The 115,343-nt window shown below is 70.5% G+C and carries 52 protein-coding genes (2 of these 52 only partly in view); 24 read left to right on the top strand and 28 right to left on the bottom strand.

Annotation, left to right across the window (positions count from 1 at the left end):
• Positions 1–832 carry the 5' portion of a 3-oxoacyl-[acyl-carrier-protein] synthase III C-terminal domain-containing protein gene (locus JHW41_RS07740; RefSeq protein ID WP_250449536.1) on the bottom strand. The gene continues 254 nt to the left of window position 1, outside the view, so only the first 832 of its 1,086 coding nucleotides appear in the window; it begins with the start codon at positions 830–832; its stop codon lies beyond the left edge, outside the window.
• Between the two features lie 341 nt (positions 833–1,173).
• Between JHW41_RS07740 and JHW41_RS07735 the strand changes: the two genes are divergently transcribed.
• The 3 genes from JHW41_RS07735 to ybeY all read left to right on the top strand — a co-directional run bounded on the left by JHW41_RS07735 (position 1,174) and on the right by ybeY (position 3,230).
• Positions 1,174–1,413 (top strand): hypothetical protein, encoded by a 240-nt coding sequence (locus tag JHW41_RS07735; RefSeq protein WP_078999822.1) that lies wholly within the window; start codon positions 1,174–1,176, stop codon positions 1,411–1,413.
• 188 nt (positions 1,414–1,601) lie between these two features.
• Positions 1,602–2,588 carry a PhoH family protein gene (locus JHW41_RS07730; RefSeq protein WP_250449535.1) on the top strand — a complete coding sequence of 329 codons (987 nt, stop codon included), beginning with the start codon at positions 1,602–1,604 and terminating at the stop codon, positions 2,586–2,588.
• Between the two features lie 159 nt (positions 2,589–2,747).
• Complete coding sequence (ybeY, locus tag JHW41_RS07725) at positions 2,748–3,230, top strand: rRNA maturation RNase YbeY (RefSeq protein ID WP_057948421.1); 483 nt, start codon at positions 2,748–2,750, stop codon at positions 3,228–3,230.
• A gap of 67 nt (positions 3,231–3,297) precedes the next feature.
• On the opposite strand, the gene JHW41_RS07720 is transcribed toward ybeY, so the two are convergent.
• The 7 genes from JHW41_RS07720 to JHW41_RS07690 all read right to left on the bottom strand — a co-directional run bounded on the left by JHW41_RS07720 (position 3,298) and on the right by JHW41_RS07690 (position 12,081).
• On the bottom strand, positions 3,298–3,804 hold the full coding sequence (locus JHW41_RS07720) for a hypothetical protein (RefSeq protein WP_057948422.1): 507 nt from the start codon (positions 3,802–3,804) through the stop codon (positions 3,298–3,300).
• Between the two features lie 172 nt (positions 3,805–3,976).
• Positions 3,977–4,468: a type IV pilin protein gene (locus JHW41_RS07715; protein ID WP_343226597.1), complete on the bottom strand. Its 492-nt coding sequence runs from the start codon at positions 4,466–4,468 to the stop codon at positions 3,977–3,979.
• Positions 4,468–9,315, bottom strand: a complete 4,848-nt coding sequence (locus JHW41_RS07710; protein ID WP_250449534.1) for a pilus assembly protein — start codon at positions 9,313–9,315, stop codon at positions 4,468–4,470. The genes JHW41_RS07715 and JHW41_RS07710 overlap by 1 nt, the downstream gene beginning before the upstream one ends.
• A 16-nt stretch (positions 9,316–9,331) precedes the next feature.
• Positions 9,332–9,817 (bottom strand): pilus assembly PilX family protein, encoded by a 486-nt coding sequence (locus JHW41_RS07705; RefSeq protein ID WP_250449533.1) that lies wholly within the window; start codon positions 9,815–9,817, stop codon positions 9,332–9,334.
• A gap of 13 nt (positions 9,818–9,830) precedes the next feature.
• A complete protein-coding gene (locus JHW41_RS07700; RefSeq protein ID WP_250449532.1) occupies positions 9,831–11,117 on the bottom strand; it encodes a PilW family protein in 1,287 nt (428 codons plus the stop codon).
• On the bottom strand, positions 11,039–11,563 hold the full coding sequence (gene pilV, locus JHW41_RS07695) for a type IV pilus modification protein PilV (protein WP_078999828.1): 525 nt from the start codon (positions 11,561–11,563) through the stop codon (positions 11,039–11,041). Before pilV ends, JHW41_RS07700 begins: the two co-directional genes overlap by 79 nt.
• The gene (locus JHW41_RS07690) at positions 11,554–12,081 is read right to left on the bottom strand and encodes a GspH/FimT family pseudopilin (protein WP_139382093.1); all 528 of its coding nucleotides are present in this window, start codon (positions 12,079–12,081) and stop codon (positions 11,554–11,556) included. Before JHW41_RS07690 ends, pilV begins: the two co-directional genes overlap by 10 nt.
• A gap of 405 nt (positions 12,082–12,486) precedes the next feature.
• On the opposite strand from JHW41_RS07690, the gene JHW41_RS07685 reads away from it, so the two are divergent.
• From JHW41_RS07685 to JHW41_RS07660, 6 genes are all read left to right on the top strand, one after another.
• A complete protein-coding gene (locus JHW41_RS07685) occupies positions 12,487–13,020 on the top strand; it encodes a GspH/FimT family protein (protein ID WP_250449531.1) in 534 nt (177 codons plus the stop codon).
• A gap of 193 nt (positions 13,021–13,213) precedes the next feature.
• Entirely contained in the window at positions 13,214–14,080 is an 867-nt protein-coding gene (locus JHW41_RS07680; RefSeq protein WP_057948428.1) for an HlyC/CorC family transporter, read from the top strand.
• A gap of 690 nt (positions 14,081–14,770) precedes the next feature.
• Positions 14,771–16,129 carry a DUF4105 domain-containing protein gene (locus tag JHW41_RS07675; protein ID WP_250449530.1) on the top strand — a complete coding sequence of 453 codons (1,359 nt, stop codon included), beginning with the start codon at positions 14,771–14,773 and terminating at the stop codon, positions 16,127–16,129.
• A gap of 121 nt (positions 16,130–16,250) precedes the next feature.
• Entirely contained in the window at positions 16,251–17,243 is a 993-nt protein-coding gene (gene corA / locus JHW41_RS07670; protein WP_057948429.1) for a magnesium/cobalt transporter CorA, read from the top strand.
• Between the two features lie 320 nt (positions 17,244–17,563).
• Entirely contained in the window at positions 17,564–19,636 is a 2,073-nt protein-coding gene (locus tag JHW41_RS07665) for a carbon starvation CstA family protein (RefSeq protein WP_078999833.1), read from the top strand.
• Entirely contained in the window at positions 19,636–19,857 is a 222-nt protein-coding gene (locus JHW41_RS07660; protein WP_057948431.1) for a YbdD/YjiX family protein, read from the top strand. The genes JHW41_RS07665 and JHW41_RS07660 overlap by 1 nt, the downstream gene beginning before the upstream one ends.
• A 306-nt stretch (positions 19,858–20,163) precedes the next feature.
• On the opposite strand, the gene JHW41_RS07655 is transcribed toward JHW41_RS07660, so the two are convergent.
• From JHW41_RS07655 to JHW41_RS07645, 3 genes are all read right to left on the bottom strand, one after another.
• Positions 20,164–21,423, bottom strand: coding sequence for a DUF819 domain-containing protein (locus JHW41_RS07655; protein WP_250449529.1), 1,260 nt, complete (start codon positions 21,421–21,423; stop codon positions 20,164–20,166).
• Between the two features lie 286 nt (positions 21,424–21,709).
• Positions 21,710–23,791 (bottom strand): alpha/beta hydrolase family protein, encoded by a 2,082-nt coding sequence (locus tag JHW41_RS07650; RefSeq protein WP_250449528.1) that lies wholly within the window; start codon positions 23,789–23,791, stop codon positions 21,710–21,712.
• A gap of 127 nt (positions 23,792–23,918) precedes the next feature.
• Entirely contained in the window at positions 23,919–25,877 is a 1,959-nt protein-coding gene (locus JHW41_RS07645) for an OPT family oligopeptide transporter (RefSeq protein WP_057948434.1), read from the bottom strand.
• 458 nt (positions 25,878–26,335) lie between these two features.
• Between JHW41_RS07645 and JHW41_RS07640 the strand changes: the two genes are divergently transcribed.
• On the top strand, positions 26,336–28,114 hold the full coding sequence (locus JHW41_RS07640) for a peptide MFS transporter (RefSeq protein WP_250449527.1): 1,779 nt from the start codon (positions 26,336–26,338) through the stop codon (positions 28,112–28,114).
• A gap of 271 nt (positions 28,115–28,385) precedes the next feature.
• Here JHW41_RS07640 and rfbD read toward each other — a convergent pair whose 3' ends face one another.
• From rfbD to JHW41_RS07615, 5 genes are all read right to left on the bottom strand, one after another.
• Positions 28,386–29,288 carry a dTDP-4-dehydrorhamnose reductase gene (gene rfbD, locus JHW41_RS07635; protein WP_250449526.1) on the bottom strand — a complete coding sequence of 301 codons (903 nt, stop codon included), beginning with the start codon at positions 29,286–29,288 and terminating at the stop codon, positions 28,386–28,388.
• Positions 29,285–29,842, bottom strand: coding sequence for a dTDP-4-dehydrorhamnose 3,5-epimerase (rfbC, locus tag JHW41_RS07630; protein ID WP_057948437.1), 558 nt, complete (start codon positions 29,840–29,842; stop codon positions 29,285–29,287). Before rfbC ends, rfbD begins: the two co-directional genes overlap by 4 nt.
• Positions 29,843–29,876: 34 nt before the next feature.
• Positions 29,877–30,761, bottom strand: a complete 885-nt coding sequence (gene rfbA / locus JHW41_RS07625) for a glucose-1-phosphate thymidylyltransferase RfbA (RefSeq protein ID WP_057948438.1) — start codon at positions 30,759–30,761, stop codon at positions 29,877–29,879.
• A 35-nt stretch (positions 30,762–30,796) separates the two neighbouring features.
• On the bottom strand, positions 30,797–31,849 hold the full coding sequence (gene rfbB / locus JHW41_RS07620; RefSeq protein ID WP_078999903.1) for a dTDP-glucose 4,6-dehydratase: 1,053 nt from the start codon (positions 31,847–31,849) through the stop codon (positions 30,797–30,799).
• A 388-nt stretch (positions 31,850–32,237) separates the two neighbouring features.
• On the bottom strand, positions 32,238–33,254 hold the full coding sequence (locus tag JHW41_RS07615; RefSeq protein ID WP_250449525.1) for a DUF2268 domain-containing putative Zn-dependent protease: 1,017 nt from the start codon (positions 33,252–33,254) through the stop codon (positions 32,238–32,240).
• A gap of 482 nt (positions 33,255–33,736) precedes the next feature.
• On the opposite strand from JHW41_RS07615, the gene JHW41_RS07610 reads away from it, so the two are divergent.
• Positions 33,737–34,495, top strand: coding sequence for a DUF3472 domain-containing protein (locus JHW41_RS07610; RefSeq protein WP_250449524.1), 759 nt, complete (start codon positions 33,737–33,739; stop codon positions 34,493–34,495).
• A 54-nt stretch (positions 34,496–34,549) separates the two neighbouring features.
• On the opposite strand, the gene JHW41_RS07605 is transcribed toward JHW41_RS07610, so the two are convergent.
• From JHW41_RS07605 to JHW41_RS07595, 3 genes are all read right to left on the bottom strand, one after another.
• Positions 34,550–35,590, bottom strand: a complete 1,041-nt coding sequence (locus JHW41_RS07605; RefSeq protein WP_250449523.1) for a methyltransferase — start codon at positions 35,588–35,590, stop codon at positions 34,550–34,552.
• Between the two features lie 71 nt (positions 35,591–35,661).
• Positions 35,662–36,600 carry a sterol desaturase family protein gene (locus JHW41_RS07600; RefSeq protein ID WP_250449522.1) on the bottom strand — a complete coding sequence of 313 codons (939 nt, stop codon included), beginning with the start codon at positions 36,598–36,600 and terminating at the stop codon, positions 35,662–35,664.
• A gap of 440 nt (positions 36,601–37,040) precedes the next feature.
• A complete protein-coding gene (locus JHW41_RS07595) occupies positions 37,041–37,826 on the bottom strand; it encodes a glycosyl hydrolase family 18 protein (protein ID WP_158229961.1) in 786 nt (261 codons plus the stop codon).
• A 730-nt stretch (positions 37,827–38,556) separates the two neighbouring features.
• Here JHW41_RS07595 and JHW41_RS07590 point away from each other — a divergent pair.
• Positions 38,557–38,889, top strand: a complete 333-nt coding sequence (locus tag JHW41_RS07590; RefSeq protein ID WP_250449521.1) for a hypothetical protein — start codon at positions 38,557–38,559, stop codon at positions 38,887–38,889.
• Between the two features lie 58 nt (positions 38,890–38,947).
• Here JHW41_RS07590 and JHW41_RS07585 read toward each other — a convergent pair whose 3' ends face one another.
• Together JHW41_RS07585 and JHW41_RS07580 are read right to left on the bottom strand one after the other, a co-directional pair.
• Positions 38,948–41,965, bottom strand: a complete 3,018-nt coding sequence (locus tag JHW41_RS07585; protein ID WP_428995473.1) for a TonB-dependent receptor domain-containing protein — start codon at positions 41,963–41,965, stop codon at positions 38,948–38,950.
• A 204-nt stretch (positions 41,966–42,169) separates the two neighbouring features.
• A complete protein-coding gene (locus JHW41_RS07580) occupies positions 42,170–45,496 on the bottom strand; it encodes a TIM-barrel domain-containing protein (protein WP_250449520.1) in 3,327 nt (1,108 codons plus the stop codon).
• Between the two features lie 424 nt (positions 45,497–45,920).
• Between JHW41_RS07580 and JHW41_RS07575 the strand changes: the two genes are divergently transcribed.
• From JHW41_RS07575 to JHW41_RS07550, 6 genes are all read left to right on the top strand, one after another.
• Entirely contained in the window at positions 45,921–47,120 is a 1,200-nt protein-coding gene (locus tag JHW41_RS07575; RefSeq protein WP_250449519.1) for an SIS domain-containing protein, read from the top strand.
• 7 nt (positions 47,121–47,127) lie between these two features.
• Complete coding sequence (locus JHW41_RS07570; RefSeq protein WP_250449518.1) at positions 47,128–48,072, top strand: ROK family protein; 945 nt, start codon at positions 47,128–47,130, stop codon at positions 48,070–48,072.
• Positions 48,073–48,163: 91 nt separating this feature from the next.
• Positions 48,164–49,492 (top strand): D-tagatose-bisphosphate aldolase, class II, non-catalytic subunit, encoded by a 1,329-nt coding sequence (locus JHW41_RS07565; protein ID WP_250450826.1) that lies wholly within the window; start codon positions 48,164–48,166, stop codon positions 49,490–49,492.
• A 27-nt stretch (positions 49,493–49,519) separates the two neighbouring features.
• Complete coding sequence (locus JHW41_RS07560) at positions 49,520–50,302, top strand: DeoR family transcriptional regulator (protein WP_057948449.1); 783 nt, start codon at positions 49,520–49,522, stop codon at positions 50,300–50,302.
• Positions 50,299–51,411, top strand: a complete 1,113-nt coding sequence (gene nagA, locus JHW41_RS07555) for an N-acetylglucosamine-6-phosphate deacetylase (protein WP_250449517.1) — start codon at positions 50,299–50,301, stop codon at positions 51,409–51,411. Before JHW41_RS07560 ends, nagA begins: the two co-directional genes overlap by 4 nt.
• 279 nt (positions 51,412–51,690) lie before the next feature.
• Positions 51,691–52,011 (top strand): hypothetical protein, encoded by a 321-nt coding sequence (locus JHW41_RS07550; protein ID WP_250449516.1) that lies wholly within the window; start codon positions 51,691–51,693, stop codon positions 52,009–52,011.
• 148 nt (positions 52,012–52,159) lie between these two features.
• Here JHW41_RS07550 and glk read toward each other — a convergent pair whose 3' ends face one another.
• The 7 genes from glk to JHW41_RS07515 all read right to left on the bottom strand — a co-directional run bounded on the left by glk (position 52,160) and on the right by JHW41_RS07515 (position 62,375).
• Positions 52,160–53,146, bottom strand: a complete 987-nt coding sequence (gene glk, locus JHW41_RS07545; RefSeq protein WP_250449515.1) for a glucokinase — start codon at positions 53,144–53,146, stop codon at positions 52,160–52,162.
• A complete protein-coding gene (locus JHW41_RS07540) occupies positions 53,146–54,921 on the bottom strand; it encodes a cellulase family glycosylhydrolase (RefSeq protein ID WP_250449514.1) in 1,776 nt (591 codons plus the stop codon). Before JHW41_RS07540 ends, glk begins: the two co-directional genes overlap by 1 nt.
• 8 nt (positions 54,922–54,929) lie before the next feature.
• Positions 54,930–55,940, bottom strand: coding sequence for a cupin-like domain-containing protein (locus tag JHW41_RS07535; RefSeq protein ID WP_250449513.1), 1,011 nt, complete (start codon positions 55,938–55,940; stop codon positions 54,930–54,932).
• Entirely contained in the window at positions 55,924–56,667 is a 744-nt protein-coding gene (locus JHW41_RS07530; protein WP_250449512.1) for a SapC family protein, read from the bottom strand. The genes JHW41_RS07535 and JHW41_RS07530 overlap by 17 nt, the downstream gene beginning before the upstream one ends.
• A 124-nt stretch (positions 56,668–56,791) precedes the next feature.
• Entirely contained in the window at positions 56,792–59,869 is a 3,078-nt protein-coding gene (locus JHW41_RS07525) for a TonB-dependent receptor (protein WP_250449511.1), read from the bottom strand.
• A 426-nt stretch (positions 59,870–60,295) separates the two neighbouring features.
• The gene (locus JHW41_RS07520; protein ID WP_250449510.1) at positions 60,296–61,513 is read right to left on the bottom strand and encodes a S1 family peptidase; all 1,218 of its coding nucleotides are present in this window, start codon (positions 61,511–61,513) and stop codon (positions 60,296–60,298) included.
• A 151-nt stretch (positions 61,514–61,664) separates the two neighbouring features.
• A complete protein-coding gene (locus tag JHW41_RS07515) occupies positions 61,665–62,375 on the bottom strand; it encodes a hypothetical protein (protein ID WP_250449509.1) in 711 nt (236 codons plus the stop codon).
• A 343-nt stretch (positions 62,376–62,718) separates the two neighbouring features.
• Here JHW41_RS07515 and JHW41_RS07510 point away from each other — a divergent pair, with 343 nt between their 5' ends.
• The 6 genes from JHW41_RS07510 to JHW41_RS07485 all read left to right on the top strand — a co-directional run.
• Entirely contained in the window at positions 62,719–64,260 is a 1,542-nt protein-coding gene (locus JHW41_RS07510; protein WP_250449508.1) for a hypothetical protein, read from the top strand.
• Positions 64,261–64,359: 99 nt separating this feature from the next.
• The gene (locus JHW41_RS07505) at positions 64,360–64,584 is read left to right on the top strand and encodes a hypothetical protein (protein WP_250449507.1); all 225 of its coding nucleotides are present in this window, start codon (positions 64,360–64,362) and stop codon (positions 64,582–64,584) included.
• A gap of 443 nt (positions 64,585–65,027) precedes the next feature.
• A complete protein-coding gene (locus JHW41_RS07500; protein ID WP_206744963.1) occupies positions 65,028–66,767 on the top strand; it encodes an ABC transporter ATP-binding protein in 1,740 nt (579 codons plus the stop codon).
• A gap of 201 nt (positions 66,768–66,968) precedes the next feature.
• The gene (locus JHW41_RS07495; protein WP_250449506.1) at positions 66,969–67,934 is read left to right on the top strand and encodes a TauD/TfdA family dioxygenase; all 966 of its coding nucleotides are present in this window, start codon (positions 66,969–66,971) and stop codon (positions 67,932–67,934) included.
• Between the two features lie 126 nt (positions 67,935–68,060).
• Positions 68,061–95,915, top strand: coding sequence for a non-ribosomal peptide synthase/polyketide synthase (locus JHW41_RS07490; protein WP_250449505.1), 27,855 nt, complete (start codon positions 68,061–68,063; stop codon positions 95,913–95,915).
• Positions 95,896–115,343 carry the 5' portion of a non-ribosomal peptide synthase/polyketide synthase gene (locus tag JHW41_RS07485; protein ID WP_250449504.1) on the top strand. The gene runs 2,764 nt beyond the window's last position, so the window shows 19,448 of its 22,212 coding nt (coding positions 1–19,448); the start codon lies at positions 95,896–95,898; the stop codon falls past the right edge of the window. Before JHW41_RS07490 ends, JHW41_RS07485 begins: the two co-directional genes overlap by 20 nt.

Raw genomic sequence — 115,343 nt, 5'->3', positions numbered from 1 at the left:
CCATGTCGTCCAGGCCGAGCTTGCGCATCACGTGCGGCACCAGGCGGATGCCGCTGCGCAGCGCAGCCTGGCCCTGCATCGAGAACAAGGCATCGGCCGGCACCGTGTTCGGTCCCAGCGGCGGGCGCCAGCTGCCGCCGCCGCGCAATGTGGTGATCTCCACGCCCTCGCCCATCGTGCGCCAGGCGATGCGGTGGATGCGGCTGGGACTGTTCTGGGCCGCGCGCTCGAGCACCGCCGCGGCGGCGCCGTCGCCGAACAGGGTGCAGACTTCGGGATTGGCGAAATCCAGGCCGACCGAGGCGATCTCGCTGCTGACCACCAGCGCGCGCTCGATCCGTCCGTGATGGATGCGTTCGGCCGCCAGCTCCAGCGCGGCGACGAAGCTCAGGCAGGTGGCGTGCACCGACAGCGACGCGATGCCGGAGCGGCCCAGGCCGAGTTCGCGCTGCAGCAGCGGGCCGCCGTCGGGAATGGCGCGCTCGGCCGAGCCGGACGCGTTGACGATCAGATCGACCGAGCCCGGCTCGATGCCGGCGCGTTCGCAGGCCTGCAACGCGGCTTGCGCGCCCATCCAGCTGGCGCGCTCGGTTTCCGGTTCGGCCCAGTGGCGGAACGCGACGCCGCTGTTCTCCAGCGCCCAGCCGCGCGGCAGCCCGACCCGATCCTCGATCTGCGCGCTGTCGACGCGCCGCCGCGGCAGATAACGGCCGAGTCCGGCGATGCGCACTCGCCAGTCGAGGTCGGCGGTGGCGCCGTGGCCGCGGCGTGCGCCGGCGGTGTCCGCCGCCGATCCGGACGGCGGGCTGTGCTGCGTCGTTCTGATGTCCATGTGCGGGCGCAGTATGCGTCAGCGCGGCGGGTTTGCCGATAGCGGGACAGGCCACGCCGTCGAAGGGAAGGGACTGCAGTCCCGAGGCTTGCCGATCGTTTCGCTGCCACCTGAATGAAAAGCGTCGGGACTGAAGTCCCTCCCACTGCATCTCCGCTTATAGCTGACCTGCGCGAAACGCCTTGTCCGCGCCCTGGCTCAACCGCAATACCGCGCATGCCGTCGCGCTGCCGCGATCCGCGCCACCACCGCGACGATCCGCCCCTTGCCCGCGTCCCGCCGGCCCGCGATCCTGTCCGCACGCCGGAGCCGCGCCCTGCCGCCGGCCGAAGGAGCCTGCCATGCCGCCCTCGCCTGCCCCCGCCCCGCCGCCCAAGTCCGGCCTGCTGCGGCGCGAGGCGCTGGGTTTCTGGTTCCTGGGCCTGGGCGCGCTGGGACTGGTGCGTGCTTGGATGCGCGCAACCCGCCACGGCGGCTTCGAGACCGACACCGTATCGCTGCTGTGGTTGATCGGCTCCGCTGTTCTGGTGGTGATCGGCGCGGCGCGGATCTGGCGGGCGCTGCGCAGCGCGCGCCGCTGAGTTTCGCCGACCCTCTGCGACGACCCCCCAGGCACGACACCGCCGCGATCGCGTAGCCCCGCGCCGACGCGCCGCCCCGCCCGCGATCCGCCGCGCCCGGCGGTCGCGGCTTTGCGAAAAACCGCCGACAGGCGCAAGCTGTGACACCCCGGCACGCATCGCGTGCACGATCCGCCTACGCTTCCGCCATGCCCGTACGCACCGCCTCCGAATTCACCCTGGACCCCGCCGACAGCGAGCGCCTGGCCAACCTCAGCGGCCCGTTCGACGGCCACCTGCGCATGATCGAACTGCGCCTGGGCGTGGAAATCGCCAATCGCGGCAACATCTTCCGCATCGACGGTCCCGACGGCGCGGTCGGCCGCGCCGAGAAGCTGCTGCGCCGGCTGTGGAAGGACGCGGCCGAGGAAACCCTCGACGACAGCGCGATCCATCTCGCGCTGACCGAAAGCGGCGCCGAACTGGCGGTGCAGCAGGCATTCGAACCGCAGGAAGTCGCGATCCGGGTCAAGCGCGGCACCATCCGCGGCCGCGGCGCCAACCAGGCCAAGTACCTGCACGCCATCGCCACCCACGACATCAATTTCGGCATCGGCCCGGCCGGCACCGGCAAGACCTTCCTGGCCGTCGCCAGCGCGGTCGAGGCGCTGAACGAATCGCGCGTGCAGCGGCTGATCCTGGTGCGCCCGGCGGTCGAGGCCGGCGAGAAGCTCGGCTTCCTGCCCGGCGACCTGACCCAGAAGGTCGATCCCTACCTGCGCCCGCTGTACGACGCGCTGTACGAGATGTTCGGCGTGGAGAAAGTGGTCAAGCTGCTGGAAAAGAATGTCATCGAGATCGCGCCGCTGGCGTACATGCGCGGGCGCACCCTCAACGACGCCTACGTGATCCTGGACGAAGCGCAGAACACCACCATCGAACAGATGAAGATGTTCCTGACCCGCATCGGCTACGGCAGCACCGCGGTGGTCACCGGCGACCTGACCCAGGTCGACCTGCCCAAGCACGTCAAGTCGGGCCTCAAGGACGCGCTGGACGTGCTGCGCAACGTCGACGGCATCAGCTTCACCTTCTTCGAGGCCAAGGACGTGGTCCGCCACCCGATGGTCGCGCGCATCGTCAGCGCCTACGACGCCCGCGACGCCAAGGACGCGCAGACCGGCCCGGCCGCCTGAGGCGACGGTCCGGACGCTCGCGCGTCGCCGGTTCCGCGACGGCGCGGGCGCCGGCGCGACCGCGGCCGCGTCCGCCGCACCACCACGGCCGGCCCGCGGCTGCAGCCGCGACGCCGCTACCGCAGCACCCGAACCTTCGCATTGCCAGTGAGCGCCACGATGACCAAAGGTCCCGTCCGACTCGATGTCGCCATCAACTACGCCTTGCCGCGCAAGGGCCTGCCGGCCGCGGCGAGCTTCCGCAAGTGGGTCGCCGCCGCGCTCGAGGGCCGCATCCGCGAGGCCGACCTGGCGATCCGCCTGGTCGACAGCAAGGAAGGCCGTTCGCTCAACCGCCACTACCGCGGCCGCGACTACGCCACCAACGTGCTGAGCTTCCCGGCCGACATGCCCGAGGGCCTGCCCGAAGGGGTCAAGCTGCCCCTGCTCGGCGACCTGGTCATCTGCGCGCCGGTGGTCGCGCGCGAGGCGCGCGAGCAGAAGAAGGCGCTCAATCACCATTACGCGCACTTGACCGTCCACGGCGTGCTGCATCTGCTCGGCTGGGATCACGAGGACGAGCGGGAAGCCGAGTGCATGGAGCAGTTGGAGCGGGAGATTTTGGCGACGCTGGGCGTGGCCGATCCCTATCTGGAAGATTGAAGCCCGGAGACCGATGGCGCGAGGCGCGGACGCCGCGCGCCATCCCGGCCGCTGCGCCTGCCGCGGCTCACAGACAGTCGATCAGCCCGTCGTAGATGGATTTGGTCGTGCCCGGCAAGGGCGCGTACAGCGGGCGCTCGCCCGCCAACGCTCCCAGCAAGGCCTGCGCGGTGGTCTTTCGCGCCAGGGGCGCGCGGCACCGCCAGACCTTGGGAGCGACCGCGACGCGCCCGGTCGCCGCATCGACTTCTTCGTGGCTGGCCGCGAAAGTCCACACGCACTGCCCGAGCACGCCGCTGCCGGTTTCGACCGAGCAGACGAAACGCAGCGCCTGGATGTTGCTGTAATCGCCCTCGCAGAACGTGTCGCCGCAGATCTCGTCGAAGTTCTCGCGCAGGCGATACAGCAGTTCGTACCAGGCGTTTATCTCCGCATCGCTGTGCAGATAACCGCCGAGCTCGGTATAGCTCGCCGTATCCGCTTGCGGCTTGGATTGAGCCGCCAGAGCCTGATTCGACTGCCCGAACACGCCGAGCAGCAACAACACGGCCCACCACTGATTGCCAATGCGCATTGCATTCCTCCTTGAAAAGTGAATCGTCCCTGGATTCGTCGGTACGGCGGGCCCGCCGTACCGACGAAGCGATCCTCCCTCATCCCTCGCCCTATGTCCGGCAGGCTTCGCCGCTGACCGGTGTAGGAATCTTCCGCGGCTCAATGCCGTCGCGCGAAACGCAGTCCGTTCGTCACCAACAACGCGCCGGCTCCATCGAGCCGGAGATGGAACGAACGCCCGCCTGATTGATGCTCAACGTCCCGCATCCGGAATCGGCGACCTGCGCTCCGGTTGGCGTCGCGGACAAGGTGAACGCATTGGCATCGGTATCGCCCGACGAGCGCTCGAGCAGGTAAAAGGCGTTCCCGGTTCGCGGCGAGCGTTTGTCGCCCGACGGCACGCTGCCCCAAAAACCCGCGTAGGTATTGTTCAGCGTGTAAAAGCGCTCCGCGCGCTGCGCCAGTTCCACCAAGTCCGCCTTGGCCTGCGCGCGACGCCCCTTGCGCACGCTGTCGTCGTACGCCGGATAGGCGATCGCCGCCAAGATACCGACGATCGCGACCGCGATCATCAACTCGATCAAAGTGAAGCCCGCCTGCCCCCGCGCGCGGCCGTGACCATGAAGTTCCGCAAAACCTTGAACGGACATACCGAAGCTCTCCACCTTGGTCGACGGAACCATCAGCGCACCTGACGCCACGACTGCCGTCCGCACGGACGCGGCAGATACAGCGGGCCCGATCCGTTGCTGCGCAGGACCATCGAGCACTGCTTCGTAGCCAGTTGCTCGCGCAACGCGGCTTCGTTGGAGCAGCTCGGATCGGTACCGCAACCGACGATCTGCGAGCCGGGCGGCGGCGGCAGCAATACATCGGTGTGCTTGGCCGGCGCGCTGACCTTGTTGTCCAGCGATACGCTGCCGCAATCGCCGCTGCAGACGTTGCTGCCGCCCGGCGAGGTGCTGACGCCGGCCATCGAACCGCCGCCGGAACGCATGTCCACGCCGAACAACCAGTTGCGTCCGCCCGCCTCGCAGTTGTCGCCCAGCGGCTCGAAGGTGGTGAAGAACACCTTGCCGTTCTGCAGCCGCGGCCGGCCGATGAAGCGCTCGCCTGTCGCAGTACCGACCTTGAGGTCGATGAACCAACCCGACTCCTTCGGCTCGTTGCGGCTCACGTTGCGCACGCGATAACCGGCGTTGTTCGTCCCCACGCTCAGTATCTGCTCGCCCAGCACCGCAGTGCGGTCGCCGCGGATCGGCGTGGCGCAGGCGGGGCTCGAACAGCGGTCGAAGATGCCGTACAGGCTCTGCACCTGCGGATTGCTGACGATGTTGTCGCCGACCGCGAAGTAGCGGCCGGTACCGAAGTACACGGTGGCTCCGCCGCCGGGCCCGCGCGAGACTTCCAGGCCGCCGGTGATGGGTTGCGCGGCGCCGGCCGCATCCTTCGCGGTGAACAACGGCGTCGCGCCGAACGCGACCGACCAGCTGCTCGCCGCTCCTCCGGACAGATCGAACTTCCACACATTGCCCTGCAGGTCGCCGCCGTAGACCGCGTCGACCAGGCCGTCGTTGTTGTACAGCGCCACCGGCGCGACGTTCATCAGGCCGTTCCTGACCGCATACTCCGACCCGGTCGGCTTCAACCGCGCCAACACCGCGCCGGTGTTCACGTCCACCACGAACAGGACCGGCGCGCCGGTGCTCGAATTGACACCGTTGCCGAACAATGCCACCCAGCGCGGCGGACTGGTCGCGCTGGCGCCGACGATCGGCACGATCGCCGGCCGCCCCAGCACATGCCCGAGGTCGTCGGTGGCGGCACCGCTGCCGTTGCCGTTGGTTCCGCGCAACTCCCACAGCACCGACGCATTGCCGAATCCGTCCGGATCGGTGACGTCGAGCGCGGACAGCGAGCGTCCGCCCGCCCCGGCGCTGGCGAGCAACACGGTACGCCAGTCGCCGCTCGCCGATGTCGGCACATCGCCCGACACCACGTCGCCGTCCATGGTGTATCGGTGGTCGTACAAGGGATTGGCGAGGTCGCCCATGCGCGACAGCACCGCCGACGGGATATAGGCGAAGCGCTCCCGGCCGCCGCTGGCGGTCGCGTCGAAGGCGTGCAGCATGCCGTCGTTCGCGCCGACATACGCCGTGTTGCGCGTCGGGTTCTTGTTCTTGACGAATTCCTTATAGCTGCCGCCGAGCTGGCCCTTCCAGCCCGGAGACGCTTGCAGCGCCCAATCGCCCCAACCGAAATCGTCCTTGGACGAAACGATCTCCAAGGTCGAGTTGACGATGTCGCCCAATACTTCGCTGCGCCTGCGGAACGGCGCGCCGTTGGTCGCGCCCTTGAGATACGCGACCACGTCGGCCGCGGTCTTGCCGGCCATCCAGCTTTCCGTACCGGTCAGGCCCAGGCGCTGCAATGGGCCGATCAAGGGATTCGACGCCAGCTCGCCCGCGGTGAAATCGCGCACCGCGGCGGCGACCTGAACCGCGCCGTTCGCGCCGACCTTGGTCGGCTCCAGCACCATGCGGATCTTGCGTGCGCCGCCGGCGGCCTGCGAGGTCAGCATCCTGGCCGCGCTCCAGCGTTCGCTGCCGAGGGTGCCGTCCTGGTTGAGGTTATAGGCGGAGAGATTGCCGACCCAGTCGTTGGTCGCTTTCGTCACCTCCATCTTGAACGAGGCGTCGATGGCGAACGAAGCGTCCGGCGTCAAGCGCGCGCCCGAAGCTCCGCCCCCGCTGACCGAAGGCGGCGCCGCGGCATCCTCGATCAGGGTTCGCAGTTGCTGCTTCAACTTGGCCGGATCGCGCGCGAGCAGATAGTTGTCGGGCTCGCCGTCGCCGTCGTTGTCCCAATCCGGGTTGGCATCGTTGTCGGCGCTATCGCTGATCTGCGTACCGTACTTGGCTGCCAACCACAGCGGGGATTCGAGCGAGCTGGAAGCCTGGTTCGCCGCGGCGAACTTGACCACGACCGGCCGTCGCCATTGGCGATTGAAGGCATTGTTCATCGGCCAACGCACCTGGTCCGGAGATTCGCCGGTGAGCAGGTTGAAGGTCGCGCTGGCCGAGCACACCGCGCCATTGGGACGACGGCAATTGCTTCCGTTTCCGGGAGGATCGTAACGGTAGACGCCCGGATACGCCTGATTTCCGGAGACCGCGCCGGTGATACCGAACCCCATGTAGAAATGTCCGCCCGACGAGGAACCAATGCCCTCCACTCGAACTAGCACCTCGTCTTCGGCCACCAACGGCCGCTGGTTGGCATCTCTGCAAACCGGCGCCGACTGCACATTGGTGTCGGCGTCGATGCCGGTGCCCCAACACACGTCGTAGCCGGCGAACCCAGTCGTCGTCTCGACATTGCAGGCCGAGCCGACGCAATAGCTGATCATGAAGGTGACGTCGCGATCGTTGGATTCGCCGGCCGCGGCGCCGTCCCAGGTATACATCAGGCTACCGGCCCGGCCGTCGGTACGAAAATGCCGGCCGTAAACGCGCCCGCCCGCACCGGCTTGCTGACCGGCCTGGGTATCGATCAGCTGGCAGCTTCGGCCGCTGGAGAAATCGCCCGCCTTGCATATCGGCGACAGGGTGATGACGCGGGCCGCCGCGCCGGTTCCTCCCATATCGATTTCGATCTTGGGAAGGGTATCGGCCAAAGCGACGGCATAGGTGACGACATTGTTGATCCGCCCGACCGGACGTCCCTTGGCGCTCAGATCCGAACGCAGGTCTTTCTCATAGGCGGTCTTGGCCAGCCCGGCAACCAGATAGCTTCCTTCGCGCTGGGGAGCGTCGTCGCAGATACCGCGCACCCAGGCCAGATTGGAGATCGTCGTGGCCGTACAGACGAATGTGGCCGACGACTGATACAGGTTCGCCTGCGGCGCCGTCGCCCCGGAACCGACGAAGTACTTGCTTCCGTTGATGCCCTCGGCCTGGCCCAGTGCGGCGGTGGCGGTGGCCGCGGAGTCCAGTCCGGAAGGCGAGCCGGGAATGTTGTTTCCATCGTAGGTATTGGTGCCGCTGGACAGGATCATGATGCGGCAGTTGGCGCAGTAATTGTTGCCGCCGCCGTAGGCCTTGGCCGGCCCGTAGGGGTCGACCCAGGCCGGACGAGGCGCCCCGGTTGCATCGCCGACTGTGGAGATCGCCCCGAAGGTGCCGGTCGGCGAGCTGCCGGCCAGATAGCGCAACGCTTCGGCGTACATCTCGCTGATGGGATTTCCCCAAGCCGTGCATGCGGCCCCGGACCCCGGACCTGGATCGGCGATCGACGCATTCGAATGCATGTAAGGGCAATCGTTTCCCCAGCCGTAATTGAAATCCCAGCTGCCGCCGCTGTTCCTGGAATTCCAGCCGACTTCCCTCCCGTCCCAGTTCACTAGCCGGAAACGGTCGAGTGTATTGACGATGCCCTCGCTGCCGTTGCCTTGGTTGCAGAACGTACCGTTCGACAGGTCGACCTCGTCGCCCGTCGCGCAACCGCCGGCGGCGGCGTTGCCGGCGAACAGGCCGACGTTCTTGCGCAGCACCCCGCCGTCGCGCGGCCGGCTGTAGGTCCCTGAAATCATGCCGAAGCGAAGCCTGCCGGTTTCACCGTACTCCTGCAGCAGGCCGGCCGGCTTCCAGGAGCTACCGTACGGACGGCAAAAGCTCTCGCGGGCGTCTTCGCCAACCGTGGGGTCGCACACTTCGACCCGCATAACCTTGTTGGTGATGGCCGCCCGCGCCGGTCGGTCGCCGTCGCCGTCGGGCGCGCCGCCGTCGACGCCGAGCGGCCCCAACTTGGCCAGGCACTGGGCGTACTCGGTCACGCCCCAACTCGGATAGGCCCCGGATGCGTACCTCAGCAACGGCGCCCCTCTACCCGTCCTGTCGTACTCGATACCATCCTCCAGACTGACGTTGCAGAACGTCATCGGCGCGCTCCCCCCGGGAACGTAACTGGCGATGTCGCTGCCACGATAAACCTTCGACCAGGCGTGGCTGTCGTTGGGCAAATGAGCGCGTTCTATGATCGTCTGGCTGGCCGAGTCGGCGGAACGCTTTCCGCCGTAAAGCACGTAGCGCAGCAGGTCGAGCCGGCTCATCGAGACCCAATTGGCGAAATTGCCGCTCCACTGGCCGTTGCATTTGTGGTCTTTTTTTCGCCCGGCCACCGCCTTGAACACCTTCCTCGCCTCGTCGTACGAGTAGCAAAGTTCGGGATCGAAATAGCCCTCGTAGGTAAGCGAGTTGTCGTAGGTCGGATCGAGCAGGCCGTCGCCGTCGATATCGGTGAGGTTCGAGTAATCGCTATAGGCTTTCTCGAACAACTGCTCGTCCCGCGAAGCGACCAGCATCATCAGCGGCGGCACGGAGTTGGCCGTGTACAGCGGCTTTTCGGCGATCGCGTAATCGTTACTCGAAGCGACGCTCTCACCGGAATTGCTGAGCCACAGCCAGCCGACGACAGCCGACGCGGCGGCGACGGCACACAGGGCGCTGCGCAGTTGGGTCTTGGGATTCATGTCGTAACCCGCCGAATCAAGGAATGAAGATCGTGTCGACCGCGGCGCTGGCGCCGGCGTTCGCGTCCAGGTCGCCGCGCAGGGCGCTGACCTGGTAGATGTTTCCGGTGTCTTCGTTCTTCTTTCCGCCCACGACCAGGCTCGATGCCGGAACGCACTTGTCGATGCGGCGGATATGGGTGGCGCTATCGGAGGCGGCGGCGTTGGCCCAGGTCGACGGGTCGTACGTCGTCGAACACAGCTCCTCGTCGGCCTGGAACGTGCCGCCGCCTGCGTAAAGCGCCGTGCGGATCGCGGTTTCCCGCTGCCGGGCCAGCGCTTCCGCGTTCTGGAACGCCGTACTGACGCGGCCGTAGTTGGCCGACATCCGCTCCTGCATGCCGGTCACTTGCATGCCCACCAGGCCGAGCAAGGCCAGCAGGATCAGCATGATCAGGGCGACGTAGAGCGCCGCGCCGCGTTGGCGCCGCGGCGGCGCCCGGTATAGGCGGATGGAGGGCATGGGCGTGCTCCGGTCAGTTTCCGAACAGTCGGTTGCGCAAGGCGATGGTGGATTCGTAGACGGTGCGGTAGCGGCCGTCGTCGGGCGGCGCGGTCTGTACGCCCAGCAATCTCGGCTTCTCCGCGATCAGACCCGCGGGCGCGCCGGCGCCGTCGGCGCTGCGCAAGAGAAACGCGACCTGCACCAATCCGACGCGGCGCCATGGCAGACGATCTGCGCCGGGCTGCACCGCATCGGCCACGGCTTGGCGCGAAACGAAGCCGGTCGGCTGGCGCGTCTGATCGGTCTGGCTGTCCAGGCCGTAGATCAACTGCATGTTCTCGATCCCTTCGACCAGCGGCTCGGGCGCACCGCCCACCAGGGTCGCCGTCGCGGCGCCGGGCTCTGCGGTGAAACGCGCCCGGTACAGCGTGGGCTCGTTGCCGGCCTCGGGGTTTGGCGCGACGTAGTACACCATCGTCTCGGCGCGATACAGGGTGGCCTGGCCCGGCGAAAAAGGCCCTTCGCCCAAGCCGGACCGATTGAGCCCGGACACCGCCACGCCGATGACGGTATCGGCCCCGCTCTGGTCGATCGAGGTGGCCTCGAAGCTGATCGCGCTCTGGCAATCCGCGACCGCCAGCAACCCGGGACGAACGTAGCCGTTGGCGGCGATGACCTGGTTCCAGCGCGCGCTGTCGACGGTCACGCTCGATGCGGAGAACGCCTTGACCGGGACGCCTTCGGGCGAGAAGAAGCGCACCGCGACCACATCGCTGCCCGCCATCGGCGCCGGCGTCAGCGCGGCGACATGGCCGGGCAGACTGGGCGAGCCGGCCCACGCGCCGTTGGCCGGAAGCCCGACGCTGCCGCCGGGAGCGGTGCCGCGGGCTTCGAACCCCTGGATCATGTGGTTGAAACGCAGCGCATCGGGCGCGGCATCGAGCTGCGCTTCGCTGGGCCGCTGTTGCGCCACGAACGCCGAGCGGAAACCCGCCGGGTTCGACAAGAACCGGGTCTGGTCGTTGAGGCAGCCCATGTGCCCGGCCATCCGCAGATCGCGCTGCAGGTAGTCCATGGCGAAACGGCCGTTTTCCTGCACCCGCGCCAAGCCTTCGGAGAGCTTGTAGCTGGCGCGCGATGCGTCGAAGATCTTGAGCAGGCCCAGGACCAACAACGCCCCCAGGACCAGGGCGACCATCAATTCGATCAAGCTGAAACCGGAAGCGCGGCGGAGGCGGGTCATAGGTCGGAGCTCACCGTGATTCGTCCGTTGGCGTTGTTGCCGACCGCGCCGACCGCGGCGCGCGCGTCCGACCAACTGATCGTGACGGTAGTGCGCGCGCCGTCCTGGGTCACCTGCGCGAACGCGCCCGCGCCGAGCGTGGAGCGCACCTGGCATTTCCACCGTGTCGCGCTCTCGGCCGGGCCGACGAAGCCGCTGGTCGCGCGCGAGCAGTTCTTGCCGGTCACCCCGCTGAAGCTGCCCTCGTCGATCTTGGTGAACTGCGCGGACAGGGCGCGGTTCGCGCGGATCTGGTCGAACAGGTCGTAGGCCAGGTTGAAGGCCTGGGTGCGATAGTTGGCGCTCTGCGAATAGCGCACGCTCAGGGTCTGCATCATCGCCAGTCCGAGCAGGCCGAAGCCGATCACCAGCATCGCGATCAACACTTCGATCAGGCTGAAGCCGCGCTGGCGCGAACGCGCGCCAGGCAGCGAACGACGCGGCGCCGCTCGCGCGGTAATGCGGTTGACGATTAGGGACATGTCTTTCGCTCCATGCGCACCTGCCCGGTGACGCCCAGGCTGATCTCCCGCAACAGATTGGCGCCGGAAGCGCAGTCCGCCGGCTTGAGGCTGAAGCGGCGCGGGAACCCGTCCTTCAACCGTCCGCGCAAGTCGAAGGCGAGCCGGGTGGCATCGCCTCCGGTCGCCGCGGCGCCGATCTCGAGCTGCGCGGTGGGCTTGAAATAGCGCAACACTTCGTCGGGCTGGGGCACATCGTTGTTGTTGCGGTCGGTCCAGACCATCCAGCCGTCGCTCCAGCTTCCGCCGCACCCCAGCCCGTCGCGCGAAGCGCAGACGTGGCCGCCGCGCGGCGTGCGCATCGCTTCGCTGCGCGCCAAGGTCATGGCGGCCTGCATTTCGTTCGTCGACACGGCGACCCGGTTCGAGCGGATGGCTTGCTGGAAGCCGGGCAAGCCCAGTCCGAGCAGAATCGCCACCAGCGAAATCGTCACGAGCAGTTCGATCAAAGTGAAACCGCGTACGTTGCGTGCGCGCACGATCGTTTCCCCAAGACTGCGACCGGGGCGAATCGTCGATCGCCCGATGTCGGCTGGGAACACCGCGACCGATCGGCGGTCGGCGAGCGAAGACGGACGGAAGAGTTTCAGTAGAAAAAGTGCGCGTTTCTCACAAGGATTCCGTCCAGATTTCTTTGCGGTGCGCGAAGAGCGGAATCGAAAAGGCGACTGCTTTCGCAGTTATCGCGGCAATGTGGCGCTCGAAGAGCATCGCGCGCGATCCATCGCCTCTTATTACAGGTATCGGCCGATCGGTGCGGTTGAAGCGCCACGCCCCCAGCGGACATCGCGGCCGATTCCGAACCGCGCAGCGGAGTTTTCCTATTCGCCTCGATCCGGGCAGCGGCCACACTGACGCCTCGCACAGCACGCCAAGGAAGGCGCATGAAACGAATGCAGGGAATCTCCGTCATCGAGGTCGCACTGGCGCTGGCGGTCGTCGCCGTACTCACGGGCGTCGCTGCGCCGGCCGCGCTTTCGGCTTTGCTCGCGGTCCGGTACGCGAGCGTTCGCGCGGCGCTGGGCGAGAGCGTGCTCATGTCCAATCGGGTGTCCGTCGCCAGCGGAGGGGTCGCCGTCGTATGCCCCAGCGATCCGGGCGGGCGGTGCCGCGACGACGCGGACTGGAGTTCGGGATGGCTGGTCTACGCCGACATCGACGAGGACCGCAGGTTCGGCGCCGGGGACGTCCTGCTGCGACGCCAGCCGCCGCTGCCCGACGGCCTGCGCTTGGTGACCACCGACGGCCGCCGGCGGATCGTCTTCCATCCCGATGGCAGCAATTCGGGCAGCAACGTGACTTTCAGTCTGTGCAGCCGTTCCGGCGACCGCGTGGAATCGCTGGTGCTGTCGAACGCGGGGCGACTGCGCATCGCCGCCGGGTCCGACGAACAGCGCAGCGCCTGCCGCGGACGCTGACGGCCGCCAGCGCCGTACAAGCCCGCGTTTGCATCCTTCCCCGGGCGCGCGCCGGTGCCGCGCGAGGATGCCGAAACGGCGTATTCAGTATCGCCCGGCCGGCGCCCGCGCCCGACTCGCTCCGCCCCGACCCGACTTCCGGGTTAGACTTGGAGAATCGGCCCCTCCCCCAGGGGGCGCAACCGAAAACCGAATGTCCGAGGACGACAGTAGTACCCACTCGCCGGAACCCCACGAGAAACGGCGCTCCTGGCTCGACCGCATCAGCTCCGCGCTGTCCGGCGAACCCAGCTCCCGCGAAGACCTGGTCGAATTGCTGCGCGATGCGCAATCCGACGGCCTGATCGCCGCCGACACCCTGCACATGATGGAAGGCGCGATCGCGGTCTCCGACCTCACCGTCGGCGACGTGATGATCCCGCGCTCGCAGATGGTCGCGCTGCCGGCCGACGCCAAGTTCCTCGACCTGATGAAGCTGGTGGTCGAATCCGGCCACTCGCGCTTCCCGGTCCACGGCGAGGACAAGGACGAGATCCTCGGCATCCTGCTGGCCAAGGACCTGCTGCGCGGCGTGGTCGCCGACAACGGACCGGGCACGATCCACGAACTGCTGCGCCCGGCGGTGCTGATTCCCGAATCCAAGCGCCTGGATGTGCTGCTGCGCGAGTTCCGCCAGTCGCGCAACCACATGGCCATCGTCATCGACGAGCACGGCGGCGTCGCCGGCCTGTTGACCATCGAGGACGTGCTGGAGCAGATCGTCGGCGACATCGACGACGAGCACGACGAGGCCGAGAACACCGATGCGCTGATCGCCGCGCAAGCCGACGGCCAGTACGTGGTCGATGCGCTGACCCCGATCGACGATTTCAACGAGCGCTTCGGCGCCGATTTCGACGACGACGAGTACGACACCATCGGCGGACTGGTGACCGCGGCGATCGGGCACCTGCCCGAGGCCGGCGAGGAGCTGACCCTGGGCCGGTTCGTGTTCCGCGTCGCCAGCGCCGATGCGCGGCGGGTGCATGCCTTCCATGTCGGCGTGCTCGGCGCCGATTGAGCGGCACCGATTAAGCGGCACCGATTGGATCGCGGCGCGCGGTTTCGTCCGTAGACCGGAAACCGGCCCCTGTGGGCCGGTTTTTTGTTTGCGCCCGGCCTGGTTTGCGGCGGCTTCGTTCCGATCGCCATGGGTCGGTGCATCGGGATCGGAGAGGAAAGCGTCGGGCCTGAAGGCCCTCCCACAGGAAGCGCCCTGCAGCGGATTATCGACTCGTCGGCCGTTCCGCTCGGATTCGCAAACCTCGCGCGACCGCTTCGTGGGAGGGACTTCAGTTCCGATGCTCTCGGCTCGGATCGCCGCGCCGCGCCGCGCCGCGCCGCGCCGCGCCGGATCGGATCGGATCGGATCGGATCGGATCGGATCGGATCGGATCGGGACGGGACGGGACGGGACGGGACGGGACGGGACGAAAAGCATCGGGCCTGAAGGCCCTCCCACAAAGCATCGGGCCTGAAGGCCCTCCCACGACGCACTGTCAGAGGGCTTCAGCCCCACTGTGAGAGAGACACTCTGAGAGAGGCCTAGCCCCACTGTGGGAGGGGCTTCAGCCCCGACGCTCTTCGCTCAACGCGTAGCCGGCGCAACGGCGCGCCGCTGGCCCATCCGATGCCCGACACGGGCAGCCACAGGCCGACCAGCGCCTCTGTTTACAATGACCGCCACCCGCCCCGCCGGATCAGGCCGCCCGTGACCGCTTTCCCCCGCTTCGTCCGGCTCTACGCCCTGCTCGCCCTGCTCTCGCTGCTGCCGCTCGCCCAGGCCACGCCGCCGCTCGCGGCGACCACCGCCGAAGCCGCCAGCGCCTCCACCCGCGCCAGCACCGCCGACGCCGCCAGCGCCACCGCGGACACCGCCGGCATGCCGGGCATTCCCGCCGCGACGCCGCCGGCCACGCCCCCGCCCTCCGCGCGGGACGCCACCGACTCAACGGTCCCGCGCATCGGCGTGGTCACCATGCAGCCGGGCCAGGAATTCTGGTCGCGCTTCGGCCACGACGCCCTGGTCGTCTACGACCGCGCCAGCGACAAGGCGATCTCGTACAACTTCGGCTACTTCGACCCCAGCGACCCGGACTTCGTCCAGCGCTTCGTCCGCAACGACATGCGCTATCGGCTGGTGGCGCTGCCGTTCGACCAGGACATGGCCCAGTACCGCTACGAAGGCCGCAAGGTCGAGTTGCAGTGGCTGGACTTGAATGATGCGCAGGCGCGCGCGCTGGCCGAGTCGCTGCGGGTCAATGCGCTGCCGGAAAACGCGTTCTACCGCTACCAGTATTTCGACGACAACTGCTCGATCCGGGTGCGCGACGCGCTCGACCGCGCGCTGGGCGGCAACCTGCGCCGGCAGATCGAGGGCCGTTCGCACGGCAACACCCTGCGCAGCGAAGCGCTGCGCCTGTCCAAGCCCGAGCCGTGGATGTGGTTCGTGCTCGACGTGCTGATGGGCCCGGAAACCGACAAGCCCGTGCCGGTGTGGGCCGAATCCTACGTGCCCGGACGCCTCGCCGCGGCCCTGCGCGAGGTCAAGAACGACGAAGGCCTGCCGCTGGTGGAATCCGAGCGGACACTGCTGCCCTCGCACATCCCGGCCGAGCCGGAGGCGACGCCGCTGCCGTGGTGGCCGTGGGCGCTGGCCGGGATCGGCCTGGGCGTCGCGCTGGCCTGGATCGGACGGCGCAGCCCGCGCGTGCTCGCCGTCGCCGCGCTGCCGCTGTGGGCGGCGCTCGGCGTCGTCGGCGCCTTGCTGGTCTACGCCTGGCTCGGCACCGGCCACACCTACATCCACGCCAACCGCAACCTGTTGCTGTTCGACCCGCTGTGCCTGTTGCTGCTGTTCGGCGGCGTGCGCGCGCTGCGCGGGCGCGATCCCGGACCGGTGTTCGGCTGGCTGAGCCTGGCGGTGGCGCTGGCCGCGGTCGCCTCGCTATTCGTGTACTGGCTGCCGGTGTATCCGCAGCGCAATGCGCATTGGGTCGCGCTGTGGCTGCCGGTCCACCTGGGCCTGTGGTTCGGTTTCCGCCGGGCAACCGGGCTCGCGCGCCGCTGAGCGTCCGTCGCGGCGAACGCGGGCCTTGCGCGCGCGTGGCGCGCGCTCCGCTGCGCGGCTTGCCGCAAGCGCCCGCGCGCGGGCGCTTGCTCCCGCCCGGCCCCGGGGGCAGGATGCGCGCATGAGCGATCCTTCCCTGCCCCAATGCGTCATCAACTGCGCCGCCTACGACCGCAACGGCGGCCGCCGCGACATCACCCTGGACCAGATCAGCGACGTGCTCGCCGTCGACGACGGCAGCTTCGTCTGGGTCGGCCTGTACGAGCCGGACGAGAACATCCTCGACAAACTGCAGGAAGAATTCTGCCTGCACGATCTGGCCGTTGAGGACGCGCACAACGCGCACCAACGGCCGAAGATCGAGGCTTACGGCAACTCGCTGTTCATCGCCATCCATACCGCGCAGAAGATCGACAACCGCATCCGCTTCGGCGAAACCCATCTGTTCGTCGGGCCGCGCTATCTGGTGACGGTGCGCCACGGCGCCTCGATCAGCTACAAGAACGCGCGCATGCGCATGGAGCGCGAGCCCGACCTGCTCGAACACGGCCCCGGCGCGGCGCTGTATGCGGTGCTCGACAGCGTGGTCGACAACTTCATGCCGATCGTCGAGGGCTTCACCCAGGAGCTCAACGAGCTGGAGAAGGACATCTTCGCCGAGGATTTCCGCAACGAGACCGTGCGCGAGCTGTACGACCTCAAGCGCGAACTGACCCGGCTGCGCATGGCGGTGTCGCCGCTGCAGGACATCCTCGGCCAGCTGGCGCGCTCGCGCGGCGGGCTGATCGACGAGGAGATCCAGCTGTACTTCCGCGACGTGCTCGACCACGCCGTGCGCATCAACGAAACCACCGACACCCTGCGCGAGATGCTGACCGCGGCGGTCAGCGTGAACCTGTCGCTGGTGACCGTGCGCCAGGGCGAGATCGTGAAGCGCCTGGGCGCCTGGGCCGCGCTGCTGGCCGCGCCGACCCTGATCGCGAGTTGGTACGGGATGAACTTCACCCACATGCCGGAGCTGGCGGGGCAGTTCAGTTACGGCATCCTGATCAGCGTGGTGGTGGTGACCTGCCTGGTGTTGTACATCGGGTTCAAGCGGGCGAAGTGGTTGTAACCCGGTTGCGCCGGCTGCGTTGCAGCCGCAGCCATTTGTAGGGGCGACGCGAGTCGCGACCGCGACCTCGCGGCTGCGACGCAAGCGCGGTTTCGCGGTCGCAGCTTGCGCAGCTCCTACAGTCGGAACCCCACCGATGCCGCGATCCGGCCGCGGCCCCGCCGCGACGCACCCAACCGCCCGACATCGCACCGCCAACGGCCCCGATCCGGCGCCTAAGACCAAAGTATCAGCCCCTTTTTCGCGCCTTTGCCGCGCTGCGCATTGACCCGCCCGGGCCCAGGCGCGACGCTTCCCGGGTCCTATCCGGGAGGGTCGTCATGAAAAATGGTCTGGGCAAGGTGGGCTGGGCGGCCCTCGCGGTACTCGGGGCGTTCTGCCTCGGCACGGTTGCGCTGCGGCGCGGCGAGCACATCAATGCGCTGTGGATCGTCACCGCCGCGGTCTCGATCTATCTGGTCGCCTATCGTTACTACTCGCTGTTCATCGCCGACAAGGTGATGCAGCTCGACCCGACCCGGGCCACGCCCGCGGTCATCAACAACGACGGCCTGGACTACGTGCCGACCAACAAGCACGTCTTGTTCGGCCATCACTTCGCCGCGATCGCCGGCGCCGGTCCGCTGGTCGGTCCGGTGCTCGCCGCGCAGATGGGCTACCTGCCCGGTCTGCTGTGGCTGATCGTCGGCGTGGTGGTGGCCGGCGCGGTGCAGGACTTCATGGTCCTGTTCGTGTCCAGCCGCCGCAACGGCCGTTCGCTCGGCGACCTCGTGCGCGAGGAGATGGGCCGCATCCCCGGCACCATCGCGTTGTTCGGCGCGTTCCTGATCATGATCATCATCCTCGCGGTGCTGGCGATGATCGTGGTCAAGGCGCTGGCGGAAAGCCCGTGGGGCATGTTCACAGTGATCGCGACCTTGCCGATCGCGGTACTGATGGGCGTGTACATGCGCTACATCCGCCCGGGCAAGATCGGCGAGATCTCCATCGTCGGCCTGGTGCTGCTGTTGCTGGCGATCTGGTACGGCGGCAAGGTCGCCGCCGATCCGGTGCTGGGCCCGGCCTTCACCTTCACCGCGACCCAGATCACCTGGATGCTGATCGGCTACGGCTTCGTCGCCGCGGTGCTGCCGGTGTGGCTGGTGCTGGCGCCGCGCGATTACCTGTCGACCTTCCTCAAGATCGGCACCATCGTCGGCCTCGCCATCGGCATCCTGATCGTGATGCCGGACCTGCGCATGCCGGCGCTGACCCAGTTCACCGACGGCAACGGCCCGGTGTGGAAGGGCGGGCTGTTCCCGTTCCTGTTCATCACCATCGCCTGCGGCGCGGTGTCGGGCTTCCACGCGCTGATCTCCTCGGGCACCACGCCCAAGCTGCTGGCCAACGAATCGCACATGCGCTACATCGGCTACGGCGGCATGCTGATGGAATCCTTCGTCGCGATCATGGCGCTGGTCGCCGCCTCGGTGATCGACCCGGGCGTGTACTTCGCCATGAACAGCCCGGCCGCGCTGGTCGGCAGCGACGTGCATGCGGTCGCGCAGACCATCAGCGGCTGGGGCTTCGCGGTAACGCCCGAGGTGTTGGAGGCGACCGCCAAGGACATCGGCGAACACACCATCCTCGCCCGCGCAGGCGGCGCGCCGACGCTCGCGGTCGGCATCGCCCAGATCCTGCACAACGTGCTGCCGGGCGAGAACACGATGGCGTTCTGGTACCACTTCGCGATCCTGTTCGAGGCCCTCTTCATCCTGACCGCGGTCGACGCCGGCACCCGCGCCGGACGCTTCATGCTGCAGGACCTGCTCGGCAGCTTCGTGCCGGCGCTGCGCCGCACCGAGGCCTGGGGCCCGAACCTGATCGCCACCGGCGGCTGCGTGGCGCTGTGGGGCTACTTCCTGTACCAGGGCGTGGTCGATCCGCTCGGCGGCATCAACACGCTGTGGCCGCTGTTCGGCATCGCCAACCAGATGCTCGCCGGCATCGCGCTGATGCTGTGCACGGTGGCCTTGTTCAAGATGAAGCGCGACCGCTACGCCTGGGTCACCATCGTGCCGACCGTGTGGCTGCTGATCTGCACCACCGCCGCCGGCCTGATCAAGATCTTCGATTCCAACCCGGCGGTGGGCTTCCTCGCCCAGGCGCACAAGTACAGCGCCGCCATCGCCAAGGGCGAAGTGACCGCGCCGGCCAAGAGCCTGGAGCAGATGCACCAGATCATGGTCAACAGCTACGTCAACACCGGCCTCACCGCGCTGTTCCTGTTCGTGGTGTTCAGCGTGCTGGTGTATTCGCTGGGCGCGATCATGAAGGCGCGGGCCAATCCGCAGCGCAGCGACCGCGAGTCGCCGTACGTGGCGCTCAAGCCGCACGAAATGGGGAACCTGTGATGGGCACCGCGCTCGTTCCCGTCGGCCAGTACCAGTCGTTCAAGCGCGCGTGGCGGCGCATCGTGCAGACCGCGCGGCTGTGCTGCGGGGTGCCGGACTACGACAACTACGTCCGGCACCTGATGGAGAAGCATCCGGAGCGGCCGATTCCGGATTACGCGACGTTCTTCCGCGAGCGCCAGGAAGCGCGTTATGGCGGGGGGCGGTTCGGGTGTTGTTGAAGCGCTGAATGCGCAACAAAGGAAAAGGCCGCCCACGGGCGGCCTTTTTCATGTCCGGCTTCGCGTCGTTCTTGCCTGCCGTCATTCCCGCGAAGGCCGGCATCCAGAGACTTCAGAGCCATGCTTCGATCAAGCCCTGGATTCCCGCCTTCGCGGGAATGACGGTCGGTAGGTGCGCCAGCTCTGCAGAAACGACGCCGTCGCGCGATCTACCTGTAGGAGCGGCGCGAGCCGCGACCGCGACACCTCGCATACGACGCAAGCGAGGTGTCGCGGTCGCGGCTCGCGCCGCTCCTACATTCGGCTTCAAGCCGGCGTATCGCCGGCGATGGAACGCAGGGTGATGCCGACCAGGTAGGCCAGCCCGGTCCCGGTCGCGTAGCCGAGCGTGCCGAGCAAGGCGCCGACCGGCGCCAGCGAGGGATGGAACGCCGACGCCACCACCGGCGCCGAGGCCGGGCCGCCGATGTTGCTCTGCGAGCCGATCGCGAAATAGAACAGCGGCACCTTCAGCAGCCGGCCGACGCCCCACAGGATCGCGATGTGCACCGCGATCCAGATGATCCCCAGCGCGAACAGCCACGGCTTGTCGAGCAGCGCCAGGATGTCCATCTGCAGGCCGATGCAGGCGATCAGGAAGTACAGCAGCAGGCTGCCGATCTTCGACGCGCCGGCGCCTTCGAGCTGGCGCGCGCGGGTGAAGCTCAGGCCCAGGCCGGCGAAGGTCGACACCGCCACCACCCAGAAGAACGGTTCGTGCAGGCTCACCGTGCGCGCCCACGACACGTTGGCGCCGAACCAGGCCGACAGCGGCCCGGCGATGGCATGGGCCAGGCCGACCACGCCGAAGGCGATGCCGACGATCATCGCCAGATCCGTCAGGCTGGCGACGCGCTCGTGCTGGGCGCGGAAGTGCTCGATCCGCTGCTTGAGTTCCTCGATCCCGCTGACGTCGGCGCCGCTGCGCGCGTCGATGGCCTGGGCGCGGCTGGCCAGGAAGATCAGCGCCGCCATCCACACATAGCCCACGCCGACGTCGACCACGGCGAACTGGCCGAAGGTGGTCGCGTCGACCTGGAAGATCTCCTTCATCGCCAGCATGTTGGCGCCGCCGCCGATCCAGCTGCCGGCGAGCGCGGCCATGCCGCCCCAGGTGTCGCCGGCCACGGTTTCCGGGTGCACCGCGCGCATCACCACGAAGGCGACGATGGCGCCGAAAGCGACGCTGAGCGACGACACCGCGTACATGATGAGCAGCTTGGGCCCGAGCTTGAGCACGCCCTTGAGGTCGATGGTCAGGGTCAGCAGCACCAGCGCCGCCGGCAGCAGCACGCGGCTGGCGACCGGGTTGTAGAGCTTGGTGTTGTTGCCGTCGACCAGGCCGACGGTGTTGTAGATACCGGGGATGAAGTAGCACAGCAGCAGCGCCGGGACGAAGGTGTAGAACTTCTTCCAGAAGCCGGTTTGCTGCGCGGAGCTCCAGAACACCAGGCCGAGGGTGGCGGCGATCAGGCCGAGGACGACGATGTCGTTGCTGATGAGCGCCGTGCGGGCGGTGTCGGGCATGCGGGCTTCCCCTCGAAGGCGTCCACGCTTTTACTTCGGATCGGCCCGCACGGGCAAGGCCCGATGGTGCCGCGACGCGAGTTCAGGTAACGCGCTGAGGCCGAAGCCCCTGTAGGAGCGGCGCGATCCGCGACCGCGACATCGCGCTTGCGTCGTATGTGCGGTTGCACGGTCGCGACTTGCGTCGCTCCTACAGTCGGAGACGAACCGACGCGGCGATCGGATACAAACAAAAACACGAAGGCCGCCCGAAGGCGGCCTTCCCGCATGCGCGCGACGGCGTCGCTTACTGGCCGATATGCTGCTTCAGCCAGCCGTTGACCGTGTCGTGCCACAGCACGCTGTTCTGCGGCTTGAGCACCCAGTGGTTCTCGTCCGGGAAGTACAGGAACTTGGACTCGATGCCCTGGCGCTGCAGCGCGGTGAACACGCCGATGCCCTGCTCGACCGGAATGCGGAAGTCCTGCTGGCCGTGGATGACCAGCATCGGCACCTTCCAGTCCTTGACGTGGTTGACCGGGTTGAACTTCTCGTACGCGGCCGGCTTCTCGTACGGCGTGCCGCCCTGCTCCCACTCGGTGAACCACAGCTCTTCGGTGGCGTAGCCCATCATGCGCTGGTCGAACACGCCGTCGTGGCTGACCAGGCACTTCCACGGCTGCTGCCAGTTGCCGGCGATCCAGTTGACCATGAAGCCGCCGTACGACGCACCCAGCGCGCAGGCCTTGTCGCCGTCGAGGAAGGAATACTTCTTCTGCGCCGCGGCCCAGCCCTTCTGCAGGTCTTCCAGCGGGCGGTCGCCCCAGTGCTGGCTGATCGCGTCGGTGAAGGCCTGGCCGTAGCCGGTGGAGCCGTGGAAGTCGATCATCACCACCGCATAGCCCTGGCCGGCGTAGGTCTGCGGGTTCCAGCGGTAGCTCCAGCCGTTGCCGAAGCTGCCCTGCGGGCCGCCGTGGATCAGGAACGCGACCGGGTACTTCTTGCCTTCCTGGTAGTTCCACGGCTTGACCACATAGCCGTACACGCTGTCGCCGTTCCAGCCCTTGAACTCGAACTGTTCGAAGTCGCCGAACTGGGTGTTGCCGAGGATCTGCGAGGCGCTCGGGGTGATCGCGCGCTCCGGCGCGCCGTCGAGGCCGCCGACGAAGATCTGGTCGCCGCTCTTGAGCGTGTTGCGGGTGAAGGCGAAGGTCTTGCCGGCCAGCGTCGGCGAATTGACGGTGCCGTCGGCGATCAGGCGGATGGCCTTGCCGCTGGCGATGTCGACCCCGAACAGCGGCTGCTGGCCGAGGTCTTCGGTGGTGGTGTAGATGGTCTTGCCGTCGGCCGACAGCACGATGTTGGAGGCCGAACGGTCCCATTGCGGCGCGATCTCGCGCGACTTGCCGCTGGCCAGGTCGAGCGCCATCAGGCCGTAGCGGTCGGCCTCGAAGCCCGGGCGCTTCATCGCGCGGTAGTACAGGGTCTTGCCGTCGGCGCTGAAGGTCGCGCCGGTGTCCCAGGCGGGGTTCGACGCGGTCAGATTCTTGGCCGCGCCGCCGTCGGCGCTCACCAGGTACAGGTCGAAGTTGGTCGACCACGGTTCCTTGGCGTCGGCCTTGCGCGCGCTGAACACCAGCGACTGGCTGTCGGGCGACCAGGTGTATTCGCTGCTGTCGCCGAACGGGCGCGAGGGCACGTCGCCGATCACTTCGCCGCTGACGAGCTTGGCGGCCGACGCGGTCTTGCCGGCGGCCGGCAGGTCGGCCACGAACAAACGGTTCAAACGGCCGTCGTTCCACGCGTCCCAGTGGCGGATGAACATGCGGTCGAACACCTTGCCCGTGGCCTTGCTCTTCTCGGCCGCGTCGAGCTTCTTCTTGCTGCAGGCCAGGTCGGCCGCGCAATCGGGATAGGCCTCGGCGTTGAACGCGATGCGCTTGCCGTCGGGCGAGAGCTGGAAGCCGCCGACGTCGCCGTCGAACGCGGTCACCTGCTTCGGCGCGCCGCCGCTCAGCGGCAGCGAGTACAGCTGCGAGCTGCCGCTCTTGCTGCTGAGGAAGTACACGGTCTTGCCGTCGGGCGAAAACGCCGGCGAATTGACGCTCCAGCCTTCCGGAGTCAGGCGCTTGGGCGGGGCCGAATCGCGCGCGAACAGGTCCTCGATCCACAGCGAGGTGGCGGACTTGTTGGCGGCGAAGTCGACCGTGCGCTTGGCGAACACCAACTGGCGGCCATCCGGCGACAGGGTCGGCGAGGAATAGCGGTCCATGCTCGCCAGGTCGCGGATCTGCAGGCCCTGCGGCGCGGGCGGCGTGAGCGAGAAAGCCGGCGCGGATGCGCAGGCCAGCGACAGGGCCAGCGGCAGAAGGGCGTGGCGTGGCGTCATGGCGAACCTCTGAACGGTGAACGGTGATCGATGCGGGAAGCGGCGGCGCGAAGCGCGGCCGGGCGAGCGGAATCGATGAGGGCGAACGCGCGACGGCCCGGCATCGCTGCCGGGCCGTCGCGCAAACTCAGTCGTGCGCGGCCGCGGCCGGCGTGGCCGCGTTCTTGCTGCTGCGGTAGAACAGCCAGACCACCGCCGCCAACACCGCCAGGCCGACCAGCGGGCCGAAGTGGAACTGCTCCGGCAGCGCCAGCACGTTGCGGTCGCTGGTGATCACGATCGGGAACGCGATGGCGATGCCCATCAGCGCCTCGCCGGTGATCAGGCCGGCGGCGAACAGGGTGCCTGGTCGGTGCACACGGTCGCTTTCCTCTTCGCTGCTGTTCGCGGTCAGGCCGCGACGGCGGCCGACGATGTGCGAGAGCAGGCCGCCGAGGAAGATCGGCACCATCAGCTCCAGCGGCAGGTAGATGCCGATCGCCGCGGCCAGCACCGGCACGCGGAACTTGGCCTTGCGCGACTTCAGCCACTCGTCGAAGGCGATGATGATCGCGCCGATGCCGGCGCCGATGCCGATCATCGTCCACGGCAGCTCGCCGCCGAACAGGCCCTTGGCGACCGAGGCCATCAGCGTGGCCTGCGGCGCGGCCAGCGCGTTCGGGTGTTCCGGCGTCGGCGCGCCGATGCCGTAGGCGGCGGCGAGCAGGTTCAGCACCGGCGCCATGATCAGCGCGCACGAGAACGCGCCGATGCCGAGCATCAGCTGCTGCTTCCACGGCGTCGCGCCGACGATGTAGCCGGCCTTGAGGTCTTGCAGGTTGTCGCCGCCGACGGCTGCGGCGCAGCACACCACCGCGCCGATCATGATCGCGGCGACCGCGCCGATGGGCGAATCGCGGCCCAGCATCAGCACCAGCACCGCCGAGGCGAACAGGATGGTGGAGATGGTGATGCCCGAGACCGGGTTGTTCGACGAGCCGATCAAACCGGCCAGGTACGCCGACACCGATACGAACAGGAAGCCGGCGACGATCATGATGATGGTCATCGGCACGCTGACGAACCAGTTGCCGACGATGGCCTGGTACAGCAACAGCAGCGGCAGCACGAAGCCGACCAGGGCGACCAGCATCCACTTCATCGGCAGGTCGCGGTCGGTTTCGGCGACTTCGCCGACCGCCGCGCTCTTGCGCGCCGCGGCCAGGCCGCTCTTGACCCCCGACAGCAGCGACTTGCGCAGCGAGAACAACGTCCACACACCGCCGATCAGCATGGTGCCGACGCCGAGGTAGCGCACCTTCGCCGACCAGATCGCGCCGCCGATGTCGGCCGCGCTGCCGCCGGCGATCTTCGCCGCCAGCGCCGGGTCGGAGTCGAGGAAGAACATGTGGTAGATCGGAATCGCGAACTGCCACGACAGGATCGAGCCGGACACCACCACGATGCCGACGTTGAGGCCGACGATGTAGCCCACGCCGATCAGCGCCGGCGACAGGTTGGTGCCCATGTAGCCCAGGTACTTGCCCATGAAGCCCGAGACCACGGCGTTGTCCGGGATCAGCTTCATGCCGCTTTCGGCGGCGAGCTTGAGCAGCGCGCCGATGGCGCCGGCCAGTCCGAGGATCTTCATGCCCGGGCCCGGGTTCTCGCCGGCCTTGAGCACTTCGGCCGCGGCCTTGCCTTCGGGGAACGGCAGCGGGTCTTCGACGATCATCGAGCGCCGCAGCGGCACCGAGAACAGCACGCCGAGCAGGCCGCCGAGGCCGGCGATGGCGAGCACCCACGAATACCGGAAGTCCTGCCAGTAGCCCAGGATCACCAGCGCCGGAATGGTGAAGATCACGCCGGCGGCGATCGACGAGCCGGCCGAGGCGCCGGTCTGGACGATGTTGTTCTCCAGGATGGTGCCGCCGCCGAGCAGGCGCAGCACGGCCATGGAGATCACCGCGGCCGGGATCGCGGTGGCGATGGTCAGGCCGGCGAACAGGCCCAGGTAAGCGTTGGCGGCGGCCAGGATCACCGCGAGAAACACGGAGAGCAGGACGGCGCGGAAGGTCAATTGGGGCTGCTTGGCGGGTGAGGCCATCGGCGTCTCCATCGCGGGTGGGCGGGCATGCGGCGGTGTATGCGAACGCTCGTCCGGCGGGCCGGCAGCGGGGCAATCCGCCGATGATCGCATCCGTTGCGCCCGCCTGTAAAAGTGCACTGCGGCAAAAAGCGGGATTGGGCAAAAGCCCGCGCGTTCGAATGAACAGGCGGTTTTCCCGGGGCATTTCGGGAATTGCGGCCATCCCGGCCGAGCCGGGACTGCTTCAGGCGGGAGGGACTTCAGTCCCGATGCCTTTGTCCCCGCCGGGATCGGGCTTGCGAGGCGCCAGGGTTTGCCGGCGATCGGGCCGAAAAGCGTCGGGACTGAAGTCCCTCCCACGGGAGTCCGACCCATCGAGAGTCCCTGTCGCAGCCCCGTCAAAGCCGCCCATGCCTGCGCCGGCCGGCGCGGCCTATACTCCGCCCTCCCGCCTGGCGCCGACCGGACCTTCGCTAGTGCCCGCAGCAAGCCCCGCCTCTTCCGCCCTCGCCGCCGCCCGCGACGACGACTTCCTCGGCCATCCCAAGGGCCTGTACGTCTGCTTCTTCACCGAAATGTGGGAGCGCTTCTCGTTCTACGGGATGAAGGCGCTGCTGCTGTTGTACCTGCTCAAGTACCACCTGTTCGGCGACGACGCCGGCTACGACCTGATCGGCGCCTACGGCGGCCTGGTCTATGCGGTGCCGGTGATCGGCGGCCTGATCGCCGACCGTTATCTGGGCATGCGCAAGGCAGTGGTGCTCGGCGGCGTACTGCTGGTGCTCGGCCACCTGGGCATGGCCTACGAAGGCCACGCGGCGAAGCTGGTGAACGGCAAGGTGGTGCGCGACGAAGTCGCGATGCAGGTGTTCTACCTGTCGCTGGCGCTGATCATCGCCGGCGTCGGTTTCCTCAAGCCGAACATCTCCACCATCGTCGGCAAGCTCTACGCCCAGGACGATCCGCGCCGCGATTCGGGCTTCACCCTGTTCTACGCCGGCATCAACGTCGGCGCGTTGTTCTCCTCGCTGATCTGCGCCTTCCTCGGCGAGACCTACGGCTGGAAGTACGGCTTCGGCGCCGCCGGCATCGGCATGGTCGCGGGGCTGGCGACGTTCCTGTGGGGCCAGCGCTACCTGCACGGCCACGCCGAGCCGGCCGAACCGGCGCGGCTGCGCGAAAAGCTCAACGGCCTCTCGCGCGAAGCCTGGATCTACCTCGGCAGCGCCGGCGGCGTGCTGGTGCTGTGGGGCACGATCCAGTTCGCCTCGCAGGTCACGCTCCAACTCGGCGACCTCAGCTTCACCGCGGCGCTGGCGATCATGCTCGCCACCTTGCTGGTGTTCCTGATCTGGTTCTTCGGTTTCATCGCCCGCCAGTGCACCAAGATCCAGCGCGAGCAGATGCTGGCGCTGGTGGTGCTGATCCTGGCGGTGCTGATCTTCTTCACCCTGTACGAGCAGACCTACGGCTCGTGGGTGACCTTCAACGACCGGCTGATGACCAAGGACATGTTCGGCGTGGTCGCCGCCGCCGGCTACAAGCCGCCGCTGCCGTGGTCCTTGTTCTCGATGGCCGCGAGCCCGGTGCTGATGGTGGCCGCGCTGATGGCCAGCGACCGCGGCCGCGGCGGATTGGCCAAGGCGCTGATCGCATTGCTGGTGCTGGGCCTGGCCCTGGCCACCGCGCACGACGTGGTGCTGGTGCCGCAGACCGCCGGCTCGCTGACCTACCTGGGCCCGTTCTTCCTGGTGGTGCTGGCGCCGCTGTTCTCGTGGCTGTGGCCGTGGCTGGCGCGGCGCGGGCGCAACCCGAGCAAGCCGGTGACGATGTCGCTGGGCCTGATCCTCGCCGGCCTGTCGTTCCTGCCGCTGGTCGCCGCGGCCAAGATCTCCGGCGGCGGCGAACTGGCCAGCGTGTGGTATCTGGTGCTGGCCTACTTCGTGCTCGAAGTCGGCGAGATGTGCCTGTCGCCGCTGGGCCTGTCGGCGGTGACCCAGCTGTCGGTGGCGCGCGTGGTCGGGCTGATGATGGGCGCGTTCTGGTTGTCGACCGCGTTCTCGGAAGTGCTGGCGGCGCAGCTGGCGAAGATCGCCTCGGTCGAGATTCCCGCAGGCGGCGCGATCGACATGGCCGCCGCCTCGCTCAAGTACGGCGAACTGTTCTCGATGCTGACCTGGCTCGGGATCGGCTCGGGCGTGGCGTTCCTGCTGCTGTCGCCGTGGTTGAAGCGGTGGATGCACGGGGTGCAGTGAGCTTGCGGTTCGGGAAATAGAAAAAGGGCGCCCGCGGGCGCCCTTTTTCGTTTTCGACCGGTAGTCACGGCGCGACCGGCGGCAGCGCGGTCGCGGCTCGCGCCGCTCCTACAGGGGCTTCGGGTAGCGGCGTTTGCGACTGTAGGAGCGGCGCGAGCCGCGACCGCGATACCGCACATACGACGCAACCGGCTACCCCGCGGTCGCCGCTTGCACAGCGCGTACAACGGCTGCGACCGACTCGCGCGCAAGACCGGCAAACGCAGAGCGCTCACCGCGCCATCGCCACCCGCAGCCCCTCGCGCCAATCCGGCAGTTCCAACCCGTACTCCTCGCGCAACGACCGCGTATCCAGCACCGAATACGCCGGCCGCTGCGCCGGCGTCGGGTACTCGGCGGTCGCGATCGGCAGCACCCGCGGCGCGCGCGCCAGCCTGCCGTCGGCGACCGCCTCGGCGAAGATCGCCTCGGCGAAGCCGTGCCAGGTGGTCTCGCCCGCGGCGGCGAGGTGGCGCACGCCCGGCTCGGCGATGCCGCGTTCGAGAATCCGCGCGACCGCGTCGGCCAGCAGCCAGGTCGGGGTCGGCGAGCCGCGCTGGTCGGCGACCACGCGCAGTTCCTCGCGCTCGCCGCCCAGGCGCAGCATGGTGCGCAGGAAGTTGTGGCCATGATCCGCCGCGTACACCCAGGCCGTGCGCAGGATCAGATGGCGCGCCCCGCTGGCGGCGACGGCGCGTTCGCCGTCGAGCTTGCTGCGGCCGTAGACGTTGAGCGGCGCGGTCGCGTCGTCCTCGCGGTACGGACGCTGGCCGCGGCCGTCGAAGACGTAGTCGGTGGAAAAGTGGATCAGGCCGATATCGAGCGCGGCGCAGGCCTGCGCCAGCCGCCCCGGCGCGACGGCGTTGATCGCTTGCGCCAGCGCCGGTTCGGATTCGGCGCGGTCCACCGCGGTGTAGGCCGCGGCGTTGACCACGTGATCCGGACGCAGGCGCCGCAGCAACGGCGCGATCGCCTCGGCCTCGCCCAGGTCCAGCGCCTCGCAGGCGCCGCCGTCGGCGAGCCGGCCGCTGCGCGTGGTCGCCAGCACCTGCGCGGCGTCGGCGGCCAGGCGCCGGCGCAATTCGACACCGAGCTGGCCGTCGCCGCCGACCACCAACACCCGGCCCAGGCTCATGGCGCGTAGACCGGCAGGCGGTCTTCGGGCACGTCGCGCAACCACAGCGCGGCCTGGTCCTTGGCCGACAGCAGCGGTTCGCTGACCGGCCAGTCCACGCCGAGGTCCGGATCGTCCCAGCGCAGGCCGACTTCGGCCTGGGCGTCGTAGGTGTTGGTGCACAGATAACTGAAGGTGGCCCGCTCGCTGAGCACGACGAAGCCGTGGGCGAAGCCTTCCGGCACCCAGAAGTGGCGCTTGTTCTCGGCGCTGAGCACCACCGCGGTCCAGCGGCCGAAGTGCGGCGAGCCGCGACGGATGTCGACCGCCACGTCCCAGACTTCGCCGTCGAGCACGCTGACCAGCTTGCCCTGCGGCTTGGGCCACTGGTAATGCAATCCGCGCAGCACGCCGCGCGCGGACGAGGACACGTTGCCCTGGACGAAGCGCAGGCGCAGGCCGGCGGCGTCGAGCTTGTCCTGGTTGAAGGACTCGTAGAAGAAGCCGCGCGCGTCGCCGAACACTTGCGGTTCCAGCACCCGGCAGCCGGGCAGATCGGTATCGATGATTTTCATGGGGTACGTCGCTTGCGTCGCCGCGGCCCGCCGCTCACGGCACCGGGCCGCGTTCGATCAGGCTGAGCAGGTATTGGCCGTAGCCGTTCTTGATCAACGGCCGGGCCAGGTCGGTGAGTTGTCCCGCGTCGATCCAGCCGTTGCCGTAGGCGACCTCCTCCGGGCAGCAGATGCGCAGGCCCTGGCGGGTCTCGATGGTCTCGATGAAGTTGGACGCTTCCAGCAGCGACTGGTGGGTGCCGGTGTCGAGCCAGGCGTAGCCGCGGCCGAGCTGCTCCAGGTGCAGCGAGCCCTCGTCGAGGTACTTGCGGTTGAGGTCGGTGATCTCCAGCTCGCCGCGCGCGGACGGCTTGAGCTGGGCGGCGAAGTCGCTGGCGCGGCCGTCGTAGAAGTACAGGCCGGTGACCGCATAGCGCGAGCGCGGCTTGAGCGGCTTTTCCTCCAGCCCGATCACCCGGCCTTCGGCGTCGAACTCGGCCACGCCGTAGCGCTCGGGATCGCTGACCCAGTAACCGAACACGGTCGCGCCCTCGCGGCGCGCGTCGGCGCGCTTGAGGATCGCGGTCAGGCCGGGACCGTGGAAGATGTTGTCGCCCAGCACCAGGCAGCTCGGCTCGCCGGCGACGAAATCGCGGCCGATCAGATAGGCCTGGGCCAGCCCGTCGGGACTGGGCTGGACCGCGTACTCGATGCGCATGCCCCACTGCGAGCCGTCGCCGAGCAAGTGCTGGAACAGCGGCTGCTCGTGCGGGGTGTTGATCACCAGCACCTCGCGGATGCCCGCCAGCATCAGCACGCTCAGCGGGTAATAGATCATCGGCTTGTCGTACACCGGCAGCAGCTGCTTGCTGATCGCCTGGGTGATCGGATACAGCCGGGTGCCGGAGCCGCCGGCCAGGATGATGCCCTTGCGGTTCATTGCGTGTCCCCTTGGAAACTGCGGATCGTCACCGCTCAGGCCTGGCCGATGCGCTCGAGCCGATAGCTGCCGTCGAGCACGCGCCGCACCCACTCTTGGTTGCTCAGGTACCACTCGACGGTGCGCTCGATGCCTTGTTCGAAGGTCACCGTCGGCGCCCAGCCGAGTTCGTTCTTGAGCTTGGACGCATCGATGGCGTAGCGGCGGTCGTGACCCGGACGATCGGCGACGAAGGCGATCAGCGACTCGCGCGCGCGGCCGTCGGCGAGCGGGCGGCGCGCGTCGAGCAGCGCGCAGATGGTCTTGACCACGGTCAGATTGGGACGCTCGGCGTCGCCGCCGACGTTGTAGGTCTCGCCGACCCGCCCGGCCTCGAGCACGCGCGCGATCGCCGCGCAGTGGTCGCCCACGTACAGCCAGTCGCGCACGTTCATGCCGTCGCCGTACACCGGCAAGGCCTCGCCGGCGAGGGCCTTGGCGATCACCAGCGGGATGAGCTTTTCCGGGAATTGGTACGGGCCGTAGTTGTTGGAGCAGTTGGTGGTCAGCGTCGGCAGGCCGTAGGTGTGGTGGAACGCCCGCACCAGATGGTCGGAAGCCGCCTTGGACGCGGAATACGGCGAATTCGGCGCGTACGCCGTGGTCTCGCTGAACTTGCCGTTCTCGCCGAGCGAGCCGTAGACCTCGTCGGTGGACACGTGCAGGAACCGGAACCCGTCGCGACCGGCGGCGTCGAGCGACTTCCAATAATCGCGCGCCTGCTCCAGCAGGCTCAGCGTGCCGACCACGTTGGTATGCACGAACGCGGCCGGGCCGTCGATGGAGCGGTCGACATGGCTCTCGGCGGCGAAGTTGACGATGGCGTCCGGGCGGTGCTCGGCCAGCAGCCGCCCGACCAGCCCGGCGTCGCCGATGTCGCCCTGGACGAACGCGTGCCCCGCCTCGCCGTCCAGCGGCGCCAGGGTGTCGCGGTTGCCGGCGTAGGTGAGCAGGTCGAGATTGACGACCTTGACGCCGCGGCGCACCGCGTCGAGGACGAAGTTGCCGCCGATGAAACCGGCGCCGCCGGTCACTAGCCAGGTGGGCACGCAGGACACTCCTTGGGAAATCGCGGATCGGGGACGGCGCCGGCCTGCCGAGGCGGCGCCGCAGCGGGCCCGGGCGCGGCGTTCGCGGCGTTCGCCCCGTCCCGTCGCGGCCGCGAGTCCCGGCAAGGCGCTGATTGTAAAGCCTTTCGCCGCCGCGCCGAGGCCGCACGCGGCCGCACGGACGGCTTGGCTACAGCTTGTGTGCCGCGACACTCAGGGTTCGAGCGCATCGTTGCACTCGGAGTGTGCTCGCCGCACAGGCGCGCGCCGGCCGCCACGGCCGACGCGGGACGGAGGGACGGGACGCCGATCGCGGATCGCTCCTCTCGCGCCGGGTCGGTCTTTATCGGATCGGGCGCTTCGAATCGGCCTCTTCGGACCGGTCTCTTCAGGCGCGCCTCTTCAGGCCGCCCTCCAGCGGATCGATCGCACTGGCCGGAGCCCGCGACGCGGACGCCGCGGTCTCGCCGCACTGCGGCCGCCAGCCGCTGCGCCGCAACAGGTCCTGCGCGTTTTCCGGCGTCGCATGCAACAGCTCGTACAACGCGCGGCGCTTGTCGGCCGCGCGCGCGTGGAACGCGGCGGCGATGCGATAGCCGACCCAGTAACCGAGGTCGCCGGGACGCCGGTCGTCGCCGACGCCGTTGTAGAACCAGCGCGAAAGGTCGCTGCCGCCTTGCTCGGCCGCGAACTCGCGCTCGAACTCGCATTCGCGTCCGCGCGTGCGCTCGCGCAGGTGCACCGCATTGACCTCGCCCGAAGACAGCTCGCCGACCAGCTCCGCGCCGCCTTCGATCAGCGCCTGATAGAGCAGGCTGGCGCCGGGCGTCTCGACCGCCGCGCCGGGCTGCTGCACGTGCGCGTACTCGTGCGCGATCAAATGGACGAAGCGCGCGGTGAGGTCGGGTTGCAGCCAATCGGCGCTGCAGATCGTCTCCACGCCGATCACCACGCCGGCCGGCGTGGTCGTGCCGCCGGTGCCGCCGCGGCCGATCGCCAGCGTCACCGGCGGGAACGACGCCTCGGGATAGATCCGCCCGAGTTCGGCCATCGCCGCGCGCACGCCGGCGCGGATCTGCGGCAGCCGCTGCGCACAGGCGCGGGCCTTTTCGTAAGCCTGCGGGCGCTCGCCGATGCGCTCGGCCAGCCGCTGCATCGTGCCGATGCGCGCGACCGCGAACTGCCGCAGGGCCGGCGTGCCGGAATCCAGGTAGCCGCGTTGCAATGCCTGCGCGTCGGGCTTGCCGCGCGCGGCGTCGTAGACGGCGTAGAAGCGCTCTACGTCGGCGGTGTCGACGACCGGTTCGCGCGCGGGCGCCGGGCCAGTGTCGGCGGACGCGCCGGCCGCCGCGCCGGCCAGCAGCAGCGCGGCCGCGACCGAGCGCGCCAACGCGGACACGGACACGGACGCGGACGCAGCGACGGATACAACGCGCAATCGCAGATTCATGCCCGGTCCTGTTTCGACGAAACGGACATGCTAGCCGCGCAGGCGCGGCGGCGCGGGTGAGAAAAGTCAGCACTGCGGCGAATCCGGCCTGGAAGCGGCGTCCGCCGCCGGCCGCGCCCTGCGCAGGTCCGGCCTCGGCGGCGGCACGGGTGCGGCCGCCGCCACAAGACAACGTTATCCTGCAACGAACCGCCCGCACAGCGAGCCATCACCCCATCGGCGCAACACCGCAAGCGCCGACCGCGCGGCGGCGCGCCTCCGCAATGCGTCTTGTCCGCCGACGACACCAACGCGGTGCGCGGAACGTGATCGCGCGCAAGGATCCGACATCGTTGTCCGCCCCGCGCGACCTCGCCGGCCACTGCTAGGTTCGCCAACGTCGCCGCGCCCACGCGCTGCGGCGCCGCGCCTTCGCCCCCGACACTGGAGAGTTTCCGATGAAGCGTCTCGCCCTGTCCGCCCTGCTCGCCGCCAGCGCCCTGGCCGCGCCCGCCGCGCACGCCGTCGTCGTCGGCGGCATCGTCAGCACCGACGCGCGCTGGCCGGCCGCGGCCGCCGGTTACGACCGCATGACTTTTTACGATCAGGTCGTCCAGGACGGCGGCGCGCGCTCGAATTACTACTGGGCCAACCAGTTCTGGTTCGTCGGCGGCGACGGCGGCTACATCGGCCTGCAGAACCGCGGCGGCCAGCATTGGCTGAATTTCTCGATCTGGCTGGCCAGCGGCTGGGACCCGGCTAGCCGCGCCGCCTGCAACCACTTCTCGCACGAAGGCAGCGGCGTGCAATGCCAGCTCAAGTGGGACTGGAAGACCGGGCACAAGTACAAGGTCGAAGTGGCGCGCACGTCCAACCGCGTCACCGGCACCGTCACCGACCTGATGACCGGCGACAGCGTCGCGGTCGCCACGATCCTGATCCCCAGCGGCTGGAGCGGCTTCAAGAACACCACGGTCAGCTTCGTCGAGGAATACAGCCAGGGCGACAACCAGCTGGCGTCGTGCAGCGTAATCGGCGCGCAGTCCTCGGTGTTCCACCTGCCGGTGGCCAACGGCAACCTGCCGGCCAGCAGCCAGACCACCAAGACCTACGGCAATTGCAACGACCGCAATATCGTCCACGCCGCCTGCGACGCGGGCGGCAAGTGCATCAATATCGTCGGCGACCTGGGCGGGTATCCCTCGCCGGCGCAGTGACGACGCGCGGCGCGCGAGGCGTCCGCCGCCAGCCGCGGCGGACGCCGGCCGCGCTCATGGCGCGCATTCGAATACGCTGTGTCCGGTCTCCAGGCGCTCCACGCCCAGCACCCGCAGCCGCGCCGCCTCGATCAGGCGGCGCAGTTGCGCCTCGTCGAGCCCGCGCGTGCCGTCCTCGCAGATCACCTTCTGGAACAAGGCCCGCGGCGCGTCGGATTCGCGCTCGAACAACGGTTCGACGACCAGCAGCCGCGGCGCCGCCCGGCCGGGTTCGGCGGCGGCGGTCTGCGCCATCGCCGCGCGCGCGGCGGTCAGCAGTTTCAGGCCGCTGTCGAAGGACCAGTCGTAGAGCACGTTCTTGACCAGGTAAAGATCGCCGCCGGCCGGAATCTCGCTGAACACGTCGGCCGCGCGGAACTCCAGCCGCGCATCGCCACCGACCGCGCGCTGAGCGGCGCGCGCGCAGACGCTGGGGCGGTCCAGGCAGATGCCGCGCAAGTGCGGATGGGCGTCGAGCAGGCCGCGCAGGAACGCGCCGCTGCCGCCGCCGATGTCGATCGCCATGGCCGCCTCGGCGAAACCGGGACGCGCGGCGATCGCCCGCGCCACCGGTCGGGCCAGTTCGGCCATGGCTTCGTCGAAGATCGCCTCGGCGTCGGGATGCGCGGCAAGGTAATCGTAGAGCGAGGTGCCCAAGGCCGGGCGGAAGCCGGATCGCCCGCTGCGCACGGTCTCCAGCAAGCCGGCGAAGGCGTCGTCGTAGGTCTCGGCCACCAGGATGCAGACGTGGCGCTGCGACTGCGGATGATCGCCGCGCAATGGCTGGTACGCCTCGCTCAGGCCGAAGCGGCCTTCGCCGTCGATATCGAACACCCCGGCCATGGCCAGGGTGCGCAGCAGCAGCGCCAGCGTCTGCGGATCGGTGCCGGTCTGCGCGGCCAGTTCGGCGGACGTGCGCGCCTGCGTCGCGGTGAGGTCGGCCAGGCCCAGGCGCGCCGCCACCGCCAGCGCGCGCGCGAACGCGCCGCTCGCGGCCAGTTGCGCCGGACCCAGCGGACGTTGGGAGGAAGAGGATTCGCTGCTCGCCGTGCGCATCGTGTTCTCCTTGGCGGGTTGCCGGTCGGAAGGCCGCCGCGCGCATCGCGGCGTAGCGGGAAACGGACGCCCTAGCCGTCCGCGGCGCGGTCGCGCGCGGACGCCGGGCCGGTGCGGGCGTCGTCGTCGCGATGTTGGTAACGCGCGCGCCGCCGCAGCGGATGCAGGACGCTGGCGAACACCGAGCGGGTCTGCGGGAATGTGCTCGGGTCGATCAATCCCACCCGCAGCGGCTTGCGTCCCGGACGCCAGGTATAGCTGCCGAACACGTGGTCCCAGATCGACAGTTCCGCGCCGAAGTGGCCGGCATCGGCCGGATCGGTGCTGTGGTGCAGGCGGTGCTGTTCCGGCCCGACCACGATGTGGTTGAGCCAGCCCAGGCGCACGTCGACGTTGGCGTGGGCGATATAGCCCTGGGCCAGCACGAAGATGCCGATGGCGAACACCGAAGCCTCGGAAAACCCGGCCAACGCCAGCGCGAACTGGACCACGAACTGGTCGATGGCGACGTCGAACACATGGTTGACGCCGTTGTTGCCGACGTTGACCTTGTCCGGCACGTGATGGATCCCGTGCACGCGCCACAACCAGCGGTTGTGGTGGCTGAGCCGGTGCATGACGTAGCCGGCGAGCGAGCCCAGCAGCAGCGCCAGCGGAATCTCCGCCCACATCGGCAGGCGCGGCTGCGCCGGCGCCAGCGCGGTCGCCGCGGCCGCGACCAGGCCCGCCGACAGCGCGCCGCCGAGAACGGTCAGCAGGAAATAGACGCCGTATTGCGCCCACTCGCGGCGGGTCGGATGCCAGTCGATGTCGTAAGGGATGAAACGCTCCAGGATGCCCAGATAGAGCAAGGTCCCGAGCAGGAACGAGAAACTGGTCGCGCCCGGGTCCCAGTGCAGGCGCAAGCCCGCGACCGCGGTCGCCAACGCCGCCGCCAGCAGCAGCGGATAGGCGGCGCGGCGTAGCAGCGGGTAGCGCGATCCTGGCTCGGGCGTGCGGTCGGACACCATCGCCTATCTCCTGGGCTGCATGCGGCGTTCGCCGCGGCTTCGCTCTCCGGCGCGCGGGCCGGCCGGTCGGCGAGGCAGCTTTGTACACGAAGGTTTCGGCCGCATCGGTGATCGCGATCATGGATGGCCGCCGCATCGTGGATGCCTCCACGCATGTCCGGTTCGATCTCATGGCCGTTGAAAACGGCTGCATTTCGATCACATCGGCATCGCGATGAACGCCGCGGCCGCGACGCGATGCCGCTTCGCCGCCGACTCAACGCGATGCGAAACGACCGCCCGTTCGTTAGCGTTCCGGCACGCGGCACGCGCGAATGCGCCGACGCGCGCGGCGGCGCGGACAAAGAAAAAGCCCTCGCGAACGAGGGCTTTCTGTGCGGCCGGATCTGCGTCGCGTTTCGCAACTGTCTAGCGCGTACCGCAACGGCGCGCCGTCGCGGTCAGGGAACGTATTCCACCGACTCCGCTTCGCCGGCCTGCGCCTTGACGATCTGGGTGTAGTACGCCGACGCCGAGGCGGTGTCGAGGAAGGCATTCGGCGCCCAGATCATCACGCCCTGGTAGCCGTCGTCCTCGACGTCCTGGGCGATCGAGCGCACCGACGAGGCCGGGCTGAACTGCGGCGAGATGCCGAGGAACAGCGCGTTCTTGCTCATCCCGTAACCGACGTACGGCGCCAGGTAGCTGACGCTGCCGGCGTAGGTCATCTCGTAGCCTTCGGTCAGGTAGTCGGCCGCGTTCGACGGCGAGCGGAAGTAGCTGGAATCCGACCACAGCGCCTTGGACAGGGTCTTGCCGGCGAACTTGCTGTTGGCGCGGATCGCCTTGAGCACCGAATAGAACGCCTTGGCGTTGCCCGAGCACTGCGAATACTCATCGTCGACGCTGATCCCGTCCAGGCCGTACTTGACCACGTCGGCGACCATCGCGTTGGCGAGCTTGGTCGCCGCGGCCGAACTCATGTTGCACGACCAGCCCGCGTTCTGATGGTTGCCCAGGTAGGAGATCTGGACCTTGATGCCTTGGGCCTGCAAGCCGCGCACGATGCTCAGGTTGTCCTTGAGGATCGCGCTCATCTCGGCGTTGTAGTACAGCACCGGCGTGTTCGGCGTGCTGCCGTTGATGTTGGCGGCGAACAGCACCAGGTCGGAAAAGAACGGCTGGCCGGTGCCGCTGACCAAGTACTTGCCTACGTCTTTCACGTCCTGCGGCGAAGGATTGTTCAAGAACACGACATTGCGCGCGCTGGCTTCGCCAACGCCGAAAAACGCCATTAGACCGACCGCAAGAAGCGCAGATTTTCCAAACATTGGCTGATCTCCTCTGGTTTTAGCTGGAAAACGCTATCGATTTGACCGGCGCGCGGGCCGCTTCGAAGTCGTGTCCCTGCGCGTCCAGCCTAGAAACGAACCAAGAGGCGAACATCCCTACGGTCCGCTTCGCCCACGCGCGCCGGCTGCGCGGCGCGACGCGGAGTTATCGCATCCGCGCGCCGCGCTTGCGCGAACGCAGGTCACAGCGTTCGCCTTGCGCGGGCGCGGCGATGCGCGGCGTCGGCGCAACGGGCTGAACGATAAAAACGGCATGCGGCCGATCGAACGCGCGAGCGGATCGGCGCCAACCGCTGCCGATGGCGGGCGCGAGTACGGCGCGAGGCGATGGCGACGAGGTTCGGCGAGGATGTCGCGCAGATCGATTCCAGCGAAGGAGTCGTGCGCTAGCGAACGGTCGCGAAGAGGCCGCGTCCGCCGTGCGCCAACCGACGCCTTAGCCGCGGCGTTCGGCCGGCAGGCCGGCATGCGGCGACGCCGCGGCGCACGCAGCCCAAGTCGAGCGATCCGACCGCGAACGCCGCAATCGCCGGCCCAGCCGCCAGTACGCAGTGAGCGAACGTGAGTCACCGTTCGCGTCCGCGCCGGCAGGATACGGCGCTCATCCACCCGCAAGGACCGCACCATGAAGACTATGGAAACGATCTGCCTCGCGCTCGCCCTGTCCGTCAGCTTCGGCGCCGGCGCGCAGAGCATCGAGGGCCCGAATACGCCCTGCATCGGCCAGCCCACCGCCTACAAGCTCTGCCTGACCCAGAACTTTCCCTACAACTGGGGCTGGAGCGTCAACAACGGCGCCTCCGTCGTCGACATGGGCACCGACGGCGTCAGCTGTTACCTGGCGACGGTCACGCCCGGCGCGTCCGCGTTCTTCCTGACCTTCAGCCAGAGCAATCCGCCCGGCCTGCCGCAACCGGCCAACATCACCAAGTACGCCGTGCCGCGGCGCTGCAACTGAGCGCGGCGGTCGTCCCGCGGAACCGTCGCGCCGGCGCAGGCCGGCGCGACGGCCCTCCTCAGAACTTGTAGCCGACCGTGAAGCTGTAGCTGCGCCCGAAGATGCTGGCGTAGTCCGGCGAGTCGCCGAGGAAGCTGTTCGGGTCGTAGAACGGCAGGCGGTCGAACAGGTTCTTGACGGTCACGCCGACGTTGAGCTTGTCGGTCGGGCGCCAGTTCAGGCTGAGGTTGGCGGTCCACCACGACGGCGCGCCGTCGCACTGCGGCTTGGGCACCGGCAGGTAGCCGGCGGTGCAGGTCTGCTCGTTGTTGTCGACTTCGTCGACGCGCTCGCGCGCCCACTTGCTGCCGCCGACGTAGTTGACGAACACGCTGGTGGTGAACTTCTGGTAGTTCCAGTCGGCGTTGATCGTCGCGCGCAGGCGCGGGTTGTTGTAGTAGCCGACGGTGTCGCCGTAGAACCAGCCGCTTTCGTCGTCGAGGTAGGAGCGGTTGCGGTTGGCGATGGTCGCGGCCAGGCCGATGTTGAGCCCGCCCCACTCGCCCAGCGAGAAGCGGCTGCGCGCGTCGATGTCGAAACCGTCGATCAGGGTGCGGCCGCGGTTCTTGTACTGGCCGACCACGCTGGCGACGTTGCCGGCGCTGTAGCCCGGCAGCGTGCCCGGACAGGCCACGCCGCTGGCCGGGTCGGCGCACATCGCCGCCAGCGCCGCCACCGCGGCGCGGTCGGAGTCGGTGATCGGCGAACGGCGCAGCTCGGAGATGTCCTGGATCTTGCTGAAGTCCGGCGCGGCGATTTCGTTGCGGCGGTAGACGAACCAGTAGTCGGCCGAGACCGACAGCCAGTCCAGCGGCTCGAACACCACGCCCAGGGTGGCGATCTTGGCCTTCTCCGGCTTCAGCTCCTGGTTCGGCTGGGTCATGCGCGCGACGGTGCGGCTGCAGTCGGCGTTGAGCAGCGAGTTGCCGAGGTCGACGTCGCCGGCGCGGCGCGACTGGCGCAGCAGGTTGGCGATGGCGTTGGTCTCGTTGCAGCGCAGTTCGTCGCGGAAACCGCCGAGCTGGGCGAACACGCCGCCGGTGCCGGCCTCGGCCAGGCTCGGCGCGCGGAAGCCTTCCGAGTAAGTGCCGCGCAGCAGCAGCTGCGGCATGACCTGGTACTTCAGGCCGATCTTCGGCGCGACGTTGGCGCTGAAGTTCGGGTACTTGTCCACGCGCAGCGCGGCGTCGAGTTCGAGCTTGTCGGTCAGCGGCGCCACGGTCTCGGCGAACAGCGCGTAGGTGTTGCGCTTGCCGTCGAACCACGAGCCGCCCTGCTGGGTGATCAGGCCGCGCGCGGCGTCCTCGTTGCCCGGGGTGTAGAAGGTCTCGCGGCTGATGTTGAAGCCGAACGCGGCGCGCATCTCGCCGGCCGGCAGCTGCGCCAGCGGGCCTTCGATCTTGCCGTCGAGGGTGTGCAGGCGGGTCCAGGACTGGATGTCGAAGGTCGGGTAGGCCTCGCGCAACAACGCCGCGTTGGCCTCGCTGATCTCGCCGAACTTGTACGCCGGGTGGTCGGAGATGATCACCCGGCCGGTGCCCGGATCGACGGTGAACGGGCCGAAGGCCTTGCGGAAGCCGTCGAGGTTGACGTTGATGGTCTGGTAGGTGATCGAGTGGCTGCCGGCGGTGGCGAACGCGGTTTCCCAGTTCCAGTCGCCGAGATTGCCGCGCATCCCGGCCACCGCGCGATAGCTCTGGTCGGTGTTGCGCTGGCCGAAGTAGTTCTTGCCGGCGTCCTGCAGCAGGTATTGCAGGCCGACCACGCCGCCCATCATCGCCTTGAGCTCGGGGCTGGCGTGGTTGTACTCGTTGTTCGGGCCCAGGAACGGGTACAGGAACTGGTTGACGTTGGCGCCGGTGTCGCGCGAGAACCAGCTGGTCGGGTTGCCGGTGGTGGTGCTGAAGCTGCGCGGGGTGCCGCCGTTGGCGCGCAGGTCGATGTCGGTGTAGGTCAGTTCGGCGAAGGCCTCAGTGCTCTCGCCGATCAGGAAGTGGGCGTTGACGTAGCCGGTCATGCGCTCGGTCTGCGCGCCGGCGTCGATCTCGTTGTTCATCCAGGTCTGCCAGATGCAACGCGGGCCGGCGGCTTCGCCGGTGAGCACGTTGTTGCAGCCGGGCGCGGCCTCCTGCACGCGCGCGCCGGTGCGCGGATCGAAGGCGAAGTAGGTACCGGGATTGAACTCGCCCGGCTTGCTGCCGGTGCCCAGGCGCAGGTTCTTGATGTAGTTCGGATTGTTGATGTAGTACTGGTTCGGCCGCTTGTCGTAGAAGTCGCTCAGCGGGATCGCGTCGCGACGGTAGAAGTTGAACGAGCCGTAGACGTTGTAGCGGTCGCGGTCGAGGTCGCCGAAGCCGGCGGTAATGCTGGCTTGGTGCTCGCCGTAGGAGTCGATGCGCGAGGACAGGTCGGTGGTCGCGGTGATCTCGGCGCCCTGGTAGTTGCGCTTGGTGATCACGTTGATCACGCCGGCCATCGCGTCGGTGCCGTACACGGCCGAGGCGCCGTCGGTCAGCACTTCCATGCGTTCGATCGCCGCGGCGGGGATCGAGTCGATGTTGACGAACTGGGTCTGGAATCCGGCCGGCGCGCCGTAGTACGACAGGCGGCGGCCGTTGAGCAGCACCAGCGTCGCCTGCGCGCCGAGGCCGCGCAGATTGGCCTGCGAGGCGCCGTCGGAACCGGTGAACAGCGAGCGCGAGTCCTGCTGCGCCGGGCGCGCGGCCGGCAGGTTGTCGAGCACCTGCAGCAGCGTGCGCGCGCCCATGTTCTCGATGTCCTGCTTGCTGATCACCTGCACCGGCGAGGCGGTTTCCACGTCCAGGCGGCGGATGTTGGAACCGGTGACCTCCACGCGCGAGAGTTCGGTGGTCTTGCTCTTGCCGTCCGCGCCGTCGCTGCCCTGCTCCTGTGCGGCGGCGATGGACGCGTGGCCGAGCAGCGCGGCGGCGAGCGCCAGCGACAGCGGCGCGACTGGGAAACGCGGGGTGGAACGGTGGGCGCTGTGACGGCGCGGGCGACGGCTGGCGGGCGACATCGGAACTCTCCTGGCAGGATGACTGCGGCGCGAATGGCGGAATGAAGGCAACAGCGATCCCGGGCCGCGGCCATCGGGCCGCAGTCGGTATGGGCGGGGGAGGAGCGGTGTTGCGTTTGGGTGCTGCGTTGCGGATTCGGAGTTAGGCGCTACCTGTTCGGTGCGGGACGGACGGCGGGCGGTATGGCGGGACGGTGCGCCGGCTCACGGCGCGAGGATGCTGGCGCTGTCGCCCTCCTGACCGATCAGCGCGGCGTTGGCCCAGTTCGCGCAGACCTGGGCGGGTTGGCTGCCCTGCGCGCCGAGCGTGCGCAGGCTCAATGCGGACAGGCCGCGGATGTCGAGTTCGGGCTTGACCACGCCCGGCGCCTTGACCAGACCGCTGTCGTAGAGCAGGCGGCCGTCGCCCCAGACCTGGAACTGCAGGCCGCCGGCCGCGCGGCAGGCGTCGTCGATGCCGAGGTCGGCGCGCAGCAAGCGCCATTGACCCTGCAATTTCAGATCGATGCGGCTGGCCGCGCCGACGCCGAGACCGCGGCGGAACAGCAGGCCGTTCATGCGCAGCGGCCGGTCGGCGCCGAACGAGCGGTCGGCGCGCACCTGCGCGGCCAGCGCGGGCGGCAGCGGCAGTTCGGACAGATAGCGCTGCTGTTGCGGGCGTTCGGCCTGCTGGTGTTCGAGGATGTGGAAGCTCGCCAGCGCGATCGGGCCGACATCGCGCGGTTGCAGCGCATCGACCGCGCGCGCGGCGCCGGCCTGCGCCGCGGTGACCATCGGATCGGTCGCGGAAGCGCCGTCGCCCTCGGGGTTCTGCACGCTGAGCACGCGGAAACGCAGCAGGCGGCCGGCGCGCGCGGGGAACTCGATGCGCTGGGTGTCCTGCTTGAGCTGCAAGCGACCGCGCGCGACCGGTTCGCCCCACTCGCCGTTGCTGTCGCCCAGGTAGACCTCGTAGTCGCGGACCTGGCCGTGCTTCCAGTTCTTGTCGTTGCGCGGCGCCAGCTCGATGCCGTCGATCAGCTTGCGTTCGCCGAACCCGATCGTCCATTCGTGCGCACCGGTGCGCACCGCTTGATTGCGGATGCTGCGGAACCAAGTCTTGGGATCGTCGTCGAAGGCGTTTTCCAGCGCGTGCCCGGGCTCTTCGGCCGGACGGTTGACCACCAGCAAGCTGTCGGCCGGCAGCGCGCGGCCCAACGCCGGAGCGGCCGGATACGCATCGTCGGCGGGCGCCGCGGCGACGGCGAAGTCCAGCGCGAACTGCAACGGCTTGCGGATGTCCACCGCGGCGCTGCGCACGTGCACGCTGCCCTTACGTTCGTTCGGATCGAAGTACCAGCCTTCCGGCGCCGCCTGCAGCGCGGCGGCGTCGGCCAGCTTCGGCAATGCGCGGCCGTCCAGCGTCACCGCGCGCGGCGCCTGCCGGCTGAGCACGCGCAGCGCGTAGCGGCGCTGCGACAGCTGGCCTCGGTACTGGCCCTGCACCGCGTCGATCGCCACCGCCACCGGACCGCTGCCGCTCGCCGGCGCGCTCATGCGCACCTGCTGGGTGCTCGACTCGCCCTGTTCGTAACGGCGGGTGTTGCCGTCGTCCTCGTACATCGCATACTGCGACTCGCCCTGCGGATACAGGTCGAAAGTAATTTCGTCGAGCGGCTTCTCGCCGTCGTAGAGCATCGCCGGGTGCATCGGCACGATCGCGCCGGCGCGCACGAACACCGGCAACGTCGCCAGTTCGACCGCGCGATCGAGCTCGCGCCCGGCCGCGCCGGCCTGCACGCTGCGCCCGTCCCAGTAGTCGATCCAGCGCCCGGCCGGCAGGTGGATGCCGCGCCGCCAGCCGCGGCTCGCGGCCTGGCTGCGGTACACCGGCGCGACCAGCAGGTCGCGGCCGAGCAGGAACTGGTACTTGTAGGCTTCGTCGCGCGCGTGCGGGTCTTGCGGGTAGTCCCACATCAAACCGCGCACCGGCGGCGCGCCGCTCTGCGCGGCCTCGTGCACCAGGCCATACATGTACGGCGTCAGCCGCATCTTCAGTTTCAGGTAGTCGCGGTTGATGCTGCGGTAGGGCTCGTCGAACCACCACGGATGCTTGCGCGCGTTCGACGACCAGCCCGACATGCCCATCAGCACCGGGGTGAACGCCTTCCATTGCAGATCGCGGGTGTAGGTCTCGGCGCTGCCGCCGAAGATCGCGTCGACGTCGCCGGTGGCGTAGGCCATGCCCGACAGGCCCGAGCCGACCAGGGTCGGCACGTGCCAGCGGATGTAGTCCCAGCTCGCGCTCTGGTCGCCGGTCCAGGCCACCGCATAGCGCTGGATGCCGGCCCAGCCCATCACCGTCCACAGGAACGGGCGCGAATCGGAATTCTTCATGATCCCGTCGAACGCCGACTGATTGGCGTCGAGCGCGAACTGGTAGCCCTTGCCGGTCCAGGCCACGTCGAGCTTCTGCACCCGGCTGCCGGCGGTGCCGACTTCCCAGGCGATCTTGTCGACCCCGTTCTCGGTCCACAGGCCGGTGCGGAAGCCGTATTTCGCCAGCCCTTTCACCGTCTCGGGCAGTTGCTTGTAGCCGCAGCCGTAACCGTCGTTGGGCAGGATCCAGCCGCCGGGCATGTCGTGTCCGCGGTACTGGCGCGCCACGCTCTCGACCACGTCGGGCGTGGTGCCGGTGGGGCCGTCGTGCCAGCCCTCGGGCACGGTGCCGGGCTTCTTGCCGTTGTCGCCGTCGTTGTAGCAATCGGCGTCGCCGTAGGACAGCGCCCAGCGCGGCAGCAGCACCGGGCGGCCGGTCAGGCGGGTGTAGCGTTCGAGCAGGCGCGGCAGTTCGCCGACGAAGTAGTAGGCGTCGAATCGGTCCTCGCGGTGCAGCAAGGTGGCCTGGTCGCCCTGGCGCAGGTCGTAGCCGCCGTCGCTCCAGGTGTTGCGCAACATGCCCCAGCCGCGCGAGCTCAGCAGCATCGGCGCCGGGCTGGGGCGGTCGCCCTCTTCCCAGCCGCCGGAGTACGAGACTTCCACTTCGCGGCCCTTGAACTGATAGCGGCCGTTCTGCTGGCCGCCGCCGTAGAAGGCTTCGTCGGGTTGCGAGGACAGCACCTGCACGCTCTGGCTGGCGTCCAGGTCCAGCGGCTGCAGTTCCCGCCACAGCGGCGCGCGGCGCTCGCCGTCGATGCGCTCCAGGCTCAACTTCAATGGCTGGCGCTGCACGTGCAGGACCAGCGCGCCGGTGCGCACGCGCACCTCGGCGGCATCTTCTTCCAGCGCAGCCTCGACCTGGGCCGCCGGCTGCGGCAACACGATCGGCGCGGCCTTGTCGCCGGCGCCGCTGAGCTTGCCGCCGCGCCCGGCCTGGACCCGCACGATGTCGTCGGCCAGCACCTCGATGCGCAGCACGCTGCCGCTGTCGGTGCTCAGCTCCCAGTTCGGCGTCGCGCCGGCGCCGGCGCGCACCGCACGCAGGTTGCCGACCGGCTCGGCCGACGCCGGCAGCGCGCCGGCGCACAGCGCGGCGAGGATCGCGATGCGCAACGGCGCGCCCGGACGGGACGCACCGGCCGAGGCCGCGCTCGGAGAAAGCGCGCTCGACGATCGCGGACGACGCACACGGAATTCCACCTTGCCCCCAAGGCCCGTTCGACGGGCATTCCGAAAACCAGACGACCAACAGCGGTTGCGGCCGACTCTAGGGCAGGGTTTCGAAAGCTGTCAATAAATTGAAAGCAAAAAGGAAGAATTTCTCACCTAAAACGAAAGTTTGTGCAATGCAATACTTTCTAAATATCGTGAAAACGCCTGTTAAGCGCGTAACGAAAGCGCGACTCCATCGATCTTTCGCTTTGTCTTCACGGCATCGCACGCCAGGCCTATCCGGCCAACTTCTTTTGTTTTGCTTTCGATATTTGACTTTCCGAAAGAAAACGCTGATCGTGCCGTCGCTCAACAGGAATCATCCATGGACGTCACTCCGCTTTCCGACTCGTCCGCCTGGCAGCGCCTGGGCGGAGCCGACACCGCCGCCGAAATCGCCCAGCAGCCGGCGCTGTGGGAACAACTGGCCGCCGACCTGGCGCAGGCGCGCGAACGCGTGCAAGCCTTCCTCGGCGACCGCCTCGACGATCCGCGCCAGCGCGTGCTGTTCACCGGCGCCGGCAGTTCCGGCTTCATCGCCGACATGGTCGCCGACCGCATCAACGCGCAGTGGCCGGCCGACGTGCGCGCCGTGCACACCACCAGCCTGCTCACCCATCCGGCGCTGTACCTGCAACGCGACCGCCCGACCCTGCTGGTGTCGTTCGGCCGCAGCGGCTCCAGCCCGGAAAGCGTGGCCGCGGTCGACCTGCTGCGCGCGCAGGTCGACGACGCGCGCTTTCTCGACATCACCTGCAACGCCGACGGCGAACTGGCGCGCCGCGGCCAGGGCCGCGAGGACACCTGCACCCTGCTGATGCCGGCGGCCAGTTGCGACCGCGCGTTCGCCATGACCAGCAGCCTGAGCTGCATGCTGCTGGCGGCGCTGTGCGTGTTCGACACGGCGCCGTGGCAACAGCGCCTGGAGCACCTGCGCCAGGCCGCCACGCTGGCGCGCGAAGGTCTCGCCCAGTGGAGCCAGGCCGCCGGCGCACTGGCGCAGCGGCCGTTCCAGCGCGTGATCTACCTCGCCAGCGGTCCGCTGGAAGCGCTGGCGCGCGAAGCCGCGCTGAAAGTGCTCGAACTCACCGCCGGGCAGGTGCTGGCCCTGGCCAACACCCCGCTGGGTTTCCGCCACGGTCCCAAGTCGACCCTCGACGGCGCTACCCTGGTGGTGATGATGCGCAGCAACCACGCGCTGGCGCGCCGCTACGAGCAAGACCTGCTGGACGAACTGCGCCGCGACGGCGTGGCCGGGCAGGTGCTGGCGATCGGCCCGCATTCGGATATCGGCGGCGGCGACGACTACAGCCTGCGCGTGCCGCCGCTGGACGACGGCACGCTGGCAGACAGCACGCTGGCAGACAGCACGCTGGCAGACAGCTGGCTGGCGCCGGTGTGGCTGACCTTCGCCCAGGTGTTCGCGCTGCAGCGCTCGGCCGCGCTCGGCCTGACCCCGGACAATCCGTTCCCCGACGGCACCGTCAACCGCGTGGTCAAGGGCGTCACCATCCACCAGGGCTGAGAGCCTCATGTCTGAACCCGCACGCGCCGCGGTCGGCTACGGCATCGACATCGGCGGCACCAAGATCGAACTGGTCGCCTGCGATGCCGCATTGCAGGTGCTGCACCGCCGCCGCATCGCCACCCCGCAGGGCGATTACGACGGCTTCCTGAGCGCGCTGGAAACGCTGGTGAGCGATGCCGACGCCCAACTCGCCCGCGCCGCGCGGGTCCAGGCCGACGTCGCGGTCGGCATCGCCCTGCCCGGCGTGCGCGACCGCCGCAGCGGCCTGCAGCTCAGCGCCAACGTGCCGGCGCTGACCGGCCGCAACGTCGCCGCCGATTTGCAGACGCGCCTGCGCCGGCCGCTGCGTTTCGGCAACGACCTGCAGTGCTTCGCCCTGTCCGAAGCGCACGGCGGCGCCGCCGACGGCTATCCGAGCATGTTCGGCGCGATCCTCGGCACCGGCGCCGGCGGCGGCTATTGCCTGCACGGCCGGCTGGTGTCCGGCTTCAACGGCATCGCCGGCGAATGGGGTCACTGGAGCGTGCCGGCGCAGCTGCTGCAGCGCCACAACCTGCCGCTGCTGGACTGCGCCTGCGGCCTGCGCGGCTGTCTGGAGCGCTATGTCTCCGGCAGCGGGCTGGTCGCGCTGTACCGCCACTTCGGCGCCGATGCCGCCGACGCCAGCGCGGTGTTCGCCGACGCCGACGCCGGCGATGCGCGCGCCGAAGAAGCGCGCGCCGTCCACCTCGACCTGCTCGGCCACGGCCTGGCCATGCTGGTGCTGGCGCTGGACCCGCACGTGATCGTGCTCGGCGGCGGCCTGTCGCAGCATGCGCCGCTGTACGCCGCGCTGCCGGCCGCGGTCGCCGCGCACCTGTTCAAGGGCGTGCAGGTGCCGCCGATCGTGCCGCCGCGCTTCGGCGACGCCGGCGGCGCGCGCGGCGCGGCCTTGCTCGCCTTGTCCTGAACGCGCTTCGTTCTGCCCGCTTCGTTCTGCCCGCTTCGTCCAGCCTGTTTCGTCCAGCCTGTTTCGCAAAACACCGGAGTCCGCCATGTCGATGTCGCCCGTGCAATCGCAGATCGCCATCCATCGCCAGGGCCACAGCGTCGGCCTGTATAGCGTGTGCTGCAGCAACGAACTGGTGCTGCGCGCGGCGATGGACGTGGCCCGCCGCCACGGCACCGTGCTGTTGATCGAGGCCACCTCCAACCAGGTCGACCAGTTCGGCGGCTACACCGGCATGACCCCGCCGCAGTACCGCGACTACGTGTACGCCTTGGCGCGCCAGGAAGGCTTCCCGTCCAACCGCGTGGTGCTTGGCGGCGACCACCTCGGCCCCAACGCCTGGCAGAAGCGTCCGGCCGAGGAAGCGATGGCGAACGCGCGCACGCTGATCGAGGCCTACGTCGCCGCCGGTTTCCACAAGATCCACCTCGACTGCAGCATGTCCTGCGCCGACGACCCGACTCCGTTGCCCGACGCGACCGTCGCCGCGCGCTCGGCCGAGCTGGCGCGCATCGCCGAGCGCACCGCCGCCGCGCACGGGCTGCCGCCGCCGGTGTACGTGATCGGCACCGAAGTGCCGGTGCCCGGCGGCGAAGCCTCGCTGGCCGGCGGCCTGCAGGTGACCACGCCGCAGGCGGCCGAGCAGACCCTGGCGATCCACCGCGAGGCCTTCGCCGCGCCCGACCTGGCCGCGGCCTGGGACCGGGTGATCGCGATGGTGGTGCAGCCGGGCGTGGACTTCGACCACAGCAGCGTGCACGACTACGACCCCGACGCGGCCCGCGCCCTGGCCGATTTTCTCGAACGCCAGCCGCGCATCGTGTTCGAGGCGCATTCCACCGATTACCAGCGCGAGGACGGCCTGCACGCGCTGGTGCGCGACCATTTCGCGATCCTCAAGGTCGGCCCGGCGGCGACCTTCGCCTATCGCGAGGCGCTGTTCGCGCTGGCGGCGATCGAGACCGAACTGCTGCCGCCGGCGCAACGCTCGGACCTGCCGCAGGTGCTGGAGCGCTGCATGCTCGAACACCCGCGGCACTGGCAGCAGCACTACCACGGCGACGACGACGAACTGCGCCTGCTGCGCGCCTACGCGCTCAGCGACCGCTGCCGCTACTACTGGGGCGAGCCGGCCTTGGTCGCGGCGGTGCAGCGCCTGTTCGACAACCTGCGCGCGCACGCGCCGCCGCTGTTCCTGCTCAGCCAATACCTGCCCGAGCAGTACCGCGCGGTGCGCGCCGGCGCGCTGGCCAACCGGCCCGAGGCCCTGGTCCGGCACCGCATCGGCCTGTGCCTGGACGAGTACGCGCGCGCCTGCTCGGCGAACGTGGCAGGACCGCGCGCGGCCGATGGGCGCGCGGCCGCCGCGGCGAACGGCTAATCTTCTGTTTTCCCCGCGGACCCGACGATGGCCACGCGCAATACCCGCTCCCGCCGGCAGCAGATCCTGCAGTGCCTGATCGAGCAAGGCTCGGTCCAGGTCGCCGAACTGGTCGAGCGCTTCGAGGTCTCGGCGGTGACCATCCGCGCCGACCTCAGCCACATCGAATCGCAGGGCCTGGCCACCCGCACCCACGGCGGCGCCACCCTGGTGCGCACGCCGCCGCAGGAGCAGGATATCCATGAGAAAGATGCGCTGAACCTGCCGCTGAAGGAGCGCATCGGCGCGCGCGCCGCGCAACTGGTGCAGGCCGGCGACAACATCATCATCGACTCGGGCTCCACCACCATGACCCTGGCCCGCCACCTGCGCGGCCATCGCGACGTCACGGTGATGACCAACGGCCTCAACATCGCCTGGGAACTGGCCAACGCGCCCGGCGTCGACGTGCTGCTCAGCGGCGGCCTGCTGCGCAAGCAGTCGCTGTCGCTGCAGGGCAGCCAGGCCGAGGCCAGCCTCAACGCCTACAGCTTCGACACCCTGTTCCTCGGCGTGGACGGCCTGGACCTGCAGTTCGGCCTGACCACCCACGACGAGGCCGAAGCCCGCCTCAACCACCGCATGGTCGAACACGCACGACGGATCGTGGTGCTGACCGACGCCTCCAAATTCGGCCGGGTCAGCCTGCACCGCATCGCCCGCCTCGACCAGATCCACGCCATCATCACCGACCCCGGCATCGACGAGCGCTACCGCGAGGGGCTGCTGCGGCTGGGCATCGAAGTGATCATCGCCGAGCCGCTGCCGTGACCGAACTTCGTACCCTGCAAGGCCGCATCCTGACCCCGGCCGGCTGGCGCCGCGGGCGCGTCGGCTTCGACAGCCACGTGCGCAGCATCGAAGACGGCGACGGCGCCGACCGCGGCGACGACGAACGCATCGTGCTGCCGGGCTTCATCGACCTGCACGTGCATGGCGCCGCCGGCGTCGACCTGATGCAAGGCTTTGATGTCGCGCGCACCATCGCCCGCGCCCACGTCCGCTACGGCACCACCGCCCTGCTCGGCACCACCATGACCGCGGCCGAGGACGACATCGTCCACGCCCTGCAGGGGTTGGCCGCGACGATGGCCGCGCCGGATCCCGATGCGGCGCAGATCCTCGGCGTGCACCTGGAAGGCCCCTTCATCAGCCCGCACCGGCTCGGCGCGCAGCCGCCGCTGACGGTCGAGGCCACGCTCGACTCGGTGCGGCGCCTGCATGCGCTGGCGCCGATCCGGGTGCTGACCCTGGCGCCGGAGATCGGCCGCCACACCGAACTGATCCCGGCGTTGTGCGCGCTCGGCATCCGCGTGCAGGTCGGCCACAGCGCCGGTACCTACGAGGAAGGCCTGGCCGCGTTGCGCGCCGGCGCGTCCGGCTTCACCCATCTGTTCAACGGCATGACCGGCGTGGACCACTACACGCCCGGCATCGCCGCAGCCGCGCTCGCCCACGCCGAATACGCCGAACTGATTCCCGACCTGCAGCACGTGCATCCCGGCGCGATCCGCTTGGCCCTGCGCGCCATCCCGCGCCTGTACGCGGTCACCGACGCCACCGCCGCGACCGGCATGCCCGACGGCGAATACGCGCTGGGCTCGCAGCGCGTGCACAAATGCCTCGGCTGCGTGCGCCTGGCCAGCGGCTCGCTGGCCGGCAGCGCGCTGACCATGGATCAGGCCCTGCGCAACCTGGTCGAAGTCGGGCTCGACCTGGCCGACGCCTCCGATCGCGTCTCCGCCTTCCCGGCGCAGTACCTCGGCCTGCCCGACCGCGGCCGGCTCGAACCGGGCGCGCGCGCCGACCTGGTGGTGCTGGACGCGCAACTGCGCGTGGTCGAGGTGCATGTGGCCGGACGGGCGATCGCGCTGTCCTGAGCCGGGCCGCTGCGCTGCTTCCCGCTTGATCGCAACCGCGCGCAGCGGCCGGCCCGCGCACCTGCGGCCTGCGGCCTGCGCACATCCGCGCGGAAGCGCCGCCGCCGGCTCCGTTCGTACGCCCCGCGCGCGCGTCCATCCGAAACCCCGGCCGCGCCTGTCCGAGGCCGCGCCGCATTGCGTTCGACTTGGATGCGCGCGCAACGGCGTCCGCGCCGCCGCGCCGCCGCGGCAGCGACCGCGCTGCCCGACCATCGCCACACGCACACAGGAGCATCCATGAAGAAGTCATTGACGACCGTGTTGCCCGCTTCCCTCGCCACCGCCCTGCTCGGCCTGGCCCTGGCCGGCGCCGCCGTCGCCGCGCCGCCGGGCGGCATCGGCACCCAGCCGCAGCCGCCGCAGCCCTTCGGCACCTGGCAGGCGAAGGTGAAGTACCTGTCTCCGCACACCGCGCCCGACGGCCGCCGCCTGACCTGGAAGTACGCCGACATCGTCGCCTCGACCCAGGAGTACTGCGACGCGCAGTTGCAGAGCTGGATGTCCGGCGGCAACGCCAGCGTCGTCGAGTACTGCCACTTCGTGACGGCCGGCGGTTGATCGCATCGGCGGTGTCTTCGCCGGGGCGAGCCGGTAGCCGATAACCGCTGATCCACGCGCGTTGCGGGCGACCGCAGCGGCGCACCGCGACCGGCATCGGCGCGGGAAACCGGCCGTCGCGACGGCCGGTTTCCTTGCGCGGCGCGGGTCACACCGGCAACGCGCTGTCGTACGTCTCCGCCGCATGCGCCGCCGCGCCGAGCAAGCCCGAGCACGCATGCACCACCGCCAGCGCCGGCACTTCGGCCATCGCCGCGGCGAACCGGCCCTTGGCCTCGAACGCGGCGCGGAAACTGTCCGACTGCAACGCGCCCAACAGTTTCGGCACCACCCCGCCGGCCAGGAACACCCCGTCCCAGGCGCCGAGCGTCAGCACCAGATCGCCGGCCATCGAACCGAACGCGGCGCAGAACAGTTCCACCGCGCGCGCGCAGCGCGGATCGCCGCCGGCGGCCTGGGCGTTGATCTGCGCCGGCGACCAGTCCTGCGCGGCGACGCCTTCGATCTCGCACACCGCCGCGTACAAGTTCGCCAGTCCCGGCCCGGACACCAGACGCTCGCACGAGACCCGGCCGAAGCGCCGCATCAGGCACTCCAGCACCCGCATGTCGCGCGGCCGCGACGGCGCGAAACCGGCGTGGCCGCCTTCGGTCTCCAGCGCGAAGCAACGGCCGTTGCGCACCAGCAGGCCGCCCACGCCCAGGCCGGTGCCGGGGCCGATCACCGCATAGGTCTGCGCCGCGCCCATGTCGAAACCGGGCCAGCCGGCCGCGCCGACCGCGACCACGTCGTCCGCGCCCAGGCGCGAGATCGCCATGGCCTGCGCGGCGAAATCGTTGATCAGCGCGACCCGCGGCGTGCCCAGCGCCGAGCCGATGTCCGGCGCGCGGATCTGCCAGGGGTGATTGGTGATGCGCGCTTCCTCGCGACGCACCCGTCCGGCCACCGCGAACACCGCGGCGTCGGCGCGCTCGCCCAGTTCGTCGAGGAAATGGCGCGCGGCGTCGGCGGCGCTGGCGAAGCCGGCGGCCGGGTATTCGCGCACGCTGTCGCGCAGGAGCCGTTCGCCGCGGCCCAGCTCGGCCATCGCGAAGCGCGCATTGGTGCCGCCGATGTCGCTGACCAGCACGCGCATCAGCGCTGCTTCGCCGAGGTGGGCGCGGGCACGGGCGCGAACCGCAACGCCGACACATCCGGCGCGCCCGACACCGCCTCGACCACCAGCGTGTTGCGCCCGCGCTGCAACGTCGCCGGCTGCGGCCGGTCCGCCGCCGTCGGCGCCAGCGCCACGCCGTTGAGCCGGACGCGGATCGCGCCGGCGCCGCCGCGCCAGCTGAGTTGATAGGTTCCGGCCGCATCGGCCTGGACGCTGTACTTGAGCCATTCGCCCGGCCGCAGCGCCGCCACCCGCAGCGTCGCGCCGTCGCCGGCCAGGGCCACGCCGTCGTTGCGATAGCGCTGCGACGGGTTCCAGTCGGTATTGGGCTTACCGCTCTCGTTGGCCGCATGACGCGAGAAATAGGCCACGCCGTTGCGGCCGAGGTCGAAATCGACCGCCGCCAGTTCGCCGCCGTCGCGGCCGATGCGGTGCGGCTTGAACGGCAGGCTGCGGTCGTCGCGCGGCGCGCGCAGCCAGGCGTCGACCACATCGGGGCGGCGCGCGTTGTGCTCCAGCCGCACGTCGCGTTCGGCCAGGCCCATCAAGGCCGCGCGCGCCTGTTCGCGGGTCGGTCGCGGGCCTTTGCCTTCCCAGTACGCCAGCACCCGCGCATAGCCGGGATTGGCGATCACCTGCAGCGGATTGTTGTAGCGCAGCTTCTTCACCGGCCAGTTGGCCCAGCCGATGCCCTCGCCTTCCAGGGTTTCGACCGTGCGCGCGAACCAGTCGTTGGAGTTCTCGCCGGTCTCGCCCAGCCACAGCGGCAGATTCCAGCGCTCGCGCAGTTCCAGATGCTCGCGGATGCTGTCGCGGCCGGTGCCGTTCCAGTACTTGTGGAAGCTCAGCGCCAGGTTGTCGTCCCACAGCCCGGCGTCGAGCACGCCGCGGTAGTTGTTGCCCCAGCAATTGCCTTCGATGAAGACGATATGGCGTCGATCGACTTCGCGGATCGCCGCGGTCGTGCGCACCAGCAGTTCGCGCAGCGGCGCGTTGCCGGTCTCCTTGCAGCCGTTCTTGTCGGCGGCGTCGGCGAAGCCCCAGTTGGGCTCGTTGATGATGTCGTAGCCGGCGACCGCGGGCTCGTCGCGATAGCGCTGCGCCAACTTGCGCCACAGCGCGACCGTCTTGTCGCGATTGGCGGCGTCGTCCCACAGCGAAGGCTGCGACGGGTCGCGGTCGGAGATGTTGAGATCGTTGCCCTGCCCGCCCGGCGCCGCGTGCAGGTCGAGGATCACGTACATGCCGTTGGCCTTGGCCCAGGCGATGAGATCGTCGGTGCGGCGGAAACCGTCCTCCAGCCAGGTGTGCTCGCCGCGCACCGGCTCCTGCGCCACCGGCAGGGTGTACAGCGCGTAGTGCATCGGCAGGCGCACCGAATTGAAGCCCCAGGCCGCGAGCGCGTCGATGTCGTCCTTGCCGACGTAGTTGTCCAGCCACGCGCGGTAGAACGCGCGGGTGTCGTCCTCGCCGATCAGGTCGGCGATGCGCGCGCGGATCGCATGCTGCATGCCCGGGCCGGTGAGGCCGAGCATGTAGCCCTCCTGCAGCATCCAGCCGCCGAGGCCGACGCCGCGCAGGATCACCGTGCGCCCTTGTTCGTCGACGATGCGCTGGCCGTCGGCGCGCAGGAAGCCTTCGGCATGGCCCGCTCGCGGCGCCAGCGCCAGCGCGGCCGCCAGCGCGGCCAGGCCCGCGGCCGCGAGCGTGCGCCGGCCGCGGCGGCCGGCGATGGATCCGAGCGTGTCGCCCATGGCGCTCCTCAACGGTTCAGTCCTTGCAGCAGGCGCGCGCGCAGCTCGCGCGCGCGCGCTTCGTCCAGCGGCGCGAGCGCGCCGCGCATGGTCTCGGGGATATGCGCCGAGGTCTGCGCGTCGGCGTCGAAGACATAGTGGCGGAACGCTTCGCGCCAGATCTCGCGCTGCGCCGGCGGCAGGTCGCGCACGCTCATGATCGCGTGCAGCAGCGCGTTCATCGGCGTGTCCATCCAGCGCGGCGACTGCCGCCACCAGTAGTTGACCAGCACGTTGTAGCTGTCCAACGCCTGCATGTGATGCCACCACATGCTCGGGATCAGCACCGCGTCGCCGGGGCCGAGCTCGGCCACGCGCGCGTGGCGCATGGCTTCGGCGAAGTCCGGATGGCGGTCGTAGTCCGGCGCGGCGAAGTCGACCAGGCTGACCGCCTGCCCGGCCGGGGTGCGGTCGAGCGGGCCGATGTAGAGATTGCGCAATTGCCCGGGCGGGAACAGCGTTACCCGCCGGCGCCCGGCGACCACGCAGGCGATGTTGTCCGGCACGTCCTGATGCGCGGGGATGCGGGTGCGGTTGCCGATCCAGATGCTGGCCAGCGGCTGCACCGCGCCGAAGCCCAGGTCGTTGCGCTCGCGCAGGCCGGGCAGCCAGGTGTCGATCGTGGTCGAGCCGACATAGATCGTCGGCGGCGCCGGGTCGTCGGCATGGTGCAGCAAGGCGTCCAGCACCGCCGCCAGCGGCGCTTTCTGCTGGGCGAAGCCGAAGCCGAGCAAGTCCGGCCGATAGTCGATCCGGCCGTCGGCCTGCGGCGGCGCCACGCTGACGGTGACCGGCGCATCGCTGGCGAATTGCTTGAGATAGGCGGCGCCGGCCTGCGCCGACGCGCCGGCCTGGGTCAGCGGCCAGTGCACGGCGAGGCCGCGCAGCACGTACGGCCGGGTCGGCTGCAGCAGTTCCGGCGGCAGAGCCGCCGCGTCGATGCCGTGCAGTTCCTCGATGGCGTCAACGGCCGGCGGCATGGCGGCGGCTCAAACGTTCGATCAGATCGCGCAGGCGCGACAGCGAGGCCAGCGCCATGTACGCCGCCTGCAGATGGCCGGCCTGCGACAACGCCTGCAGCGCGGCGCCGTCGAGCGCGCCGAGCCGGCGTTCGTCGATGGTGTGGAATCCGCTGAGGCGATGCTGGCTACGCTCGTCCAGGCGGATGTCGAGCGCGAACGGTTCCAGCAGCTCATGGCGCCGCAATGCGGCGATGAAACCGGCGTCGTCGCGCAGGCCGTCGTGCAGCGCGCGCAGCAGCGAGGCGACGCCTTGCAGGAACGCGCTGGTGCCGCCGTGCTCCAGGAACAAGGCCTCGCCCGCGTCGCCGCCGCGGACCACGCGCGGATGGTCGAGGTCGATGTGCACCATCGGCTCCTCGTCGGCGATGCCGATCAGGAACGGCAGGCGCGCGATCGCCATCGGCAGGTAATGCGCGTCCCAGCGTTCGCCGTCCGCCGCCGCGCCGGGCGCGGGTTCGGGTTCGAGGAACAGGTTCTCGCCCGGCCGCAGGCCCAGCAGCGCCACCGAGCGGAAACCGCCGTCGGCGGTCTTCTGGAACACGATCGGATAGTGCGCCTGCAACTCGCGGAACTCGCCGAAGAAGGTCGGCGCCAGCATCTCGCCGTCGCCGTAGCGGGCCCCGCGCGCGACGATCACGCGCAGGTCGTGGTGCTCGAGGTTGTTGAGCAATACGGTTCGGGACATCGCGGTTTCCGTGATCGGTACGGCCACAGGCCGCGCCCGCGGCGCGGCGGGCGCGTTCTGCGCCGGGTTCCCGGCAGGCCCGCGCGCGTCCCGCGCCGCGGCGCGGGACGCGCGGGCGCCGCGGTCAGAACTTGTAGCGCACCCCGAACATGTAGCGCGGCCCGTACTGGTCGAACGAGTACAGCTGGCGCTTGTTGCGCCCGCGCGTGCGCATGGTCTCGTCGGTCACGTTGATGCCTTCCAGGGTCAGCACCAGATTGTCCGAGACCGCGTAGCTGACGTTCATGTCGAGCTGCCCGTACGCCTCGACGTAGATCGGGTTGGCGCCCTTGCCGTCGCCGAGCGCGGTCAGGAACTCGTCGCGCCAGTTGTAGGCCGCGCGCGCCTGCCACGGGCCCTTTTCGTAGAACGCGACCACGTTGGCCGAATCGCTCAGGCCGGTCATCGCGAACTGGGTGCCGAGGCTGCCGTTCTTGTAGGTCAGGCCCGAGTCGACGATGGTGTAGTTGGCGGCGAGGCCGAAGCCGGATTGGCCGAACACGTGCTGGACGTTGAACTCCCAGCCGTCGAGCGTATCGGCGCGGTTGTTGACCGGCTGGGTGATGTTGAACGCCAGCACCGGATCGCCGGGCAGGCCGCTGATGCTGCCGGTGGCGAAACCGTTGGAGTCCACGCCGGTCTTCACCACCCCGGGCTGGCCGTTGTAGGTGTTGAGGATGTAGTTGCGGATGCACGGCCGGTCGGTGCTGGCGCAGCCGCCGGCGGCGATGGCCTGGTTCCAGTAGTTGCCGCCGGAGGGCGTGTGCAGATCCGGGTACGGGCTCTGCCGGCTGACCTGGTCGGCGATGAAGTTGTCGATCTTCTTGCGGAAATAGCCGACCGACAGGTAGCTGGATTCGCCGTAGTACCACTCGTAGGACAGGTCGAAGTTGCGCGATTCCAGCGGCTTGAGCGCCGGATTGCCCGCGCCGCCGCCGCCGCCGTCGAACCGCGCCTGGCCGCCGACGCTCAGCGCCGGGTTGAGGTTGGTCCAGTTCGGCCGGCCGATCGACTCGCCGTAGCTGGCGCGCAGCTTCATGCTGTCGTTGAGGTCGATCGCCACGTCCAGGCTCGGCAGCCAGTACTTGTAGTCGCCGTCGAGCTCGCGGAACTGCGAGCCGGCGTAGCGGATGACGAACTCGTTGGCGGCGATCCAGTCGATGCCCACCGGCGCCGGCTGCAACGCGGAGGCCTTGACCTTGGTGCGCTCGTAGCGCACGCCGCCGGCCACGTGCACCGGCAGCTTCCAGTCGAAGGTATTGCTCCACTGCACGTAGAAGCTGCGCGATTCCTCGCGCACGCGGCTGTCGCCGACGGTGCGGTTGGCGGCGCTGCCGGGCACCGGCGCGCCGGTGTAGTCGAACGAAGCGCGGTAGTCGTCGCGCACGCCCTTGCCGCTGGCGACCCAGGCGTCCTCGGCCAGCTGGCGCACGCGGTCGAAGTCGAACACGAAGAACGCGTCGGTGAAGCGCGGATCGTTGGCGCCGCTCACGCCGCGGAAGTAGTCGCCCATGTGCGCGAGCCGCCACACCGAATCGGGGTAGTCGTTCGGGCTGGTCGCGCCGCCCCAGGTGTCGAGCTGGACGTGGGTGAAGGCCGAGCGGTTCTTGTAGTCGGTCGAGCCGACGCCGAAGTTGAGCTTGGAATACCCCTCGAACTGGTACTCGCCGCTGGCCTGGAACTGCTCGATCTCGGCGCGCTCGCGCTCGTTGCGGAACACCGAGCCGGTCACCAGCATCTGCGCCGGGTCGATCGCGCTCATGCCGTTGGGCAGGTGCAGGGTCAGCACCGGGAAGTCGCGGCTGAAATCGATGGTGTTGCCGGCGCGGAAGAAGCCGGCGCTGGCCAGGGTGTTGTTCGAGCCGTAGGGGCTGTCGGGCGAGGAATCGGCGGTGGAGCGGTGGTAGTCGAAGTTGAGCTTGAAGTCGTCGCTCACGCGCCAGTCGACGTTGAGGCCGACTGATTTGTTCTCGCGCTTGATCGCGCTCTTGCCGGCGCCGTTGGCGAAGTCGGACAGGCCGTTGTAGCGCTCGTCGTAGACCAGCGGCGAGGAACCCGAGCCCTTCGTCCACGAGCTCAGGCCCGGGGTGAAGTTGAGCCACACCGACATGTCGTGGCGCATCTGCTCGATCTTGTTCTGCGAATAGGTGTAGTCGAGGGTGGTGGTGAGGTTGTCGGTCGGCGCCCACTGCAGGGTCAGCTGGCCGTTGAGGCGCTCGCGTTTGACCGAGTTGACGCTGTAGCCCAGGCTCTGCGGCATCGAGTAGACGTCGTTCGGACCGGGCCGGTCGGTGATGTTCTCCGAGCCCGGCTGGCCCGGCAGCGGCAGCGCCGAGCCCGAGCCTTCGCCGCTGGCCAGCGGGGTGTCGATGAACGGCCGCCAGCCGTTGCCGGACGCGACGAACGCCGACGCCGAGCCGGATTCGCGCTTGAGGTAGTTGGCGCTCAGGCCGATGCCGAAGCGGCCGTCGGCCGAGGTCGCGCTGAAGATGCCCGAGGCGTCGGGGGTGACCGAATCGCCCTTCAGGTCGCCGGGCAGGTCGTCGTCGGAGGTGTCCCAGATGCCCTTGACGCCGACGTTGGCGTGCAGCCCGGGATTGTCCAGCGGCCGCGCGGTCTTGATGTTGATCGTCGCGCCGATGCCGCCGGCGGGCGTGCTGGCGCGGCTGGTCTTGTAGACCTCCACCGCCGAGATCGATTCGGCGGCCAGATCGCTGAACTCGAACGCGCGGCTGCCGGTCGAGGTCGGCATCTGCCGGCCGTTGAGCAGGACCATGTTGAAGTCGGGGCCGACGCCGCGCACGGTCACCCGCGAGCCTTCGCCGGCGTTGCGGTCGATCGACACGCCGCTGATGCGCTGCAGCGCCTCGGCCAGGTTGGTGTCGGGGAACTTGCCGATGTCCTCGGCGACGATGCCGTCGACGATGCCCTCGGCGTCGCGCTTGAGGTTCATCGACGAGGTCAGGCTGCCCTTGATGCCGGTGACCACGACGGTGTCGAGCGTGCGCGCGTCGTCGGCGGCGCCGGGACGGCTTTGCGCGGCCGCCTGGGCGTCGGCCCCGGCCGCGGATGCGCCGCTCTGCGCGTACACCGGCTGGCCCAGCGCCAGCAGCATTGCGGACGTCAACACCGAGCGCCGCAAGGCGCCGCGCGTTTGCTTCATCGAAATTCCTCCCCAGGATCTCTCACGATGCGTAGGCGGGCGGGTCTGCCCGCCCCCGGACTGATGGGGGCCGATTTGGCACGCGCATGACAGCGCTGTCAATTATCGGGACAAAAATGGAATCGCAGTCATGGAAAAAGCGTTTTCCCGGCCGCTTTTATTGTCGCGGCGCAGCATGGAACGCGCGGCGGCGCTGCTGCGAGGCGACGTGCGGCATCGCCGCGGACTGGCGTATACCGTTAGCGGACGCGCGGGCGCGCACGGCCGCGGCGGTCGCCGGACGGTTCCGGGGATCGCATGCGGATCGCCGTTCGCAACGCCGGCGCGCGCAAAAAAAGACGGAAGGCGCGCGCCTTCCGTCGTTGGGTCCCGATCTTGTCGCCGGACCGGCCCGGCCACCGGACCGATCCGCCGGCGGCGCCGCGCTCAGCCCGTGGTCAACACCAGGCCGTATTCGCCGAGGATCGAATTGAGCGGATCGAACCAGGACTTGCGCTGCGCCGCCGGCGCGTCGCAGTTGTGGCCCGCGCTGGAATTGCCCTGGTTGCCGGACTGGATGCCCTGCGCCTGCCCGCCGCCGTCGATCCACGGCCCGCCGGAATCGCCGAAGCCGGAGCAGGCGTTGCTCTCGGTCATGCCGTAGACCGCGCCTTGCGGATAGTTGACGGTGACCTGCTTGGCGGTGATCTGTCCGCAGCGATAGCCGGTCTTCGGTCCCGCGCGGCACACCGTCGCGCCCACCGGCGCTTCGATCGAACCCTTGACGGTGATGTAGTTGCCGGCCCAGTCGTAGATCTGCGGGGACACGGCGAACGAACTCGACGAGGCGATCCAACCGCGGTCGGCGGTCGGGAAGCGCGAATGCACGAACTGGCCGAACGGCGTGCGGCCGATGCCGGACCAGTCCACGTCGATCCGGTCCGGCGCCTTGCCGCAGTGCCCGGCGGTCACCACGCCGGGGACGCCGGCCTTGTAGGCGACGAAGCCCGCGGTGCAGCCGCCGCCGTACGCGGTGATGTACGACAGCCCGCCGAAGATCCAGTTGGTGGTCTGCGGCGCGCCGTCCAGGTACTCGAAACGCAACGCGTCGGCGTCGGCGCCGCTGGCGGCGACGAAATCGACCGCCTGCGCCTGCGCATCGCGGGCGATGCGCACCACCACGCGGTTGCTGGCCGGATCGATGTGCCAGGTGTACAGGCCGGTCAACGGCTTGTGCAGACCGGGCCGGCGCGATTGCAGCGCCTGGTCCAAACGCTGCTTGGACGCCTGCAACCGGCGCCAGTTGCGCGCCACCGGGCGGATCTCCACGCCCGCGACGTTCGCGCGCGCGGCGCCCGCACTGGCCACGATCAGGCGATAACCGCCGCCGGGCCCGCTCTCGATCCAGGAACCGGCGAAATCCTCGCCGAGCGCGCGGCGCGCGGCGGCTTCGCCGGCGACGGCGTCGCGCTGCGCCCGCCACTGTCGCCTCGCCCGATCCGGCGAAACCTCGGCGTCGCGCGGCACGGCCGCAACTACGCCCGCGCCCGGGTTCGAAGCCCGCTCGGCCGGCGCCGCGGGCGGGCGCGCATGCGCGGTGTGCGCGCTCAGCGCGAGCAGGCCCAGGATCGATAGCGCGGATGCGCGGACAGACGCGTGCGGCATGGTCAACCTCCTTGCTGGGGAACGTTCCGATGAGTCGCCATGATCGTCGGTTCGCGCACGCACGTCGCGGAACGGCATCACGCCCGAAGATCGCGACGCACCCGCGGGGGCCGCCGCTGTCGTCGCGGCGGGCGCAGCGGGCGCGGTTACGCTAGCGATCCGCCGGCATGGCCCGCTTCGACAAGGCTTCGCACACTGTCATATGCCCGCCCGCGCCGTAGTGCAGGTCGGAAGAAACGAAGTACTGCGCATGCATGCCGCTGCCGACCACGCTCATGTCCTCGCCCTGCGTGCGCCCGGCGATCACATCGCGGCCGCCTTGGCCGGCATCGCGCGAGACCGCGAAACCTTTTCCGCGCAACCACTGCTCCAGCAATTCGACGGTGCGCGTGGGCGTGTCCTCGGAATAGACCAGCATCGCGTCGCGGTAGCGGTCCTGCGACGCGCCGGGGATCGCCGCCTGGCTCGCGTCCAACGCGTGTTCGAGCCGCTCCAGGTAACCGCCCGGGCCGTTCCAGGTGTCCGGCCCCGGCGGTTGGCCCTGACCATCGGTGCAGCCGGAAAAGACGTGGGCCAGGCCGATGTGGCCGCTGCTCCAGCCCAACGCCACCGCGACGCAGCCGCTCAGGCCGTGGGTCGCCAGGCTCGCCGTCACCTCCGCCGCGAGCGGCGGCCGCACCGGCCAGTCCTGCCGTTTGCCGCGTCCATCGACGACGATCCACTCATCCAGTCCCACCATGATCCACATGCACATGCGCCGGTCCTCCGCGGCCAGGGTCTGAAAGCTAGGAACGGCGGCAGCGCGGAGGCGTGAAGCCGCCGCGCGCCTGCCCGCACGCGCGGTCGCGAGCGCTGCGCGCAAGCGTCGGGGTGTCGCACCGCGTCCCGCAAAGTCCGCGGCGCGTGGTCTAATTCTCCGCCCCGACCCGCGCCGCGAGCGCCAATGTACTTGCCTGCTCGCGCGAACCGATTACGGTCGGGAGCGGCGCGCACCGCGACGCCGATCGCGCGCCCGCCATCACCCGCTTCGCAACCCGGAACGACGCTGCATGCGCCTGGCTCCCCTGCCCCGACACCTCGCGTTTTCGCTTCTGTGCGCCCTGGCCGGCTGCGGCGCGAGAGGCTTGGCGCACGAGTCCGCGGACGCCGGCGCGAACGAATTCGGACGCCCGCTCGACCGACGCGCGAACGCGCCCTTGGCCGCCATGGACGAAGACGGAAAACGCCTGCGCTACGGTCTCTACCGCGACCGCGGCGCCGCTCGGGCGCGCAACATCGTTCCGGATTTCTCGCGCGCCGGCTACATGGGCGGCGGCGTCGCCTTGCCCGCGCGCGACAGCATTCCGGTGCGCGCGACCATCGCGCCCGGCGACGGCAGCGGCGACGACCACCCGCGCATCCAGGCGGCGATCGACGCGGTCGCCGCGCTGCCGGCCGACCATCGCGGCTTGCGCGGCGCGGTGCTGCTGCGCCGCGGGCGATACACGCTGAGCGACACCCTCGCGATCCGCGTCGGCGGCGTGGTGTTGCGCGGCGAAGGCCGCGGCGCGGACGGCACCGTCCTGCGTTCCACCATCGCCGCGCGGCAAGGCAGGATCGTCGAAGTGGGCGACCGCGAAGCGGCCGTGCCGCGGGCCGCGCAGCAGCCTCGCCGCACCGCCATCGCGGCGGCCTACGTGCCGGTCGGCGCGATGCGCATCGAGGTCGGCTCCGCCGCCGGCTATCAGACCGGCGACCGCATCGCCGTAGTCCGCGAACCCAATGCCGCCTGGACCGGCGCCGAGGGCATCGACACCGCCCGCTACGGCTGGCAGGCGTCGGACTATGTCATGCACTACGAGCGCGTAGTCACCGCCGTGCATGGCAACACGCTCAGTCTCGACGCGTCCATCGTCGATGCCATCGACGCGCGCTTCGGCGGCGGCTACGTCTATCGTACCGACCCGCGCCGCATCGCCCAGGCCGGCATCGAAGACCTGCGCCTGGAAGGCGATCCCGCGACCGGCATCGCGCGAGGCACGCCCGACACCGGGCCCTACACCGCGGTGCGCTTCGCCGCGGTGCGCGACTCCTGGGTCCGCAATGTCGCCGTCCGCTACGTCTCGCACGGCTTCGCCACCCACAACGGCGCCCACTTCAACACCTTCGAGGATCTGGCCTACCTGGATCCGCGCTACGGCGAGAGCGAAGGCGTGCGCCGCTACGTGTTCGTCTACGAGGGCAACTCCGCCTTCAACTTGACCCAGCGCTGCTACGGCGAAGGCGGCCGCCACACCTTCGTCACCGGCGCGCAGGTGCCCGGCCCCAACGTGTTCCTGGACTGCGTCGCGGCGAACGCCAACAACGACAGCGGTCCGCACCACCGCTGGGCCACCGGCACCTTGTACGACAACACCCGCGGCGGCCTGCTGCGCGCGCAGAACCGGCGCGCCAGCGGAACCGGGCACGGCTGGGCCGGCGCGCAGCAGTTGTTCTGGAACGTCGAGCACCCGCACTACCTGGTGCAGGCGCCGCCGTTCGCGATGAACTGGGCGGTGGGCCCGGCGGGCGCGACAGGCGCGGCGAAGTTTCCGCCCGAGGAACCGGCGGGGATCGTCGAATCCGCCGGCCGCGCGGTCGCGCCGCGCAGCTTGTATCTGCAGCAACTGCGCGATCGCCTGGGCGAACCGGCGGTGGAAGCGGTCACCACCGCCGCACAACGCGAGGGCCGGATCTGGGACAGCCTGGCGACGCAGCGCGGCGACTGAGGCGCACTGCGGTCCGCGCCGCACCTGGCCGCGATCGGCCTTAGTCCGCGAAAATCCGGATAAAGCTCTCGCGCAGCCCAAGCCGACGGGGCTGCCGAAATGCATCGTTCGCGCGAATGGTCGCGCAATCCGCGCGAAACACAGGAAATTCGACCGGCGCGGTTACGCTTTCGCAGGCTGGGGCCGGCGCGAACCGGCCTTGCCCATCGGCGCAATTTTTCGTCGCGCACCATCATCGATTTCGATCCCGGCAAGAACTCGCGCCAGCGCGATGCCTCGAGCGAATGCGCAGCGCCGTCCGCAGTGACTGGTTCATCGGCATGAATGCAGGCCATGCGTCTTCACTACCCCGAAGGACAGCTGAACTCGCGTGTTCGACGCAGCGCGACTTGTCTGCGCATCGCCGCATGCGCTCGCGAATCGAGCCTGTCCGCATGCGCGAAGCGCTACCTGTCCTGTTGTCACCATCACGCGCATGACGAATGTCATCGCGGCTGTGACGCGCTTTGCGGTCGAGATCCGATGACCTGTCCGTCTTTCGCCATAACCCGTAAATTTCCGTGAAATGCGGCGGCCACGCACGCGTCGTTCCCGCGTCATCCGCATGACGCATTCGCATCGCGTTCGTATCCGTACAACGGCATTTGGATCGCGTTTACCGCAATACGTGCATCGCAACACAATCGATATTGCGTGGCCTTGCTACTTTCGCCGCGTTCCGCGATCAAGGCCAAACAGTGAGCGAACAGCAGACAACCCGGAATCATTTGTGGCGACTGATCCGCCGCGGGCGGCCATCGGTTGCGGCGTCGTCCGTCGCCCTGCTCGCCGCGCTGGCGTCGGTCGCCGGTTCGCTGTGGTTCCCGATCCAGACCAAGCACCTGATCGACCGCTTCGACGGCGGCGGCATCGAACTGCAGCAAGTGCTGCTGGTGGCCGCGGCGCTGGTCGGCGGCGCCGCCGCGGGCGCGCTGTCGGCCTACATGCTCGCGCGCATCGGCTACCAGGTGGTGGCGGAACTGCGCGCCGCCCTGGTCGAGAAGCTGCTGCGGCTGCCGGTCGCGTCCTTCGACAAGGAAAGCAGCGGCGAGCGCGTCAGCCGCGTGATCCGCGATTGCGAAGCGATTTCCGAGCTGATCACCAAGCAGACCGTCAACCTGGTCACCGGCGTGCTGCTGCTGGCCGGGTCGGTCGTGGTCCTGCTGCTGCTGGACGTGCCGCTGACCCTCACCCTGCTCGGCTCGGTCGTCGCCGCCTTCGCGGTGATGATCCCGATCGCGTTCCTGCTCGACGGACTCTCGCGCCGCACCCAGGACCGCGTCGCCCGGATCAGCGGCATCCTCACCCACATCTTCCAGGAAATCCGCCTGGTCAAGGCGTTCACCGCCGAAGCGCAGGAGCGCCGGCGCAGCGTGGCGGAGATCGAAGACCTCAAGCGCCTGGGACTGAAGACCGCGCGCGTGAACGTGGCGCTGGAACCGGTGATGAGCCTGGCGATGACCATGGCGATCATCATCATCCTGGTCTACGGCGCCGCGCGCGTCGCGGCCGGCGAGATCAGCGTCGGCACGCTCACCGCCTTCATCCTGTACATCTTCAACGTGGTCAATCCGTTGGCGCAGCTGACCAATTTCACCGCAGAATTGCAGAAAGCCAAGGGCGCCTCGGTGCGGATCGCGGCGATCTTCGACGAAGCCGAGGAAGAGAAAAAAACCAGCGCCCAACCCGCGCCGCACAGCCCCGGCGGCGTGCTGGAGTTCCGCAACGTCTCCTTCGCCTACGCCGGCCGCGACACCACCGTACTCAACGGCATCGACCTGGTGTTCGAACCGGGCACCACCACCGCCCTGGTCGGCGCCAGCGGCAGCGGCAAGACCACGATCCTGTCGCTGATCGAGCGCTTCTACGAACCCAGTTCTGGCCAAATCCTCTACGACGGCCGACCGATCGCCGATTACCCGCTGCAGCAGTGGCGCGGCGGCATCGGCTACGTGGCGCAGAGCGCGCCGGTCATGCCCGGCAGCGTGCGCGACAACATCGCCTACGGCCTGTCCGGCGAGTTCACCGACGCCCAGGTGCGCTCGGCGGCCGAACGCGCCGGCGCGCTGGACTTCATCGAACGCATGCCGCAGGGCCTGGACACCGTGCTGATCGAACAGGGCAACAACCTGTCCGGCGGCCAGCGCCAGCGCATCGCCATCGCGCGCATGTTCCTGCGCGATCCGGACCTGTTGATCCTCGACGAGGCCACCTCCAACCTCGACAGCGAGACCGAGCACCAGGTGCGGCTGGCGCTGGAAGCGCTGATGCGCGGGCGCACCAACATCATCGTCGCCCACCGCCTGTCCACGGTGATCCACGCGCAGCGCATCTGCTTCCTCGAAGCCGGCCGCATCTCCGGCATCGGCAACCACGGCGAACTGCTCGCCAGCCATCCCTATTACGCGCGCCTGGTGCAGCGCCAGTTCCAGCAACCGGTCGAGGCCGAACCGATGGAGGCCGGCTGAGCCCCGGGCTCCGATTCCTTCGATGATCCACGCGCCTTTTCGCCCGCCCCCACAGGACCGCGCGCCGTCGCGACGCCTCGCGCGCCGCAGCTGAAACGCGGTCCGCATACAGACCAGAGCCAGACGCCCCTCCCGCGAGGGCCGCGTCGAGTGGCCGCTTTTTCCTCGAAATCTTCACTTACTTCCGGTAGGCATATGGACATGAATAGAAAGCGGCTGGACGGCGACGTGCCCGCTCCTGTGCTGGTCACGCCCGCCCATGCCCATTGCGATCTCGCCGCGCTGCTGGCCGAGCGCGCGAGCGAGATCAAAGACGACTTGCTCGAACACGGCGCCCTGCTGTTCCGCGGATTCGCGGTCGACAGCGTGGAGAAGTTCGGCGCGGTCGCCGACCAGATCGGCAACGCGCGGCTCAACTACACCTATCGCTCGACCCCGCGCACGTCGCTGGGCGGCGGCGTGTTCACCGCGACCGAATTCCCGCAATCGCAGGAAATCCCCCTGCATTGCGAAAACGCCTACCAGCGCGACTGGCCGATGCTGGTGGCGTTCTGCTGCCTGACCCCGGCCGACGTCGGCGGCGCCACCCCGATCGCGTCCATGCGCGAGGCCACCCAGGCGATCGGCGCCGGGCTGATGGACGAGTTCGAACATCGCCAAGTCAAGTACGTGCGCCACTACCGTCCCTATGTCGACCTGCCGTGGGAAACGGTGTTCCAAACCGACGACAAGGCCGAGGTGGCGCGGTTCTGCGACAGCGCCGGCATCGAGCACGAGTGGCTCGACGAGGAAACCCTGCGCACCGGCCAAGTCTGCCAGGGCGTGGCCACCCATCCGGTCACCGGCGAAAAGCTGTTCTTCAACCAGGCGCACCTGTTCCATGTCTCGTCCCTGGGCGAGGACACGGCGCAATCGATGATCGACATGTTCGGCGCCGATCAACTGCCGCGGCAGTCGTTCTTCGGCGACGGCAGCGACATTCCCGCCGACGTCCTCCAGGCCGTGCGCGACGGCCTGAACCGGAAGGCCTACGACGTCGCGTGGCAACGCGGCGACGTGCTGCTGCTGGACAACATGCAGTTCGCGCACGGGCGGCGCACGTTCAGCGGCCCGCGAAAAATCGCCGTCACCCTCAGCAACCCCTATTCCGGCCACCTGCCGGACTAGCCGCTGATCCGCGGTGCGAACGTTCGCCGGCCCCGTCCTGGCCGAGCGGCCGGCGCACGACTTCGTTCGAGGCTGGGCGGGCTTGCCGGCGCATCCCCGTCATGCCGCGCTGCAATCGGTGCAATCATGAATAAAGAAACGCAACGCGGTTTGCGCCCTCTGTCGTCGGCGCAGTCGGAAATGTGGTTCGCCCAGGCACTCGATGCCGACAACTGGCTCTACCACAGCTGCGGCTACCTCGATATCGGCGGACCGCTGGACCTCGTCCGGTTCGAGCAGGCGCTGCGCCGTTTCGTCGCCGAAACCGACGCGCTGCACCTGCGTTTCCTCGACGGCCCGGACGGGCCGCTGCAATGCATCGGCGAAGCGCCCGCCCTGCCGTTCGAGACGGTGGACCTGTCCGCGCACGAACAGCCTTTCCAGGCCGCGCTGTCGGCGATGCGCGCCGACATGCGGCGGGTGTTCGACCTGCGTTCGTCGCGGCTGTTCGACTACATCGTGTTCAAGCTCGGCGAAGAACGCTATCTGTGGTACAAGCGCTACCACCACATCGTTCTGGACGGCGCGGGCTCGTCGCTGGACATCGTCCGCGTCGCGCAGATCTACACCGCGCTGTGCCGCGGCGAAGAGGTTCCGGCCAGCGGCCTCGGCGGCATTTCCGCCCTGTTGGACGACGACCGCGACTACCGCGAGTCCGACCGCTGCCGGCGCGATCAGGCGTTCTGGCGCGACTACGCGCGCAATCTGCCCGAAACCACCGCGCTGAGCGGCCGCCCGCTCGCCCGCACCAGCACGTTCCGGCGCTGCTCGCTGCCGATTCCGCCATCGCTGGCCGCCGCGCTGATGGCGGCGCAGACCCGCGACAGCAAGTGGCCGCAACTGATGACCGCCGCGGTCGCGGCCTACCTGTACCGGATCAGCGGCGGCAAGGTCGACACCTTCGATTTCCCGGTGGCCGCGCGCGCCAAGCAGCTGCGCCATGTGCCGGGCACCACCGCGAATGTATTGCCGGTGCGCCTGGGCCTGCAGGCGGACGAATCCCTGGCCGGGCTGGCCGCGCGCTGCGGCCGCGAAATCCTGCGCGTGCTCAAGCACCAGCACTTCCGCGGCAAGGACATCCAGCACATGCGCGCGGCCCCGGCCAGCGCGTTCGGGCCACGCATCAACATCATGCCGTTCGATTACGAATGCGCGCTCGACGGCCATCCGGCGACGCTGCACTCGCTGTCCAACGGACTGGTCCACGATTTCTCGGTCACCCTGCAGGGCGAGCCGGGCCAGGCCAGTTGCGTGCTGAACGTCGACGGCAACGACGAGTCGTACAGCGACGAAGACATCGCCCGTCACGCCTCGCGCCTGCTGCTGTTCGTCGAACGCGCGCTGGCGCAGCCGTCGCGGCCGCTGGCCGAGATCGAGCTGCTGGACGCCGACGAACGCCGGCAAGTGCTCGGCGAGTGGAACGACACCGCGCAACCGCTTGCGGCCGCGACGATTCCGGAGTTGTTCGAACGACAGGCGGCGCTGACTCCGCACGCGCTCGCCGTGGTAGGCGACGACGCCCAGCTCAGCTACGCCGAACTCAACGCCCGCGCCAATCGCCTCGCGCAGCGCTTGATCGCACACGGCGCGGGCCCCGAAAGCATCGTCGCCATCGCCCTGCCGCGTTCGGCCGAACTCGTCGTCGCCCTGCTCGCCGTGCTCAAGGCCGGCGCCGCGTATTTGCCGTTGGATACCGATTACCCCGCCGACCGGCTGGCGTTCATGCTCGAAGACGCCCAGCCGCTGCGATTGATCACGCGCAGCGATATCGCGCTGCCGGCGACGACGGTGCCGCGTTGGCAACTCGATGATGCGGAGTTGCAGGCTTGCCTGCTCGGTGAGTCCGGCGAAGAGCCGGGCGACGACGACGCGCAGGACGGCCAATGGCGCGGCACGCTCGCGCCGCTGCACCCAGCCTATGTGATCTACACCTCCGGCTCCACCGGCAAGCCCAAGGGCGCGCCGAACACCCACGAAGCCTTGGTCAACCGCCTCGCCTGGATGCAACACGCCTACGCGTTGCGCGACGACGACGTGGTCCTGCAAAAGACGCCCTTCAGCTTCGACGTATCGGTGTGGGAGTTCTTCTGGCCGCTGCTGTACGGCGCGCGCCTGGTGATGGCGCGCCCCGGCGGCCATCGCGATCCGGCCTATCTCGCCGAAGCGATCAATCGCCACGGCGTCACCACCCTGCACTTCGTGCCGTCGATGCTGGAAGCCTTCCTGCACGATCCGGCGGCCGCGACTTGCACGAGCTTGCGCCGCATCGTCTGCAGCGGCGAAGCCCTGTCCGGTGCCTTGCGCGAACGCCTGCGCCAAACCCTCGACCGGCCGCTGCACAACCTCTACGGGCCGACCGAAGCCGCCATCGACGTCACCGCCTGGACCTGCCGCGACGAGACCGCCGGCAGCGCGGTGCCGATCGGCGCGCCGATCTGGAACACCCAGACTTACGTGCTCGACGCGGCGTTGCGGCCGGTACCGCAGGGCGTGCCGGGCGAGTTGTACCTCGCCGGCACCGGCCTGGCGCGAGGCTATCTGCGTCGCCCCGGCCTGACCGCCGAACGCTTCATCGCCAACCCGTTCGCGCCGGGCCAGCGCATGTACCGCACCGGCGACCTGGCGCGCTGGCGCGCCGACGGTCAGCTCGACTACCTCGGCCGCACCGACCATCAGGTCAAGATCCGCGGCCTGCGCATCGAGTTGGGCGAGATCGAGGCCGCGCTGGCGCTGGCCGGCTTCGCCCAGAACGTGGTGGTGGCGCGCGAGGACGGCAACGGTCTGGCGCAGCTCGTGGCCTACGTGGTCGCGCCCGAACTCGACGTCGCGCCGCTGCGCGCGCAGCTCGGCCAGCGCCTGCCCGACTACATGCTGCCGGCCGCGTTCGTCGCCCTGGACGCGCTGCCGCTCAACGCCAACGGAAAACTCGACCGCAAGGCCCTGCCCGCGCCGACCTTCGCCGTCGGCGCGCGGCGCGCGCCGGCCACGCCCGAAGAGGCCGCGCTGACAGCGCTGTTCGCCCAGACCCTGGGATTGGAAGAGATCGGCGCCGACGACAATTTCTTCGAACTCGGCGGACATTCGCTGCTGGCGCTGCGCCTGATCGGCGCGATCCGCGCGACGCTGGGCGCCGAGGTGTCGATCGGCGACGTGTTCGAAGCACGTACGCCGGCCGCATTGGCGCCACGATTGCGCGCGGCCCGCGGCGAACGTCCGCCGCTGCGGCCGTTGCCGCGGCCGGAGCGGCTGGAACTCTCGCACGCGCAGCGCACGCTGTGGTTCATGCACCGGCTGCAAGGGCCCAGCGCGACCTACCACATTCCGTTGACCGCGCGCCTCGACGGCCCGTTGCAGGTCCCCGCCCTGCAGGCGGCGCTGAACGACCTGGTCCAGCGCCACGAAAGCCTGCGCACCGTTTTCCCGGCGACCGATCGCGCCTGCCAGCAGGTGCTGGCGCAGGCCGAAGTCGAGCTCGCGCTGGTCGAAGTCGCCGAAACGGAGCTGCAGCCCGCGCTCGACGCCGCGGTGATGCGCCCCTTCGACCTCAGCCGCGAACTGCCGCTGCGCGCCACCGTATTCCGGCTCGGCGCCGAACGGCACGTGCTGCTGTTGTTGCTGCACCATATCGCCTGCGACGGCGCATCGCTGGCGCCGCTGACCGGCGATCTCTCCGACGCCTACGCCGCGCGGTTGCAGCAGCGCGCTCCGCACTGGCAGGCGCTGCCGGTGCAGTACGCGGACTACACCCAGTGGCAACGCGCCGCGATCGGCGATCCGCACGACCCGGACAGCGCGCACGCGCGCGAAATGGCGTATTGGCGGCAGGCCCTGGCCGATCTGCCCGAACAGCTGAGCCTGCCCTACGATCGCCCGCGTCCCGCCGAGATCAGCTATCGCGGCCAGCACCTGCTGTGGAACCTCGACGGCGAATTGCACACCCGTCTGCTGGCGCTCGCGCAGCGGCACGACTGCACCTTGTTCATGGTGCTGCACGCGGCGCTGGCGGCCCTGCTGACCCGGCTGGGCGCAGGCACCGACATCCCGATCGGCAGCTCGGTCGCCGGCCGCGCCGATCCGGCCCTGGACGGGCTGGTCGGCCTGTTCCTCAACTCGCTGGTGCTGCGCGCCGACACCTCGGGCAATCCGCGTTTCGACGAATTGCTTGCGCGGGTGCGCGCGACCGACCTCGCCGCGTACGAGCACCAGGCGCTGCCGTTCGAGCAAGTGGTCGACGCGCTGAGCCCGCAGCGCTCGCTCTCGCACCATCCGCTCTACCAGGTGATGCTGGTCTTGCAGAAAGCGCAAGGCCACCGCCTGGAACTGCCGGGGCTGCGCAGCAGCGAACAACTGTTCGACATGCCGACGGCGAAGTTCGACCTGAGCTTCGAACTGGCCGAACACGAGCACGCCGACGGCCGCCCGGCCGGGCTGCGCGGCTTCGTCGAATACGCCACCGATCTGTTCGACGCAGCCACGGCGCAGTCGTTCGCCCAGCGTCTCGAACGCATGCTGCGCGCGGTCGTCGCCGACGCCGGCCAACCGATCGAGGCCATCGAACTGATGGACGCCGGCGAACGCCGGCGCCTGCTGCAGGAGTGGAACGACACCGCGCAGCCCTTCGACGCGGCCACCCTGCCGGCGCTGTTCGAGGCCCAGGTCGCGCGCACGCCGACGGCGGTCGCGGCGATCTGCGGCGCGCAACGGCTCGACTTCGCCGAACTCAACCGACGCGCCAACCGCCTGGCGCACCTGCTGATCGCCGACGGTGCGGGCCCGGAATCGGTGGTTGCGGTCGCGTTGCCGCCGTCGCTCGACCTGATCGTCGCCCTGCTGGCCGTGGTCAAGGCCGGCGCCGCCTACTTGCCGCTCGACCTCGGCAATCCGCCGGAGCGTCTGGCGGTGGTGCTCGACGACGCGCGGCCGGTGCGGGTGATCGTCCACAGCGCGTCCGCGCACCTGTTCGCGGCGAACGCGCCGCTGTGCGCGCTGGATACGGCCGAACTGCAGGACCGCCTCGCGCAAAGCCGCAGCGACGACCCGAGCGACGCCGACCGTTCGCGCGCGCTGGAACTGCTGCATCCGGCCTATGTGATCTACACCTCCGGCTCGACCGGCAAGCCCAAGGGCGTGATGGTCTCGCACCGCTCCGCCGCGCACTATTTCGCCTGGAGCGGCCACGCCTACTTCAACGGCGACGGCAACGGCTCGGCCACCACGCTGTCGGCCGCGTTCGACGGCAGCGTCACCGTGTTGTTCGGCCCGCTGCTGGCCGGCCAGCCGCTGACCCTGGCCGCGCTCGACGGCGACTTCGCCCGACTCACCGCCGAATTGCCCGCGGGCGGCTACGAGCTGCTGAAACTCACCCCCGCGCATCTCAAGCTGCTCAACGCCAACCTCGAAGCCGGCGCGCCGGCGCCGGCGCGCGCGTTGCTGCTCGGCGGCGAAGCCCTGATGCAGGCCGATCTGGCTTATTGGCAACAGCATCATCCGCAAGTCCGCCTGCTCAACGAATACGGCCCGACCGAGGCCACTGTCGGCTGTTGCGTCTATCGGGCGCGCGGGGACGAAGACCCGGCCGGCGGCGTCGCCATCGGCCGCCCGATCTGGAACACCCAGCTGTACGTGCTCGACGCGAACCTGCAACCGCAGGTCGTCGGCGCCGCCGGCGAGCTGTACATCGCCGGCGACGGCCTCGCGCGCGGCTACCTGCACCGCCCCGGCCTGACCGCCGAGCGCTTCGTCGCCAATCCGTTCGCGCCCGGCCAGCGCATGTACCGCTCCGGCGACCTGGCGCGCTGGCGCGCGGACGGCGAACTCGAGTACCTCGGCCGCATCGACCAGCAGGTGAAGATCCGCGGCTATCGCATCGAACTGGGCGAGATCGAAGCGGCGCTGGCCCAGCTCGGCTTCGCCGGCAATGCGGTGATCGTGCGCGAGGACCAGTCCGGGCAGAAGCAACTGGTGGCCTACCTTGTCGCCGCCGAGATCGACAGCGCCGCGCTGCAGCAACAGCTCGGCGCGCGCCTGCCCGGCTACATGGTGCCGGCCGCGTTCGTGGCGCTGGACGCGTTGCCGCTGACCGGCAACGGCAAACTCGACCGCAAGGCGCTGCCGGCGCCGGACTTCCACAGCGGCAGCCTGCGCGGGCCGCGCAACCCGGGCGAAGCGTTGCTGTGCGAATTGTTCGCCGACGCGCTCGGGCTCGACCGGGTCGGCATCGACGACAGTTTCTTCGAACTGGGCGGCGACAGCATCCGCGCGATCCGGCTGGTCGCCGGCGCGCGCAAGCGCGGCATCGCGCTGGCGCCGCGCGACATCTTCAAGCATCCCCGAGTCGAGGCGCTGGCGGCGGAAGTCGCCGCGCGCGAGCTCGCGACGCAGCCGGCGGCGCCGGCGCAGACCGCCGACCAGGCGCTCGGCGACCTGCCCTTGCTGCCGATCATGCGCGGGTTCGTCGCCCAGGGCGGCCCACTCGCGCGCTTGCATCAGTCGCAGCGGATCGAGGTGCCCGCCGGCATGACCGAAGCGGCGATGCTCGCCGCGCTGCAGGCGCTGTTGGACCGCCACGATGCGCTGCGCTTGCGCCTGATCGCGCACGACGGTCGGCACCATGCCTCGATCGCCGCCGCCGGCACGGTCGATGCCGCGTCGTGCCTGACCCGCATCGCGCTCGACGACGCCGACATCAGCCGCGATAACTTCGAACACGCCGCAGCCGACGCGCCGATCCGGCTCGATCCTCACCAAGGCAAGCTGGTGCAGGCGATCTGGGGCGACCGCGGCGCGGACCGTCCTGGCCGTCTGTGCCTGGTCGTTCACCACCTCGCCGTCGACGGCGTGTCCTGGCGCATCCTGCTGCCCGATCTGCAGCAGGCGTGGGACGCCGCGCTGAAAGGCCGGACGCCGACGCTCGACGCGGTCGGCACCTCGCTGCGGCGCTGGGCCGGACTGCTGCAGCAAGACGCCGATGCGGGGCGGCGCAACGGCGAACTCGCCTTGTGGCGCGATATCGCCGCCACGCCCGACCCGGCGCTCGCCACGCGGCCGCTGGACCCCGGCCGCGACACCGTGGCCACGCGGCGCGAGCTGCGCCTGCGCCTGGCCGGCGACGCGGTGGTCCGCTTGCTCGGCGAAGTCCCGGCGGCCTACCGCGCCACCGTCAACGACGTGCTGCTGACCGCGTTCGCGTTGGCCGTGGCCGGATGGCGCCGCAACCGCGACGCGCAGGCCGGATCGGCGGTGCGCTTCGAAGTCGAAGGCCACGGCCGCGAGGACGTATTCGACGACGTCGACCTGTCGCGCACGGTCGGTTGGTTCACCAGCCTGTACCCGGTCGCGCTCGATCCGGGCCAGATCGACCTTGCCCGCCTGAGCGACGGCGAGGCCGGGCTCGGCCGCGCGTTGCGCCGGGTCAAGCAACAGCTGCGCGCAATCCCCGACCGCGGCCTCGGCTACGGCGTGCTGCGCCACCTCGCCGGCGACGCTGCGCTCGGCGCCGCGTCCGCGGCGCAGTTGGCGTTCAATTATCTGGGCCGCTTCGCCGCCGCGCACGGCGAGGAGGAACAGTTCGGCGGCGGCGACGATCCGCGCCGCCCGCTCGGCCATGCGATCGCGCTCGACGCCATCGTGCTCGACCGCGCCGACGGCGCCGAACTCATCGCGGCATGGTCCTATGCCGGCGAGCTGTTCGCGGCCGACGACATCCGGGCCTTGGGCCAGGCGTGGTTCGATTGCCTGCAGGCGCTGATCGCGGATTCCGCGCGCGGCGATGCCGCCGGCCTGATTCCGTCGGAGCTGTCGTTGCTGACCCTGGACCAGGACGCCATCGCCACGCTCGAAGCGGCGCGGCCGTTGGCCGACATCCTGCCGCTGGCGCCGTTGCAGCAGGGCATGTTGTTCCATGCTCTGTACGACAAAGACGCAGCCGACGCCTATCTGGTGCAGATGGTGTTCGCGCTGGACGGCCCGCTCGACGCCGGCGCGCTGGAGCGCGCGGCGGGCGAGGTCTTGTCGCGCTATCCGCACCTGGACGCGGCCTTCGTCCAGCTCGATGCGCAGCCGCCGCTGCAGCTGTTGCCGCGCACGCCGTCGCTGTGCTGGCAACGCCGCGATCTGGGCGCCGTGCCCGCGCACCGGCGCGAACAGGCGCTGCACGACTTCCTGCGCGAAGACCTGGCGCGGCCGGTCGATCCGGCGCAGGCGCAACTGCTGCGTTTCAGCCTGGTGCGCCTGGACGAGAACGACCACCGTCTGGTCTTCACCCATCACCACATCCTGCTCGACGGCTGGTCGGTACCGGTGTTGCTGCAGGAGTTGTTCAACCTGTACCACGCGCGCGCCGATGCCTCGTCCCTGCCCGCGGTCGCGCCGTATGCCGACTACCTGCGCTGGATCGCGGCGCAGGATCGAGCGGCCGCGCTCGCCGCGTGGCGCGAAGCGCTGCAGGGCTTCGGCGAGCCTTGCCTGATCGCGCCGCAAGCCGCCGCGCAGCCGGTCGTGCCGCGCACGCGCCGGCGCGATTTCTCGCCCGAACTCACCGCCCGGCTGGAAGCGCAGGCGCGCCGCCGCGGCCTGACCATCAACACCTTGCTGCAAGGTGCCTGGGCGCTGTTGCTGGCGCAAGCCACCGGCCAGCAGGACGTCTGCTTCGGTATCACCGTCTCCGGCCGCCCGCCGGAACTGGCCGGCATGGACCGCATGGTCGGTCTGTTCGTCAACACCCTGCCGCTGCGCCTGCGCATCGCCCCCGCGCAGACATTGGGCGCGCTGCTCGACGACTTGCAGGACGGCCAGTCGCGCCTGCTCGGCGCGCATCACCTCGGCCTGACCGAACTGTTGGCCGAGTTGGGCCAGCAGGCCTTGTTCGATACCTTGCTGGTGTTCGAGAACTACCAGCTCGAGGCCCAGGACCGGCGCTTCCTCGACAACGACGAGCCCGGTTCCCTGCGCGTGCGCCTGGCCGAAGGCGGCCGCGGCGGCGACATGTCGCACTATCCGCTCGGCCTGCTGCTGGTGCCGGGCGAACGCCTGCACCTGCGCATCAGCTACCGTCCGGACCTGTTCGACGACGCGCAGGTCGAGCGCATCGAACAGTGCTACGAGCGCATCCTGGAAGCCTTCGCCGGCGATATGCAGCTGCGCGTGGGCCGGCTGGATTTGCTCGATGCCCCGGCGCGCCGACAGGTGCTCGGCGAGTGGAACGACACCACGCGACCGCTCGCGGCCGCGACGATTCCGGAGTTGTTCGAACGACAGGCGGCGCTGACTCCGCACGCGCTCGCCGTGGTCGGCGACGACGCCCAGCTCAGCTACGCCGAACTCAACGCCCGCGCCAATCGCCTCGCGCAGCGCTTGATCGCACACGGCGCGGGCCCGGAAAGCATCGTCGCCATCGCCCTGCCGCGTTCGGCCGAACTGGTCGTCGCCCTGCTCGCCGTGCTCAAGGCCGGCGCCGCGTATCTGCCCTTGGATACCGATTACCCCGCCGACCGGCTGGCGTTCATGCTCGACGACGCGCAGCCGCTGCGATTGATCACGCGCAGCGACATCGCCCTGCCAGCGACGACGGTACCGCGTTGGCAACTCGACGATGCGCAGCTGCAGGCTTGCTTGCACGGTGAGCTCGGCGACGACGCGCAGGACGGCCAATGGCGCGGCACGCTCGCACCGCTGCACCCGGCCTATGTGATCTACACCTCCGGTTCCACCGGCAAGCCCAAGGGCGCGCCGAACACCCACGAAGCCCTCGTCAATCGCCTCGCCTGGATGCAGCACGCCTACGCGTTGCGCGACGACGACGTGGTCCTGCAAAAGACGCCTTTCAGCTTCGACGTATCGGTGTGGGAGTTCTTCTGGCCGCTGCTGTACGGCGCGCGTCTGGTGATGGCGCGCCCCGGCGGCCATCGCGATCCGGCCTATCTCGCCGACGTCATCAACCAGCACGGCGTCACCACCCTGCACTTCGTGCCGTCGATGCTGGAAGCTTTCCTGCACGATCCGGCCGCCGCGACCTGCACGAGCTTGCGCCGCATCGTCTGTAGCGGCGAAGCCCTGTCCGGCGCCTTGCGCGAACGCCTGCGCCAAACCCTCGACCGCCCGCTGCACAACCTGTACGGGCCGACCGAAGCCGCCATCGACGTCACCGCCTGGACCTGCCGCGACGAAACCGCCGGCAGCGCGGTGCCGATCGGCGCGCCGATCTGGAACACCCAGACCTATGTGCTCGACGCGGCGCTGCGGCCGGTGCCGCAGGGCGTGCCGGGCGAGTTGTACCTCGCCGGTACCGGTTTGGCGCGCGGCTATCTGCATCGCCCCGGCCTGACCGCCGAACGCTTCATCGCCAACCCGTTCGCGCCGGGCCAGCGCATGTACCGCACCGGCGACCTGGCGCGCTGGCGCGCCGACGGCCAGCTCGACTACCTCGGCCGCACCGACCATCAGGTCAAGATCCGCGGCCTGCGCATCGAGTTGGGCGAGATCGAGGCCGCGCTGGCGCTGGCCGGCTTCGCCCAGAACGTGGTGGTGGCGCGCGAGGACGGCAACGGTCTGGCGCAGCTGGTGGCCTACGTGGTCGCGCCCGAACTCGACGTCGCGCCGCTGCGCGCGCAGCTCGGCCAGCGCCTGCCCGACTACATGCTGCCGGCCGCGTTCGTCGCCCTGGACGCGCTGCCGCTCAACGCCAACGGCAAGCTCGACCGCAAGGCCCTGCCAGCGCCCGCCCAGAGCGCCCGCGCGCTGAATCCGCCACGCAATCCGCGCGAGGAGCTGCTGTGTCAGCTGTTCGCGCAGCTGCTGGGCCGCGACCGGGTCGGCATCGACGAGAACTTCTTCGAACTCGGCGGACACTCGCTGCTGGCGATCCGCTTGACCGGCATGTTGCGCTCGCGCCTGCAGGTGGAACTGCCGATCCGGCACCTGTTCGAAGCCCCCACCGTGGCGCAACTGGCGCAGCGGCTGGAGCCGGCGCAGGCGCCGCGTCCGGCGCTGCGTCCGCAAACGCGGCCCGACGACCTGCCGCTGTCGTACGCGCAGCAGCGCCTGTGGTTCCTGCACAAGCTCGAAGGCGCCAGCTCCACTTACAACGTCACCGTCGCGCTGCGCCTGCGCGGCGAACTCGACGTCGCCGCCCTGCGCGCCGCGCTCGGCGATCTGGCCGCGCGCCACGAAAGCCTGCGCACGATCTTCCCCGACAGCGAGCGACCGCTGCAGCGGATCCTGCCGCCGCAGCAGGCCGAAGTGCCGCTGACGCTGCACGCCAGCGACGACGCGCGTCTGGCCGACGACCTGCTGCGCGCCGCCGGCCATGCCTTCGACCTGGGCCGCGAGCTGCCGCTGCGCGTGGATCTGTTCGACCTCGGCGCGGGCGAGCATGTGCTGTCGTTGTTGCTGCACCACATCGTCGCCGACGCGGTATCGATGCGGCCGCTGGCGCGCGACCTCGCGCAGGCCTATGCCGCGCGCCGCGCCGGCCGGGCCCCGGCGTGGGCGCCGCTGCCGTTGCAGTACGCCGATTACAGCCTGTGGCAACGCCAGCTGCTCGGCGATGTCCAGGACCCGCACAGCCGCGGCGCGCGCCAATTGGACTACTGGAAGCGCCAGCTGGCCGATCTGCCCGAACAGATGACCCTGCCCACCGACCGGCCGCGTCCGGCCAAGGTGAGCTACCGCGGCGGCAGCGTCGGCTTCCATGTCCCGGCCGAGTTGCATCAGCGGCTGCTGGACCGCGCCGGCGCCCAGCAGGCCAGCTTGTTCATGCTGCTGCAGGCGGCGGTGGCGGCGCTGCTCAGCCGCCTCGGCGCGGGCGAGGACATCGTGCTCGGCAGTCCCATCGTGGGACGCGGCGAGGACGGCCTCGACGAGCTGATCGGCGTGTTCCTCAACACCCTGGTGCTGCGCACCGACACCTCGGGCAATCCGAGTTTCCAGACCCTGCTGGCGCGCGTGCGCGATACCGATCTGGGCGCCTACGAGCACCAGGACCTGCCGTTCGAGCAATTGGTCGATGCGATCAAGCCGACCCGTTCGCTGTCGCATCACCCCTTGTTCCAGGTGCTGATGGCCTTGCAGACCCAGGACGCGCAGTTGCCGGCCTGGGACGGGCTGGAAGTCGGCGCGCAACCGCTGCAGCTGGAAAACGCCAAGTTCGACCTCAGCTTCGACTGGACCGAACACCGCCATGGCGACGGCGGTGCCGCCGGCTTGTTCGGCCGGCTGGAATACGCCAGCGACCTGTTCGACGCCGCCACCATCGAACGGCTGGCCGAGCGCCTGCAGCGCGTGCTCGACGCGGTCGCCGCCGATCCGCGACTGCGTCTGTCCGAACTGCCGGTGCTGGCCGACAGCGAGCGCGCGCGCTTGCTCGGCGACTGGAGCCGCGGCCCGGACGTCGCCGCGGACGAACTGCTGCCGCAGCGCTTCGAGCGGCAGGCCGCGGCGACGCCGCACGCCATCGCCCTGGAGCATGCGGGCGGCCGACTCGACTACGCCGCACTCAACGCCGCCGCCAACCGGCTCGCGCACGTGCTCGGCGCGCGCGGCATCGGCGCCGGCGACCGCGTGGCGATCGCGTTGCCGCGTTCGGCCGAGCTGCCGATCGCCCTGCTCGCCGTGCTGAAGAGCGGGGCCGCCTATGTGCCGGTGGACCCGGACTATCCGGCCGAGCGCATCGCCTACATGCTCGACGACGCCAAGCCGGCGGCGGTGATCGCCGACGCCGCGACCGCGGCCATCGTCGGCCCGCGCGCCGGCGCTGTGCTGCTCGACGATCCGCAAACCCGCGCGGCGATCGAGCGCGCGCCCGCGCACAACCCTGGCGACGACGCCGGTTTCGCGCCGATCCACGGCCGCGGCGCCGCATACACCATCTACACCTCCGGCTCGACCGGCCGCCCCAAGGGCGTGACCGTCGAGCAACGCGCGCTGGCCAATTTCCTGCGCTCGATGGCGCGCAGCCCGGGTATGGCCGCGGGCGAGCGCCTGCTCGCGCTGACGCCGATCTCGTTCGACATCGCCGGCCTGGAACTGTACCTGCCGCTGTGGGTGGGCGGTTGCGTGCGCCTGCTCGACCGCGAGACCGCCGGCGACGCGCAGCGCCTGGCCGCGCAGATCGAACAGGCGTCGCCGCAGCTGATCCAGGCCACGCCCGCCACCTGGCAGATGCTGCGCAGCCACGGCTGGCGCGCGCGCGCGTCGATGCGCCTGCTCTGCGGCGGCGAGGCGCTGCCGCCGGATCTCGCCGACTATCTCAGCGCCGACGCCGGCGCGCTGTGGAACGTCTACGGCCCCACCGAAACCACGGTGTGGTCGCTGCTCGACCGGGTCGAGCACGGCGCGCCCGTCGGCATCGGCCGCCCGCTCGACAACACCCGCGTCTACGTGCTCGACGCGCATCTGCAGCCGGTGCCGGCGGGCGTCGCCGGCGAGCTGTACCTCGCCGGCGACGGCCTGGCGCGCGGCTATCACGAACGCGCCGCGCTGACCGCCGAGCGCTTCGTCGCCCATCCGTTCGAGCCCGGCGCGCGCATGTACCGCACCGGCGACCTCGCCCGCTTCCGCGCCGACGGCCGCCTGGATTGCCTGGGCCGGGTCGACAGCCAGGTCAAGCTGCGCGGTTTCCGCATCGAGCTCGGCGAGATCGAAGCCGTACTCGCGCAGACGGGCTATCCGCGCAACGCGGTGCTGCTGCGCGAAGACGCGCCGGGCCATAAGCAACTGGTGGCATACGTCGCCAGCGCAGAAACCGTCGATGCGGCCGCGCTGCGCCGGCGGCTGGCCGCGCACCTGCCCGACTACATGCTGCCCGCGGCGGTGGTGGCGCTCGACGCGCTGCCGCTGACGCCCAACGGCAAGCTCGACCGCAAGGCCCTGCCGGCGCCCGAATTCGCCGCCGGCGCCGGCCGCGGCCCGCGCGACGCGCGCGAAGCGCTGCTGTGCGCGTTGTTCGCCGAAGTGTTGGGAATGGAACAGGTCGGCATCGACGACCACTTCTTCGCCCTCGGCGGCCATTCGCTGCTCGCCACCCGCCTGGTCAGCCGCATCCGCGCCGAACTGGCGGTGGAACTGCCGCTGCGCGCATTGTTCGAAGCGCCGACCGTCGAAGCCTTGGCGCAGGCGATGCCCGGCGCGCACAGCGCGCGGCCGCCGCTGCGCCCGCAGGCGCGGCCGCCGCGGCTGCCGCTGTCCTATGCGCAGCGCCGGCTGTGGTTCATCCAGCAGTTCGAGCGCCAATCCGGCCACGACAGCGCGCGCGAAGGCGCCGGCGCGGCCTACAACCTGTCCATGCCGCTGCGCCTGCGCGGCCGCCTGGACCGCGCCGCGTTCGACGCCGCCGTGGCCGACGTGCTGGCCCGCCACGAAAGCCTGCGCACGCTGTTCCCGGACCTCGACGGCGCGCCCTGCCAGCAGGTGATCGCCGCCGAAGACGCCGGCAACGCGCTCGAATTCGTGCGCGTGGACGCGCGCACGCTGGAACCCGAACTGCACGCCCGCGCGCAGCACGTGTTCGACCTCGCCAACGAATTGCCGCTGCGCATCAGCGTGCTCAGCGCCAGCGAAGACGAACACGTGCTGCTGGTGGTGCTGCACCACATCGCCGGCGACGGTTCGTCGCTGGCGCCGCTGGCGCGCGATCTCGGCCGCGCCTATGCCGCACGCCTGCGCGGGCAGGCGCCGGACTGGGCGCCGCTGCCGGTGCAATACCCCGACTACACCCTGTGGCAGCAGCGCCTGCTCGGCAGCGAAGCCGACGCCGACAGCCTGATCGCGCAACAGTTCCACTACTGGCGCGAACAGCTCGCCGGCCTGCCCGAGCGCATCGAGCTGCCGACCGACCGGCCGCGTCCGGCCATCGCCAGCCTGCGCGGCCGGCAATGCAAGCTGCAGATCGAAGCGTCGTTGCACGCGCGCCTGCTGGGTCTGGCGCACCAGCACGAAGCGAGCCTGTTCATGGTGTTGCAGGCCGGCTTGTCGGCGCTGCTGCACCGGCTCGGCGCGGGCGAGGACATCGCGGTCGGCAGCGCCATCGCCGGACGCAACGACCAGGCGCTGGACGAACTGGTCGGCTTCTTCGTCAACACCCTGGTGCTGCGCACCGACCTGTCCGGCCGCCCGGACTTCGCCACCCTGCTCGGCCGCGTGCGCGCCACCGCGCTGGCCGCCTATACCCACCAGGACGCACCGTTCGAACGGCTGGTGGAACTGCTCAACCCGGTGCGCTCGACCGCGCACCACGCGCTGTTCCAGGTCGGGCTGGTGTTGCAGAACATCGAACAGGCCGTGCTGGAACTGCCGGGGCTGGAAGTATCCGACCATCCGGCCGACTTCCGCACCGCCAAGTTCGACCTGTTCTTCAGCCTCAACGAACGCCACCACGCCGACGGCGCGCCGGCCGGAATGGCCGGCACCCTCGAATACGCCAGCGACCTGTTCGACGAGTCCAGCGTGCTCGGCCTGTGGCAGCGCCTGCTGCGGCTGCTCGACGCGGCCTGCGCCGATCCGGCGCGCAGCATCGCCGACATCGACCTGCTCGACGCCGACGAACGCGCCGGCCTGCGCCAGCGCGCCAGCGACGGCGTCGCCGCGCCGGCCGCGGCCAGCATCGTCGAGCTGTTCGAACGCCAGGTCGCGCGCGATCCCGACGCGCCGGCGCTGCTGTACCGCGACCAGCGCTGGAGCTACGCCGAACTCGACCGCCGCGCCAACCGCGTCGCCCATGCGCTGATCGCGCAGGGCATCGGCGCCGAGGACCGCGTCGCCATCGCCCTGCCGCGTTCGCCGGACATGGTGGTCGCCGCGCTCGGCGCGCTCAAGGCCGGCGCGGCCTATCTGCCGCTGGACCCGGATTATCCGCCGGAGCGATTGGCGTACATGCTCGCCGACGCCCGGCCGGCGCTGTTGATCAGCCGGCGCGAGATCGAAGCGCGCCTGCCCGAGCACGGCGTCGCGCCGTGGCTGCTCGACGCCGCGCAGACCGTGCAGACGCTGGCCGCGCAAGCCGTGGACGCGCCGCGCGGACGCATCGTCTCGCCGCAGCAGGCCGCCTACGTCATCTACACCTCCGGCTCCACCGGCCGGCCCAAGGGCGTGGTGGTGAGCCACGCCGGCGTGCCGAGCCTGTTGGCCGCGCAGACCGCCGCGTTCGACCTCGGACCCGGCGCGCGCGTGCTGCAGTTCGCCTCGCTGAGCTTCGACGCCGCGTTCTGGGAACTGTGCATGGCGCTGCTGTCGGGCGCCGCGCTGGTGATGGGCGACGCCGAACAGGTGCGCCCGGGCGAGGCGCTGACCGCGCTGATGCGCGAGCACGGCGTCACCCACGCGACCCTGCCGCCGGCGGCGCTGCCGGTGCTGGAACCCGGAGCCGTGCCGCAGTTGCGCGACCTGATCGTCGCCGGCGAAGCCTGCGCGCCGCCGCTGGTGGAGGCCTGGTCGCGCGGCCGCCGCATGACCAACGCCTACGGCCCGACCGAAACCACGGTGTGCGCGACCATGAGCGCGCCGCTGGCCGGCGCGGTCGATGCGCCGATCGGCGCGCCGATCCGCGGCGCGCGCGTGTACGTGCTCGACGCCGGCCTGCAGCCGGTACCCGCCGGCGTGGCCGGCGAGCTTTACCTGGCCGGCGCCGGGTTGGCGCGCGGCTATCTCGGCCGCGCCGCGCTGACCGCCGAGCGCTTCGTCGCCGATCCGTTCGCGCCCGGCGAGCGCATGTACCGCAGCGGCGATCTCGCCCGCTGGAACCGCGAGGGCCAGCTCGAATTCCTCGGCCGCGTCGATCATCAGGTCAAGATCCGCGGCTTCCGCATCGAACTGGGCGAAATCGAATCGGCGCTGCAACGCCATCCGGCGGTGGCGCAATCGATCGTGGTCGCGCGCGAAGACGTGCCCGGCCACAAGCAGCTGGTCGGCTACGTGGTGCTGGAACGCGAACCCGACGCGCGCGACGAAGACCGCGAGGCGCGCCAGATCGGCGAATGGGAAACCATCTACCAGGACCTGTACGGCGACAAGGCGCTCGACGGCGCCTACGCCTTCGGCGAGAACTTCCACGGCTGGAACAGCAGCTACGACGGCAGCGAGATCGCGCTGGAACAGATGCGCGAATGGCGCGCGCGCACGGTCGAGCGGATCCTCGAACTCAAGCCCGAGCGGGTGCTGGAAATCGGCGTCGGCAGCGGCCTGATCCTGTCGCAGGTGGCGCCGCACGTGCGCGCGTACCACGGCACCGACCTGTCGGCGGCCACGGTCGAACGCCTGCGCGCGGAAGTCGCGCAGCAGCCGGCGCTGGCCGGCAAGGTCGCGCTGTACGCGCGTCCGGCCCACGACATGGACGGCCTCGACGCCGGCCTGGCGCCGGGCGAGCGCTTCGACGCGATCGTGATCAACTCGGTGCTGCAGTATTTCCCCAACGGCGAGTACCTGGCCGAAACCATCCGCCAGGCGATGCGCTTGCTCGCGCCCGGCGGCGCGCTGTACCTGGGCGACGTGCGCAACCTGCGCCTGCAGCGCAGCTTCGCCACCGCGATCGCCCTGCACCAGGGCGACGACGACACCGACACCGCCGCCGTGCTGCGCCGCGCCGAGCAACTGCGGCTGGCCGAGAAGGAACTGCTGGTCGCGCCGGAATTCTTCGCCGCGCTGGCCGCGGACCTCGATACGGTGTGCGCGGTCGACATCCAGACCAAGCGCAGCGGCTACGGCAACGAACTCAGCCGCCACCGCTACGAAGTCGTGCTGCGCAAGGGCCCGCTGCCGCTGCGTTCGGCGGCCGCGTGGCCTGCGGTCGCGTGGACGCCGGCGTTGCACGACGGCGACGCGCTCGCGCGCCTGCTGCGCGAGCGCGGCGACGGCCTGCGCCTGACCGGCGTGCCGAACGATCACCTGCAGCCGGAAACCGACGCGCTGCGCGCGCTGGTCGAGGGCGAACCGGTGGCCGCCGCGCGCGCGCGCCTGCTCGACGCCGGCGACCGCATCCAGGCGCGCAGCGAAGCGGCGATCGCCGCGGCCGCGGCGCTGGGCCTGCGCGCCGCCAGCACCTGGGCCGGCGACGGCGCCGACGACCGGCTGGAACTGCTGTTCTGGCGCGAGGACGGCCGCACCGTCGCCGACCTGCACCGCCCGCTGGCGGTGCGCGAGCTGTCGGCCTGCAGCAACGAGCCGTCCACGTTCGACCAGTTCGCCGACCTCCGCCGGCACATCGCCGCGCAGTTGCCGGACTACATGCAGCCGCTGCTGGTGCTGCTGCCGCAGATGCCGCTGACCCCGAACGGCAAGATCGACCGCAAGGCGCTGCCGGCGCCCGACCTCGGCGCGGGCCAGCACCGCGCCGCCGGCAACGAGCGCGAGCAGACCCTGGCCGCGCTGTACGCGCAGGTGCTGGGCCTGCCGCGGGTCAGCGTCGCCGACAGCTTCTTCGACCTCGGCGGCGACAGCATCCTGTCGATCCAGCTGGTCGGCCTGGCGCGCAAGGCCGGGCTGCTGATCACCCCGCGCGAAGTGTTCCAGCACCAGAACGTGGCGGCGCTGGCGCGGATCGCGCGCGCGGCCGACGCCGATGCGCCGGCGCTGATCGACGAGCCGGTCGGCGCGCTGGCGCCGCTGCCGATCCTGCAATGGTTCCTCGACCGCGAGGCGTCGCTGGACGGCTTCAACCAGCGCGTGCTGTTGCGCGTGCCGGGCGGGCTGTCGCAGCCGCTGCTGCACGACGCGCTGGCGGCGTTGCTGCGCCACCACGACGCGCTGCGCCTGCAACTGCGCCGCGAAGACGGCGCCTGGACGCTGCGCGTGGCGGCGCCCGAATCGGCCCGCTTCGGCCTGCGCCGCGTGGACATCGCCGGGCTCGATCCGGCCGCGCTGCAGACCGCGCTCGACGACGCGGCCGCGCAGGCCGCGCGCGCGCTCGCCGCCGACACCGGCGAACTGCTGCAGGCGGTGTGGTTCGACGCCGGCGACGATGCCGGCGGCCGCCTGCTGCTGTGCATCCACCATCTCGCCGTCGACGGCGTGTCCTGGCGCATCCTGCTGCCCGACCTGCGCGACGCGGTCGCAGCCCTCGCCGCCGGCCGCGAGCCGGAATTCGCCGCGCGCAGCCATTCGCTGCGCGCCTGGACCGCGCAGTTGCGCGAGCAGGCGAACTCGCCCGCGCGCCTGGCCGAGCTGCCGCATTGGCGCGCGCTGGCCGAAGGCATCGACCCGCCGCTGTCGCCGGTCGCGCTGGATCCGGCCCGCGACGTCGGCGCCGCCTGCGGCCACCACACCCTGACCCTGCCGGCCGCGGTCGCCGCGCCGCTGCTGACCGCGCTGCCGGCGCGCTTCCACGCCGGCATCAACGACGTGCTGCTCAGCGCCTTCGCCCTGGCCTTGGGCGACTGGCGCCGCCGCCACACCGGCCAGTCCTGCGAGCGCGTGCTGCTCGACCTGGAAAGCCACGGCCGCGACAGCGCGCACAGCGAGCTCGACCTGTCGCGCACGGTCGGCTGGTTCACCAGCCTGTATCCGCTGCGGCTGGACCTGGACGGCATCGACCAGGCCCAGGCGCTCAGCGGCGGGCGCGAGCTCGAACGCACGCTCAAGCGGGTCAAGGAACAACTGCGCGCGGTGCCCGACCACGGCCTGGGCTACGGCGCGCTGCGCTGCTTCAACCCCGACGCCGCGCAGGCCCTGGCGGCGCTACCGCAGCCGCAGGCCAGCTTCAATTACCTCGGCCGCTTCGCCGTGGGCGGCCAGGCCGCGGGCGGCGCCAGCGACCCGGGCCGCGGCGACTGGAACGCCGCCGCCGAAACCCCGGCGCCGGCCGGCGGCGAAGCGCTGCCGATCGCCCACGCCATCGAACTCAACGCGCTGACCCAGGACCGCGACGACGGCCCCGAGTTCGTCGCCACCTGGTCGTGGCCGCGCGCGCTGTTCTCGCAGGAACAGATCGAAGACCTCGCCCAGACCTTCGCCCGCGCACTGCGCGCGCTGGCCGCGCTCGCCGCCGACGCGCACAGCGGCGGCCTGAGCCCGTCGGACGTGGCCCTGGCCGCGCTCGACCAGGACCGCATCGAGCGCTTGGAACGCGACTACCGCGACGCCGGCGGCGTCGCCGACCTGCTGCCGCTGACGCCGCTGCAGCACGGTCTGCTGTTCCACACCTTGTACGAGCACGAGGGCCCCGACCCGTACGTGGTGCAGGTGCGCTTCGACCTCGACGGCCCGCTCGACCCGACCCGCCTGCGCGACGCCGCGCGCGCGCTGATGCAGCGCCATCCGCACCTGTCGGCCGCCTTCGTCCACCGCGGCCTGGAACAGCCGGTGCAGGTGATCCCGCGCGAGGTCCCGCTGGACTGGCGCCGCATCGACCTGTCCGCGCATCCGGCCGACGCGCGCGAAGCCGAGGCCGCGCGCATCGCCGAACGCGACCGCGCCCGGCGCTTCGACCTGGCCGAGGCGCCGCTGCTGCGCTTCACCCTGCTCGCGCTCGGCGACGGCGCCGACGGCCGCGCCCGCCACCGCCTGCTGATCGCCAACCACCACATCCTGCTCGATGGCTGGTCGCTGCCGCTGCTGGTGCAGGAACTGTTCGCGCTGTATTCGGGTTCCGAGCCGCCGCGCGCCGGCGCCTACCGCGACTACCTGCACTGGCTGCACGCGCGCGATCCGCAACAGGCCGAAAGCGCCTGGCGCGAAGCGCTGGACGGCATCGACGAACCGACCCTGCTGCTGCCCTCGCAACCGCACGCCTCCGGTCGCCAGGACGAGCACGAACTGCAACTGCCCGAAGGCCTGTCGCGCACCCTGGCGCAGCTGGCGCGGCGCCACGGCCTGACCTTGAACATGCTGGTGCAGGGCGCGTGGGGCCTGCTGCTCGGCCGCATGCTCGGCCGCGACGACGTGGTCATCGGCACCACGGTGTCGACCCGCCCGCCGGAGCTGGGCGAGGTCGAGCGCATGATCGGCTTGTTCATCAACACCGTGCCGACCCGCCTGCGCCTGGACCCCAAGCGCAGCTTCGTCGACCTGTTGCTGGAGCTGCAGCGCCAGCAGACCGCGCTGATGGAGCACAACCACCTCGACCTGGCCCAGTTGCAACGCTACGCCGGGTTCGAGCGGCTGTTCGACACCTTGTACGTGTTCGAGAACTATCCGATCGATCACGACGGCCTGGCCAGCGCGCTGGGCGAGCTGAGCATCGCCGGCTTCGCCAGCAGCGACGCCACCCACTACCCGTTGAGCCTGCTGGTCACGCCGGGCCAGCGCCTGTCGCTACGCTTCAACTTCGATCCGGCGCGGCTGGACGCGCTGAGCGTGGAACGCCTGGCCGGGCGCCTGTCGCGCCTGCTCGACGCGGTCGCCGCGCATCCGCAGCGCAGCCTGGAACACTTCGACCTGCTCGACGACCGCGAGCGCCGGCGGGTGCTGTACGACTGCAACGACACCGAACTCGAACTGCCCGCCACGACCGTGCCGGAATGGTTCCAGCAACGCGTCGCCGCCGCGCCTGACGCGGTCGCCGTGGTCGAAGCCTCGCCGGCCGGCGCGCAGGCCGAGCTCAGCTACGCCGAGCTCAACCGCCGCGCCAACCGGCTGGCGCATGCGCTGATCGCGCGCGGGGTCGGCCCGGAAGACCGGATCGCGCTGGCGATTCCGCGCTCGTTCGACACCATCGTCGCCGTGCTCGGCGTGCTCAAGGCCGGTGCGGCCTATCTGCCGCTCGATGCCGATCATCCGCTCGAACGCCTGCAGTACACCCTCGCCGACGCGCGCCCGCGCTACGTGCTGGCCACCGTCGCCACCGCCGAACGCTTGCCGCAGGACGCGCCGACGCTGCTGATCGACGACGGCGCCGGCTTCGGCAACGACATCGCCCACGCCGCCGGCCACGATCCGTCCGACGCCGAACGCATGCGCGCGCTGTCGCCGCAGCATCCGGCCTACGTGATCTACACCTCCGGCTCGACCGGCCGGCCCAAGGGCGTGTGCGTCGCCCACGCCGGCATTCCCAGCCTGGTCCACAGCCAGGTCGAGCGCTTCGGCCTCGACGCCGGCAGCCGCGTGCTGCAGTTCGCCTCGATGAGCTTCGACGCGGCGGCGATGGAAATGCTGATGTGCTTCGCCGCCGGCGCCGCCCTGGTGCTGCCGCCGCCGGGCCTGCTGCTCGGCGACGCGCTCGCGCGCACCCTCGCCGGGCAGCGCATCAGCCACAGCCTGATCCCGCCGAGCGCGCTCGGCAGCCTGGACCCGGCGCAGTCGCCATGGCCGACCACGCTGATCGTCGGCGGCGAAGCCTGCCCGGCGCACGTGGCCGCGGCGTGGTCGCGCGACGGCCGCCGCCTGGTCAACGCCTACGGCCCGACCGAAATCACCATCTGCGCGGCGATGAGCCAGGCGCTGGACGAAGCCGGCCTGGCCGGCGCGGCGCCGCCGCTCGGCGTCCCGGTCGCCAACGCGCGCTTGTACGTGCTCGACGCGATGCTGCGGCCGGTGCCGGCCGGCGTCGCCGGCGAGCTGTACATCGCCGGCGCCGGCCTCGCGCGCGGCTATTTCGACCGCCCTGGGCTGAGCGCCGAGCGCTTCGTTGCCGATCCGTTCCATGTCGGCCAGCGCATGTACCGCTCCGGCGACCTGGCGCGGCGGCGCGAGGACGGCCAGCTCGACTACCTCGGCCGCGTCGACCAGCAGGTCAAGCTGCGCGGCTTCCGCATCGAGCTCGGCGAAGTGCAGTCGGCGCTGGCGCAGTGCGGCTATCCGGGCAACGCGGCGATGGTGCGCGAAGACCGCCAGGGCCATCCGCAACTGGTCGCCTACCTGGTGTCGGCCGAACCGGTCGACGGCGACGCGCTGCGCAAGCGCCTGACCCAGCGCCTGCCCGAGTACATGGTGCCGGCGGCGTTCGTGGCGCTGCCCGCGCTGCCGCTGACCGCCAACGGCAGCAAGCTCGACCGCAAGGCGCTGCCGGCGCCGGAGTTCGCCGCGCAGGCGCTGTCGCGCGGCCCGGCCAACGCCACCGAGCAGTTGCTGTGCTCGCTGTTCGCCGAAGTGCTGGGGCTGGAACGGATCGGCGCGGAAGACAACTTCTTCGCCTTCGGCGGCCACTCGCTGCTGGCCACCCGCCTGATCGGCCGCATCCGCGCGACCTTCGACGTGGAACTGCCGATCCGCGCGCTGTTCGACGCGCCGACCGTGGAAACCCTGGCGCGGCGGCTGCCCTCGGGCGCGGCCGCGCGCGAACCGCTGCTGCCGCAGCCGCGGCCGGCGCGGCTGCCGCTGTCGTTCGCCCAGCAGCGGCTGTGGTTCCTGCACCGGTTCGAAGGGCCGAGCGCGACCTACAACATCCCGCTGGCGTTGCGCCTGGACGGCGAGCTCGACGGCGACGCGCTGGAAGCGGCCTTGAACGACGTGGTCGCGCGCCACGAAAGCCTGCGCACGCTGTTCCCGGCCGGCGACGTGCCGCAGCAGCGGGTGCTGCCGGCGGCCGAGGCCGCGCTGCGCCTGCACCGCGCCCGCAGCGACGAGGCCGGACTGCACGCGGCGCTGTCGGCCGCGGCCGCGCACCGCTTCGATCTCGCCCGCGAGCTGCCGTTGCGCGCGAGCCTGATCGAGCTGGGCCCGCAACGCCACGCCTTGCTGCTGTTGCTGCACCACATCGCCGGCGACGGCGCTTCGCTGCAACCGCTCGCGCGCGACCTCAGCCACGCCTACGCCGCGCGCCGGCGCGGCCGCGCGCCGGCGTTCGCGCCGCTGTCGGTGCAGTACGCCGACTACACCCTGTGGCAACGCCGCACCCTGGGCGAGGAGGCCGATCCCGAAAGCCGCCTGGCGCAGCAACTGCACTACTGGAAGCGCCAGCTGGCCGAGCTGCCCGAGCGCATCGCGCTGCCGAGCGACCGGCCGCGTCCGGCGCAATCGAGCTATCGCGGCGGCCATCTGCCGCTGTCGCTCGACGCCGCGCTGCACGCGCGGCTGGCGGCGCTGGCGCGCGGCCAGGGCGCGACCTTGTTCATGGTGCTGCAGGCGGCGCTGGCGGCGACGCTGGGCCGGCTCGGCGCCGGCGACGACGTCGCCCTGGGCACGCCGATCGCCGGCCGCAGCGACGAGGCCGTGCACGATCTGGTCGGGCTGTTCCTCAACACCCTGGTGCTGCGCACCGATCTGTCCGGCGATCCGGGCTTCGCCGAACTGCTCGGCCGCGTGCGCGAAACCAACCTGGCCGCGTACGAGCACCAGGACGTGCCGTTCGAACGCCTGGTCGACGCGCTGCAACCGGCGCGTTCGATGGCCCACCACCCGCTGTTCCAGGTGATGCTGTCGCTGCAGAACCACGCCAGCGGCGAGCTCGCCCTGCCCGGCCTGCGCACGCGTCCGGCCGGGTTCGACCTGGACATCGCCCAGTTCGATCTCAGCTTCGACTTCAGCGAAAGCCACGACGCGTCCGGCGCACCGGCCGGCCTGCACGCCAGCATCGAGTACGCCAGCGACCTGTTCGAGGCCGACACCGCGCTGCGCATCGGCCGCTGTCTGCACCGCATGCTCGAAGCGGTCGCCGCCGATCCGCGCCGGCGCATCGGCGAGATCGAACTGCTCGACGCCGACGAACGCGACCGCTGGCTGCGCGACTCGCAGGGCCCGCAGATCGCGCCCTCGGGCTTGCTGTTGCCGCAGTGGTTCGAACGCCAGGCGGCGGCCACGCCGGAAGCGGTGGCGCTGGTCTGCGGCGAACAGTCGCTGAGCTTCGACCAGCTCAACCGCCGCGCCAACCGCATCGCCCACGCGCTGATCGCGCGCGGGCTCAAGGCCGAGGATCGGGTCGCCCTGGCCTTGCCGCGTTCGGCCGACACGGTCTGCGCCATGCTCGGCGCGCTCAAGGCCGGCGCGGCGTACCTGCCGCTGGACACCGAGCACCTGGGCGAGCGCCTGCGCGAGCTGATCGGCGAAGCCGCGCCCGCGCTGCTGCTCGGCCACGCCTCGATCTGCGCCACGCTCGGCCACGCCGGCCCGGCGCTGCTGCTCGACCAGGATGCCGGCCGCGCCGAACTGGCATCGATGCCGGAACGCAATCCGCGCGGGCACGACGACGACGACGGCGCCGCGCCGCTGCATCCGCAGCAGGCTGCGTACGTGATCCACACCTCCGGCTCGACCGGCAAGCCCAAGGGCGTGGTGGTCCCGCACGCGGCCCTGGCCAATCTGTTCGAGCACCACCGCGACGGCGTGATCGCCGATGCCGCGCGCCACGCCGGCGGCGGCCGCGTGCGCTTCGGCCTCACCGCCACCTTCGCCTTCGACACCTCGCTGGAAGGTCTGCTGTTCCTGTGCGCCGGCCACGAGCTGCACGTGTTCGACGACGTGCTGCGGCGCGAAGGCGAGGCCCTGCTGACCCACCTGCGGGACGCGCGCATCGATGCGCTCGACCTGACCCCGACCCACTTCGAACAGCTGCAGCGCCTGGGCCTGCTCGACAGCGGCGGCGACCGCGACGACGGCGCTCGCGCCTACCCGAGCACGCTGATGCTCGGCGGCGAGTCGGTCAGCGAGAGCCAGTGGCGCACCCTGCGCGGACACGCAACGGTGCGCGGCCACAACTACTACGGCCCCACCGAGTACACGGTCGATGCCGGCGGCCTGGCCCTGGACGACGGCGACGAACGTCCGAGCATCGGCCGGCCGCTGCGCAACACCCGCTTCCACGTGCTCGACGCGCGGCTGCGGCCGGTGCCGGCAGGCACCGTCGGCGAGTTGTACATCGCCGGCGCGGGCCTGGCGCGCGGTTATCTCGACCGTCCCGGCCTGAGCGCGGAGCGCTTCGTCGCCGATCCGTTCGCAGCCGGACCGCTGAAGGCCGGCGCGCGCATGTACCGCTCCGGCGACCTGGCGCGCTGGCGCCGCGACGGCCAGCTCGAACTGCTCGGCCGCGCCGACCATCAGGTCAAGATCCGCGGCTTCCGCATCGAGCCGGGCGAGATCGAAGCGGCGCTGGCGCAGATCGGTTTCGCCGCCAATGCGGTGATCGCGCGCGAAGACCGGCCCGGCCACAAGCAACTGGTCGCCTACCTCGCCGCGCCGGAACTGGCCGCGGCCGATCTGGTCCGGATCAAGAGCGAGCTGGCCGAACGCCTGCCCGACTACATGGTTCCGGCCGCCTTCGTCGCCCTGCCCGAACTGCCGCTGACGCCGAACGGCAAGCTCGACCGCAAGGCGCTGCCGGCGCCGCAGGCGGCGGCGCCCGCGGGCGCGGACGAGAACGCCAGCGACCGCGAGAAGGTCCTGGCCGGACTGTTCCGCGAAGTGCTGGGCCTGGACGCGGTCGGCCTGGACGAGGGCTTCTTCAGCCTCGGCGGCGACAGCATCAGCTCGATCCAGCTGGTCGGCCGCGCCCGCCAGGCGGGATTGCGCCTGAGCGCGCGCGAGGTGTTCCAACACCAGAGCGTGCGCGCGCTGGCCGCGGTGGCCAGCGAAGAACTCGCCGCCGCGACCGCGCCGGCGGTGGCGCCGGTCGGCGAACTGCCGGCCACGCCGATCGTGCGCGACCTGTTCGAGCAGGACGCGCCGTACGCGCAGTACCAGCAATCGATGCTGCTCAAGGTGCCGGAACTGCAGGCGCGCGCGCTGGCGCAGGCGCTGCAGGCGCTGCTCGATCACCACCACGCCCTGCGCCTGCGCGTGCTCGACCGCGAACGCCTGGAGATCGCGCCGGTCGGCGCGGTGCGCGCCGACGATTGCCTGCTCGCGATCGAAGCGGCGACGCCGACGGCGGCCGAAGTCGCGGCGCAGGCGCAGGCCGCGCAGCGCCGCCTGGACCCCGCCGCCGGCCGCCTGTTGCAGGCGGTGTGGTTCCATGCCGGCGAGCAATCGCGGCTGCTGCTGGTGGTCCACCACCTCGCCGTCGACGGCGTGTCGTGGCGCCTGTTGCTGCCCGACCTGCGCGCGGCCTACGAGCAGGCGCTGGCGCAGGCCGACCGGATCGAACTGGAGCCGGCGCCGACCTCGCTGCGCGAATGGGCGCTGGCCCTGCCCGAGGCCGCGCAGCGCCGCCGCGAGGAACTGCCGCTGTGGCGCGACATGCTCGCCGGCGACGGCGGCGCCTGGCTGCCGCGCGCCTTCGATCCGCGCCGCGACACCATGGCGACGATGCGCACCCACGTCGCCAGCCTCGATGCGGACACCACCCGCATCCTGCTGACCCAGGCGCCGGAACGCATCAACGGCCGCATCAACGACGTGCTGCTCAGCGGCTTCCTGCTGGCCGCGCTGCAATGGCGGCGCGGACGCGGCGACCGCGAAGCGCGCGCCGCCGCGTTCGACCTGGAAGGCCACGGCCGCGAAGCGGCGGCGGTGGAAGGCCTGATCGACGGCGCCGACCTGTCGCGCACCGTCGGCTGGTTCACCAGCCTGTTCCCGCTGCGCCTGGACGCGGCCGACTTCGACCTCGACCAGGCCCTGGCCGGCGGCAAGGCGCTGGAACGCGCGCTCAAGTCGGTCAAGGAACAGTTGCGGCGGGTGCCCGACCAGGGCATCGGCTACGGCCTGCTGCGCCACCTCGACCCGTCCGCGCGCGCCGAACTGGCCGCGCTGGCGCCGCCGTCGCTGGGCTTCAACTATCTCGGCCGCTTCGCCGTCGCCGACGGCGCCGGCCGCGACGACACCGACTGGAACCCGGTCGGCGAGGACGGCGGCTTCGGCGGCGGCGGCGACGCCGAACAAGCGCTGGCGCATCCGCTGGAACTCAACGCCCTGGTCCGCGACGAAGCCGACGGCCCGCGCCTGTACGCGAACTGGAATTGGGCCGGCGAACTGCTCGACCAAGCCGCGGTGGCGGCCTTCGCCGACGCCTGGTTCGACGCCCTGCGCCGCATCGCCGACTTCGCCCGCGACGCCGACGGCGCCGCGCTGACCCCGTCCGACGTGCCCTTGGTCGCGCTCGACCAATCCGACATCGAACTCTTGGAATCGCTCTATGCGCAACTCGAAGATTGAAGACATCCTGCCGCTGACCCCGCTGCAGCACGGCTTCCTGTTCCACGCCCTGTACGACGACAAGGTGCAGGACAGCTATGTGGTGCAGATGACCTTCGTCCTCGACGGCGCGCTCGACGCGGCCGCGTTGCGCGCCGCCGCCGACGCCTTGCTGCGCCGCCACGCCAGCCTGCGCGCGGCGTTCGTGCACGACAAGACCAAGGAACCGGTGCAGGTGATCCAGCGCGACGTGCGCGCGCCGTGGCGCGAGCTGGACCTGTCGGCGCTGCCGCCGCGCGAGCGCGAAGCGGCGCTGGCGCAGGCCATCGCCGAGGACGCCCAGCAACGCTTCGACCTGGCCCGCGCGCCGCTGCTGCGCTTCGTGCTGATCCGCGAATCGGCCGAGCGCCACTACCTGATCTTCAACAGCCACCACATCCTGCTCGACGGCTGGTCCACGCCGATCGCGCTGCAGGAGCTGTTCGCGCTGTACCGCAACGGCGCCGACACCGAGGCCTTGCCGCGGGTGGTGCCGTACCGCGACTACATGCGCTGGCTCGGCGGGCGCGACCGCGGCGCCGCGCGCGAGGCCTGGCGCGAGGCCTTCCTCGGCTTCGAGGAGCCGACCCGGATCGCCGCGACCAGCACCGCGCCGGCGGTGCCCGACACGCTGCGCATCGACCTGCCCGACGAACTGATGCAGCGCCTGATCCGCCAGGCGCGCACGCTCGGCGTCACCCTCAACACCATCGTCCAGGCCGCCTGGGGCGTACTGCTGGGCCGGCTGACCCATCGCCGCGACGTCGCCTTCGGCACCACGGTGTCGGGCCGCCCGCCGGAACTGGCCGGCGTCGAGCAGATGGTCGGACTGTTCATCAACACCTTGCCGCTGCGCCTGCAGTGGCGTCCCGACGAAACCGTGGCCGCGCTGCTGCAACGCCTGCAGCGCGAACAGTCGGCGCTGCTCGACCATCAACACCTCGGGCTGGCCGAGATCCAGCGCACCGCCGGCCACGGCGAACTGTTCGACACCCTGGTGATCTTCGAGAATTTCCCCGTAGGCGAAGACGGCGACGGCCCGGACGATCTGCGCGTGGCCGTGCACAGCCACCACGGCGGCGACACTTCGCACTATCCGGTCGGCCTGGCGCTGATACCGGGACGGCCGAACCAGCCCTATCAACTCAAGCTCAGCTACCGCCCCGACCTGCTCGAACGCGAGCGGGTGCTGCGCCTGGGCCGGCGCTACCAGCGCCTGATCGAAGCCTTCGCCGCCGACGCGCAGCAGCCGCTGGGCCGGATCGACCTGCTCGACGCCGACGAAACCCGGCAGGTGCTGCACGACTGGAACGCGACCGCGCACGAATGCGCGGACACCCACTTGGCCGCGCTGCTGTCGGCGCAGGCCGCGCGCACGCCCGACGCCGTCGCGCTGCGCTTCGAAGGCGAAACCCTGAGCTACGCCGAGCTGGAGGCGCGCAGCAACCGCTTGGCGCGCGCGCTGATCGCCCAGGGCGTCGGCCCGGAATCCATCGTCGGCGTGGCGCTGCCGCGTTCGCTGGAGCTGCCGGTCGCGCTGTGCGCGGTGCTCAAGAGCGGCGCGGCCTATCTGCCGCTGGACACCGACTACCCGCCCGAGCGCCTGGCCGACATGCTCGCCGATGCCGCGCCGGCCTGCGTGCTCGCCCGCGCCGACACCGCCGGCGCCCTGCCGGCCGACGCGCCGCTGTGGCGGCTCGACGACGCCGCGCTGCGCGAGCGCGTGGCCGCGCTGCCGGCGCACGCCGTCGGCGACGACGAGCGCCGCACGCCGCTGCGGCCGGAGCATCCGGCCTATGTGATCTACACCTCCGGCTCGACCGGCAAGCCCAAGGGCGCGGCGATCCCGCACCGCGGCGTGGTCAACCGCCTGGAATGGATGCAGCGCGAATACGGCCTGCAGGCCGACGACGCGGTGCTGCAGAAGACACCGTCGAGCTTCGACGTCTCGGTGTGGGAACTGTTCTGGCCGCTGACCCGCGGCGCGCGGCTGGTGCTGGCGCGTCCCGGCGGCCATCGCGAACCGCGCTACCTGGCCGAGCTGATCGAACGCGAACGCATCACCACGGTGCACTTCGTCGCCTCGATGCTGGACGTGTTCGTGTCCGAGGCCAGCGCCGCGCAATGCGCCAGCCTGCGCCGCATCGTCTGCGGCGGCGAAGCGCTGTCGGCCGACCTGCGCCGGCGCGTGGCCCAGCGCCTGGGGCGCCCGCTGCATCACTCCTACGGCCCCACCGAAACCTCGATCGGCGTGGCCGCGTGGCCGTGCCGCGAGATCGAACACGGCCCGATCCCGATCGGCGGGCCGATCGCCAACACCCGTTTCTACGTGCTCGACAGCGCGCTGCGTCCGGTCCCACCGGAAACGCTGGGCGAGCTGTACATCGCCGGCGACTGCCTCGCCCGCGGCTATCTCGGCCGCCCCGCGCTCAGCGCCGAGCGCTTCGTCGCCGATCCGTTCGCGCGCGGCCAGCGCATGTACCGTTCCGGCGACCTGGCGCAGTGGCGCGAGGACGGCGTGATCGTCCACCGCGGCCGCGCCGATCAGCAGGTCAAGGTGCGCGGCCTGCGCATCGAGCTGGGCGAGATCGAGGCCGAGCTGGCCCGCGCCGGCTACCCGCGCAACGCCGCGATCGTGCGCGAGGACCGTCCTGGCCAGCGCCAGATCGTCGCCTACGTGGCCGCCGACGCCGAAGCCGGGTTCGACGCCGACGCGCTGCGCGCGCAGCTGGCCGCGCGCCTGCCCGACTACATGCTGCCCGCGGCGCTGGTGGCGCTGCCGGCGCTGCCGCAACTGCCCAACGGCAAACTCGACCGCAAGGCGCTGCCGGCGCCGGACTACGCACCGGCCAGCCTGCGCGAGCCGCGCGACGAACGCGAGCGCATCCTGTGCGCGCTGTACGCCGAAGTGCTGGGCGTGGAGCGCGTCGGCATCGACGACAGCTTCTTCGACCTGGGCGGACATTCGCTGCTGGCGATCCGCCTGATCGGCCTGATCCGCGCGCGCCTGCAGCTGGAGCTGCCGATCCGCGCGTTGTTCGAACACCGCAGCGTGGCCGCGCTGGCGCCGCAGCTGGACCGCAACCGCGCGCGCCGGCCGGCGCTGGCGGCGCAGCCGCGCCCGCAACTGCTGCCGCTGTCGTTCGCGCAGTACCGGCTGTGGTTCCTGCACCAACTCGAAGGGCCCAGCGCCACCTACAACATCCCGCTGGCCCTGCGCCTGCGCGGCCCGCTCGATCCCGACGCCCTGCAGGCCGCGCTCAACGACCTGCTGGCGCGCCACGAAAGCCTGCGCACGCTGTTTCCCGACGGCGACGCGCCGCGCCAGCACATCCTGGCCGCGCCCGGCGCGCACGACCGTCTCGACGACGCCGCGGCGTTCGTATCGCTGGCGACCGTCGACACCGCCGAAGCCGCCCTCGACGCCGATCTGCGCGAGGCGGCGACCTACGCCTTCGACCTGAGCTGCGAATTGCCGCTGCGTCCGACCCTGTTCCGGGTCGGCGCCGAAGACCACGTGCTGCTGCTGTTGCTGCACCACATCGCCGGCGACGGCGCTTCGATGGCGCCGCTGGCGCGCGACCTGTCGCAGGCCTATGCCGCGCGCCTGACCGGCGCGGCGCCGGATTGGGCGCCGCTGCCGGTGCAGTACGCCGACTACACCCTGTGGCAGCGGCAACTGATGGGCGGCGAGGACGACAGCGACAGTCTGCTGCGCCAGCAAATCGATTACTGGAAGCAGCGGCTCGCCGACCTGCCCGAACAATTGTCGCTGCCGGCCGACCGGCCGCGCCCCGGCACCGCGAGCTACCGCGGCCGGACCGCCCATTTCGAGTTCGACGCCGGGCTGCACCGCCGCCTGCTGGCGCTGTCGCAACGCCACGGCGCGACCTTGTTCATGACCTTGCAGGCGGCGGTCGCCGCGCTGCTGACGCGGATGGGCTCGGGCACCGACATCCCGCTCGGCGCGCCGGTCGCCGGCCGCACCGATGCCGCATTGGAGAACCTGGTCGGCCTGTTCCTCAACACCCTGGTGTTGCGCGTGGACACCGCCGGCGATCCCAGCTTCGCCGCCCTGCTCGCGCGCGTGCGCGACACCGACCTGGCCGCCTACGAACACCAGGACCTGCCGTTCGAGCAACTGGTCGAAACCCTCAATCCGACCCGTTCGCTGTCGTACCACCCGCTGTTCCAGGTGATGGTGGTGCTGCAGAACATGAGCGTCGGCGAGCTGCGCCTGCCCGGGCTGCAGTGCGAGGCGCATCCGCTGGAAACGGACGTGGTCAAGTTCGACCTCAACTTCGCGTTCTCCGAGCGCACCGCCGCCGACGGCGCGCCCGACGGCCTGCAGGGCGCGATCGAGTACGCCACCGACCTGTTCGACGAAGCCAGCGTGCGCACGCTGTGGCGGCGTTTCGAGCGCCTGCTGTGCGCGGTGGCCGAGGACGCCGAGCGCGCCATCGGCGCGATCGAGCTGATGGAGCCGACCGAGCGGCAGCGCCTGCTGTACGACTGGAACGCGACCGCACAGACGGTCGTCGAAGCGCCGTTGCCGAGCCTGTTCGAGGCCCAGGCGGCGCGCACGCCGTCGGCGCCGGCGGCGATCTATCGCGACGAGGCCGGCGACGCGCGGCATCTGGACTTCGATGCGCTCAATCAACGCGCCAACCGCCTGGCCAACGTGCTGATCGCCGAAGGCGCGGGCCCGGAGAGCGTGGTGGCGATCGCGCTGCCGCCGTCGCCGGACCTGCTGGTCGCCCTGCTCGCCACGCTCAAGGCCGGCGCGGCGTATCTGCCGCTGGACCTGGGCAATCCGGGCGAACGGTTGGCGGCGATGCTCCACGACGCCAAACCGGTCCGCGTGCTCACGCGCGCGGCCTTCGCCGCTCTGCTCCCCACCCACGCGCCGCTGTGCCTGCTCGACGAACCCGCGCTGCAACAGCGCCTGGCGCGCAGCAGCGCCGCCAATCCCACCGACGCCGACCGTCTGCGGCCGCTGAAGCCGCTGCACCCGGCCTATGTGATCTACACCTCCGGCTCGACCGGTAAGCCCAAGGGCGTGACGGTCTCGCACCGTTCGGCCGCGCATTACTTCGCGTGGAGCCGGCACGCGTACTTCGCCGCCAACGATGCGGCCGGCGGCAACGGTTCGGCCACCACCCTGTCGGCCGCGTTCGACGGCAGCGTCACCGTGCTGTTCGGCCCGCTGCTGGCGGGCCAGCCGCTGACCCTGGTCGAGACCGACCAGGACTTCTCGCGCCTGCTGGCCGCGCAACCGGCCGGCGGCTATGAACTGCTCAAGCTCACCCCGGCGCACCTGAAACTGCTCAACGCCACCCTGGAACCCGGCGCTCCGGCGCCGGCGCGCACCCTGCTGCTCGGCGGCGAAGCGCTGGTGCCGGCCGACCTCGCGTTCTGGCAGCAGCGTTATCCGGACGTGCGCCTGATCAACGAATACGGCCCGACCGAGGCCACCGTCGGCTGCAGCACCTACGAGGTCGACGCCGACATGCGCGAGGCTTCCGCCGTATCGATCGGCACGCCGATCTGGAACGCGCGGCTGTACGTGCTCGACGAAAAACTGCGGCCGCAACCCTGCGGCGTGGCCGGCGAGCTGTACATCGCCGGCGCCGGCCTCGCGCGCGGCTATCTGAACCGCCCCGGCCTCAGCGCCGAGCGTTTCGTCGCCGATCCGTTCGCCGCCGGCGAGCGCATGTACCGCACCGGCGACCTCGCGCGCTGGCGCGAAGACGGCCGCTTGGACTGCCTGGGCCGCATCGACCACCAGGTCAAGATCCGCGGCTACCGCATCGAACTCGGCGAAATCGAGGCGGCGCTGGCGCAGGCCGGTTTCGCCCACAACGCGGTGATCGCGCGCGAGGACCATGCCGGGCACAAGCAACTGGTCGCCTATCTCGCGACCGACGACCTCGATGCGGTGGCGCTGCGCGCGCAGCTGGCCCAACGCCTGCCCGACTACATGATCCCGGCCGCTTTCGTCGCCCTCGACGCGCTGCCGCTGACCGGCAACGGCAAGCTCGACCGCAAGGCGCTGCCGGCGCCGCAACTGCGCAGCGCCAGCGAGCGCGCGCCGCGCGATGCCGCCGAAACGCTGCTGTGCGAACTGTTCGCCGAGATCCTGCACTTGCCGCAGGTGGGCATCGACGACAACTTCTTCGCCCTCGGCGGCGACAGCATCGGCTCGACCCAGTTGGTCGGCCGCCTGCGCCGCGCCGGCTGGTCGGCCAGCGTGCGCACCGTGTTCGAACACCAGAGCCCGGAGGCGCTGGCCCAGGTCATCCGGCCGCTGGCCGATGCCGCCAAGACCGCGCTGGAGGCGGCGGTCGGCGAGTTGCCGGCCACGCCGATCATGCACTGGTTCCTGGAACAGGACGGCCCGCTGCAGCAATACCATCAGTCGGTGCTGCTGCAGATACCGGCGTTGCCCGAAGCGCAGCTGCTGGCGGCCTTGCAGGCGGTGCTCGACCACCACGACGCCTTGCGCCTGCGGCTGACGCCGGAACGCCGCTGGGACGTGCGCGCCGCCGGCGCGGTGCGCGCGAGCGATTGCCTGCAGCGCATCGAGACCGGCGACTGGCCCGAATCGGCGGACCGGCCGGCGTTCGAAGCGCGCATGCACGAGCGCGCCACCGCCAGCGCCGCCGCGCTGGACCCGCGCGACGGCCGCATGCTGCAAGCGCTGTGGTTCGAACACGCGGGCCAGCCGCTGCTGTTGCTGCAGATCCACCATCTGGCCATCGACGGCATTTCCTGGCGCATCCTGTTGCAGGACCTCAAGGACGCCGCCGACGCCATCGCCGCCGGCCGCGCCGTCGTCCTGCCCGCGGTGGCGACGCCGCTGCGCCACTGGGCGCTGCGATTGCCGCAGGCCGCCGCGCAACGCGCGCACGAATTGCCGCTGTGGCAATCGATGCTCGCCGGCCCCGATCCCGCGATCGGCGCGCGCGCGCTGGATCCCTCGCGCGACACCATCGCCACGCGGCGCAGCCTCAGCCTGAGCCTGGACAGCGAAGTCACCCGCACCCTGCTCACCCGCGCGCCCGAAGCCGTCCACGGCCGCATCAACGACGTGCTGCTGACCGGCTTCGCCCTGGCGCTGCGCGGCTGGCGCGCGCGGCGCGGGCTGGACGATCCGGACACCGTGCGTTTCGGGCTGGAAGGCCACGGCCGCGAAGAAATCGTCGCCGGCGCCGAGCTGTCGCACACCCTGGGCTGGTTCACCAGCCTGTTCCCGGTGCAACTGGCGCTGGACGCGGCCGACGCGCGCGCCGCGCTGGACGATGAGCGCGTGCTCGCGCGCTGCCTCAAGCAGGTCAAGGAACAATTGCGCCGGCTGCCCGACCACGGCATCGGCTACGGTCTGCTGCGCTATCTGCACCAAGCCGGGCGGCAGGCCCTGGCCGACCGGGCGCAACCGCAGATCGCGTTCAACTACCTCGGTCGTTTCGGCGCCGGCGACGCGGGCGAGGATTGGGGCGCCACCGACCGCGTCGCGGTGCAGGCCGGCGATCATCCCGAGCGGCCGCTGGCGCACGCGCTCGAACTCAACGCGATCACCCTGGACGGCGCCGCCGGGCCGGTGTTGAACGCGACCTGGAGCTGGGCCGGCGACGTGCTCGGCGAGGACGAGGTGCGCGAACTGGCCGAAGACTGGCACACCGCCCTGCGCGCCATCGCCGCCTACGCCTCGCGCGCGCAGCGCGACGGATTCACCGCGTCCGATCTGCCGCTGGTCGCGCTCGACCAGGCCCAGATCGAGGCCATCGAAGCCGCGCAGCCGGCGCTGGCCGACATCCTGCCGCTGTCGCCGCTGCAACACGGTTTCCTGTTCCATGCCCTGTACGACGAACAGGCCCACGACAACTACATGATGCAGGTGGTGCTGCGCTTCGACGGCCCGCTGCGCGGCGACGCGCTGCGCAAGGCCGCGAACCGGCTGTTGCAACGCCACGCCAACCTGCGCGCCGCCTTCGTCCACGAGGGCCTGGGCGAAGCCGTGCAGGCGATCGCGCGCACGCTCGACGCGCCGTGGCGCGAGGTGGACACGGACGAAGCCGGCTTCGCCGAAGTGTTGCGCGAAGACCAGCGGCAACGCTTCGACCTGGCGCAAGCGCCGCTGCTGCGCTTCATCCTGGCGCGCACCGCGCCGGACCGGCACTATCTGGTGTTCACCAGCCACCACATCCTGCTCGACGGCTGGTCCACGCCGATCCTGATCCAGGAGCTGCTGGCGCTGTATGCGCAAGGCGAACACGCCGCACTGCCGCGGGTCACGCCGTATCGCGACTACCTGGGCTGGCTGGCGGGCCGCGACAAGCCGGCCGCGCTGGCGGCCTGGCGCGAGGCGCTGTCCGGGCTGGAAGAGCCGAGCCGGATCGCTCCGGCGAACACCGTCGCGAGCACGCCCGAGCTGCTGCGTTTCCATCTGCCGCAAGACCTCAGCGCGCGTCTGGTCGAACAGGCGCGGCAATCCGGCGTGACCCTCAACACCGTGATCCAGGCGGCCTGGGGAATCCTGCTCGCGCGCCTGCTGCGCCGCGACGACGTGGTGTTCGGCATCACCTTCGCCGACCGTCCGGCCGAGCTGGCCGGCAGCGAGCAGACGGTCGGCCTGTTGATCAACACCCTGCCGCTGCGCCTGCGCCTGCGGGCCGCCGAACCCTTGCGCGACCTGCTGCGGCGCCTGCAACAGCAACAATCGGCGCTGCTCGAACACAGCCACCTGGGCCTCAGCGAGATCCAGCGCGTGGCCGGCCTGGGCGAATTGTTCGACACCTTGATGGTGTACGAGAGCTACCCCATCGACGAAGCCGGCCTGCAGAGCCAGTCGCAACAGCTCAGCGTCGGCTTCCACAGCCACCACGGCGGCGACACCTCGCATTATCCGCTGGGCTTGTCGGCGGTGCCCGGCGAGCGCATCCGCCTGGGCTTCAGCTACCGCAGCGACGTCTACGCGCCGGCGCAGGTCCAGCGTTTGGCCGACAGCTACACCCGCATCCTGGAGGCGTTCGCCGACCAGCCGCAGCGACCGTTGGCGCAGCTCGACGTGCTGCCCGCGCCCGAGCGCCAGCGCCTGCTGCGCGACTGGAACCAGCGCGCCCTGCCGGTCGCCGAGCCCGACCTGGCGACGGTGCTGGAACGGCAGGCCGCGCGCAGCCCCGACGCGACCGCGTTGGTCTTCGGCGAGGAACGCCTGAGCTATGCGCAATTGCACGAGCGCGCGCAGCGGCTCGCCGCGGTGCTGCGCGCGCGCGGCATCCGCGCCGAGGATCGCGTCGCGGTCGCGCTGCCGCGTTCGAGCGAACTGATCGTCGCCCTGCTCGCCGTGCTCAAGGCCGGCGCGGCGTACCTGCCGCTGGACGTAGACTATCCGGCCGAACGCCTGGCCTACATGCTCGACGACGCCGCTCCGGCGATCGTGATCACCCGCCGCGACGCGATGCGGGCCGCGCCCGCCGACGCGCTGCTGCTCGACGACGACGCGGTGCGCGCCGCTATCGAGCGCTCGGCCATTGAGCGCGCGGCCATTGAGCGCGCGGCCGGCGACGGCGCGCCGCGGCCGGAACTGCGGCCGGAACTGAAGCCGGACCACCCGGCCTACGTCATCTACACCTCCGGCTCCACCGGCAAGCCCAAGGGCGTGGTGGTGAGCCATCGCCAGATCGTGCATTCCAACGCGGCGCGCTTGGACTACTACGCGTCCGCCGACGGCGACGCCGCCGAAACCGCGCTGCTGCTGCCGTCGGTAGCGTTCGACGCCTCGCTCGGCACGATCCTGCATGCGCTGAGCAGCGGCGGCACCCTGGTGCTGCCGGCGCCGGGCCAGGAACGCGAACCCGCGGCGCTGGCCGAGCTCGTCGCACGGCACCACGTGCAGGCCTGGCTCAGCGGCCCGGCGCTGTATCGCGCGGTGTTGGAGCAGGCGCCAGACCGCTTGTCGACGCTGACCCGCGTGGTGCTCGGCGGCGAATCCATCGCGCCCGCGCTGTTGCAACGGCACCGCGCGCAGGCCTCGGCCGATTGCGCGTTGTACAACGAATACGGCCCGACCGAGGCCAGCGTGTGGTCGAGCGTGGCGCGGCTGCCGGCGCGGGCCGGCGCCGACGACAGCGCCGCCGAATTGGCCTGCATCGGCGCGCCGATCGCCAACACCCGCCTGTACGTGCTGAGCCCGCAACTGCAACCGCAGCCGGTCGGCGTGGCCGGCGAGCTGTACATCGCCGGCGCCGGCCTGGCGCGCGGCTACCTCGGCCGCGCCGCGCTCAGCGCCGAGCGCTTCGTCGCCGATCCGTTCGCCGCGGGCGAACGCATGTACCGCAGCGGCGATCTGGCGCGCTGGCGCGACGACGGCCAGCTCGAATACCTCGGCCGCGACGACGGCCAGGTCAAGCTGCGCGGCTTCCGCATCGAGCTCGGCGAGATCGAGGCGGCCATCGCCGCGGCCGGTTACCCGCACAACGCGGTCGCGGTACGCGAAGACCGTCCCGGCCAGCGCCAATTGGTAGCGTATCTGGTCGCCGACGCCGATGCGCTCGACGCCGAAACGCTGCGCCGCGGCCTGGCCGCGAACCTGCCCGAACACATGGTGCCGGCCGCCTATGTCGCGCTGGACGCGTTGCCGCTCACGCCCAACGGCAAGCTCGACCGCCAGGCCCTGCCCGCACCGGAGGCCGGCCGCGAGCTGCGCCTGCCGCGCACCGCGCTGGAACAGTCGCTGTGCGACTTGTTCGCCGGCGTGCTGAGTCTGGACCGGGTCGGCATCGACGACAGTTTCTTCGCTCTCGGCGGCGACAGCATCAGCTCGATCCAGTTGGTCGGACGCGCCCGCCAGCTCGGCCTGCGCTTCAGCGCGCGCGACGTGTTCCAGCACCCCAGCGTGCAGGCGCTGGCGCGCGTCGCCGGCACCAGCGAGGCCGCCGATGCGCTGCCGCAGCAGTCGCCGACCGGCGCGCTGCCGGCCACCCCGATCATGCAATGGCTGCTGGAGCGCGAAGGCTCTCACCGGCACTTCGCCCAGACCATGCTGCTGCAAGTGCCGCGGCTGCGGCACGAGCCGTTACGGGCCGCGCTGCAGGACCTGATCGAACACCACCATGCCCTGCGCATGCGCCTGCGCGACGGCTCGCCCGAGATCGGCGAAGCCGGCAGCGTGCGCGCGGCGGACTGCCTGGACGCGGTGCCGCTGCACGGCCTGTCGGCGCAGGCGCGCGAGCGCCTGATGCACGAGCGCATGCTCGCCGCGCAGCTGCGGCTGTCGCCGGACGACGGGCGCATGCTGCAGGCGGTGTGGTTCGACGACGGCGCCGATTCGCGCCTGTTCCTGGTGCTGCATCACTTGGTGGTGGACGGCGTGTCCTGGCGCATCCTGGTGCCGGACTTGCAGGCCGCGTGGGAGGCGCGCGCCGCCGGCCTCGCGCCGGAGCTCGCGCCCGTGCCCACCTCGTTCCGCCACTGGGCCCTGGCCCTGCCCGCGGCCGCCGCCGCGCGCGCCGCCGAACTGCCGTTCTGGCAGGCGATGGTCGAAGGCGAAGATCCGTCGCTGACCCCACGCCCGCTCGACAGCGCGCGCGACACGCTGGCGACCCAGCGCCATCTGTCGCTGCGGCTGGAACCGGACGTCACCCGGGTGTTGCTGACCCGCGCGCCGGAGCGCGTGCGCGGCCGCATCAACGACGTGCTGCTGTCGGCGTTCGCGCTGGCGCTGGCGCAGTGGCGCCGTCGGCAAGGCCTGGGCGATGTCGAGCGCGTGCGCTTCGACCTGGAAGGCCACGGCCGCGAAGCCCTGACCGGCAGCGCCGCGGCCGAGAGCATCGACATCAGCCGCACCGTCGGCTGGTTCACCAGCCAGTTTCCGGTGCAGCTGTCGCTCGCCGGCATCGACCAAACCGCGGCCGCGCACGGCGGCGCCGCACTGGACGCCGCGCTGAAGTCGGTCAAGGAGCAATTGCGCGCCCTGCCCGACAACGGCATCGGCTACGGCTTGCTGCGCTACCACGGCGAACACGGCCGCGCCGCGCTCGGCGGCCACGCCGCCGCGCAGATCGGCTTCAACTACCTGGGCCGCTTCGCCATCGCCGAGCAAGGCCACGGCGCTTCGGACTGGGCCCAGGCCGAGGCGGCGGTTCCCAGCGCGGGCGAAGACGCGCCGCTGGTGCATGCGCTGTCGCTCAACGCCACCACCGAGGACCGCCGCGACGGTTCGGTGCTGTGCGCCAACTGGAGCTGGGCCGGCGAGCTGTTCGACGAGCGCGCCATCGGCGAACTCGCCCAGCTTTGGTTCGGCCTGCTGCGGCGGATCGCGCACGACGCCAGCCACGACGAGCGGATGCTGTTCACGCCCTCGGACCTGCCGCTGATCGCGCTCGACCAGCAGCGCATCGAAGCGATCGAGGCGATCCAGCCGCCGCTGGCCGACATCCTGCCGCTGTCGCCGCTGCAGCACGGCCTGCTGTTCCACGCGCTCTACGACGACGGCGCGCCGGATGCCTATCTGGTGCAGCAGGTGTTCCGCTTCGAAGGCCGGCTGGACGCGGCGGCGATGCGGACCGCCGCCGACCGCCTGCTCGAACGCCACGCCAACCTGCGCGCGGCCTTCATCCACGACGGCCGCTCCGGCACCGTGCAGGCCATCGCCCGCGTGGTCCAGGCGCCGTGGCGTTTCGTCGACAGCGACGAGGACGGACTGCAGGCGCTGTTGCTGCTGGACAAGCAGCAACGCTTCGAACCCTCGCAGGCGCCGCAGCTGCGCTTCACCCTGGTGCGCACCGCGCCGGACCTGCACTACCTGGTGTTCACCAGCCACCACATCCTGCTCGACGGCTGGTCGATGCCGATCGTGCTGCGCGAACTGCTGGCGCTGTACCACGCGCGCGGCAGCGACGCCGGCTTGCCGCCGGCGCCCGCGTATCGCGACTACCTGGCCTGGATCGACGCGCAGGATCGCGAGGCCGCGCGCGCGGCCTGGCGCGAGGAACTCGCCGGCCTCGACGAGCCCACCCTGCTGGCGCCGGAAGCCTCGGCCGAGCCGAGCATGCCGCTGACCCACCAGCACCTGTTCTCGCGCGAGCTGACCCAGTCGCTCAACGCACAGGCGCGCCGCCACGGCCTGACCCTCAACACCCTGCTGCAGGCGGCCTGGGGCTTGCTGCTGGCGCAGACCACCGGGCGCGACGACGTCGTGTTCGGCATCACCGTGTCCGGCCGCCCGCCGGAAGTGGCCGGCGTGGAGCGCATGGTCGGCCTGCTGATCAACACCTTGCCGCTGCGCCTGCGCATCCGCCCGGAGCAGACGCTCGCGGCCTGGCTGGGCGACCTGCAGTCGCGCCAGGCGCGCCTGCTCAACGAGCAGTTCCTGGACCTTCCGCAGATCCTGCGCGACAGCGAGCACGCCACGCTGTTCGACACCCTGATGGTCTACGAGAACTATCCGCTCGACCCGAACGACCGCCGCGCGCTGGAAGCCGACAGCGAACTGCGCATCGGCATGGCGCCGGGCCACGGCGGCGACCTGTCGCACTACCCGCTCAGCCTGTCGCTGCTGCCGGGCGAACGCCTGCGCCTGGACTTCAGCTACCGCCCCGACGTGTTCTCGCGCGCCGACCTCGACGGCCAGATCCGTCGCTACACGCGCCTGCTCGAAGTCCTCGCCGGCGACCTCGACCGGCCGCTCGGCCGCGTAGACCTGCTCGACGAAGGCGAACGCGCGCGCCTGCTGCAGACCGGCATCGCGCCGCTGCAGGCGCCGCCGCCCGGCGGCCTGCACGATGCGTTCGCGCAAGCCGCGGCGGCCGCGCCGCGCGAGGTGGCACTGGCCTGCAACGGCCAGACCCTGGACTTCGCCGAACTCGACGCCCGCGCCAACCGGCTGGCGCACGTGCTGATCGCCCGCAGCGTCGGCGCCGAGGACCGGGTCGCGCTGGCGCTGCTGCGCACGCCCGACCTGATCGTCGCGGTGCTGGCCGTGCTCAAGGCCGGCGCCGCTTACCTGCCGCTGGATCTGGAGCAGCCCGCCGAACGCCTGCGCGACATCCTCGACGACGCCCGCCCCGTACTGACGATCGGCACTGCCGCCGCGACCCGCGCGCTGGACGGCGCCGCGCCGTTGCTGTTGCTCGACGACGCCGACACCCGCGCCGCGCTCGCCGCCGCGCCGGAGCGCGCGCCGGTCGACGCGGACCGGCGCCGGCCGTGGTCGCCGCTGCATCCGGCCTACGTCATCTACACCTCCGGCTCGACCGGCAAGCCCAAGGGCGTGGTGATCGGCCACGGCTCGCTGGCCAACCTGTTCCATCACCACAAGCAGCGGCTGATCGATCCCGAGACGGCCCGCGCCGGCGGCGCGCGCCGGCGCTTCGCCCTGACCGCCTCGATGGTGTTCGACACCTCGATCGAGGCGCTGCTGTGGCTGGCCGCCGGCCACGAGCTGCACCTGATCGACGAGCAGGTGCGCAAGGACACCCAGTGGCTGGTCGACTACGTGGTCGAGCACGGCATCCACGCGATGGACGTGACGCCCTCGCTGTTCGAGGTGCTGCTGCAGGACGGCCTGCTCGAACGCGACGACAGCCAGCTGTGCTGCGTGATGCTCGGCGGCGAAGCGGTCGGCGAGGCGCAGTGGCGCACGCTGGCCGAATCGCCGCGGGTGCGAGGCTACAACCTGTACGGCCCGACTGAGTGCACGGTCGACGCCTGCTTCGCCAGCATCGACGCCGGCAGCCGCCCGGCCATCGGCGCGCCGCTGTGGAACAGCCGCGCCTACGTGCTCGATGCGCGCCTGCAACCGGTGCCGGCCGGCGTGGCCGGCGAGCTGTACCTGGCCGGCGCGTTCCTGGCGCGCGGCTACCTCGACCGTCCGCGCCTGAATGCCGAGCGCTTCGTCGCCGATCCGTTCGTCCATGGTGAACGCATGTACCGCAGCGGCGACCTCGCGCGCTGGCGCGGCGACGGCCAGCTCGAATACCTCGGCCGCGCCGACGATCAGGTCAAGATCCGCGGCTTCCGCATCGAGCCGGGCGAGATCGAGGCGCGGATCGCCGAGGCCGGCTACGCCCAGAACGCGGTGCTGGTGCGCGACGATCAACCCGGCCGCAAGCAACTGGTCGCCTATCTCGCCGCCCCCGAGGCCGGCTTCGACCTCGACGCGCTGCGCCGGCTGCTGGCCGCGCAACTGCCCGATTACATGGTGCCGGCCGCGTTCGTGCGGCTGCCGCAGCTGCCGCGCAACATCAACGGCAAGCTCGACCGCAAGGCGCTGCCGGCGCCGGACTTCGCCAGCGCCAGCGCGCGCGCGCCGCGCGACGCCAAGGAGCAGCTGTTCTGCACCCTGGTCGCCGAAGTGCTGGGGCTGGAGCGGGTCGGCATCGACGACAATTTCTTCGCCCTCGGCGGCGACAGCATCAGCTCGATCCAGTTGGTCAGCCGCGCGCGCAAGCAAGGGTTGGTGATCACCGCGCGCGATGTATTCCGCCAGCAGACCGTGGAAGTGCTGGCGGCGACGGCCGCGCCGCTGCCGCGCAGCGAAGCCGCGCCGGTGCAGGCGCCGACCGGCGCGCTGCCGGCCACGCCGATCATGCATTGGCTGCTGGACCAGCCCGAGCTGGCGCGCACGTTCAACCAGTCGATGACCCTGCCGCTCGGCGAGGGTTCCAGCGAGGCCCTGGCCCAGGCGCTGCAGGACCTGCTCGACCACCACCACGCGCTGCGCCTGTGCGTGGAACGCGCCGATCGCGGCGGCGAGCGGCAACTGCGGATCGCGCCGCAAGGCGCGGTGCGCGCGCAGGACTGCCTGCGCGAGGTGTCGCTGGCGGGCCTGGATGCGGACGCGCGCCGACGCGCGATCCGCGACGCCGAACGCAGCGCGCGCGACGGGCTCGATCCGCAGCGCGGCCGCATGCTGCAAGCCGTGCGCGTGCACGACGAGAACGGCGCGCAGTTGCTGCTGACCATCCACCACCTCGCCGTCGACGGCGTGTCCTGGCGCATCCTGCTGCCCGATTTCCAGGCCGCCTGGGACGCGCGCAAGCGCGGCCTGGCGCCGCGCCTGGAGAACGCGGCGACGTCGCTGCGCCACTGGGCGCTGCAGTTGCCGGCGCTCGCCAGCGCGCGCCGCGGCGAACTGCCGCTGTGGCGGTCGATGTTCGCCGGCGCCGATCCGGCGCTGGGCGAACGCCCGCTGGATCCGCGCCGCGACACCGGCGCGACCCAGCGCACCCTGACCCTGCGCCTGGACCCGCACACCACCCAGCAACTGCTGACCGTCGCGCCGACCCAGATCCACGGCCGCATCAACGACGTGCTGTTGACCGCGTTCGCGCTGGCGCTGACCGACTGGCGCCGGCAGCGGCTCGGCGCGGCCCCGTCGTCGCTGCGTTTCGATCTGGAAGGCCACGGCCGCGAGGCGATCCTGGAAGGCGCCGACCTGTCGCGCACGGTCGGCTGGTTCACCAGCGAATTCCCGCTGCAGCTCGACCTGGCCGGCCTGGACCTGGACGATGCGCTGCGCGGCGGCCCCGCGCTCGAACAAACGCTCAAGCGGGTCAAGGAACAGCTGCGCCGCCTGCCCGACAACGGCATCGGCTACAGCCTGCTGCGCTACCTCGACGAGCACGGACGCAGCGCGCTCGCCGACGCGCCGTCGCGGCAGATCGGCTTCAACTACCTCGGCCGCCTGCCCGCGCTCGACGCCGCCGAACCGGCCGCCCACGACGATCCGCAACCCGAAGCGCCGCACGGCGACGACGCGACCTGGCCGCTGTGGCACGCGCTCGGCCTCGACGCGGTCACCGTCGACCACGCCGGCGGCCCGATGCTGCACGCGACCTGGAACTGGGCCGGCGAACTGTTCGACGACGACGCGATCCGCGCGCTGGCGCAGCGTTGGTTCGAGGTGCTGCGCTGCATCGCCGAACGCGCCGGCAGCGCGCGCCCGGGCTTCACCCCGTCGGACCTGCCGCTGGTCAGGCTCGACCAGGCCCAGATCGAGGCGATCGAAGCCGGCCAGCCGCCATTGGCCGACATCCTGCCGCTGTCGCCGCTGCAACACGGCCTGCTGTTCCATGCGGTGTACGACGAAGACAGCGTCGATGCCTATCTGGTGCAGGAGGTGTACCAACTCGACGGGACGCTCGACGCCGACTTGTTGCAGACCGCGGCCGACCGCCTGCTGGAACGCCACGCCAACCTGCGCGCCTCGTTCCTGCACCATGGCCTGGCCGAAGCGGTGCAGGTGATCCCGCTCAAGCCCAAGGCGCCATGGCGCTACGTCGACAGCGACGAGGCCGGCGCGATCGCGCTGCTGCGCGAGGATCAGCGACAGCGCTTCGATCCGGCCAAGGGGCCGCTGCTGCGCTTCATCCTGGTGCGCACCGCGCCGGATCGCCACTACCTCGCCTTCACCAGCCACCACATGCTGCTCGACGGCTGGTCCTCGCCGATGGTCATGAAGGAGCTGATCAGCCTGTACCACGCGCGCGGCGACCGCTCGGCGCTGCCGTACGTGACGCCGTATCGCGACTACCTGGCGTGGATCGCGGCGCAGGACCGGCAGAACGCGCGCGACACCTGGCGGCGCGAACTGGCCGACCTCGACGGGCCGACCCTGCTGGCGCCGCAGGCCTCGCCGGAACCGGTGATGCCGCACACCCACCCGCACGAGTTCTCGCGCGAACTGACCCAGGCGCTGACCGCGCAGGCGCGCCGCCACGGCCTGACCATCAACACCCTGCTGCAAGCGGCGTGGGGCCTGTTGCTGGCGCAGACCACCGGCCGCCAGGACGTCGTGTTCGGCATCACGGTGTCCGGCCGCCCGCCGGAACTGCCCGGCGTGGAGCGCATGGCCGGCCTGCTGATCAACACCTTGCCGCTGCGGCTGCCGCTCGACCCCGCGCAGACGCTCGGCCGCTGGCTGGCCGCGCTGCAGGACCGCCAAGGGCAATTGCTCGACGCGCAGCACCTGGGCCTCACCCAGATCCTGCTCGACAGCGGCCACGCCCAGTTGTTCGACAGCCTGATGGTGTTCGAGAACTATCTGCTCGATGCCGACGACCAGCGCCTGTCCGATCCCGACGGCCGCCTGCGCATCTCCATGGTCGACGGCCACGGCGGCGACAAGTCGCACTACCCGCTGACCTTGCTGTCGATGCCGGGCGAATGCGTGCGCCTGAATTTCAGCTACCGCCCCGACGTGTTCGGCAAGGCCGACATCCAGCGCTTCGCGCGCCGTTACCAGGCGATCCTGGAACAGCTCGCCGGCGACCTGAGCCTGCGCGTGGGCCAGCTCGACTTGCTGGAAGACAGCGAACGCATCCAGCTCGATGCCTGGAACGCCACCGAGCATGCGCTGGAACCGGAAAGCCTGGCCGCCGCGTTCGAACGCCAGGCGCGCGCCACGCCGGACGCGCCGGCGCTGGTCGCCGACGCGCTGACCCTCAGCTACGCCGAACTCGACCGCCGCGCCGAACGCCTGGCGCGGACCCTGCTGGCGCGCGGGCTCGCCGCCGGCCAGGGCGTGGCGCTGCTGCTGCGCCGCTCGCCCGAATTGGTGATCGCCACCCTGGCCGTGCTCAAGGCCGGCGGTTGCTACGTGCCGCTGCACGAGCAGTATCCGGACGAACGCCTGGCCCTGATCCTGGCCGAGACCGACGCCGCGCTGCTGATCGCCGACGCCAGCCTGGACGAACGCGATCTCGCCGGCGCCGGGCTCGCGCCGTCGCAGGTGCTGCGGATCGGCCGGCCCGGCGACGACGCGTCGCCGGCCGCCGACGCGCCGCTGCCGGCCGCGCATCCGCGCCAGTTGGCCTATGTGATGTTCACCTCCGGCTCCACCGGCCGTCCCAAGGGCGTGGCGGTGGAACAGGCCGACATCGTCGCCTTCGCCCGCGACCGCCGCTTCGCCCGCGAACACGAAGCGGTGCTGCTGCATTCGCCGCACGCCTTCGACGCGTCCACCTACGAGCTGTGGGTGCCGCTGCTCACCGGCGGCACCGTGGTCGTGTGCACCGGCGATTCCGGCGACGGCCGGCAGATGCAGCGGCTGATCGTCGAACACGGCGTGCGCAGCATCTGGCTCACCGCGGGGCTGTTCCACGAATACGTCGAGTCGATGCCCGAACTGTTCGCGACGTTGCGGCAGGTGTGGGCCGGCGGCGACGTGCTTTCGGCCGACGCCATCCGCCGCCTGCAGGCGCGCTATCCCGCGCTGCGCATCGTCAACGGCTACGGCCCGACCGAGACCACCACCTTCGCGCTGACTTGCGCGGTGCCGATGCTGGCGCCGGAAGCGGCGAGCGTGCCGATCGGTTCGCCACTCGACAATATGCGCGTCTACGTGCTCGACGGCGCGCTGCGGCCGGTGCCGCCCGGCGTGCCGGGCGAGCTGTACATCGCCGGCGC

It is taken from the genome of Lysobacter enzymogenes, from assembly GCF_023617245.1.
Taxonomy (GTDB): Bacteria; Pseudomonadota; Gammaproteobacteria; order Xanthomonadales; family Xanthomonadaceae; genus Lysobacter; species Lysobacter yananisis.
This window is presented reverse-complemented; position numbering and strand designations above follow the sequence as displayed.

Coding starts and splice junctions, on each gene's coding strand:
- rfbD (WP_250449526.1), bottom strand. CDS start 29,288: ATGAGCCTGGGCCGGGTGTTGGTGGTCGGCGGCGACGGCCAGCTCGGT.
- JHW41_RS07525 (WP_250449511.1), bottom strand. CDS start 59,869: ATGAAGCAAACGCGCGGCGCCTTGCGGCGCTCGGTGTTGACGTCCGCA.
- JHW41_RS07665 (WP_078999833.1), top strand. CDS start 17,564: ATGAAAAATGGTCTGGGCAAGGTGGGCTGGGCGGCCCTCGCGGTACTC.
- JHW41_RS07610 (WP_250449524.1), top strand. CDS start 33,737: ATGAAGCGTCTCGCCCTGTCCGCCCTGCTCGCCGCCAGCGCCCTGGCC.
- JHW41_RS07565 (WP_250450826.1), top strand. CDS start 48,164: ATGTCGCCCGTGCAATCGCAGATCGCCATCCATCGCCAGGGCCACAGC.
- JHW41_RS07575 (WP_250449519.1), top strand. CDS start 45,921: ATGGACGTCACTCCGCTTTCCGACTCGTCCGCCTGGCAGCGCCTGGGC.
- JHW41_RS07680 (WP_057948428.1), top strand. CDS start 13,214: ATGTCCGAGGACGACAGTAGTACCCACTCGCCGGAACCCCACGAGAAA.
- JHW41_RS07600 (WP_250449522.1), bottom strand. CDS start 36,600: ATGGTGTCCGACCGCACGCCCGAGCCAGGATCGCGCTACCCGCTGCTA.
- JHW41_RS07735 (WP_078999822.1), top strand. CDS start 1,174: ATGCCGCCCTCGCCTGCCCCCGCCCCGCCGCCCAAGTCCGGCCTGCTG.
- pilV (WP_078999828.1), bottom strand. CDS start 11,563: ATGTCCCTAATCGTCAACCGCATTACCGCGCGAGCGGCGCCGCGTCGT.
- JHW41_RS07495 (WP_250449506.1), top strand. CDS start 66,969: ATGAATAGAAAGCGGCTGGACGGCGACGTGCCCGCTCCTGTGCTGGTC.
- JHW41_RS07730 (WP_250449535.1), top strand. CDS start 1,602: ATGCCCGTACGCACCGCCTCCGAATTCACCCTGGACCCCGCCGACAGC.
- JHW41_RS07540 (WP_250449514.1), bottom strand. CDS start 54,921: ATGGGCGACACGCTCGGATCCATCGCCGGCCGCCGCGGCCGGCGCACG.
- JHW41_RS07530 (WP_250449512.1), bottom strand. CDS start 56,667: ATGTCCCGAACCGTATTGCTCAACAACCTCGAGCACCACGACCTGCGC.
- ybeY (WP_057948421.1), top strand. CDS start 2,748: ATGACCAAAGGTCCCGTCCGACTCGATGTCGCCATCAACTACGCCTTG.
- JHW41_RS07570 (WP_250449518.1), top strand. CDS start 47,128: ATGTCTGAACCCGCACGCGCCGCGGTCGGCTACGGCATCGACATCGGC.
- JHW41_RS07645 (WP_057948434.1), bottom strand. CDS start 25,877: ATGGCCTCACCCGCCAAGCAGCCCCAATTGACCTTCCGCGCCGTCCTG.
- JHW41_RS07560 (WP_057948449.1), top strand. CDS start 49,520: ATGGCCACGCGCAATACCCGCTCCCGCCGGCAGCAGATCCTGCAGTGC.
- JHW41_RS07685 (WP_250449531.1), top strand. CDS start 12,487: ATGAAACGAATGCAGGGAATCTCCGTCATCGAGGTCGCACTGGCGCTG.
- rfbA (WP_057948438.1), bottom strand. CDS start 30,761: ATGAACCGCAAGGGCATCATCCTGGCCGGCGGCTCCGGCACCCGGCTG.
- JHW41_RS07655 (WP_250449529.1), bottom strand. CDS start 21,423: ATGCCCGACACCGCCCGCACGGCGCTCATCAGCAACGACATCGTCGTC.
- JHW41_RS07520 (WP_250449510.1), bottom strand. CDS start 61,513: ATGCCGCACGCGTCTGTCCGCGCATCCGCGCTATCGATCCTGGGCCTG.
- JHW41_RS07710 (WP_250449534.1), bottom strand. CDS start 9,315: ATGAATCCCAAGACCCAACTGCGCAGCGCCCTGTGTGCCGTCGCCGCC.
- JHW41_RS07550 (WP_250449516.1), top strand. CDS start 51,691: ATGAAGAAGTCATTGACGACCGTGTTGCCCGCTTCCCTCGCCACCGCC.
- JHW41_RS07490 (WP_250449505.1), top strand. CDS start 68,061: ATGAATAAAGAAACGCAACGCGGTTTGCGCCCTCTGTCGTCGGCGCAG.
- glk (WP_250449515.1), bottom strand. CDS start 53,146: ATGCGCGTGCTGGTCAGCGACATCGGCGGCACCAATGCGCGCTTCGCG.
- JHW41_RS07510 (WP_250449508.1), top strand. CDS start 62,719: ATGGACGAAGACGGAAAACGCCTGCGCTACGGTCTCTACCGCGACCGC.
- JHW41_RS07605 (WP_250449523.1), bottom strand. CDS start 35,590: ATGCGCACGGCGAGCAGCGAATCCTCTTCCTCCCAACGTCCGCTGGGT.
- JHW41_RS07650 (WP_250449528.1), bottom strand. CDS start 23,791: ATGACGCCACGCCACGCCCTTCTGCCGCTGGCCCTGTCGCTGGCCTGC.
- JHW41_RS07720 (WP_057948422.1), bottom strand. CDS start 3,804: ATGCGCATTGGCAATCAGTGGTGGGCCGTGTTGTTGCTGCTCGGCGTG.
- rfbC (WP_057948437.1), bottom strand. CDS start 29,842: ATGAAAATCATCGATACCGATCTGCCCGGCTGCCGGGTGCTGGAACCG.
- corA (WP_057948429.1), top strand. CDS start 16,251: ATGAGCGATCCTTCCCTGCCCCAATGCGTCATCAACTGCGCCGCCTAC.
- JHW41_RS07705 (WP_250449533.1), bottom strand. CDS start 9,817: ATGCCCTCCATCCGCCTATACCGGGCGCCGCCGCGGCGCCAACGCGGC.
- JHW41_RS07505 (WP_250449507.1), top strand. CDS start 64,360: ATGCATCGTTCGCGCGAATGGTCGCGCAATCCGCGCGAAACACAGGAA.
- JHW41_RS07535 (WP_250449513.1), bottom strand. CDS start 55,940: ATGCCGCCGGCCGTTGACGCCATCGAGGAACTGCACGGCATCGACGCG.
- JHW41_RS07660 (WP_057948431.1), top strand. CDS start 19,636: ATGGGCACCGCGCTCGTTCCCGTCGGCCAGTACCAGTCGTTCAAGCGC.
- JHW41_RS07715 (WP_343226597.1), bottom strand. CDS start 4,468: ATGGTTCCGTCGACCAAGGTGGAGAGCTTCGGTATGTCCGTTCAAGGT.
- JHW41_RS07585 (WP_428995473.1), bottom strand. CDS start 41,965: ATGTCGCCCGCCAGCCGTCGCCCGCGCCGTCACAGCGCCCACCGTTCC.
- JHW41_RS07590 (WP_250449521.1), top strand. CDS start 38,557: ATGAAGACTATGGAAACGATCTGCCTCGCGCTCGCCCTGTCCGTCAGC.